We start from the raw sequence: 111,378 nt of genomic DNA, 5'->3' as shown, positions 1-111,378 counted from the left end.
CGGGAAGGGGCCGGGCGTGGGGAACTTCTTGGCAGGCAGGGTCGTCGCCGTGACGGGCGCGGGACGGGGGATCGGGCGGGCGGTCGCGCTGGCCGCGGCGGCGGAGGGCGCGCGGGTCGTCGTCAACGACTACGGCGTCTCCGTGGACGGTGGCTCTCCCACGAGTGAGATCGCCTCGGCCGTGGTGAAGGAGATCGAGGCGGCCGGGGGCGAGGCCGTCGCCGTGGCCGACGACATCTCGACGATGGCGGGCGGTCAGCGGGTGGTCGATGTCGCGCTGTCCTCCTACGGGCGGCTCGACGGTGTCGTCTGTGTCGCCGGGATCCTGCGGGAGCGGATGCTGTTCAACATGACCGAGGACGAGTGGGACCCGGTCCTCGCCACCCATCTGAAGGGGACGTTCACGGTGTTCCGCGCGGCCTCCGCGGTGATGCGTCAGCAGCGGGCGGGGACGTTGATCGGGTTCACCAGCGGGAACCACCAGGGGTCGTATTCGCAGGCCAACTACAGCGCGGCGAAAGGCGGGATCATCTCGCTGGTGCGCAGTGCGGCGCTCGGATTGCACAAGTACGGCGTGACCGCGAACGCGGTGGCGCCCGTCGCCCGTACGCGGATGTCGGCGAACGTTCCCTTCGACCTCGCGGAGATCGGGGAGCCGGAGGATGTGGCCGCCATGGTGGTCTACCTGCTGTCGGAGCGGGCGCGGGAGATCACCGGGCAGGTGTACACCGTGGCGGGGTCGAAGATCGCGGTGTGGGCTCAGCCGCGGGAGTTGCGTGCGGCGTATGCCTCCGGCGGGTGGACGCCGGGTTTGATCGCGGAGTTCTTGCCGGGGAGCGTTGGAGTCGATCCGATGCCGTTGCTTTCGGGGCCGGATGCCTAATGGGTCGGGGGTGTGTGTTGTTTGGCGGCTGCGGGTTGGTTGTGGCTTGTCGCGCAGTTCCCCGCGCCCCTGGGGTCGGTCACCGCGACCCGTGTTGAGAGGAGGGGCCCGTGGACTTCCGGTTTGGTGCTGAGGACGACGTATTTCGCTCCGAGGTGCGGGAATGGCTGTCCAGCCATGTGGACGGGGCCCAGGACCGGCGGGTCTGGGAGCGGACCCTTGGGAAGGCCGGGTGGATTGGGCTCGGTTGGACGGAAGGCGGGTACGGGAACCGGACTGCCACGCTCACTCAGCAGGTCGTCTGGGCCGAGGAGTATGCGCGGTCGGGGGCGCCCGCGCGGTCCGGGCACATCGGGGAGAAGCTGCTCGCGCCCACTCTTCTCGCGCACGGCAGTGACGAGCAGAAGGCGCGCTTCCTTCCTCCCGTCGCCGCCGGGGAGGAGCTGTGGTGCCAGGGGTACAGCGAACCCGGGGCGGGGTCCGACCTTGCCGGGGTGCGGACCCGGGCCACGCGGGCCGGGGACGGGACGTACCGGATCAGCGGGCAGAAGATCTGGACGTCCCTCGCTCATGAGGCGGACTGGTGTTTCGTGCTCGCCCGGACCGATCCGCAGTCGCGCCGACACCAGGGGCTGACCTTTCTCCTCGTTCCCATGGACCAGCCCGGGCGCATCGAGGTGCGGCCCATTCGGCAGCTGACCGGGACCAGTGAGTTCAACGAGGTCTTCTTCGACGGGGCACACGCGCGTGCCGAGCATGTCGTCGGAGGCGAGGGGCAGGGCTGGCAGGTGGCGATGAGCCTGCTGGGGTTCGAGCGCGGGGTGTCCACGCTGGCCCAGCAGGTGGGATTCGCCCAGGAGCTGACCCGGGTGGTGCAGGCCGCCGTACGCACGGGTGCGGTCGACGATCCCGTCGTACGCGCTCTGCTCGTGCGGCAGTGGGCCGAGTTGCGGAGCATGCGGTGGAACGCCCTGCGGACGCTGGGCGGTTCGGGGGACACCGGGGCCTCCAGTGTGGCCAAGCTGCTGTGGGCGGGCTGGCATCAGCGGCTCGGGGAACTGGCGATGCTCGTGCGGGGGGCGGAAGCGACGGTCGGGCCCGGGGACTGGTCGCCTTCCTCGCCGTACGAACTCGACGCGCTGCAGCAGCTGTTCCTGTTCTCGCGGGCCGACACCATCTACGGCGGCTCCGACCAGATCCAGCGCACCATCATCGCCGAGCGCGTGCTCGGTCTGCCCAGGGAACCCAAGGGGGTCGTCTGATGCGCGGCGTGCTGTTCGACGGGAGGCAGATCCAGGTCGTCGACGATCTGGAGGTGCGGGATCCGGGGCCGGGCGAGGTGCGGGTCGCGATCGCGGCGGCCGGGCTGTGCCACAGCGACCTGTCCGTCGTGGACGGGACCATTCCGTTTCCGGTTCCGGTGGTGCTCGGGCATGAGGGCGCCGGCGTGGTGGAGACGGTGGGGGAGGGGGTCACGCATGTCGGGCCCGGTGACCACGTGGCGCTGTCCACCCTCGCCAACTGCGGTGCCTGCGCGGACTGCGACCGGGGGCGGCCGACCATGTGCCGCAAGGCCATCGGGCGGCCCCAGAAGCCGTTCTCGCGGGGCGGGGAGCCGGTGTTCCAGTTCGCGTGCAACTCCGCCTTCGCGGAACGGACCGTGGTGAAGGCCGTGCAGGCGGTCCGCATCCCGAAGGACATTCCGCTGACGTCCGCCGCGCTCATCGGGTGCGGGGTGCTGACCGGGGTGGGCGCCGTGCTGAACCGGGCCCGGGTGGACCGCGGGGAGAGCGTGCTGGTGATCGGGACCGGGGGGATCGGGCTCAACGTCATCCAGGGTGCCCGGATCGCGGGGGCGTCGCGGATCGTGGCGGTGGACGCCAATCCGGCGAAGGAGGCGATGGCCCGGCAGTTCGGCGCGACCGACTTCCTGACCTCGACGGAGGGGGTGCGGGACCTGCTGCCGCACGGGGTGGACCACGCCTTCGAGTGCGTCGGGCGGGTCGAACTCGTGCGTGCCGCCGTCGACCTGCTCGACCGGCACGGGCAGGCGGTCCTGCTGGGGGTTCCGGCGGCGGGCGCCCAGGCGTCCTTCGTCGTCTCCTCGATGTTCCTGGACAAGTCCATCCTCGGCTGCCGCTACGGCTCCTCACGGCCCCAGCGCGACATCCCGCTCTACGCGGACCTCTACCGGCAGGGACGGCTGCTCCTCGACGAACTGGTCACCGAGACCTACCCGATCGAGGACTTCGAGAAGGCGGTCGGGGACGCGGAGGCGGGGCGGGTGGCACGGGGGGTGCTCACGTTCCAGCGCGGGGTGCCGACGTCGTCGTAGCGCCCGGAAGGGGAGTCGGGGTTTGCGCCGGCGGCCCGGAACGTGCGGCGATACGCGGTCGGGGTGACACCGAGGGCCGTCTGCAGGTGCTGGCGCATCGACTGTGCGGTGCCGAAGCCGGCGTCGTGGGCGACCTGGTCGACGGAGAGGTCGGTGGACTCCAGGAGGTGCCGGGCGCGTTCCACGCGCTGCTGGGTGAGCCACTGGCCGGGGCTGACGCCCACCTCCTCGCGGAAGCGCCGGGTGAAGGTGCGCACCGACATGGCCTCGTGCTCGGCCATGTCCCGCAGCTGGATCGGCTCGTGGAGGCGGCCGAGCGCCCAGGCGCGGGCCGAGGTCGTGGTCGACTGCTGAGGGTCGGGCACCGGCCGGTGGATGTACTGCGCCTGACCGCCGTCGCGGTGCGGCGGGACTACGGTGCGGCGGGCCACGTCATTCGCGACCGCCGTGCCGTGGTCGTGGCGCACCATGTGCAGGCACAGGTCGATGCCGGCGGCGACGCCCGCGGAGGTCAGGACGTCCCCGTCGTCGATGAACAGGACGTCCGGGTCCACCTTGATCTGCGGGAAGAGCCGCTGGAGACGGTCGGAGTCGGCCCAGTGCGTGGTCGCGGGGCGGCCGTCGAGGTAACCGGCGGCGGCCAGGACGTAGACGCCGGTGCAGATGGAGGCGAGCCGGGTGCCGGGGCGGATGTGGGCGAGGGCGGCGGCCAGTTCACCGGTCAGCACGCCCTGCTCGAAGACCGGGCCCAGTTCGTACGACGCCGGCACGATCACGGTGTCGGCGGTGGCCAGGGCCTCCGGGCCGTGCTCGACCTGGACGGCGAAGTCGGCGTCGGTCCGCACCGGGCCCGGCGGACGGATCGAGCAGGTGACGACCTCGTACAGCAGGCGCCCCTCGGCGTCCCGGGGACGGCCGAAGATCCGGTGCGGGATGCCCAGCTCGAACGGCAGGACACCGTCCATGGCCAGGACGACCACGCGGTGCGGGCGGAACTCCGGGTCGCTCGGGACATGACGGTCGCGGGAGACCTGACGGCCACGGCTCATGGCCCGATCCTAACGAATGCTGTCCTTCGGGCCAATGGATCGGGCAGGCCACAGGCCCCACGCTCTATGTCGTGACCCAGACAACCGAAGCCGCAGTCCAGACGTCCGGGACGGAGAAGCAGCCCGGACGCATCCACCGCGCCTGGTTCGTGGCCGCCGTCGCCTTCGTGACGATCATCGGCGCGGCCGCCTTCCGCTCCCTGCCGGGCCTGCTCATCGACCCCCTGCACGACGACTTCGGCTGGTCGCGCGGCACCATCAGCGCGGCCGTCTCCGTCAACCTCGCGCTGTACGGCCTGACCGCGCCCTTCGCGGCGGCGCTGATGGACCGCTTCGGCATCCGGCGGGTCGTCGCCGTCGCGCTGACCGTGATCGCCGTCGGTTCGGGCCTGACCGTGTGGATGACGGCCGCCTGGCAGCTGATGCTCTACTGGGGCCTGCTCGTCGGCCTCGGCAGCGGCTCGATGGCGCTGGCCTTCGCCGCGACCGTCACCAACCGCTGGTTCACCGAGCGGCGCGGCCTGGTCACCGGCATCCTGACCGCCGCCTCCGCCTCCGGCCAGCTGATCTTCCTGCCGGTGCTGTCCTGGATGGTGGAGAAGCACGACTGGCGTCCGGCGGCGATCACGGTCGCGCTCGCCGCCCTCGCGGTCGTCCCCTTCGTCTGGCTGCTGCTGCGCGACCACCCGGCCGACGTGGGCCTGAAGCCGTACGGCGCCCAGGAGTTCGTGCCGAAGCCGGCACCCGTGCCCGGTGCCGCCCGCCGGACCGTCAAGGTCCTCTTCCAGGCCGCCCGCACCGGCCCCTTCTGGCTGCTCGCCGGCACCTTCGCGATCTGCGGCGCCTCCACCAACGGCCTGATCCAGACCCACTTCGTGCCCGCCGCCCACGACCACGGCATGCCCGTGACGGCGGCCGCCTCGCTGCTCGCGGTCATCGGCGTCTTCGACGTCGTCGGCACGGTCGCCTCCGGCTGGTTCACCGACCGCTTCGAGCCCCGCCGCCTGCTCGCCGTCTACTACGCCCTGCGCGGCATCTCGCTGCTGTTCCTGCCCATGCTGCTGGCCCCCTCGGTCCACCCGCCGATGCTCTTCTTCATCGTCTTCTACGGCCTCGACTGGGTCGCCACCGTCCCGCCCACCGTGGCCCTGTGCCGCGAGCAGTACGGCGACGACAGCGCGATCGTCTTCGGCTGGGTCCTCGCCTCCCACCAGGTCGGCGCGGCCCTGATCGCCTTCCTCGGCGGTGTGGCACGGGACGTGTTCGGCACGTACGACATGGTCTGGTACGCGTCGGGAGCGCTGTGCGCGGCGGCGGCGCTGATGGCGCTCGTCATCCGGCGGCGGCCGGTCCCCGTTCCCCTGGCGGCGGCGGCCTAGAGGAACCGCCCCCGGTGGAACAGCAGCGGGGCCTCGCCCTCGCCCGTGCCCAGCGCGTCCACCCGTCCCACCACGATGAGATGGTCACCGCCGGTGTGCACCGCGTGGATCGTGCAGTCGATCCACGCGAGCGTGCCCGCCAGGCGCGGGGAGCCGGAGACCGGGGCCGGGTCGTGGGCCACGCCCGCGAACTTGTCCGCGCCGCTCACCGCGAACGCCCTGCACAGCGGGCCCTGGTCCGCGCTCAGGACGTTCACGCAGAAGACGCCCGCCCGGGAGACGCGCGGCCAGGTCGTCGACGTACGGCCCACCATGAAGGCGACGAGCGGTGGGTCGAGGGAGAGGGAGGAGAAGGACTGGCAGGCGAAGCCGGCGGGAGGCGTACCGGGAGCCGTGATCACCGTGACCCCGGTCGCGAACTCGCCCAGCACACGCCGGAACTCGGCCGGGTCGACCGGCGCCCGCTCGTCCTCGCGCACACACCGCAGCTCCGGGCGGGGCAGCGCCTCCATGGCGAGGGCCCTGCCGGACCTGAGGTAACGGACGGCCGCTTCCGCCGTCCCCGCTTGTCCCATCACATCCCCATTGAAGCTGACGGTGTGTCAGATGGGAAGGGGGCGGGCAGGCGCGCGAAGGGGCGGACGTACGCTGCGGCCATGGGGTGGGGCAACAGACGGATCCACGAGGCCGCAGCGGTGTGCGCGGCGCAGTTCCCGGCGATCGGACTGATCTGGTGGATCAGGGATCAGCTGGGCGACGACTACGCGTACGCGGGCGCCACCGGGGCCCTCGCCGTGTTCGGCCTGCTGTGCCTCCTGTTCGTGGCACCGCTGGTCCTGCCGGTCCTCGGCCTCCTGCACGCCCTCGCCCAGGTGCTGCCGGCGGAGGTGCTCGCCCGCCGGGCCGCCCGTCGCGCGCGGGGACCGGTGTGGGTCTGGCACCTGGGCCTCACCTCGGTCCTCGGCGTGGCCTGGGCCGCACTCGCCCTGCTGTGGGACTGGCCCTTCACCACCACCGCGCCGCTCTTCGCCGCCCTGGGCGTGCTCCCGGTGCTCGGCTTCATGTGGCTGCGTAGACGGCCCCGGAGCCTGTCGGGCACCTTGCTGCCCGCGCTGTTCGCCTCCGTCGGCCTGTTCTTCCTGACGCTCCTCGGCGGGGTGCTGGCCACGGTCACGGGGATCGTCGACGAGTACGAGCCTCCCGCGCTGTCCACCGGGCAGGTCACCGGGGTCTGGCGGGGCGAGGACGGCGCGGTCCTGCGCCTGGGCACGGGCGGCCGGGCCCAACTCACCCACCTCCCGGCCGAGTTCGAGCCCGGCGCGGGCGACCCTTACGCCGCCCGCCCCTACACCGTGTGCGACGGCACCGGCACCTGGCTGCTCGACGGCAAGGGCGGCCACGACCCCTACACCACCGGCTCCGGAGGACGTCCCGGTGTCGTCGTACGGCTGGACGGCGGATGCGGGCACGAGACGTACTGGAGGATCGGCGGGAGTGAGGCCGCGCCCGAGCTGTTCGTGCCGTTCGGTGACCCGGACGCGCCGGTGGTGCGCATCCTGACGCGGGACTGAGCCGTCAACGGCCGTGGTACTCGGGGCTCCTGCGCTCCACGAAGCTCGCCACACCCTCCTGAGCGTCCGCCGTCGTCATGTTGATCTCCTGCGCGGCGGCCTCCGCGGCGAACGCGGTGGCACGGTCGCTGTCCAGGGAGGCGTTCACGAGCTGCTTGGTCAGGGCGAGGGCCCGGGTCGGGCCGGTGGCCAGGCGGATGGCCCACTCGCGGGCCGCCTTGTCCAACTCCTGGTCCGGCACCACACGGTTGACCAGGCCCAGGCGCTCGGCGTCGGCCGCGCCGAGCGCGTCGCCGAAGAACATCAGCTCCTTGGCGCGCTGAGGGCCGAGCAGACGGGTCAGGAGATACGCGCCGCCACCGTCCGGGACCAGGCCCCGGCGTACGAACACCTCGATGAACCGCGCCGATTCGCCGGCCAGGACCAGGTCGCAGGCGAAGGCGAGATGCGCGCCGATACCGGCCGCGGTGCCGTTCACCGCCGCGATGACCGGCTTCTCGCAGTCGAGGACGGCGGCGATCAGTCGCTGGGCGCCGAGGCGGATCGTCCGGGCCACGTCACCGGGGGCCGCGGCCGCGGGTGCGCCCCGCAGGTCCGCGCCCGCGCAGAAGCCTCGCCCCGTACCGGTGAGGACCACCGCCCGTACGTCCGGATCGGCCGACGCGCTCGCGAACAGCTCGATCAGCCGGTCCCGTTGGCCGGGCGTGAGGGCGTTGAGCACCTCGGGCCGGTTCAGGGTGAGGTACGAGACCTGGCCGTCGACGGTGTGCGTCACCTCGCTCACCGGCACACCACCAACGCGTCCAGCGCCACCGCCCCCTGCCCCCGGGGCAGCACCATCAGCGGGTTGATGTCGAGCTCCGCGAGCTCGTCCCCGAGCTCCAGCACCATCCGCTGCACCCGGAGCACGACCTCCACGAGCGCGTCGAGATCCGCGGGCGGCCGCCCCCGGACCCCGTCCAGGAGCGCCCGTCCGCGCAGATCTCCGAGCATGTCCCGGGCCTGCTCCTCACCGAAGGGCGGCACCCGTACGGCCGTGTCCCGCAGCACCTCGACCAGGACCCCGCCGAGCCCGACCGTCACCGTCGGCCCGAACAGCTCGTCGTGCGCCGCCCCGACGACCATCTCGACACCCCGCTCGACCATCTGGCAGACCAGGACACCGTCCAGGGAGACGTCCTCGTAGCGGGCGATGTCCGTCAGCTCGCGGTAGGCGTCCCGGACCTGGCTCGCGGAGGTCAGGCCGATCTTCACGAGGCCGAGCTCCGTCTTGTGGGCGATCTTCGCCCCGGACGCCTTCATCACCACCGGGTAGCCCACTAGGCCGGCCGCCCGTACGGCCGCCGCCGCGCTGGTCACCAGTTGCTCGCGCGGCACCCGGATCCCGTAGGCCCGCAGCAGTTGCTTCGCCGCGTGCTCGCTCAGCTGCTGGCCGGGGCGCATCAGCGCCTGCGCCTTGCGGAAGGAGGGCGACGGGGTGCGCGGGGCCTCGTCGAAGGGGGAGCGGTAGCCGGCGACGAAGCGGTGGTGGTCGAGGTAGGCGCGCACGGCGGTGATGCAGTTGCCGACCGTGCGGAAGGTGGCCACCCGGGACGAGCCGAGCAGGACCTCGCGGTAGGCCGGCTCGGTGCCGACGGGCGAGCCCCACACCACGCACACCAGCTTGTCGGTCTGCTCGGCCGCGTCCACCAGGTCCTGCACCAGCCGGTCGCTCAGGGGAGGAAAGGGCCCGGTGACCGGGCAGATCAGCACCCCGACCGACGGGTCGGCGAGGATCGCGTCGATGATCTTCCGGCCACGCCAGTCGCCGACCGGGTGCCCGCCGTTGTCGACGGGGTTGGCCACGCTCAGGAACTCCGGTATCCACTGGTGCAGTTCGGCCTGCTTGGCGTCGGACAGCGGCGGCAGCCGCAGCCCCGCCTCCGTCGCCAGGTCGGCGAAGTGCGCGCCGGTGCCGCCCGAGATCGAGTAGACGACGACCCCCTCGGCGCGCGGCGGCTTCGCGCGGGCCAACAGGGCGGCGGTGTCCTGGAGTTCGTCGAGTCCGTCGACGCGGATCACGCCGTACTGGCGCATGGCCGCGTCCACCACCGTGTCCGCGCCGGTGAGTTTGCCGGTGTGGGAGGCGGCCGTGCGGGCGCCGGTCTCGGTGCGGCCGACCTTGACCGCGACGACCGGTACCTTGCGGCGGGCGGCCCGGTCGGCGGCGAGCAGGAAGGAACGGCCGTCCTTCAGACCCTCCAGGTAACAGGCGATGGCGCCGACCTCGGGGCGCTCGGCGAAGTAGGACAGGAAGTCCGAGGTCTCCAGATCGGCCTCGTTGCCGGTGGGGGCCCAGTGGGTGAGGCGGATGCCGAGCTCCTGGAGGGCGTACACCGGGCGGCCCTGGTGGCCGGACTGGGTGATCAGGGCGATGCCCGGACCGTCGAGGTCCTCGCGGAACGAGGAGAACGCGTTCAGGTTGGTGTTGGGCCCCAGCAGCCGCATCCCGGACTGCGCCACGGCGGCCGCGAGACGCTCCTGGGCGGCTGCTCCCTCCTCGCCGGTCTCGGCGAACCCGGAGGCGAAGACGACCGCGAACTTCACCTTGGCCTCGGCCAGTTGCTCGATCAGCGGGAGAGGATCGGCGACCAGCAGCACGGCGAGATCGACCTGCTCGGGCAGCTCGGACACGGCGGCCACACAGGGGATGCCGAAGACGGCCGGGCGGGTCGGGTGCACCGGGTGCAGCCGGGCGCCGACCCGTTCCGCCCAGTCGATCAGCTGCCGGGTGACCCCGGTGTTCGGGCGGCCCTCGGTGTCCGAGGCGCCGATCACGGCGACCGACTCCGGCCGGAAGAAGCGGTCCAGATCGGGGACGTCGGTATACAGCGGCCGGCCGCCGACGTCGAGATCGTCGGCCTCGGCGGGCCGGCCGTGGACGGCGGGCCCGGGTTGCTCGCCGCACGCGATGACCCGGGCCCGGCGGGAGTCGGTGGTGAGGGTGCCGTGGGTTGATCCAAGCATCGGTCCGCCCGCTCCTGTGTGACAGCCTGAACAACTGACGCATAGTCAGATTACAGAACTGACGGTGTGTCAGGAACGGGCGTGCACGCAAAGTTGAGACGCGGACCACGGCACCCGCGCCGACAGCAGCACCCGCGCCGGGCCACGGCACCCCCGACGGCTACAACACCGCGAGAACCTCCTTGGCCACCCGCTCGCCCGACCGCACCGCACCGTCCATGAAGCCCATCCAGTGGATCGACGTCTCGGTCCCGGCCCAGTGGATGCCGCCGACGGGGGCCCGCAGGGCGGGGCCGTACTGGGTGAGCACCCCGGGCGCGCCGATGGAGACGGGACCGCCGCGGGTGTAGGCCTCGTTGTTCCAGCGTTGCAGGACGAAGGAGGTGGGGGAGGCCGCTTTCGAGCCGAAGTACGTCACGTAGTCCTTGAGGACGGCCGCCTTGACCTCCGCTTCGCTCGCCGCGTCGTACTTGCGGGCCTCGTCGGCCTCGATGAAGCCCATCAGGGCGCCGTAGGAGGCGTCCGGCGGGGAGTTGTCGAAGGTCGAGCTGACCACGCCGGTGTCGCTGACGACCTGGCCGTTGAGGCCGTCCGCCCGCCAGAAGGGAGTGTCGTAGATCGCGATCGCCTTGCCGACCGAGGCCATCGGGAGGCGCTGGGTGAGCTGGTCGCGGGCGGCGGGCAGCAGCGGGTCGTAGGTGATGCGGGCCGCGAGCGGCGGGGGTACGGCGACGACGACCCGCTTGGCGGTGACGGTGACCCCGTCGGCCGTGACGACGTACTTCGCGCCGGACTTGGCGATCGTGCGCACCGGGGCGTTCAGTATGACGCGGTCGCCCAGCGTGGCGGCGAGCTTGACCGGCACCAGCTGGGAGCCGCCGACGAAGCGCAGTTCCTGGGCGCCGCCCGCGGTCTCGGTGAGGCGCTCCAGGGTGCCGGGAGTGGTCTCGTTGCCGGCGGCGGCGATGTAGAAGAGGACGAACAGCAGGGACAGTTCGCGGGGTTCGGCCGAGAAGATCGACGTGCAGGCCACGTCCAGGAGGAACTTGGCCGACGGGATCACGGCGTTGGCGCGCAGCCAGCTCTCGAAGGTCTGCCGGTCCCATTCGTCGGCCTTGGGGGCGGTCCAGGGCGCGTCGAGCGGGATCGTCTTGGCCATGTCGTCGAGGGAGGCCTGCACGATCGCCGCGTTGGCGAGGCCGGCCGCGTCGATCGGCGGGACCGAGCCGAGGAGGCCGTCGGTGGCGTAGGGGGTTTTCTTGCCGTCCTTGTAGAGGAGGTTCTTGCCGGTGTTGTACGTGGGGAAGGTCCCCACCCCGAGCGAGTCCGCGAGCGCCTTGATGCGGTCCTGGGTGGGGCCGATGAACTCGCCGCCGCCCTCGGTGACCCCGCCGCCCGGCAGGAGCAGGTTGAGGACCCGGCCGCCGACCCGGTCACGGGCCTCCAGCACGGCGACGGTCTTTCCGCCCGCGACCAGGTCACGGGCGGCGGTGAGCCCGGCGAGACCGCCGCCCACGATCGCGACGTCCACGTCACGGGTGGCGGCGAAGGCGGGGGAGGCGGCGGTTGCGGTGAGGGTGGCGGCCCCGGCCGCGGCGGCGGCACCGCCGAGCAGGGAGCGGCGGGAGAGCCGGGAGGGTTGGGGGACCTGGGGGAGCTGTCTTTCGCGTGCCACGTGCGTCCTCCGTAGTGGAGAGAGTGTGGAGCTAGAACATGAGAAGTGTTCACATTCTGGCCCCGTACGGTGGCACACGACAACGCTCCCGTCACATCTCTCACAGATGTAACAGGAGTGCCGGTGAAGCGAGTTGAGGTGTTCTCCGTCTTTCCGCGTCAGACGGGCAGCCGCGAGAGCCGGCCCGCCCCGTTCTTCTCGACGGCCTTCGCGATCTTCTCCGCGTCGATCGCCACTTCGCGGAAGGTGCCGCTGATGGGAGTGACGTAACCGGTGAAGAAGAGGCCGGGGGCGTTCTCCGGGGCGTGGGCGCCGTTGACGACCGGGCCGCCGCGCGCGTCGAGGACGTCGAGGTGGCCGACGAGTCCCTCCAGGGAACGCGCGTACCCGGTCGCCGCGATCACCGCGTCCGGGTTGACGCGGGTGCCGTCGGCGAGCAGCACCTCGCCGTCCTCGAAGCCCTCGACCGCGGCCACGACCTCGACCCTGCCCTTGCGGATCGCGTCGATGAGGCCGACGTCCTGGACCGGGATGGCGCCCTGTCTGACCCGGCTGTAGAGGCCGGTGTCGGGGCGGGGCAGCCCGTGCGCGGACAGGTCGGGCACGCTGAGCTTCGCCATGGGCCGGGCCAGCCGGTCCACCAGGCCCACCGGCAGCCGCCGTACGAGAACGCCCGTGTACTGCGCGGCCCAGCCTGCCGTGGAGCGGCGGACGATGTGCGGGGCGGTGCGCACGGACAGTCGTACCCGCGAGGCGCCGCCCTCGACCAGGTCCACGGCGATCTCGGCGCCGGTGTTGCCCACGCCGACGACGAGGACGTCACGGCCGGTGTACGGCTCGGGGTTGCGGTACTCGCCGGCGTGCAGGAGCTCGCCCTTGTACTCCTCGCGGCCCGGCCAGTCCGGCAGCAGCGGGGTGTGGTTGTAGCCGGTGGCGACGACCACCGCGGCGCCGGTCAGTTCGCGGCCGCCGGTGGCGTGCAGCAGCCAGCCGGTGCCGTCGGGGGTGCGCTCGACGCGCGAGACCTCGACGCCGGTGACGGTCTCCAGCTCGTGGAACTCGGCGTACTTCTCCAGGTAGCGCACCACGTCGTCGCGGGCGACCCAGCGGCCGAAGCGGCGGGGCATCGGCAGGCCGGGCAGGGCCGACAGACGGCGCGTGGTGTGCAGATGGAGGCGGTCGTAGTGGCGCCGCCAGGACGCGCCGACGTGCTCGGACTTCTCCAGGACGACCGCGCGGACGCCCCGGGAGCGCAGCGCGTACGCGACGGAGAGCCCGGCCGGGCCGCCGCCGATGACGTACACGGGGCGATCGGGCTGCCCGGGCTGCTCGGGGCGGTCTGCGGGTGTGGAGTCGGCCATGAGCGCGAGCGTAATCAGACAGCGCGTTGATGGGTCTCGGTCAAGACGGGAATTGGTTGCGGATCGATCACGCCTGCAGGAGGGGCGGGTGGGGCCTGTGGCGTAGGTCACCTAATTGTGGGGGCAGGGAAAAGACCATGGCGGAAAGACCACGGCGCCGGGCCCGCTGCTGCGGAGCTCGGCGCCGTGGTGTGCGGCGGGCGGAGACTGACGGGAAACCGGGGCCGCGGTACGGGGTGCGTTACGGCTCTCGGCTACTTCGTCCTGGCCTTCTTGTAGCCCGTGACCTTCGCGATCCAGGTGATGAAGTCGCCCGGGTCGGTGTTGGCGCCGTGGCCCTGGTCCCAGTAGTAGAGGTGGTTCACCTCGTCGCCGAGGTTCTCGGCGCGGGCGGCGAGGTTCGCGGAGATGACGTGCGAGGTGTCGGTGTCGTTGGTGCCGAGGCGGATCCACCAGTGCTTGGAGCGCTTGCCGTTGACCTTCTCCACGAGGTGGTACATCGGGTTCATCAGGTTCAGCTTCTCGGGGATGTCGCTCGCGACCCGCCTGGAGCTGAGGCCTGTGGTGTCGTTCTTGGCGCCGTAGGCCGTGAAGTGACGGTTCTGGGTGGTGCCCGCGCCGAACAGGTTGTTCTCGCCGGCCGACAGGTCGAAGGCGTCGAAGGCCGGCACGGTCTTCTTGCGGGCGCCCACATGGGTGAGGAAACCGTCCCAGGTGAAGCCGGCCTTCTCGCCGTCCCAGGTGATGAAGGTGTTCTTCGCCAAGTAGGTCTCACGGTCGGAGTCCGACAGGGCCGCGAGGTAGGTGGTGGCCGAGGGCTCCATGTACTGCTTGAGCAGGTACTCGTCGTAGTTCCGGGCGGTGAGGGTGCCGAAGCCGGAGCCCTTGAGGCCGCGCAGCCGCAACTTCGCCTGGTACTCGGCGAACTGCGACTGGAGGTCCTTGGAGACCGTCTGGTCGACCTGCTTGCCGGTGCTGAGGGCGTTGGTCCCCCAGTTCCACTCGTAGGCGCCGTCGGCGTGCTCCAGGTCGGTGATCGGGCACCAGGCGCCCACCGCGAAGACGGCGTCGGAGGCGTCGGCCGCGCCGATCTCCTCGAGGAGCTTGTCGTAGAGCGGGCTGTCGCCGGAGGCGCCGAGCAGGGAGGACAGGGCGCCGCCCGCGCTGGTGCCGGCGGAGACGATCCGCTCCACGTTGCCGGGGATGCGGCCCTTGTTGGCCTTGATGTACCGCACGGCCGCCTTGAGATCGACGATCGCGGCGGGAGCGGTGCCGTAGTACTCGCCGGCGGAGTTCTTGAGGGTACGGCCGCGGGCGCCGGGCTCGATGACGACGTACCCGGCGGCCAGGGCGAGGAGCTGGTTGCTGCTCGTGGCACCACCGGTGGCGTTCGTGTTCTGGTTGGCGTTGGACGTGGACGTGGCTGAGGTCGAGGCGCTCGGCGCGGCGCTGCCGGTGGGGGCACCGCCGGGGGCGCCGCCGCCGCCCATGGCCCCGCCGCCGACGCCGGTGGCGTCCGCCACGGAGGACGGCATGTAGCCGCCGATGGAGTTGGCGAGCAGGATCGGCGCGTTGCTCGCGTCGACCGCCGTGCCGTCGATCTCGACGGGCGCGCTGACGATCAGGGACTGGTAGGTCGCGTCGACCGGCTTGGAGACGTAGGTGATCGCCTTCCAGAAGTGGTAGGTGACCGCGTGCTCGGTGCCCTCGGTGTCGGTGACGGTCGTCGTCAGCTTCGTGTAGGCGTCGGGGTCGAAGACGAGGTCGCTGTCGCCGTTCGCGGTGGTGCTCGCGGTCGCCGCGCCGGCGTTCAGGGCGATGCCTCCGACAGCCGCGGCTCCGGCTGCCGCACCGATCCCGATGACGACGTTCCTGCGCTTGATTGCCCTGTGCTTCACGGTTGGCTCCCTCGGCGTTTTCGCTGGCGGGACCGAACGTAACGTCGCTTCCGACAAAATTGCCAACAATCCCGGGGTATTCATGGGGGACCCACAGTTTCCCGGTGCACGCACAGGATTCTCACTGTGACCGCGCTCTTCCGGGAGCTCAGGAACTGACGTACCGTCAGATTTCATGGACACGATCTGGCTGACCGGCGCGCAGTGGCTGGCCGTCCTGCGCATCGGACTCGGGCTGTGGTGGCTGGAGAGCTGGCGGCACAAGGACAAGAGCACGTGGTTCGAGGGCGGCGGCATCACCTGGGCCGCGGACATCGCCGCCAAGCACCGCTGGACCCCGGTCCGCAGCGGCTTCGAGGTGATGGTCGCACCGCGCCCCAAGGCCATGGCGTACGTCGTCGCCTACGCCGAACTCGCCCTCGGCGCGGGCCTGATCCTCGGTTTCCTGACCCCGCTCGCCCTGGTCGGCGGCCTGCTGCTGAACGTCCTCTACTTCACCCTGATGATCCACGACTGGGCCGAGCAGGGGCAGAACTCCATGATGGCCCTCATCTCGGTCGTGGCCCTGTTCGCGATGTCCTGGCAGACGTGGTCGCTCGACGCGGCGCTGGGCTGGTTCTGATGGGCGCGCGGTACGACCTCCCCGAGACGGACGCCTTCACGCGGACCTACTGGGACGCGGCGGCGCGAGGTGTCCTGCTGCTCAGGCGCTGCGGAACCTGCGCCCAAGTCCACCACTACCCCCGCGAATTCTGCCCCCGCTGCTGGAGCGAGGACGTCACCTGGTCCCCGGCGAGCGGCCGCGCCACGCTCCACACCTGGTCCGTCGTCCACCGCAACGACCTGCCGCCCTTCAAGGACCGCGTCCCGTACATCGCCGCCGTCGTCGACCTCGCCGAGGGCCCCCGGATGATGACGGAGATCGTCGACTGCGCGCAGGGGGACCTGCGGGCAGGGCTGGAGCTGGAGGCGGTATTTCCGGACGGGGTGCCGAAGTTCAGGCCGCGCGGGAGGGCAGTGGCGGTTGGGGGGTGAGTGGTGGGCGTCGGTCTTGTTGGGGACTTGGTGGTGACGGGGTTCGTCGGTTGCGCCGGTGAGGGCCTGCGGGCCGGGCTGGGGCTGAGGGCGGTCTCCTCGGGCGGGGAACCGAAGTTCAGGCCGCGCGGGGCGGTGTCGGTCTTGGTGGGGGCTTGGCAGTGACGGGGTCGTCGGTTGTGCCGGTAAGGGCCTGCCGGCGGGCTGGAGTCGGGGGTCGCCCTCCTTGGCGGGGCACTGAAAATCAGGCCATGAGTGACGGGCGTCGGTCTTGCCGGGGACCTGGCGGTGGCGGAGATCGTCGACTGCGCCCACGAGGGCCCGAGAGCCGGGCTGGAGCTACCGACATTCAGGCCGCGCCGGACGACCGCGGCGGTTTGAATGGGTGGATGACCGACGTCGACGATCAGCACCTCATCCGCCCCTTCACCCCGCTGCACGGCCACGGCCTGCGCCTGTGCGCCTGGGACGCGGACTCCGACGCGCAGGCCCAGGACTGGCTGCGCGGCTCGCTGGACCCCGAGTTCGGGCGCTGGAACACGCCTCTCACCCAGATCCACGACCTCGACGGCGCCCGAGCCGTCATGCGGCGCAGGGCCGAGCAGGCGGCGCAGGGCACGAGCGAGTCGTACCGGATCACGGACGAGTCGAGCGGGACGACCCTCGGACACCTCGGCGTCAACGTCATCGACCACGTCTTCCGCACCGCCCGCGTCGGCTACTGGGTGCTCCCCGAGGCCCGCGGCCACGGCGTGGCGACCCGCGCCCTGCGCCTCGCCGCCCACTGGGCGCTCACCGACCTCGGCCTGCACCGCCTGGAACTGGGCCACGCCCTCGGCCACGAGGCCTCCTGCACCATCGCCGAACGCTGCGGCTTCCGCTACGAGGGCACGCTGCGGGGCGCGATGTTCGAGGCGGGACGGCGTGACGCGTTTAGGGACGTACACCTGCACGCCCGGCTGGCGACGGACCCGGAGCCGACAAGGGCCGAGGGTTCGGGTTGAGAGCCCTGTCCAGCTCAGATCTTGATGACGCGGGTTCCTGATCCGCACAACGCGGTGAGGTCTTCGGGATCCGAGGTCAGGACCGTCACGGGGGCGGGTGACGAGAGCGCCGTGGCGGCGACGATCGCATCGAGGGCGTACTTGTGTCCGTGAAGACCGGCAGCGACGAGGAGCTTGCTGGCGTGCCGCGCCATGGCCTCGGTCGGCGGAACGATGTTGACGCGGGAGACGGCGTAGTCGAAGCGCGCCTGATTGACCTTCGGGTCACGTGCCTCGACGAGCGTCACCGAACTCGTGACGACGCGAATGTCCTCGGCCTCCGCCGCAGCCAGCCACTCGGTGAGATCGGGGGAACGCTGTACGAGCTTGGACAGCCCCTCGCAGTCGAGAATGAGTGTGCCAGTCACGCGGCGTCCGCCGAGCCCGCCGCGTCGCCGCGCAGGATTGCCCGTTTGGCCTCGACCGCTGCGGGGTCGGCCGGGCCGTGCTCGGCTTCGGCATCCGCGATGAGTTCGTGCAGTCGGTCGCGTTCCAGCTGGCGCTGGATGAGGGCCTCGACGTAGGCCGACATGCCTCGCTTGCCGGTGCGCGCCCTGAGGGCGGCGATGGTGCCTTCGTGGAGAGACACGGACACCGGGCGAACGGGCCCCTCGCCGGGGGCGGGAGAAGTGACCATGGATCCATTTTAACAATACTTTTGTTATTCGACTGCGCATCCGGGCGCCCTCGCGCAGGATCATGAGACATGCCTCCCACAGCCTGGCACTCCACCGACGACCTCGAAGAGTTCCTCACCCGCGCCGGAGATTTCCTGCACTCCCGCCCGGACCTGCACACCGTCCTCCTCACCGTGACCGAGGGGCTGCGCACCCGCGGGCTCCGGGCGTACGGCGACGAGGCGCCCTTCTTCGGGCTGCTGGAGGAGGACGGGAGCGTGCGCGGGGCCTACTTCCGGACCCCGCCCCACCGGCTGTACCTCACGCCGCTGACCGCTGCCCGCGTCGACTCCCTCGCCGCCCACCTGGAGGTCCTGGGCCGGGTCGTCCCCGGCGTCGGCGCCGAGGCCGCGACCGCCGCCGGTTTCGCCGGGGCCTGGCGGCGCCGCACCGGGGCCACGCCCGTGCCGTACCGGCGGCAGCGGCTGTACCGGCTCGGCGCCCTGACCGTGCCGCGGCCGGCCCCGGAAGGGCGGCCGAGGATCGCCGGGACGCGGGACCGAAACTTACTGGTCCGCTGGTTCGGCGAGTTCAACCGGGACGTCGGCGAGAGCGAGGGCGTGCGCGCCGAGTCCTGGGCCGACGCCCGCCTCGCCCACGACGGCGTCACCCTCTGGGAGGCCCCCGACGGCACCCCCGTCTCCATGGCCGGCCTCACCCCGCTGGTCGCCGGCCAGATCAGGGTGGCGCCCGTCTACACCCCGGCCCCGCTCCGGGGCCGCGGTTACGCCGGTGGCGCCACCGCCGAGGTCAGCCGGCTCGCCCGGCAGCGGGGCGCCGACCAGGTGCTGCTCTTCACCGACCTGGCCAACCCGACCAGCAACGCCCTCTACCAGCGCATCGGTTACCGGCCGGTGGCGGACTTCGCGGTGTACGACTTTCAGGGCCAGAGCAGTTCCCGGGCCCAATCGCCATCCGTACGCCGGTAGACGAGCCGTACGTGCCGCCTGCGCTCGTCCCCCTGGAAGAACTCCACCTCGTCCGGAACCAGCCGGTACAGCGTCCAGGACGGGACCGGCACCCCCGGCTCCCGCTGCGCCCGCTCCCACGCCTCCTCGGACACCCGCGCCAACTCGTCGAGTGAGCCGAGGACTTCGCTCTGGCGGCCGGTGAGCGCGGCGGCCAGCGCGCCGGTCGAGCGGGCGTGCAGATCCGCCGCCGCCTCCCCGGAGGGCGCCGCGCTCACCGGCCCCTTCACCCGCACCTGCCGACCGAGGACGGGCCAGTAGAAGCCGAGGGCGGCGTACGGCCGTACCGACAGGTGCCCTCCCTTGCGGCTGTGGGAGTGGCTCGCGAAGGCCCAGCCGTCCGCGTCGGCCCCGTGCAGCATCACGGTGCGTACGTCCGGCCGGCCCTCCGCGTCCGCCGTCGCGAGGGACATGGTGTGCGGTTCGGTCTGCCCGGCGGCCACCGCCTCCGCGAACCAGGTGGTGAAGAGGTCCAGGGGGGTCGCGGGTGCGGCGACCGGGTCGAAGGAGGGCAGCGAGGTGACCTCCGGGTCCCACACCCGCAGTGACCTGAGCAGCTCGTGAAGATCCGTTGCCATGCCTCAGACGGTACCGAGGTCGGACGTCACCCACCTTTCGGGCCGCATCCGGACGATCACCGATTCGCCGTGGTTCTTCGAGGCGAACTCCACGTACCCGTCCACCTTCTCGGCCGGCAGGTAGCGGGCGGAGATCTCCCGGAGGTCGTCGAGGGTCGCCGGCCGCGTGTCGAGGACCGGCCCCTCGACGGAGACGTACCGGATGGTGGGCTCGACGCGCTCGACCAGCAGGGAGAAGCGGCCGGCCGCCCGGATCAGCTCGTGCTTGCGGGAGTCGGCACCGGTCAGGATCCAGAGGTCGCCGCCCGGTTCGTACTGGTACCAGATCGGCACGGTGAGCGGCGCGCGCCCCTCTCCCGCGTCGACCGCCAGCGCGGCGACATGCGGCTCGGCCAGGAACTGTTCACGTTGTGCGCGAGTCAGGGCCATACAGTCCAGAATACGTCGGCCGCCGGAGAGAGGGGATGCGGTGACTCGCCTGTCCGGTAGGGCAGTTGGGGCCGGCGGTGTCTTTCTGGTGCCCTTCGCCGTGACGGCCGAGGACGGGAACGAGCCCGGAGTCCGCCGGCTCACCGTGGAGGTGGCGCCCGACGGGCGGGACCGTGGCCCGGCTGCGGAAGCACGGCCCGTGCGAGGGCGACTCCGCCCCTCTGGCCTGCGAGGTCGACGGCGATTACAGCAACTGGGCGGACAGCGCCGCCCTGAGGACCCACGGTCCTAGCGCCCCAGCACCACCGTCCCCGACGAGCAGAACCAGCCCCCCGTCCCGGACGCCACCGCCAGCCCCGGCGCCGACCCGTCCCGGCGTCGTACCTGCCGTGCTCCCGCCTCGCCGCGCAGCTGCCGTACGGCCTCCACAAGCAGGAACAGCCCGCGCATGCCCGGGTGTTGGGCGGACAGTCCGCCGCCGTCCGTGTTCACCGGCAGGTCCCCGCCCTCGACCCGCAGCCGGCCCTTCTCCACGAAGGCGCCGCCCTCGCCCTTCCCGCAGAAGCCGAGGTCCTCCAGGGTCACCAGCGTCATGTAGGTGAACGCGTCGTAGATCTCGGCGAGTTCGATCTCGTCGGGCCGTACCCCGGCCCGCTCGAAGGCGAGCCGTCCGCTCACCGCCGCCGGGGACACGGTGAAGTCGGGCCACTCGGACATGCTGACGTGCGAGACGTACTCCCCGGTGCCGAGTACCCAGACGGGGGCGGTACGGCAGTCCCGTACGTACTCCTCGGCCGTGAGCAGTACCGCGGCGCCGCCGTCGGAGCGGATGCAGCAGTGCAGCTTGGTGAAGGGGTCCGCGATCATCGGGCCGGAGAGGACGTCGTCGACGGTGATCGGGTCGCGGAACATCGCGTCGGGGTTGAGGGCTGCGTTGGCGCGGGCCTGGACCGCCACCTGTGCCAACTGCTCGATGGTCGTGCCGTGTTCGATCATGTGGCGGCGGGCCGCCATGGCGTACTTGGCGATCAGGGTGTGGCCGTAGGGCACCTCGAACTGGAGCGGGCCGCGGGCGCCGAAGGAGAGGGTGCCGGTGCGGCGGCCCTCCTTGATGTCGGCGCGGGCCGTGGAGCCGTAGACCAGCAGGACGGCGTTGGCGTGTCCGGCGGCGATCGCGTCGGCCGCGTGGGCCGCCATGACCTCCCAGGTGGAGCCGCCGACCGAGGTCGAGTCGACCCAGGTGGGGCGCAGGCCCAGGTACTCGGCGACCTCGGCGGGGGCAAGGGTGCCGGTGCCGGCGGAGGCCACGCCGTCGATCAGCTCGCGGTCCAGGCCCGCGTCGGCGAGGGCGCGGCGGGCGGCCTGGGCGTGCAGGGCGTAGGGGGTCGTGCCGTCCACGCGGCCGCAGTCGGCCAGGGCCACTCCGGTGATCGCGACTTTCCGGCTCCCGGGGGGCATGAGGGCCTCCTGCCTCTGGGCATCTGGTGCGGGCGCTCCTAATATGACGGACCGTCAGATCGGGAGGGAAGAGGAAGAGCCATGGACGCTCGCTTCACCGCCGAACAGGACGAGATGCGCCGTGCGTTGCGGGAACTGCTGCGGAGGCGTTGCGGTCCCGAGGAGTCGAGGAGTGCGGTCGACACTCCGGCCGGCTACGACCCGGCGCTGTGGAGGACCCTCGCCGAACAGCTGGGACTGCCGGGGCTGGCGCTTCCCGAGGAGTACGGCGGTGTGGGCTGCTCGGCGACCGAACTGGCGCTGGCCTGCGAGGAGACGGGCCGGGTGCTGGCGGCCACGCCGCTGCTGGCCACGTCGGTCCTCGTGGCCCCGCTGGTCCTGGCCCTGGGCACGGAGAAGCAGCGCGCCGAGCTGCTGCCCCGGATGGCCTCCGGCACATTGACCGCAGCCCTCGCCGTCCCACCGGGAACAGCCCTGGGACTCACCGGCGACAACAGCGGTGACTGGGCGGGCGGAGGCCGCGCGGGCGGAGTCCAGGCCCGCCGATCCGGTGGCAGCCAACCCCACGCCCCCCGCTGGCGGTTGTACGGCGAGGTCGGTCAGGTCCTCGACGGGCACAGTGCCGGTCTCCTGCTCGTCGCCGCTCATGCCGGAGGGTTCGCCCGCTCTCGTACCCTTCTCTTTCTCGTGCCCGGGGACGCTGCCGGGCTGGTCCGGACCCGGCAGACCTCCCTCGATGCCAGTCGCCCACAGGCCCGCGTACAACTACGGGATACTCAAGCCGAGTTGCTGGGGGACGACGACGCGGCCGATGTCCTTGGGGCTCTCGCCCGTGCCGGGGACACCGCCGCCGCTGTCCTCGCGTGTGAGGCCGTCGGGGCGGCCGATCGGGTGCTGGAGATGACCGTCGAGTATGTCGGGCAGCGGGAGCAGTTCGGGCGGGTGATCGGGTCCTTCCAGGCCGTCAAGCACCGGCTCGCCGATGTGTACGTACAGCTCCAAGCGGCGCGTTCCGCGGCCTACTTCGCCGCCTGGGCCGCCGTTCACCAGGAGCAGCGGGTCGGCGGGCTGGCCCTCGCCCAGGCCCTCGACGCGCTGCGGACCGCCGCCGCCGAAGGGATCCAGCTGCACGGCGGCATCGGGTTCACCTGGGAGCACGAGGCCCAGCGGTACTTCAAGCGCGCCACCGCGGACGACCTGCTCTTCGGGCCGGTGCACCGGCTGCGGGCGCACGCCGCCGACGCGGCGCGGCTCTTCACGGGTGCGGAGGTGTCGGTGTGATCGGGGCGAGGGTGGTGCAGAAGGTGTCGTCCACGCGCGGTTTCGCCAAGGTCGCGCCGCATGTGATCCCGGCCCTGGACCGGGCCGTGCACCGCATCACCCGGGGGAGGTTCCTGCTCAGCGCGCAGATGCTGCCTGGGGTCGTCCTCACCTCGACGGGGGCGAGAAGCGGGCTGCCCCGCCGGACGCCGCTCGCCTGCATGCCCGAGGACGACGGCCGTACCTGGATTCTCATCGGCTCCAACTTCGGCCGCGAGGGCCACCCCGCCTGGACCGCCAACCTCCTCGCCCACCCCGAGGCCTCGGTCAGCTGGAAGGGACGGGACATCGGTGTGACGGCGACTCTGCTGACGGGGGAGGAGCGGGCGGCCGTATGGAAGACCGCGCTGGCGTTCTGGCCGCCGTACGCCACCTATCAGGCGCGGGTCGAGCGGGAGATACGGCTCTTCAGGATCGTCCGGAGATGACCCCCGGACGCACGACAGGCGGCCGTCCACCCGTGTGAACGGCCGCCCGCCAGACAGGACTCGAAAAAGGGCCGGCTACTTCGTCGGCTTCCTGCCCGTCACGCCCAGGTGCACCAACAGCGCCAGATTCGGCTTGAGTTCGGCCTGCTTGACGCCCCAGCTCTGGAAGCCCTTCTGGTGCGAGGCCACCGCCGCGAGCATCGCGACGAGGGAGCCCGCGACCGCGGCCGGGTTGACGTCCTTGTCGACCTTGCCCTTGGACTGGAGCTCGGCGACCGCGTCCGCGAGGGAGTTGTTCACCGAATTGAGGATCTTCATGCGGATCTTGTAGAAGCGCTTGTCGCCCTCGGCGGCCCCGAGGTCGACCACACGCAGGATCGCGTCGTTCTTGCGCCAGAACTCGAGGAAACCGTCCACGAGTTCCTGCGCGGTCTGCCAGCCCGCCTTGCCGACCCACGACCGGCCGTCGAGCAGCTTCGTCAACTGGCCGCCCTCGGTGGCCATTTGCTCGGCGACCTCCAGGACGGCGCCCTCGACGTCCGGGAAGTACTGGTAGAAGGTCGCGGGTGAAGTGCCCGCCTTCCGGGCGACATCGATGACTTTGACGTCCCGGTAAGGGGAGGAGCTGAGCATCTCGCTGAGGCAGTCGAGCAGCTTCTGCCGGGTCGCCTGCCCACGCCGGCCGGCCACACGGCCGTCGACGGTACGCACTTGTCCTGTCATGCCGTCAGCTTACCGAGGGGTGATCGGAGCGCGATTCGGCCGACTGCAAATGGGGTGCGCGAGGTCCGGGAGACGGGTGTGCCTGGTCCTGCGGGGTGCGTGCGTCGCCGTTACTTTGACGGTATGGCCGAAAACAGGGCATCCGCAGACGGAACGGGATACGGCGAGGGCGTGCCCTGCTGGGTGGACGCGCAGCTGCCCGACGTGGCCGCCGGGAAGCGGTTTTACGGCGAGCTCTTCGGGTGGACCTTCCAGGACCGTACGGACGCCCAAGGGGGTTCGGTGTGGGCCCACCACGAGGGCCGGCCCGTCGCCGCCCTCGCCCACAAGACGGACGGCCGCATGCCCACCGTGTGGACGGTCTACTTCGCCACCCCGGACATCGAGGGCCTCGCCGACCGGATCTGGGCGGCCGGCGGACAGGTCGTCACCGCGCCGATGCCGGTCGCCGGGCTGGGCGCGTCCGCCCTGGTCACGGACCCGGAGGGGGCCGTGTTCGGCCTGTGGGAGCCGGGCAGCCACCCCGGCTTCGGGGCCCGGCACGAGCCCGGCACCTTCGCCTGGGCCGAGCTGTACGCGCGCGACACCGAGGCCGCCAACACCTTCTACGGCGGGCTCTTCCACGACGCCCTCTTCGGACCCGAGGCCCACCCCGACTTCGGCCGCGCCCCCGTCGCCGACGTCTTCCCCGCCGAGATGCCGCCCCATTTCCTCGTGCACTTCGGGGTCGAGGACTGCGAGTCGGTGCTCGGGACGGTCGGCAGGCTCGGCGGACGGGTCCAGGCGCCGCCATTCGAGACGTCGTACGGAAAAGTGGCCGTCGTCACCGACAATCAGGGAGCGTCGTTCGCCGTTCTGGAACGATCGGAGCGGTTGAAGGATCCGCTTTGATACGTGACACCCTATTTGACCCCGGGTTCGCCACCAGGCCTCCGGCCAGGAAGAATCAGGGTCGCGTGCCGCCATGGCGGTGCGGTGGTGAGACGCTGCACGGGGTCGCGTACATATGTGGGTGGCGCGGCTTGTACGGGGAGGTGGCAGGCAGAGTGGTGGATCAGCTGACGCAGCACGATCCGCGCAGGATCGGGCCGTTCGAGGTGCTGGGACGGCTCGGTGCCGGCGGCATGGGGCTGGTCTATCTCGCGCGCTCGGCGTCGGGCCGGCGGGTGGCGATCAAGACGGTCCGTACGGAGCTCGCCGAGGACCAGCTCTTCCGCGTCCGCTTCACCCGGGAGGTGGAGGCGGCCCGGGCGGTCTCCGGCTTCTACACGGCGGCCGTGGTCGACGCCGACCCGCGCGCGGCGGTGCCGTGGCTGGCCACCGCGTACGTTCCCGCGCCCTCCCTCGAAGAGATAGTGAACGAGTGCGGGCCGCTCCCGGCCCAGGCGGTGCGCTGGTTCGCGGCGGGCGTCGCCGAGGCCCTGCAGTCCATCCACGGCGCCGGTCTGGTCCACCGTGACCTCAAGCCCTCCAACGTCCTGGTGGTCGAGGACGGGCCCCGGGTGATCGACTTCGGTATCGCGTCCGGCGTCTCGAACACCCGTTTGACGATGACGAACGTCGCCGTCGGCACCCCCGCCTACATGTCCCCCGAGCAGGCGAAGGACTCCCGTAGCGTCACCGGCGCCAGCGACGTCTTCTCGCTCGGCTCCATGCTCGTCTTCGCCGCCACCGGCCACCCGCCCTTCCACGGCGCCAACCCGGTCGAGACGGTCTTCATGCTGCTGCGCGAGGGCCCCGACCTCGAAGGACTCCCGGACGAGCTGCGTCCGCTCATCGAGTCCTGTATGCAGATGGACGCCACCGCCCGTCCCAACCCGGCCGACCTCCAGGCCCAGCTGGCACCCCACCTCTTCGGTTCCGGCTCCGACGACAGCGGTACGGCGTCGGCGTGGCTGCCCGAGAAGGCCGTCGCCATGATCGAGACCCGGCGCGGCGGGCGCCCGGCGCCCACTCAGACCGGCGGTGCCCGCAGCGGAGCCGGCCGCCCCGCCGTCGTACCGCCGCCGCCCTCCTACGACCCGCCGCCGCCCGTGCCCGTCCCGGCCGGCGCCCCCGACACCGGCCCGGTGCGCCTGGCGGGTGCCCAGGTGCCCATCGGGCCCGGACCGCGCGTCGCCGACGCCCGGGCCGCCGCCGTGAAGGCGCCCCCGCCGGAGGCCGGCCTGGTCGCCTCCTGGTCCCGGCCGCGCCCCGGTGTCAACGGCACCGACGCCGCCGTGGGCCCGGCCGTACCGGTGCCCCCGCCCGCCCCGCCGGAGAACGCGGCGGGCTGGCGGCCCTGGCGGTTCCGCATGTCGAACGACGTGTGGGGCACCCCGGCCGTCGCCGGGGACCTCGTCTACGTCACCTCCTTCGAGGTGCACGCCCTGGACGTCGGAACCGGCCGCCGCCGCTTCAAGACGCGGGACGTGGCCTGGTCGATGGCGGTCGCGGACGGCCGTATCCACGCCTCCGACGGCCCCACCCTCTTCGCCCTCGACGCCCGCGAGGGCGCCGACCAGTGGCGGCTCGGCACGGACGCCTGGGTGTACTCCCTCAAGGCCGAGCACGGCACAGTCATCACCGGCACCCGCGGCGGTGGCGTCCAGGCCTGGGAGGCGTCCAACGGGCACAAGCTCTGGGAGATCGCCGGCTGCCAGACCGACTTCGAGTCCCCCGAGGCCGGACCCGCCCTCCACCAGGGCACGGTCTACGTCTGGCAGGAGGGCCGCCTGCGCGCCCTGGACGCCCGCACCGGCGAGGAGCGCTGGGCGTTCCCCATCGGTGACGCGGCCTCCTGCGGCGGGGTTCCGGTCCGGGTGGCCCAGGCCCACGACGGGTACGTGTACATCTCGGCCGGGACGCGCGTCATGGCCCTGGAGGTGGCGAGCGGACGGGTCCGCTGGCACTTCGAGGCCCCGGCGGTCTTCCTGTGCCCGCCGACCTTCGTGCCCGGGGCCGCGGTGACGGGCGGCGGGATCTACCTCGCCGACTACCTCGGCACGGTGTACGCCCTCGACGCGACCGACGGCCGCGACCGCTGGCGCATCGCCACCGAGGCCCGGGCGTCGGTCGAACCGGTGCTGGTGGCCGGCGGTCATGTCCACGTGGGCAGCGGCAAGGGGCTCTACACGCTGGACGCGGTCACCGGCACGCCCAAGTGGCGGTTCCAGGCCGGCGGGGACATCGTGGGAGCGCCCGCGGTGGCCGAGGGCCGTATCCACTTCGGGTCCACGGACCACCTGCTCTACACCCTGAAGGCCGACGACGGGCGCCTGCGCTGGAAGCTCGCCACCGGCGGGGAGATCACGGGGTCGCCGGTGGTCAAGGACGGGGTGGTGTACGCGTGCAGCAAGGACCGGTGCGTGTACGCGCTGGACGCGGAGAAGGGGACGGGAACGGCGCGGACCTAGCGTTCCGCCGTTAGAGTGATCACATGCATACACGGGGGCGCGTTCTCAAATTCACGGCTGTGTCGGTGCTGGTGGTCCTGTCGCTGACGGGGTTCTCCACCGGGCACAAGAGCAGCGGGCGGCACAAGAGCAGTCACAGCGACAGTGACAGCGGCGGTGGCTGCAGCAGCTCCCGCCAGAACCACGACAGCTACACACCGCGCACGACCAGCACCCGCAGCAGCAGCTCGGCACTCGAGGACGGCACCGCACGCGTGGTGAGCTGCGCGACGACGGCGACCCCCTACGCGACGGTCGAGGTCACCAACCCGAACAGCCGGCAGGCCACCTTCGAGGTCGAGTTCGCCTTCGCGGACGCGGCGGGCAAGGCGCTGAGTTCGCAGACCAAGCAGATCAACGTGCCCGCGAGGGGCACGTCGAACGTCCAGGTGAAGGCGGACCGGTCCGTCCTGGCCGAACTCGACCACTGCCAGGTGGAGCCGGAAGCCGACCTGGTGCGCTAGCGCACCCGGAATCCGGACTGCCGGGAACGGAACAGCTCCGCCTGCCGGTCCGGCGGGAGGTTCCCGAGCGCGACGAGGTGCGCCGCCTGCGCGAAGCCCTGTGCCACGGCGGCCTCCTTGGCCGCCCAGAGCGCGCGGACCGTGCCCTGCACCCCTTCCGGCGGATACCCGGCGATGATCTCGGCGGCAGCGGTCGCGGCCGCCAACGCCCCGCCCGGCCCTGTGAGTTCGGTGACGAGCCCGATGGCGTGGGCGCGCTCGGCGGAGAGTCGTTCCGCCGTGCCCATCAGTGCGAGCCGCGCGGCCTCTCCATGGGGCATGACCTGCGCCATGAGCACCGACTCGTAGGCGCTGACCATGCCGTAGGTGGTGTGCGGGTCGAAGAAGGTGGCGGCCGGGTCGGCGACGAGGAAGTCGCTCTCGCCCAGGAGGTAGAAGGCGCCCCCGCAGGCCATCCCGTTCACTGCGGCGACGACCGGCTTCCAGAGGTCGTTGGACTTGGGCCCGGCACGCAGGAGCGGATCGTCCGCCATGTAGGGAGAGTTGGGCTGCGGAACCTCGGCGTCCCGGTCCAGGCCCGTGCAGAAGGCCCGCTCCCCGGCGCCGGTCAGGACCACGGCCCGTACGGAGTCGTCGAAGCGCAACTCCCGCCAGGCGGCGACGAGTTCGTCCCGCATCTCCAGGTCGATGGCGTTCAGCCGGTGCGGCCGGTCGAGGGTGACGACCGCGACGCCGGTGTCCTTGTCGGCGGTGATCCTGAGGCCCCTCACGCCGGCACCCACTGCGGAATCCCGTCCGAGAACACCACGTGCACCCGGGCGCCGATACGGATCCGGCCCGGATCGAGGGAGTCGATGGGCGCCCCGGCCACGGCGACCAGATTGCCGATCAGCCGTATCCGGGGAGCCTCCTCCAGCTCGACCACGACCACGTTGTACGGCACCAGCGCCGCGTAGTCGGGCAGAAGCGGCGGGTGCGGGACGACGTAGGACCAGATCCGGCCGCGCCCGGAGACCGGGCGCCACTCCTCGGCGAACGACTGGCAGTGCGGGCAGCAGGGCCGGGGCGGGAAGCGGAGTTCGCCGCAGTCGGCGCAGGCCTGGACGCGCAGTTCGCCCCGGGCCGCGTACTCCCAGAAGGGGGCGCCCGTGGCGTCCTTCACCGGTTCGAGCATGTCAGCTCCTGTTGGTCAGCAGCAGGGCGGAGGTGGGAACGCCCTCGCCGGCGGTGACGAGGCAGGTCGCGGCGTCCGGCACCTGCGCGGTGCTGGTCCCGCGCAGCTGCCGTACACCCTCGTCGATGAGGTTGAAGCCGTGCACATAGGCCTCGGACAGCCCTCCGCCGCCGGTGTTGATCGGCAGCCGTCCGCCGATCTCCAGGGCGCCGCCCTCCGTGAAGGCGCCGCCCTCGCCGCGACCGCAGAAGCCGTAGCCCTCCAGGGAGAGCGGGACGAGGGAGGTGAACGCGTCGTAGATCTGGGCCACGTCGACGTCCTGCGGGGTGAAGTCGGCGTTCTTCCACAGGTGTCGGGCGGCGGTCCAGGCGGGCCCGGTCAGCGGGTCGTCGTTCCAGTAGTTGACCATGCCGTGGTGCTGGGCGGGCAGGCCCTGGGCGGCGGAGTGGACGTAGACGGGGGTGGTGGGGCAGTCGCGGGCACGCTCCCTGCTGACCAGCACACACGCCAACGCCCCATCTGTCTCAAGGCAGTTGTCGAAGAGGCACAGCGGCTCGCTGATCCAGCGGGAGGTCATGTACATCTCGCGGGTCAGGGGGCGGTCGTACATGATCGCGGCGGGGTTCTGGTTGGCGCGGTTGCGGCAGGCGAGGGCGACGTTGAAGAGGTGGTCCCGGGTGGCGCCGTACTCGTGCATGTAGCGGCGGGTGAGCATGGCGATCTCGTCGGCGGGCCGGAGCAGGCCGAAGGGTCTCGTCCACTGGGCCGGGGTGGGGAGCTGGACGGTGGTGTTGGTCCAGGGGCGGGGCCCGGAGCCGCGCTTGCGCGACCGCCAGGCGACACCGACGCTCGCCTGGCCGCTCGCGATGGCCGCCGCGAGATGGGCGACCGTCGCGCACGAACCGCCGCCGCCGTACCCGACCTTGCTGAAGAAGGTGAGGTCACCGAGGCCGACGGCCTTCGCCAGCTCGACCTCGTCCGTCTCCTCCATGGTGTACGAGGCCAGGGCGTCGACCTCGCCGGGCGCGATCCCGGCGTCGTCGAGGGCGGCGAGAACGGCCCGGCAGGCCAGGGTCCGCTCGTCCTCGGCGAGGTGTTTGGCGAACGGGGTCCGTCCGATACCGACGATCGCCGTGGCGTCCTTGAGGGTCACGCTGCACGCACCTCCGCACACTGTGAGGCCTGCTGACAGCCCGTCAGGCTACAGCTAATCTGACGGGTAGTCAGCTAATGCGTTTCCGCTTTCGGGGAGGCCGATGTGGAGTGGCGGAGCATCCCGGAGCTCGTCCGCCGGGCGGCGGAGCGGTACGCCGCCACGGAGGCGGTCGTGGAGGGCCGCAACCGGGTCACGTACGGCGAGTTGGGCGCCCGCGTGGAACGGGCGGCGGCCGCGTGCATCGCGAACGGCGTACGGCCGGGCGACCGGGTGGCCGTCTGGGCCCCCAACTCCCTGGACTGGATGGTCTCGGCGCTGGGCGCGGTGTCGGCCGGGGCGGTCCTGGTCCCCCTCAACACCCGCTTCAAGGGCACCGAGGCCGCGGACGTGCTGCGCAGGAGCGGGACCCGGCTGCTGTTCGTCACCGGCACCTTCCTGGGCACCTCGTACGTGGCGTCCCTGCGCCGGGCGGTCGCCCAGGGACCGGGACTGCCGGAGCTGGAGCAGGTGGTGGTGCTGTCGGACGACGCCCCCGCCGACTACCGCACCTGGAAGGACTTCCTGGCCAGCGGGGACGGGGTCGGTCGGGCGGAGGTACGGGCGAGGGCCTCGGCCGTCGAGGGGTCCTGGCCCTCCGACATCGTCTTCACCTCCGGGACGACGGGCCGCCCCAAGGGCGCGGTGATCACCCACGAGCAGACCCTGCGGGCGTACGACGTCTGGTGCGAACTGGCCGGGCTGCGGCACGGCGACCGCTACCTGATCGTGAACCCCTTCTTCCACACCTTCGGTTACAAGGCCGGGGTGATCGCCTGTCTGATGCGCGGGGCGACGATGATCCCGCAGCCGGTGTTCAACGTGGATACCGTGCTGGCGAACATCGCGGCGGAACGGGTCTCGGTGCTGCCGGGCCCGCCCACCCTCCACCAGTCGCTCCTGGACCACCCGGCGCGCGATTCCCACGACCTGTCCGCGCTGCGCCTGGTGGTGACGGGCGCGGCGGTGGTGCCGCTGCGTCTGGTGGAGCAACTCCACGGCGAACTGGGCGTGGAGACGGTCCTGACCGCCTACGGCCTCTCGGAGGCGAGCGGCATCGTGACCATGTGCCGGCGCGGAGACCCGCTGCCGGTGATCGCGTCCACGTCCGGACGGGCCATCCCGGGGACGGAGGTGCGGGTCGAGGCGCCGTCGGGGGAGCCCGGTGAGGTCCTGGTCCGCGGCTTCAACGTGATGCGCGGCTACTACGAGGACGAGGCGGCCACGGCGGAGGCGGTGACGGAGGACGGCTGGCTGCGCACGGGGGACATAGGCGTCCTGGACGCCTCCGGGAACCTGCGGATCACCGACCGGCTGAAGGACATGTTCATCGTCGGCGGCTTCAACGCCTACCCGGCGGAGATCGAGCAACTCCTCGGCCTGCACCCGGCGGTGGCCGACGTGGCGGTCGTCGGCGTGCCCGACGCCCGGCTCGGCGAGGTCGGCAGGGCGTACGTGGTCCGCCGCCCGGGCTCGGTCCTCACCGCCGACGACCTGATCGCCTGGGCCCGCCGGGAGATGGCGAACTACAAGGTGCCGAGGTCGGTGGAGTTCGTGGCGGCGCTGCCCAGGAACGCGAGCGGAAAGGTGGTGAAGGGGGAGCTGCGACGGTCCTGAAGGACCCGCCCCCGGACACGCCTCGGCCGCGACGGCTCCCCCTCCGCGCCGCCGCGGCCGATCCCCGTGCGTGGAAAGTCCTTGTCAGGCCTTCTCGTCCGTGGCGTGGTTGTCGAGCGGCTTGACCGTGCCGTCCGTCGTGCCGGCGGCCAGGGTGACGACCTTCTCGGCGCCGGTGGCGTGGTTGTCGAGCGGCTTGACCTCGTCCTCGGTCCCCGTGGCGTGGTTGTCGAGCGGCTTGACCGTGCCGTCCTGCTTCTCGGTTGCACTCATGGGTGGTGACTCTCCCGTTGGTGTGATGGGCCGATGCCCGCCCGGCGACTCCCCCGAGGGTCGCCGGACGGGCATGTCAGGGTCGGTAACCCTAGCGATGGAGACCACCGCTGACCCGTCTGCCCCCCGACGCGACGGATCGACACCCTGAGGGTGCCGCGCGGCGATAAACGAACGATGAACGCCCATGGACGGGCCCAGGCGGCGTGGTCGGTGGGAGCCGGGTGTCGGTGGTGGTGGGTGGGGCGGCGGCGTGTGCTGGAGTCGGGCGCCGACGGCACCCGCCACGCGTGCCGTGGGCGTGCGGGGGAGTCGGAGGCGGAGGCCTGCCACCCCTGTCGGCGGGGTGAGGGGGAGCCGGGTGTCGGTGGCGGTGGGTGGGGCGGTGGCGTGTGCTGGAGTTGGGCGCCGACGGCCCCCGCCACGTGTGCCGTCGGCGTGAGCCGGAGTCGGACGTGGCGGTCCGACGCCTGTCGGTGGCGTGTGCTGGAGTCGGGCGCCGACGGCCCCCGCCACGCGTGCCGTCGGCGTGAGCCGGAGTCGGACGTGGCGGTCCGACGCCTGTCGGTGGCGTGTGCTGGAGTCGGGCGCCGACGGCCCCCGCCGCGCGTGCGTCGGCGTGAGCCGGAGAGTCGGACGTGGCGGTCCGACGCCTGTCGGTGGGGTGAGCGGGAGTCGAGCGTCGTCGGTCCGGCATCCCTGTCGGCGCCGTGAGCGAGGGCGGGCGCAGGCGGGCTACACGGTGGCCGACGGGGTGAGGAGGAGTCGTACGTCGGTGGCCTCCGGTGAGCCCAGTTGCTCGAAGATGCCCAGCGCCTCCTGCCAGCACGCCTGGGCCCGGCCGGGCTGTCCGAGCCCGCTGAGGGCGCGGCCCAGGACCGTCAGGACGTTGCCGCGCCGCCACTCGCCGCCGATGCCCCGCAGTACGGCCAGGGCCTGCTCGGTGAGGGCGGCGGCCTGCGCGGGCCGGTGGCCGGCGAGGTGCGCCTCGGCGAGCCGGAAGAGGGTCATGCCCTCCCACAGCCGCTGCCGGCTGTCGCGGAACACCTCGAGTGCCTCCGTCAGCCGGTCCACGGCCGCTTCGAGGCGTCCCTGTCCGGTGAGCGCCAGGCCCAGCGCGTAACGGCCGTTCGCCCCACGGAGCGTGTGCCCCAGCCGGTCGTAGATGACGATGCCCTGCTGGGCGAGTTCCACGGCGCTGGTGCTCTGCCCCATGGCCAGCTGGATACGGGAGAGGTTGCACAGCGCGCTCGCCTCGCCCGCGAGGTTCCGGTCGAGCCGGAAGCTCTCGATGGCCTCCTTCAGGTACGCCTCGCCCTCGGGGTGACGCCCCTGGTAGAGCGCGATGATGCCGCGGTCGTTGGCGGCCCAGCAGCGGGGCGCCAGGTCGTCCGCCGCGCGGGCGAGGTCCATGGCCAGCCGGGCCTCCGCGTCGGCCTGCTCGAAGCGGCCGGCGACGAGATGGACGTTGGTGAGCGTGGTGAGCGCACGCGCGCGGCTGCGCGGGTCGTCCGCCGCGTCGGCCGCGTCCCGCAGGGCGACGGCGGCGACCTCGTACTGCTTCGCGTTGGCCCCCGACTCGGCCAGGTCCTTCGCCACCCACAGCAGATCCACCGCGCGCCGCAGCAGAGCCCCCTTCGCGCACTGCTGGACGAAGGCGAGCAGGGCGTTGGCCTCCGCGTACAGCCAGTCCTGGGCGGTGTGGCGGTCCTCGAAGGACAGTCCGGGGTAGCGGATCTCCTCCAGGTGCTCCACCAGCCGGTCGCCGGGCCGCTCGATGGCGTACACGGCCGCCGCGGTCGCGAGATAGAAGTCCAGGAGCCGCGACAGCGCGGCCTCCCGCTCACTGGGCGGCCACTCGTCCCGCTCGGCGCACGCACGCGCGTAGAGCCGTACGAGATCGTGGAACCGGTAGCGGCCGGGCGCCGCCGATTCCAGCAGCGAGGTGTCGACGAGGGCCTCCAAGAGGTCCTCGGTGTCCTCCACGGGCAGGTCCAGTACGGCGGCGGCCGCGGCCAGCGAGATGTCCGGGCCGTCGGCGAGGCCCAGCAGGCGGAAGGCGCGGGCCTGGGCGGGCTCCAGCTGGCCGTAGCCGAGCTCGAAGGTGGCCTTCACGGCGAGGTCGCCGGCCTGCAACTCGTCCAGCCGCCGCCGCTCGTCCGCGAGCTTCGCCGCGAGGACGGACACGGTCCAGGTGCGGCGGGCCGCGAGGCGGGAGGCGGCGATGCGGATGGCGAGCGGGAGGAAGCCGCAGGCGGCGACCACGTCGAGGGCGGCCTTGCGCTCGGAGGCGACCCGCTCCGTGCCGACGATCTTCGTGAACAGCTGGAGTGCCTCGTCGGGGGACATGACGTCCAGGTCGACGAGGTGGGCCCCGGCGAGGTCGACCATCCGCACCCGGGAGGTCACCAGGGCCGCGCAGCCTTCCGTGCCCGGGAGCAGGGGCCGTATCTGGGCCGCGTCGCGTGCGTTGTCGAGCAGGACGAGGATCCGGCGGCCGTCGAGGACCGAGCGGTACAGGGCGGCCCGCTCCTCCAGGGAGTCGGGGATCGAGGAGTCGGCGGTGCCGAGGGCTCTGAGGAAGGCGCCGAGGACCGTCTCCGGGTCGGCGGCCCGGGCGCCGGCGCCCTGGAGGTCGACGTAGAGCTGTCCGTCGGGGAAGGCGGAGCGGGACTGGTGGGCCACGTGCACGGCCAGCGTGGTCTTGCCGACGCCGCCGATGCCGGCCAGTGCGGAGACGGCCATCACGCGGCCCTCGGAGCCGGAGGCGAGCACCTCGCTCAGTTCACTGACGAAGGAGGCGCGGCCGGTGAAGTCCGGGACGGTGGCCGGGAGTTGGGCGGGGCGGACGGGTGCGGCGACCGGTTCGGGCTGCGGGGAGGAGGGTTCCGCGAGGCCGGGGTCGGCCTGGAGGATGCGCTGCTGGAGCTCGCGCAGGCCGGGGCGGGGGTCGACGCCGAGTTCGTCGGCGAGCAGGCGGCGGGTGTCGGCGTAGACCGCGAGGGCCTCGGCCTGCCGGCCGCTGCGGTAGAGGGCGAGCATGAGGAGTTCCCTGAGCCGCTCGCGCAGGGGGTGCTCGGCGGTGAGGGCGGTGAGTTCGGAGACCGCCTCCGCGTGGCAGCCCTGCTCCAGGTCCATGTCGAGCCGGGTCTCCAGGAGTTGCAGCCGCCACTCCTCCAGCCGCACGCGCTGTGCCTCGGCGTACGGCCCGGGCACGCCGGCGAGCACCTCGCCGTCCCACAGCCCCAGCGCCCGGGTCAGGATCTCCCGCGCGTGGCACAGGTCTCCGGCGCTCCTGGCCTTCTCCGCCCGGGTGGCGAGTTCCTGGGCGGCGGGGAGGTCCAGCGCGTCCTCGCCGAGCCCGCGGATCGCGTACCCACCGGACTCGCTGACCAGGATCCCCGGGTCGAGGATCTTGCGGAGCCGGGAGGCGTACGTGCGCACAGCGGCCAGCGCCTGCTCCGGCGGCTCCTCGCCCCACAGGGCGGAGATCAGCTCGGCGGCGGTAGCGGTACGGCCCTCACGCAGCAACAGGGCGGCGAGCAGGGCACGTTGCTGGGGTGAACCGGTGTTCAGCAGTTCCTCACCGCGCCAGGCCCGCACCGGCCCGAGCACAGAGAAGCGCAGGGGCGGGGGCGGGGGCGTCGGGTCGGTGGTGTGCTGCCCGTCTCTGGTCATGGAGTTCGTGTGCTGCCCGGCTCCCACCGACCCCACATCCTCCCCGGCCCCCGTCGAGGCGCCGGGACTTCTCTGCTCCGGCACTCGCGGTGCACCGTCCATCGCCGTCCCCCTAGGGCCTGTTCACAACCCCGTCAGTCTGCCTTGTCCGCGGCGGATGCGTCAGCTGTGGAGAGGCTGATCACAGGAGGACGCGCGGGATGTCACAAGGCTCTCACTCGGCCTTCGCACACTTCCGCACCGGAACCGTCCCATCGGCCGCCGTTCACGGAGCTGACGGACCGTCAGATCGGCGCTACCGTGAGCGGCATGGAGACCACGACGGCACTTCCGAAGATCATTTCCGTCGACGACCACACGGTGGAGCCCTCCGACGTCTGGCAGAACCGGCTCCCGAAGAAGTACCTCGACACCGGCCCCCGCACGGTCCGCGCCCCGCTCAAGGAGATCAGCTTCCTCGGCGGTCGTTTCAAGCCCGTGATGGGCGCCCCGGGTGACGACGGACCGCTCGGCGACTGGTGGCTGTACGAGGGGCTCCAGCGCCCCCTCACCCGCCTCGACACCGCGGTCGGCTACAGCAGGGACGAGATCAAGCTGGAGGTCATCACCTACGAGCAGATGCGCCCGGGGTCGTACGACGTCCCCGCCCGTCTCGCCGACATGGACGTCAACCACGTCCAGTCCGCCGTCTGCTTCCCGACCTTCCCCCGCTTCTGCGGCCAGACCTTCACCGAGGCCAAGGACCACGAACTGGGCCTGCTCTGCGTCCAGGCCTACAACGACTGGATGGTGGAGGAGTGGTGCGGCCCCCAGGCGCAGGGGCGCCTCATACCGCTCACCCTCATACCCCTCTGGGACGCCGAGCTCGCCGCCGCCGAGGTACGCCGCAACGCCGCCCGCGGCGTCCGTGCCGTCGCCTTCTCCGAGATACCCCCGCATCTGGGCCTGCCCTCCGTCCACTCCGACGACTGGGACCCCTTCCTCGCCGCCTGTGACGAGACCGGCACGGTCATCGCGATGCACATCGGCTCCAGCAGCCGTATGCCCTCCACCTCCGCCGACGCCCCGCCCGCCGTCGGCTCCACCATCACCTTCGCCAACTGCTGCTTCTCGATGGTCGACTGGCTGATGAGCGGCAAGTTCGAGCGCTTCCCGAACCTCAAGGTGATGTACGCCGAGGGCCAGATCGGCTGGATCCCCTACATCCTGGAGCGCGCCGACGTGGTGTGGGAGGAGAACCGTGGGTGGGGCGGGGTCGCCGACAAGGTCCACCGCCCGCCGTCCGAACTCTTCACCGAGCACGTCTACGGCTGCTTCTTCGACGACGCCTTCGGGCTGAAGAACCTCGACGCCATCGGTGTGGGGAACGTGCTGTACGAGACCGACTACCCCCACTCCGACTCCACTTGGCCCAAGTCCCGCGAGGTCGGCGAGGCCCAGATGGGGCACCTGGACGCCGACGTGGTCGAGCGGATCGTCCGCGGCAACGCCATCGAGCTGCTCGGGCTCACCCCGGACGGCCTCTGGGGCGGCCCGAAGTGATGGAGTACGGCATCCAGCTCCCCGTCCAGTCGCAGTCCACGATCTACGCCGAGCCCTGGGAGGCCGGCGCCGGTCCGGAGGACCTCGTCGAGGTGGCCCGGGCCGCCGACCGCGCCGGGTTCGCGTACATCGCCGTCTGCGACCACGTGGCGATCCCGCGCCGCCTCGCCCCCGCGATGAGCACGGTCTGGTACGACCCGGTCGCCACCCTCGCCCACCTGGCGGCCGTGACCGAACGCGTGCGCCTGCTGAGTCATGTGGCGGTGGTCGGGCTGCGGCACCCCCTGGTCGCCGCCAAGCAGTACGCCACCCTCGACCATCTCAGCGGCGGCCGGCTGATCCTCGGAGTCGGCGCGGGACATGTGCAGGAGGAGTTCGAGGCGCTCGGGGTCGACTTCGCCGGGCGCGGGGCCGTCCTCGACGAGTCGATCGACGCGCTGCGCACAGCCCTCGGTCCCGACGAGTTCCCCGAACACCACGGCAAGTTCTACGACTTCGAGGGCCTCGGTCAGCGTCCGAGGCCCGCGCAGTCCCGTGTACCGGTGTGGGTCGGAGGTTCCTCCCCGGCCGCCGTGCGCCGGGCCGCCCTCAAGGGCGACGGATGGCTGCCCCAGGGCGACCCCCGCGACCGGCTGCCCGCGCAGATCGAGCGGATACGGCGGCTGCGGGCGGAAGCCGGCCGCGACGGGCCGTTCAGCGTCGGGGCCATCGCCGAGCCGCTCCATCTCGGCACGCCCACGTGGGACGTCGGCCGCCGCACGCTCAGCGGCGGCCCCGACGAACTCGCCGAGTCCCTGCGCGCCTACCGCGCGATGGGCGTGGACCAGCTCCAGGTGCGGTTCCGCAGCCGCGGCCGTACCGAACTCATCGACCAGATCTCGGCGTTCGGCGCCGACATCGCCCCCCACCTCTGAGGAGTCACCGCATGGGCAAGCTGGACGGACGTGTCGTGCTCGTCACCGGCGCGGCACGCGGACAGGGCGAGCAGGAGGCCCGGCTGTTCCGGGAGGAGGGCGCCGAGGTCGTCGTGGGTGATGTGCTGGACGAGCAGGGGAAGGCGCTCGCCGAGGAGACCGGGGCGCTGTACGTCCACCTGGACGTGAGCCAGGAGGCCGACTGGCGGCGGGCGACCCAGGCCGTCGTCGAGGAGTACGGGCGCATCGACGGGCTCGTCAACAACGCCGGCATCCTGCGCTTCAACTCCCTCCTGGACACACCGCTCGACGAGTTCATGCAGATCGTGAACGTCAACCAGGTCGGCTGCTTCCTCGGCATCAGGACCGTGGGGCCGGTGCTGTCCGACCAGGGCACGATCGTCAACACGGCCTCCTACACCGGGGTGACCGGGATGGCGGGCGTGGGTGCCTACGCGGCCTCCAAGCACGCGATCCTCGGGCTCACCAGGGTCGCCGCGCTGGAGCTGGCGCCGCGCGGCATCCGCGTCAACGCCATGTGCCCCGGGGCCGTCGACACCGCGATGTCCAACCCGGCCGTCCTGGACCCGTCCGCGGACGCCGAGGAGGCCTCCCGGGGCCTCGACCGGTTCTACCGCAAGCTCGTGCCGCTGGGCCGGATCGGGCGGCCGGAGGAGGTGGCGGCGCTCGCGCTGTTCCTGACCTCCGCCGACTCCTCGTACATCACCGGCCAGCCGTTCGTGATCGACGGCGGCTGGCTCGCCGGGGTCTCCGTCATCTGAGGCCCTCGCGGCCATCTGACTGGCCATCAGCTATTGACGCTGTATGCGCCCGGTGCCACAGTCGGCGGCAGATCAGGAATCTGACGGAGTGTCAGAAACAGTCGGGAACAGACTGGGGACGGTGAACCTCCTTGGAATTCGGGCTCTTTGTACAGGGATACGTGGGCAAGCGCGCCGAGACCGACCCGCTGGCCGAGCACAAGGCGCTGATGGAGGAGACCGAGTACGTCATCGAGGCGGACCGGTCCGGCTTCAAGTACGCCTGGGCGTCCGAGCACCACTTCCTGGAGGAGTACTCGCACCTCTCCGCCAACGACGTGTTCCTCGGCTACCTCGCGCACGCGACCGAGCGGATCCATCTCGGCTCCGGGATATTCAACCCGCTCGCCCAGGTCAACCACCCCGTGAAGGTCGCCGAGAAGGTGGCCATGCTCGACCATCTCACCCGGAACCGCTTCGAGTTCGGCAGCGGGCGCGGGGCCGGGTCGCACGAGATCCTCGGGTTCATCCCCGGGGTGACCGACATGAACTACACCAAGGAGATCTGGGAAGAGACCATCGCCGAGTTCCCCAAGATGTGGCTCCAGGACGAGTACACCGGCTTCCAGGGCAAGCACTGGCAGCTGCCGCCCCGGAAGGTCCTGCCCAAGCCGTACGGGAAGTCGCACCCCGCGATGTGGTACGCCGCCGGGTCGCCGCCGTCGTACGCGATGGCCGCGCGCAAGGGGCTCGGGGTGCTGGGCTTCAGCGTGCAGAAGGTCTCCGACATGGAGTGGGTGCTGGAGCAGTACAAGACGGCGGTGGTCGACGCCGAGCCGATCGGGGACTTCGTCAACGACAACGTGATGGTGACGACGACGGCGATCTGTGCGCCGACGCACGCCGAGGCGATCGACATCGCCGTGCGCGGGGACCTGCACTACCTGCCGTCGCTGGTCTTCCGGTACCACGACACCTTCCCGCGGCCCGAGGGGTTCCCCGTCTGGCCCGAGACCCTGCCCGAGTACACCGCGGAGTTCGTCGAGCTGCTCATCGAGGAGGAGCTGCTGATCTGCGGGGACCCGGACGAGGTGGTCCGCCAGTGCAAGCGCTGGGAGCAGGCCGGGGCGGACCAGCTGAGCTTCGGGCTGCCGGTGGGGGTGCCGAAGGAGGAGACGCTGCAGACGATCCGGCTCATCGGGGAGCACGTGATCCCGAAGATCGACACGGATCCGGTGCATCGGACGACCCGGTTCCGCGAATCCGTCTGAGGGGGTTCGGTTCCATGCTCGATCACGTCATCAAGGGGGCGACCGTCGTCGACGGGACCGGGGCGCCCGCCTTCACCGCCGACGTCGGCATCCGGGACGGTCGTATCGCCGTGATCGGCCAAGGGGTCACCGAAGACGCCCGGACCGGCGAGGACGCCACGGGGCTCGTCCTGGCCCCCGGGTTCGTCGACCCCCACACCCACTACGACGCCCAGCTGTTCTGGGACCCGTACGCGACCCCCTCCCTCAATCACGGGGTCACCACGGTCGCCGCCGGGAACTGCGGCTTCACGCTCGCGCCGCTGAACCCGGACCGCCCCGACGACGCCGACTACACCCGCCGCATGATGTCCAAGGTCGAGGGGATGTCCCTGGTCGCCCTGGAGGAGGGCGCACCCTGGAGCTGGCACTCCTTCGGCGAGTACCTGGACGCGCTCGAAGGCCGGATCGCGGTCAACGCCGGTTTCATGGTGGGCCATTGCGCGCTGCGGCGGTACGTCATGGGACCGGAGGCCATCGGAGGGCAGCCGTCCGAGGAGCAACTCGCGGCGATGCTGCGGCTGTTCCACGAGGCCATGGACGCCGGCGCCTGGGGGTTCTCCACCACGCAGTCGTCCACGCACTCCGACGGGGACGGAAAGCCCGTGGCGTCCCGGCACGCGCTGCCCACCGAACTCCTGGCCCTGTCCCGGGCCGTCGCGGAGCACGAGGGGACCCAGATCGAGGCGATCGTCGCCGGGTGCCTCGACCAGTTCAGCGACGCCGAGATCGACCTGTTCGTGGAGATGAGCGCGGCGGCAGGGCGGCCGCTCAACTGGAATGTGCTGACCATCGACTCGTCCGTGCCGGAGCGGGTGCCGAGGCAGCTGTTCGCGAGCGAGCAGGCGAGGAAGGCGGGCGGCCGGGTCGTGGCGTTGACCATGCCGATCCTCACCCCGATGAACATGTCCCTGGGCACCTTCTGCGCGCTGAACCTCATCCCCGGCTGGGGCCCGGTCCTCGCGCTCCCCGTCCCCGAGCGGATCGAGAAGCTCCGCGATCCGGACGTACAGAAGGAACTGCTCCGGCAGTCCCAGGCCAAGGAGGCCGGCGTCTTCCGGCGGCTGACCAACTTCGGGCGGTACGTCATCGGCGACACCTACAGCGACGCCAACCGCGGGCTCAGCGGGCGGGTCGTGGACGACATCGCGGCCGAGCGCGGGCAGGAGCCGTTCGCCGCGCTGGTCGAGATCTGCGCGGCCGACTCCCTGCGTACGGTCCTGTGGCCCATGCCCACCGACAACGACCCGGCGTCCTGGGCGATGCGTGCCGAGGCCTGGCAGCACGAGGACGTGCTGCTCGGCGGGTCCGACGCGGGCGCCCACCTGGACCGGATGTGCGGGGCGCCGTACACGACCCGCTTCATCGGGGACTGTCTGCGCGGACGGAAGCTGACCTCGCTGGAACAGGCCGTGAAGATGCTCACCGACGACCCGGCCCAGCTGTTCGGCCTGCGGGAGCGCGGGCGGATCGAGGAGGGCTTCCATGCGGACCTCGTGCTCTTCGACCCGGAGCGGATCGCCGCGGGCACGGCCACCCTGGTGCACGACCTGCCGGGTGACAGTCCGCGGCTGGACTCCAGGGCGATCGGGATACGGGCCGTGTGGGTCAATGGGGTCGAGGCGATCCGGGACGACGTGGTGAGCGGGGCCGTACCGGGCCGGGTGCTGCGGTCCGGGCGGGACACCCGGACGGTGAGCACCAGGTGAGTACGCCGGAGGAGCAACGGCTGTTCGTCGGCGGCGAGTGGGTGGAGCCGGACGGCGGGCACTACGCCGTGGTCGATCCGGCCGCCGAGGAGACCGTCGGGTGGGCTCCGGAGGCCTCGCGGGATCAGGTGCGCGCGGCCTGCGCCGCGGCCCGCGAGGCCTTCGGGCCGTGGTCGCGTACGGCGCCGGGGGAGCGGGCGGCGATCCTCGCCCGCGCCTCCGACGTCATCCGCTCCCGCCTGGTTCCGTACGCCGAACTCGCCCAGGCCGAGACCGGGGCGACGACGGCCACGGCCCGCGCGATGCAGGTCGGTGTCGCCGCCGCCCGCTTCCGGCGGTACGCGCAGGTCGAGCCCGCCGAGTGGGCGATCCCGCCGCAGATCAACGACGCCGGGCCGATGGGGCGGGCCGCGGTGATGGGCGCGCTGGCCGTCCGGCAGCCCGTGGGAGTCGTCACCTGCATCACGTCGTACAACAACCCCTGGGCGAACCCCGCGGGCAAGATCGCCCCCGCGCTCGCCATGGGCAACACGGTGGTCGTGAAGCCCGCCCCGCAGGACCCCCTCTCCGTCTACCGGATGGCGGAGGCGCTGGAGGCCGCCGGGGTGCCGCGCGGGGTCGTGAACGTGGTCAGCGGGCGCGCGGTGGAGGTCGGCGAGGCCGCCGTCGACTCGCCCGACGTCGACATGGTCAGCTTCACCGGCTCCACCGCGGTCGGACAGCGCATCGGCGAGGTGTGCGGGCGGTCCATGAAACGGCAGTTGATGGAGCTGGGCGGAAAGGGCGCGGCCCTCGTCTTCGAGGACGCGGATCTCGGGTCGGCCGTGGCCGGGATCGGGACCACCTTCTCCTTCTACAGCGGACAGATCTGCACGGCACCGACCCGGGTGCTGGCGCAGCGGGCGGTGTACGAGCGGCTGGTGGAGAGGCTGGCCGCGTACGCCGGGCGGCTGAAGGTCGGGGATCCCCGGGAGCCGGACACCGTCGTCGGCCCGGTGATCTCCGCCGCGCACCGGGAGCGGGTGGAGTCGTATGTCGAACTCGGGCGCAAGGAGGGTGCCGAGGTGATCGCGGGTGGCGAACGGCCCTTGTGCGAGCGGGGGTTCTACGTCGCTCCGACCCTTCTGGCGGGCTGCGGTGCGGAGATGAGGGTCGTCCGCGAGGAGATCTTCGGCCCCGTCGTGACCGTGACGCCCTTCGACGACGAGGAGGAGGGCATCGCACTCGCCGACGACAGCGACTACGGCCTCATCGACTACGTCTGGTCGGCGGACGTGGCCCGCGCCTTCCGCGTGGCACGGCGGCTGCGGGCCGGGGGAGTGGGGATCAACACGGTCGGCCGCAACATGGAGGCACCGTTCGGAGGTTTCCGCAGCAGCGGGGTCGGACGGGACTGCGGCTCGTACGCGCTGCACGCCTACAGCGAGGTGCAGTCGATCGTCTGGCCGGGGTGAGCGGGTCTCTGGGACGGAGTTCGGCCAACTGGCCGGTAACCCTCGGGTGGGCCCGTAGAGTCCCGGACCGGAGGACGGTGGCATCGATGTCGCCGCCCTGACCGACAGTCAAAACCCCTTCCGGAGAACCGACTTGAAGCTCACCAAGCGACTCGTTCTGACCACGGCGGGCCTCGCCGCCGCGACGGCCCTGCTGGGCACGACCACCGGTTACGCGACCCCCTCGGAACCCGCGCCGAAGCCGGTGAAGGCCCCCGCGGCGCTCAAGGTGCCCGACGGCAACAAGCTGACCGGCATCTACCCCGCCCGGGGCGTGCAGACGTACACCTGCACCGACGGTGCCTGGAAGCTCCTGGAGCCGGCCGCCACCCTGTCGGACCGGAGAGGCCGTACGGTCGCCCTGCACTCCCGTGGTCCCGTCTGGGTCTCCACGGTGGACGGCAGCGCGGTGAACGCGGCGGCGATCGCCAACTCCCCGAAGACCGGCACGATCCCCGAGCTGCTGCTCCAGGCCACCGCGACCCGGGGTGCGGGCGCCTTCGGGGGCGTCTCCTACATACAGCGCCTGAACACCACCGGCGGTGTGGCCCCGGCCACCGCCTGCACCGGAACGGACCAGGTGAGCGTCGCGTACACGGCGACGTACGCCTTCTACAAGCCGGCGAAGTGACGCGGGCGAGTCTCTGAGCGGTGCGGCGGTGGCCTTCCGCTGGAGCGGGGCCGCCGCCGTGCCGCCGCCTGCTCAGGTGCTCCCGCCACTCACAGGAACTCGCTCCGGTAGGCCGAGGCCAGCTCGGCCGCGCGGCGGCGGCGCTCCGCGAGCTCGTCCTGCGACAGCTGCGGCGGCGGCGCGTCCTTGCCCGCGACGACGTCGCCGATGCGCGTGAAGTACTCGTCCTGGCCGGCGGGGGTGCACATGCACAGCATGCGGGCCGGCGCACCCGAGACGTTGCGGAAGTTGTGCGGGGCGTTGGCCGGGACGTTGACCGTGGACCCGGCCCGTACGGTGTGCTTCTCGCCGCGGAAGGTGAACTCGATCTCGCCTTCGAGGATCGTGAACATCTCCTCGAAGTCGTGCCGGTGCGGCGGCGGGCCGCCGCCGTCGGGGACACGCATGTCGATCAGGCAGTACCGGCCGTCGGTCTGCTCGCCGGTGACCAGCATGGCGTACGTGTTGCCCACCAGAGAGATGTACGTCGTGCCGGGATCGTCGGGGTCCGCCACGGTCAGCGAACGAGACGGGTCGTCGTCGGGGATCATCGGGGTCTCGTCTCTTCGAAGGTCAGAGGTCAGGTCAGGTCAGGTCAGGCGCCGGGCGCGGCGATGACGACCTTGCCGTGGAGCTCGCCTGCGGCGGCCCGCGTGTGGACTGTCGGCAGCTCGGCCAGCGGCACCCGCTGCGCCACGTCGACACGCAGCTCACCCGAGTCGACCAGCGCCACCAGCCGCGACAGCTGTTCGGCGTCGCTGTCGACGAACAGATCGATGCCGCGCACGGCGCGTGCTTCGTCGCTGGGCGCGGGCATCCACACCGTGGTGTTCACCAGCACTCCACCGGAACGGATCAGGGTGAGCAGCGCGGCCAGCCGCACCGGGTCGATCGGCGCGAGGTTGAGTACGACGTCCACCGGCTCGGTCACCGCCGCGGTCACCTCGGTGACGGTGTGGTCGACGAGCTCGTCGGCACCCGCCGTCTCGACCTGCTCCCTGCTGCGCGGACCGGCCGTGGCGATGACGTACGCGCCGGCGTTCTTGGCGAGCTGCACGGCGTAACCGCCGACCGCGCCGCCCGCGCCGTTGATGAACACACGCTGCCCCTGCGCCAGCTTCGCGTGGTCGAACAGGGCCTGCCACGCGGTGAGCCCCACCAAGGGCAGCGCGGCGGCGTCGGGCAGCGGGATGCTCCGGGGCGCGGGCGTCAGTATCCCGGCCGGAGCCACCACGTACTCCGCGGCGGCACCGGCCCCCGTCATCGGCAGGAAGCCGACGACCTGCTCGCCGATCTCGAAACCGGCCACGCCCTCGCCCAGCGCCTCGACCGTCCCGGAGACGTCGATGCCGGGAGTGTGCGGCAGCGTCACCGGAATGGGGCCCTGCATGAAGCCCCCGCGGATGTTGCCGTCGACACCGTTGAAGGAGGTCGCGGCGACCCGGATCAGAACCTGGCCCGCGCCGGGTACGGGCTGCTCGACGTCCTCGTACCGCAGGACGCTCGGGTCGCCGAACTCGTGGAAACGTACTGCCTTCATGGGAAGTCCTTTCGAAGCACTGTCGGGTCATGCCATGCCTGACCGCCCACGGCGGGCAGGAGTTGGAGCTTTTCGTGGCTGGGTGTGCCGGGTGTGGCGGAGAAGACGAGCAGTTCCTGGGCCTGGTCGGGGTCGATCAGGCGCCGGCAGTACAGCTCCAGTTCACCCAGCTCGGGATGGTGGTAGCGCTTGAGGTCGTGGTGGTGGGTGACGTCCACCTCGTGCAACCGCCAGACCTCGGCGAACTCGGCGCTCGCGGCCAGCAGCGCCGCGACGATCTCGCCGGCCCGGCCCTGCGGGTCCGCGGTGTACACCGTCCGCAGGTCGACGGTGAAGACCCTGCCTCGTAGGTCGTGGTCCTCGGCGGGGTAGAGCGCGCGTTGTGCGGGGTCGGTGAACCAGCGGTAGACCAGGTAGCGGGACATTCCGCTGAAGCGGGTGTAGTCGCCCAGCAGAGCGATGGCCGGACGGGTCTGCAGCAGCGTCTCGCTGAACCGGGACATCACCAACGCCGGTGTGTCCGCGAGCCGTTCGACGATGCGCATCATGGTGGGGCTGACGTGATCCTCGCGCAGGACCCGACGTGGTGCGGGGTGTCCGGCGAGGTCGAAGAGGTGGTCGCGCTCGCTCAGGCTGAGGTGCAGGCCCCGGGCGAGCCCGGCGAGCACCTGCTCGGACGGCATCGGGCCGCGCTGCTGCTCGATCCGGCTGTAGTAGTCGACCGACATCCCGGCCAGCGCGGCGACCTCCTCACGCCGCAGTCCGCCGGTACGGCGCCGGGGCCCGCGGGGGAGCCCCACGTCCTCCGGTTGCAGCACCTCCCGGCGTGCCCGGAGAAAGTCGGCCAGCAGCGCCCGCTCCATCTCAGCCTCCCTTGTTCGACTGAGCAAGCGTGGCGTTGATCGGAACCCGGATGAAGGCCTGACTTATCCACGGACAAGTTGTCCGTGGCAGACCGAGCGGTGCGGGTGGAGACGACTCATACAACTAGGGCCGCATCAGACACCTGATGCGGCCCTGGCTCGTTCCTGCGCAACGCCGCTCTACCGGGACGGACCGTTCGCGTTGTCCTCGAGGAGTTCCTGGGTACGGCGTAGCAGGGCCTGCCGGACAGCGTCCGGTGAGAGGACTCGCAAGGGTGTGGCCAGGCTGAGGAGGTACCTGGCGAGCCCGTCCGCGTCGGGGCCGCCGATGTCGACGATCGTGGTGTCTGGGCTTTCGGGACGGTGGGTACCGACCGTCGCAGGAATCAGCCGCAGGGCTTGGTTCATGGACACCGGGAGACGGATCGTGGCAGAGAGAGGGTAGGGGCCGGTGGCGACGGAGCGGGAGACGAGCAGCGCCGGGTCGGGTGGGTCGACGAGTTCCACCGCGTGCCCGGTTGGCTGCAGTCGGTCGACCCTGTCGGCCCGGAAGGTTCGCCATTGGTCCCGCGTCACATCCCGGGCGACGAAGTACCAGCGGCGTCCGGTGTGAACGAGGCGGTACGGGTCGATGTCCCGGACCGTGGCTTTTCCTTCCCAGTCGCGGTACGACAGTTGGGCACGCTCGCCTCGGCGGCACGCGGCGGCCAGTTCCAGCAGCATGCCGGGCGTGATCTGCGGCTCGTCGGGTCTGGGGGTGTGTACGAAGGCGTCGTCCATCTCGGTCAGCCGGTCCGCGATGCGCTGGGGCAGAACCTGCTGCAGTTTCAGCAGTGCCGACAGCGCGGCCTGGTCGCCGCCGAGAGCACCGCTGAGCGCGGCCTCGCGCAGTCCGACAGCAACGGCGAGTGCTTCTTCGTCATCGAGGATCAGCGGCGGCGTCCGGGCTCCGGCGCGGAGACGGTAACCGCCCCATGGTCCCGGGTCGGACTCGATGGCGTAGCCGAGTTCCCGGAGCTTGGCGATGTCCCGCCGCACCGTGCGGTCGGTGACCGCCATCCGGTCGGCCAGCTCGCCGCAGGTCCACGACGGCTTGGCGGCAAGCAAGGAAACCAGTCGCAGCAGGCGGGCGGATGCGCTGATCACGTTGCCGAGTGTTCCACATGACCAGGACCGAATCTGTCCTGGTCCCGGTCTAGGGTCCTCTTCATGACCACGGAAAACTCCTCCGCACCCACGTTCCGCTACTCGGCCGTCACGTTCGACTGCCCGGACCCCGCCGAACTGGCCCGCTTCTACGGCGAGGTCCTCGGTCTGCCCGTCGTCTTCTCCACCGACGACTTCGTCCTCCTCGGCCAGGAGGGCGCGGCCGGACTCGGGTTCAACCGGCTGGCCGACTACCGCCGTCCCACCTGGCCGGCCGCTTCCCAGGAAAAGCAGGCCCACATCGAGCTGTGCGTCGATGACTTGGAGGCCGCGCAGGCCCGGCTGCTGGCGCTGGGGGCTGTCAAGCCCGAGTTCCAGCCGGACCCCGACCGGTGGCGGGTCCTGCTGGACCCCGCAGGCCACCCGTTCTGCATATCCACCCTGGCCTGAGCACGACCTGCAAGCCGATGACCACCACCGCGCACCCAGGCTGGGCAGCGAACTCGCCGCTCCCGCCGGGGTCACGGAGAGATTGCACGGCCTCCCGAGCCCCTTTTGACGAGGTGGACGGTACCGGCGGCGCCTTCAGTGCCCCGGCAGCGTGCTGGTGGGCCCGGACCGAGGTGGAGTCGACGTTGATGTCCCAGACGATGTCGCCCTTGGCGTCGGTGACAGCCTGGACACGCTGGAGCGGGATCTCCCGGGGTGGCTCTTCGGCCGCCGCCAGACCTCGGTGAACTCGGGGCTGACCTCCAGCAGCGCGGCGGGACATTGCGGTGTAGCGGGTGTAGTCACCGAGCAGGGCGACCGCCGGACGGGTCTGCAGCAGCGCCTCACCGAACCGGGACGCCGTCCGTCCCTGCCCTACGACGCAGACGGAAGACAAAGGACCATGCCGCTAGCGGCGGTGCCGCCGCGTGCCCTGTCGCGGTGGCAGGGTCAGCGTGATTTGCCGGACGAGTTGCTGGAAGCATGTGAGGGAGGCGAGGGCCGGCAGGCAAGCGCCGGCGATACCGGTGACGGTTCTGTCTGCCTGAGCCACGCACAGCATTATCGCGACGGAGGAGAACAGCAGAACGATGCACCACGAGTGCACGGCTCGGCGTTGATGCAGGGCGGTCCGGAGGATGGAGAGTGAGGCCACCATCCAGGGGCCGTACACGAGAAGGGGCCACGACGGGGCCATGGCGCCCCCCGTCCCGGTGGTGATGTTCTGCAGAGGCCTGTAGGCCACCATGCCGCCGAAGACGTTGACCATCGCCACGATGACGGCAACGAGCGCGACGATGGAGAAGCTGCCGGTCTGCAACCACTTGAGCCGGGCTTTGCGGACGTGGAGCTTCCGGTGCCCGGCGGAGGACCGTCGAATGGGCGGCAGTTGAGCGGTGATCTGCGCCAGGTTCTCCATCGGGTCGGTGAAGGCACCGCTGGATTCGGGCTCGCTGCGAGGTTGCGGGATCCTGGGCGCCTGCTCCGCCGGAACAGCCTCCTGCAGAAGGTAGGCGAGTTCCTCGACCGGGTCCCAGCCTCCGGCGGGTGCGGTCAGGGGAACTCCCGAGTGCACGCCGTCGGCATGTCCCCCGTCCCAGGCAGTACCCGGCCCGTACGAGTACGCGTCGGAGTAGTACTCCCGCTGCGCAAAGGCTGGATCGACATAGTCATGATTCACGAAAATGCGACCCGTCATGCTGTACGCGGCGGCCGGAGTTCCCCTGACCGCTCCATCGTGAATTGAGTTCCTGCTGGAGTTCCTCCAGCAGGGCGAGGAACTCCAGGAGCAGTGGCTCGGTGACCTGACCTCCGAACTGCGTGTCGTCTCTGACCATCGGCCCCTGTGCTGTCACCGCCGCGTATTCCGCACCAGTCTGGAAAGTGGACTTCCCCACTGTCAGATTGCGAACCACAGGAATATTATCCGTCCTCGTGGTGCGCCGGGGCAGGCCATTGGCCCTTGCTGTCGTCATATTCCGATAACGCCGCTCCACTCCTTCAGGACGTGCGGCAAACGAGTGACCTCGCAAAGGCGGAAAACCTGAGAAAAGGTTCCTCAATCAATTGCACTACGCGTCTAACTCTGTACCTTATTAGTCGATAAATTCTTCTTCTCGAATCCGCTTGAGGAGTAAATAGGATTCGCCGCCGGTGCAACTGCAAGGTCGCCGAACGGATCGTCACACCACGTGATCGCCGAATTGCTAAATTTGGGACGCACGCAGATGCTGTCGTGGGCGTCGTGATCGTCCGGTTCGTCCGGCGGACGGGCTCGGGTGAACACGCCGTCCAGGGCGTAGCGACGGAAGCGGGGGTAGACCGTCTTCCTGTCGTTGACGACCTGCCGGTCCTCCACACGCGGACGGTCCGTCGCGGCCCGCGGTATCAGCGGAGCGAGTAACTTCCAATCCGGGACGGTGAGTTCATGGTGACGCATCGCATCACCCCGCGCCCCTAGTCCTTCACTGCGGACAGGAGTTGGAGTTTCTCGTAGCTGGGTGTGCCGGGGGTGGCGGAGAAGACCAGGAGTTCCTGGGCCTGGTCGGGGTCGATCAGGCGCTGGCAGTACAGCTCCAGTTCGCCCAGCTCGGGATGGCGGTAGCGCTTGAGGTCGTTGTGGTGGGTGACGTCCACCTCGTGCCGCCGCCAGACCTCGGCGAACTCGGGGCTGACCTCCAGGAGCGCGGCGACGATCTCGCCGGCCCGGCCCGTGGGCTCCGCCGTGTACGCCGCCCGGATCTCCGAGGTGAAGACCCTGCCCCGTAGGTCGTGGTCCTCGGCGGGGTAGAGCGCGCGTTGTGCGGGGTCGGTGAACCAGCGGTAGACCAGGTAGCGGGACATTCCGGTGTAGCGGGTGTAGTTGCCCAGCAGGGCGACCGCCGATTGATTCTGCAGCAGCGTCTCGTTGAAGCGGGACATCACCAACGCCGGTGTGTCCGCGAGCCGTTCGACGATGCGCATCATGGTGGGGCTGACGTGATCCTCGCGCAGGACCCGACGTGGCGCGGAGTGTCCGGCGAGGTCGAAGAGGTGGTCACGTTCGCTCAGGCTGAGGTGCAGGCCCCGGGCGAGCCCGGCGAGCACCTGCTCGGACGGCATCGGGCCGCGCTGCTGCTCGATCCGGCTGTAGTAGTCGACCGACATCCCGGCCAGCGCGGCGACCTCCTCACGCCGCAGTCCGCCGGTACGACGCCGGGGCCCGCGGGGAAGCCCCACGTCCTCCGGCTGCAGCACCTCCCGGCGCGCGCGGAGAAAGTCGGCCAGCAGTGCCCGGTCCATCCTTCTCTCATCCTCCGCGAACGAGCCACGCGCCGAGGGATGTCCGGTCGGCGAATCCACCGTATCTCTTCACCGGTCCAGATCCACCCGCACGGTCAACTGCCCGACCCCTATGGCCCGTACCGCCGCGCTGTTCATCCGGGGCAGCGAGCGCAGTCGTACGGCGGTGTCGTCGTCCGGCATCAGATGGGCGGTCCCGGTGTGCCACCGCCCCCGGATGCGCACCCGCACCCGCGGATCGGCCTTGATGTTGCGGACGTACTGCGACCGCTCGCCGAACTCGGAGACCAGCCAGAAGGACCCGCCGACCCGCTTGCCGCCGACCGGGGTCCTGCGGGGCAGGCCCGAGGTGCGGCCGGTGGTCTCCAAAACGCTCTGGAGGGGCAGTCGGCGCATGATCGGGTTGAAGCGGCGCTGAAGGGCCGTGACGGCCCGGTACTTGCGCTCGGCGTTGGGGGACATGGGTGGTGAGACTCCCGTCTCTGGGCTTCGTGCCGATCTTCTCTCCGGTCTTCCGTAACCCGACCGGTGGCCCCGATGATCTCAGGGTCGGCCGGGCGGACGAAGGGTGTCGGCGATGCGTGTGGTGACCTGGAACCTGTGGTGGCGCTTCGGCCCGTGGGAGGAACGCCAGAAGGCGATCCTGGCGGTGCTGCGGGACCTGCGGCCGGATGTGGTGGGCCTGCAGGAGGTGTGGGCCGCGGGCGGTGCGGGTGGCGAGAACCTCGCGGAGTGGCTCGCCGGCGAGCTCGGCCTGCACTGGGCGTGGGCCGCGTCCCCCGCCTCGGAGCGCTGGCAGCGGCGGATCGGTGACCCGGGGGTGGAGGTCGGCAACGCGGTACTGAGCCGCTGGCCGGTGGCCGACCAGGCGGTTCTCCGGCTCCCCGCCCCCGATGCGCTGGACGACGGCCGCCTCGCCTTCCACACCCGGCTGGCCGGCCCGTCGTACGACATCCCCTTCTTCACCACCCACCTCACCTCGGCCCCCACCGCGTCGGCGATCCGCTGCCAACAGGTCACCGCGCTGGCTCAGTTCGTGGCGGCGCACCGGTCGGGCACCGACTTCCCGCCCGTCGTCACCGGCGACTTCAACGCCTGGCCCGACTCCGACGAGGTCCGCCTCTTCGGCGGCTACAAGACGGCCCCGGCCGCACCGGACCAACTCTTCCTGGACGCCTGGGAGTACGCGGACCCTACGGCTCCCTCCGCGACCTGGGACCCGGCGAACCCGTACGTCCGCGTGGCCCCGCCGGTCCGCATCGACTACATCCACGTGGGCCCACCGGGGGCGAGGGGACTGGGCCACGTCCTGGGCGTCCGGCGCGCGGGCGACGGTCCGGTCGACGGGGTCTGGCCGTCGGACCACGCGGCGGTGGTGGCGGATTTGGCGGACGGGTCAGAGTGACTTCAGCAGGGCGACGAAGGCGCGGTGGCTGACGGTGACGATGGTTTGGGCGGCGTCGGAGTCCGTGATGTGGACGTTGTCGGGGTCGGCGGATATGTGGACGCAGGCGTCGCCTTCCTGGCAGTAGGACGACTTCTGCCAACGGTCCGTGATCATGTCGGCTCCCTCACAGGTTCTGGGCGATGGAATGGATCAGATCCCGGGACTTCTCGGGACTGAGGGCGGTGGCTTCCACGATGTCGAGCAGGTTCCGGTACTTCGTCAGAAGCGCCTCGGCATCCAGGAGCACCGGCCCGTGGAACTGGTCGAGTTGCGCGGTGTCGAGCTGCGGCACGGGCCCGTACAGGTAGTTGATGGACTGTCCCGACCCGGGAAAGGCGCCGACGTCGAACGGCAGCACGCGGATCGTGATGTGCTCCTGCTCGCCCATGCCGAGCAGATGCCGCAACTGGGCCCGGGCCACGTCCCGGCCACCGACCCGCATGTGCAGGGCCGCCTCGTGCACGGTCGTGCGATACGGCGTCGGGTCCGCGCCGTAGAGGAGGCCCTGCCGTTTGATCCGGTGCGAGACGCGGTGCTCGATCTCGGGTGGCGCGGGCTCCGGGATGACGTGTCGGAAGATCTCACGCGCGTGGTCGGCGGTCTGGAGCAGTCCGGGCATGTGGGAGGTGTACGCGGTGCGTATGGCCGTGGCGTGATGCTCCAACTCGGCGAGGTCGAGGAGACCGGACGGCAGGACCTCGCGGTAGGACTCCCACCAGCCGAAGGTCCTGTCGGTCGCCATGGCGACCAGCGCCTCTACGAAGGCCGGGTCCGGGCAGGAGTAGATGCCGGCCAGTGCCCGGATCCGTTCGGGACTCACCCCGAACCGGCCGGACTCCACGTTGCTGAGCTGTCCCTGGCTCGTACCGAGCGTGCGCGCCGCCTCGGTCGCCGTCATTCCCGACCGCTCCCGCATCTTGCGCAGCTCCGCAGCGACCCGGAGGCGGCGGGCCGTCAGCGGGGGTCTGGCGGGCATGGGTGAACTCCTCCCGGACGCACGTTCCATGAACCGTCACTCACACGAGGGAAATACGCCGAAGTATCTCCAGAGGCAGCAAATGACATTTGCTGACCCCCTATCTTCTTGCTCAGGCGCCACCCCACCTGGAAGCGCACCGTGGGACGCCACGGCGGAGACACCAGGCATCTGTCCAACTCCCCTCAGTGACCGGAGACTTCCGATGGCCACCGTATCCCCGTCGTGGAACTACACCCTGCATCTCCCGCACGATCCACGCGCACCGGGTATCGCGAGAGGCGCCCTCAGGCTGATCCTGGCCGCGCACGACCTCCCCGACCTGACCCCCACCGCGGAGCTCCTCGCGGCAGAGCTGTTGGCGAACGCGCACTGCCACACGAAGGGGCCGTACGCCTTCCGCCTCCTGTCTCCGTCCCCGGGCCGGGTCCGGGTGGCCGTGTGGGACACCGACCCCCGCGTCCCACCCGGCTTCACGACCGACAAGCCTCCCGCCGCACCGGACGCCGAGAACGGCCGAGGCCTGCACCTCGTACGGGCCTGCGCCGACGCGACGGGCGTCTCGGTACTGCGGCAACTGGGCGCGTCGAAGGGCGGAAAGCTGCTGTGGGCGGAGTGCGGGTCCCGGCCTGCCGGCACCGGGTCCTGATCAGGAAGGAACCTGCGCTATTGGGGGATGGTGAGCAGGATGCGGCCGCGGCCACCGCCGGCGTCGACGTGGTCGTGGGCCTTGGCGATGTCGTCCAGCGGGTAGCGGTCGCCCACGGCGACGGTGAGGGCGCCGACGGCGGCGGCGGAGGTGAGGTCGCGGGCGGCCTGGCGCTTGGCCTCGGCGGGGAAGTCGTCGCTGCCGAGCAGCCTCAGGGTGACGTTGTTGAACAGCAGAGGCCAGAAGGGGATCTCGGTCCGGTCCGTGCGGGTGGCGTAGGCGGCGATGACGGCCCCCTGGGCGGCGACGGCGTTGTCGAGATCGGCGTTGTCCGACAGCGCGACCTCGATGATCCGGTCGACGCCCCGGGGCGCGTATGAGCGGATGGCTGCGGCGGGGTCGCCGGTGTCCAGGGCGACGGCCTGGGAGACCACGGCCGGGTCGACGCGGTCGAGGTCGGCGGTGCGGCGGACGGTGGCGAGCACGGTGGCGCCGGCCCAGCGGGCGAGCTGGGCGGCCAGGGAGCCGACGCCGCCGAGAACTCCGTGGACCAGGACCAGTCGGCCGTCGACCGGGCCGTCGGCGAAGACGGTGCGGTGGGCGGTGATACCGGGGATGCCGAGGCTCGCGCCCAACTCGTCACTGAGGTGGTCGGGCAGGGGTGCGGCCTGGTGATCGGGTACGACGGTGTACTGGGCGGCGGTGCCGAAGGGGCGATAGGACTGGGCGCCGTACACCCAGACCCGTTGTCCGACGCGGTGGACGTCGACTCCGGCGCCGACGGCGTCGATGACTCCGGCCGCGTCGCTGTGCGGGATCACCCGCGGGAAGGGCATGGACGATCCGAGCCAGCCGCGCCGTTTCTTGGTGTCGCCGGGGTTGACGCCCGAGACGGCGACACGGACGCGGACCTCGCCGGGGCCGGGGACGGGATCGGGGAGTTCACCGACGTGCAGGACATCGGCGGCGGGGCCCTGGTCGTCGTACCAGGAAGCAAGCATGGAGGTACCTCCGTGGACGGTCAGCTCGCGGGAGCGGCGGGCGCATGCGGATCGCAGTCGGTGCGTCCGGTGTCGAATACGGGCGGTTCCTCCCCGAGGGCCTCGCGCAGCCAGGTCCGCTCGGCGCGGCTGGTGGCGCGGGCGGTGAGCAGCATGCCCCGCCTGTAGGGGTCGGCGATCTGCTCGGCACGCAGGGGCCGCTCGTTGTCGTAGAAGAAGCTCGCCGGTTCCTCCAGGAACTCCAGCCGTCTGCGCAGCACCGCGTGCTGTTCGGCCACGTCGGGCAGGTGGGAGAGGAAGGCCAGGACGACGTAGAACCGGGTGAAGTCGGTGATCTCGTGGTCGGCGGGCTTGCGCAGGCGCTGGAGCATGTCGGCCCGCCCGGCCGCGGTCAGGCTGAGCACGTAACGGGCCGCCCCCGCGGCCGGGTCGGCGCGCCGCTCGATCAGGCCCGCCCTGGTCAGACGGTTGATCGCCGGATACAGGCTGCCGTCACTGACCGGCCGCGTATAGCCGGTCAGCTGTGAGATGCGGCGGCGCAGTTCGTGTCCGGGCAGGGGTCCCTCGGCGAGGAAGCCGAGGATCGCGAGTTCCAGCATGAGTCCATTGTGGCACGCGAACATCGAATCGATGTGAACATCGATTCGATGTTAGGCTCGCGGGTATCCGCCCAAACGTCTCCGGAGAGGCACAGCAAGATGCCGTCACAGTCCACCGAGTCACTGATGAACCGTTTCGTCGAGTTCATCAACACGGGCAACGAGGCTCTCGCCCGCGAGGTCATCTCTCCGGACGCGGTGTTCCACGCGCCGAGCCACCCGGAACCGCTGCGGGGGCCCGATGGGTACCTGGAAGTCCTCGGGATGATGCGCGGCGGCTTCCCGGATGTGCAGTGGACGCTGGAGGAGACGGTCACCGAAGGCGACACCGTGGCCGCGCGGTTCACCATGCGGGGAACCCACGACGGTGACTTCTTCGGGATCCCGGCGAGCGGCAACAGGATCTCGGTGCAGGCCATGAACTTCTACTACCTGGCCGACGGCCGGATCGTCGGCGAACGGGGCCAGCCCGATCTCCTCGGCGTGATGCAGCAGATCGGTGCGGTACCGGCGCCGTGAACCGTGTAGCGGACCTCCCCGCCTGCTTCACGACAGGCTGCGGGTACCGGCGACGGGGATGATGCCGAGGGGTTCGGTTGTGGGCCGGTGGGATCCGCCGGCCGGTTCGACGGTGATGCCGACGGCCACCGTCCTTCCGAGCGGTCGGTCCAGAACGCGGGCGGAGCGGTCTCCGGTTCCCGGCAGGAGGCCTGCGGGGCGGAGGTCGCCCGAGGGGGCCGCGTACCAGAGTTCGTAGACCTTGTCGTCACTGAGAGCGGGCAGGTCCGCGGCCACGAAGGCGGCCCGGTCGGCGGCGCGGGAGACGATGACCGTGGCGGAGCCGCCGTCGGCCAGTTTCGCGGTGTGCAGGGTGGCGTCAGGTGCGGTCAGCACGCTGGTCAGCGCGTTGCTTCCGTGCTGCAGTGCGGTCGCCTGGTTGCGGGCGTCGTCGGCCCGGACGGCCTGCCAGGCGGCGATCCCGCCGAACGCGGCAGCGGCTGCGAGGCTCGCGGCCAGGGCCCAGGACGTGAGGCGCCTCTTACGTCGGCCGGGCGGCCGGCCGGTGAGCTCGTGTTCCTGCGGGGTCCGGCCGATGTCGTCCAGGACGCGGCCGAAGAGGTCGGCCGGTACGACAGCGTCCTCGGCGGGGGAGGGCGCGAGGCGGGCTGCTGCTTCGGCGAGTTCGGCCACCTCGAGCCGGCAGGCGTGGCAGCCGTCGAGGTGCCGGTCGAAGGCGGCTGCCTCGTTCGGGGGGAGAGCGTGCAGGACGTAGGCGCCGACCGGCTGGTGCGGGACTTCCTCGGTGGTCATCACCGGGCCTCCAGACAGTCGCGCAGCAGGCGCAGCCCGGTGCGCATCCGGGACTTGACGGTGCCCGCCGGTGTGGACAGGGCGGCCGCCACTTCGACGTAGGTCAGCCCCTGGTAGTAGGCCAGCACGAGGGGGACCCGGTACATACGGGCGAGCTGGGACATGCACTCCTGGGCGCGCCGGCGTTCGTCGTGGTCTTCCACGGCCTCGGCGACCTCGTCGTGCTCGCGGCCCGCCAGCACGGCATCCGCACGGCGCTCACGCTGTGTCGCCGCCTGTGCGTGACGGACCCGGTCCACCGCCCGGCGATGGGCGAGGGTGAGCACCCAGCCCTTGGCGCTTCCGCGTTCGGGCCGGTAGCGCCGGGCCGTGCGCCAGACCTCGACCATCACCTCCTGTGTGACCTCCTCCGCCTGTGCCGAGTCGTGCAAAATGCGGCAGGCCAACCCCATGACAGGGTGCGCCAACGCCTCGTACACGCCGGTGAACGCCTCTTTGTCACCGTTCGCGACCCGGACCAGCAGTGCCTCGGCGCTCTGGGCGTCGTCGGCAGGCGGCTCGGATGACTCCTCATGGGCTGTGCTGGGCATGGTTCTCACGTTCCGTCGACGTGCTCGTCCCCGATCGATCGTGCGCCCCGCGGCATGAGCCCGCAGCCCAGGGCCGTCATCCGGCTCAGCAGACTCACTCCACGAGGCCATGGGGTGCTTCACCGCCGAGGTCGAGCGTGGCCTCCACCGCCTTGCCCCGGAGTGTCGGGGTGACGGTGAGCCGGGCTCCCATGCCGTACAGCAGCGCCAGACCACGCCCGCCGTCCTCGTGCGCCGCCGGATCCGACCGCATCCGCGGGAGCCGGGTGCTGGTGTCGGTGACGGTGATGCCGACCGTGGTGGCGTGCGCGGTGAGCGTGAGAGTGCAGGTGCCGCTGGTGTGACGCAGGGTGTTGGTGACCAGCTCCGAGACGACGAGCAGTACGTCGGGCGCCGAGCCGGGAGACACGCCGCGTGCGGCCAGCCACCGGGCAGTGATCCTTCGGGCGACCTCAGGAGCGTGACGGCTGCGGGCCAGCGCGACGCGGTGACCGGTATCGGTGCCGTGGACGGGTGGCGTGGCGATGGGTGACGTAGCGACGGGTGGCGTAGCGACGGGTGGCGTAGCGATGGTGGTCATGACCGGTCCCTTGAGCGATGGGCAGTGACGCGGCTTCGCCAGGGATTCGATGCCGCTCCGGCCGTGGATGACTCCGGGTGACGTCGCATGCCCCGCTTCCCGGATGAAGTTTTCTCCGGCCGTAAGTCATACGCGGGCCTGCGTGCCTCGAACCCCTTGTGCCAATGCAATCGACTTCGAAGGATGAGGTGAGCCTTCATGGCTGTATCCATGCGAGTCCGCCGACTGTTGGCCGGTGCGACCGCCACCGGGCTGCTGGCCGGCGGAGCCGCCCTGGGCCTCTCCGGCACGGCCGTGGCCGCGCCGGCGTCCACCACCGTGGCCACGGCGCCGGTCGGGGACCACCACGACCAGTGCGAGTGGGTCAAGGGGCACTGGGAGAAGAAGTGGGTCAAGGGCCACTGGGAGAAGAAGGTCCAGTACACCAAGACCTGGCACAAGGGCCACTATGACAAGCACGGCTCGTGGCACAAGGGCTACTGGTCCTACGACCGTCACTACACGTGGGTCTACGTCCACGGCCACTGGCACCACTACTGGGTGAAGGGCCACTGGGACTGCGACCACAAGTGACCTCACCGCCCGCGTGCAGCCCGTCGGCCACAGCCGGCGGGCTGCACGACCAATCCATGGGGCCCGCGGGAACGGATTACGTCTGGACATGTCCCGACGGTGGAGGCCCTCGGTGAAAAAAGCTGTACATATCGACAGAAACCCTCCTGTAGGGCCCGATCTTCAGGAACTCGTGGAGCAGGTGGCGCTGGGGGACGAGGGCGCGTTCGCGCGCGTGTACGACCGCGTGGCGGGCCCGGTGCTGGGTGTCGTGCGGGCCGTGGTGCGGGATCACGCGCAGTCGGAGGAGGTGGCGCAGGAGGTTCTGGTGGAGGTGTGGCGCACAGCTCCCCGCTACCGGCCCGACCGCGGGACCGCGGTGAACTGGATCCTCACGCTGGCACACCGACGGGCGGTGGACCGGGTCCGTTCGGTGGATGCCGCGATGGCCCGGGACCACAAGGCCGCACTGCTCGACAAGGTGCCGGAGTACGACGAGGTGGCCGAACACGTCGAGGCACGCCTGGAGCGGGAACAGGTACGGCGCTGCCTGCGCACACTGACCGACCTCCAGCGCCAGTCCGTCACCCTCGCCTATTACCGGGGGCTGACCTACCGCGAGGTCGCCGAGGCACTGGGGCTCCCGCTGGGGACCGTGAAGACCCGCCTGCGCGACGGACTGATCCGGCTGCGCGACTGCCTGGGGGTGACCGCGTGACGACCATCGACCTGCACCGGCTGACAGGCGCATACGCCCTGCACGCCCTGTCCGACGAGGAGAACGCCTCGTTCGAACGGCACCTCGTGGACTGCGCGTCGTGCGCGCAGGAAACGTCCGAGCTGAGCGCGACGGCCGCCCGCCTGGGACTGGCCGTCGCCACGACTCCGGCGTCGGCGTCGCGCGAGCAGGTGCTGCGCCGGATCACCACCGTCCGCCAGGAGACACCCGGCACGTCCGCCCGGACCCTCCCGGTGCGCGCCGGGCTCAAGGCCCGGCTGCTGTCCCGGTGGGCGCTCGCCGCCTGCCTCGCCGCGGCCGCTGCGCTCGGCGGGACGACCGTGTGGCAGCACCAGCAGGCTGCGGACGCCCGCGACCAGGCGCGGCAGGTGTCCCGGACGTCCGACGAGATCGCCGCCGTACTGGCGGCGCCGGACGCCAGGACCCGGGCCGCCGGCCTGGCCGGCGGTGCCACCGGCACGGTCGTCGTCTCCCACAGCCGGGACAGAGCCGTGTTCGTCGTCTCGGGCATGGCCCGCCCGCCCGGCGGCAAGGTCTACCAACTCTGGTTCGACGACGGTGGGACCATGCGGTCCGCCGGATTGATGGACCCCGACCGCAGCGACCAGGCCGTCCTGATGCGGGGCGGTGTCGACCGGGCCTCGGGCATGGGCATCACCGTCGAACCCGACGGCGGCTCGAAAAAGCCCACCAGCACGCCGATCGCCCTGATGGCCTTTCCCGGCTGATGGCGACAACGTTTTATAGGTGATCCGTAGCCGAAGCGGGCGCGGATGGGTGGGAAAAGAAAATTCATCCGATCGTGGATTCGACCAATCCGGCGGGCTTTCAGAACCGGATTCCCCACGTGACCGAGAACGAGAAGAAAACCCACCGCCGGACCCGTCCGGTGCGGCTGCTGCTGGGCGCGCTCAGCGGTGCGCTGGCCGGGTGTGCGGCGCTCGCGGTCGCCGAGGCCGTGGCAGGAGCGGTCCGCCCGCAGGCCGGTCCCGTCGTCGCCTTCGGCGGCGCCGCGATCGACCGCACACCCGCCGCGGTGAAGGACTGGGCGATCCGGAATTTCGGCACCGACGACAAACTGGTTCTCCGGCTGGGAATTCTCGCGGGCCTTGCGCTTTTCGCGGTGTCCCTGGGAATTCTCGGACTGTGGTTCCGCCGCACGGCCGCGGCCGGTGTGCTGCTGTTCGGGGTCGTGGGAGCGCTCGCGGCGACCGGAAGGCCCGACTCGACCAGCCTCACGGACGCCCTGCCCTCGGCGGCCGGGGCCGTCGCCGGAGCCGTACTCCTGTACGTGCTCACGGGCCGCCTCGAACCCCGCACGGAACCCCACGTGCCCGCTACGGTTCCGCCCGGCGGGGACTGGGACCGCCGCGGCTTCGTGATCGCGGCGGGCACGGCGGCCGTGGCCTCGGCGGGAGCCGGTCTGCTGGGCCGGTCCCTGACCGGAGCCGGCGGCCGGGACGCGGTCACCTCCCGGCGGAACGCGGTGCTTCCCGCACCCGCTTCCCCCGCCCGGGCCGTGCCGAAGGGCGCGGGACCGCGGATCCCCGGCCTCAGCCGGTTCGTCACGTCCACCGCGGACTTCTACCGTGTCGACACCGCCCTCGTGGTGCCCAAGGTGAACGCGGCGACCTGGAAACTGCGGATCCACGGCAAGGGCGTCACGCGTCCCGTCACGCTCTCGTACGACGATCTCCTGCGCCGAGATCTCGTCGAGCGGGACATCACCTTGACCTGTGTCTCCAACGAGGTCGGCGGCCCCTACGTCGGCAACGCCCGCTGGATCGGCGTACGCCTGGCCGATCTGCTGGCCGAGTGCGGGGTGAAGCCGCCCTCGAAGGGTGGCCCCGCCGACCAGCTGGTCGCCCGTTCCGTGGACGGCATGACCATCGGCAGCCCGGTCGAGGACGTGATGGACGGCCGCGACGCCCTCCTCGCCCTCGGCATGAACGGCGAACCCCTGCCCTTCGCCCACGGCTTCCCCGTCCGCATGGTGGTGCCCGGGCTGTACGGCTTCGTCTCCGCCTGCAAGTGGATCAAGGACATCGAGCTCACCACGTTCGACACCTACGACCCCTACTGGGTCAAGCGCGGCTGGGCCCGCAAGGCACCCGTCAAGACGGAATCGCGCATCGACACACCCAAGCCGTTCGCGCGGCCGGGGGCCGGCACGGTGATGGTCGCCGGCGTCGCCTGGGCCCAGCACCGCGGCATCGACAAGGTCGAGGTCCGCGTGGACGACGGCCCCTGGCAGCAGGCCAGGCTCGCCACCGAGGACACGGCCGACACCTGGCGCCAGTGGACCTTCCCCTGGCGGGCCATCAAGGGCGGCCACACCCTCACCGTGCGCGCCACCGACCGCACCGGCGCGGTGCAGACCGAGAAACGCACCCGCACCATCCCCGACGGCGCGAGCGGATGGCACTCCGTGGTCGTGACCGTCGACTGACCACCCGTCGACCGACCACCCGAGCCACTTTCCCCTTCCCCATGCCGAGGCAGCTCAGGCTGCCCCAACCCACAGGAGAAACACCATGAACACCCGTATCCGCCGTACCGCCATGACCCTGGCCGCCGCGGCCGTCCTGCCCCTGGCCCTGAGCGCCTGCTCCGACAGCGGCTCCGACTCGACCAAGTCGGACTCCTCGTCGAAGGCGTCGGCCTCCGCGTCGGACGACGGCATGGCCGGCTCCGGCAGCGGCACCGCCGTGGACAAGCCGTTCGGTCCGGCCTGTTCCTCGGTGCCCACGACCGGTGCCGGTTCCTTCGACGGCATGGCCCAGGACCCGGTCGCCACGGCCGCCTCCAACAACCCGGCCCTGTCCACGCTGGTCGCCGCGGTGAAGAAGGCCGGGCTGGTCGACACCCTCAACAACGCCCAGAACATCACCGTGTTCGCGCCGACCAACGACGCCTTCGCGAAGATCCCCAAGGCCACCCTGGACAAGGTCCTGGGCGACAAGGCCCAGCTCACCAAGATCCTCACCTACCACGTCGTGGGCCAGAAGCTCACCCCGAAGGACCTGGAGAAGGGCTCCTTCGACACCCTGGAGAAGTCGAAGCTCACCACCTCCGGCTCCGGCGAGTCCTACACCGTCAACGACTCCGCCAAGGTGGTCTGCGGCAACGTCCAGACCGCCAACGCCACCGTCTACATCATCGACAGCGTCCTCATGCCCACCAGCTGACGCAGCGTCATCGGCGGGGTGCCACACGTGTGGTACCCCGCCGGTTTCAGTTGGTGCGGTCGGACCAGCCGGACGGGAGGTCGCCGGGGGCGACGGAGATGACGGAGTCGTCGTCGGCGCCGACGTACTCGAAGAGGGTGATCTTCGCGAACTCGGGGACGACGTAGATCGGGTAGGTGGGCCCCTGGTCGCGGTAGCGGCGCATGTCGTCCAGGTGGTCGTTCTGGAAGCAGACCGTGCGCTCACCGTGCTCCTCGACCCAGTGCGGGAAGAAGATCACACCGTGCAGGCGCCGCTTGCCGGGCATGACGTCGACCGCGACGGACGTGCCGGTGGGCTCGTTCCAGGAGACCTTGAAGTTGTCGTCGTCCAACTGGACGAGATCGACCTGCTGGTCCTTGACCCAGCGGCCGCCGACCATTCCGGAGTGGATCCGGTAGTCGATCGTGTGGTCGTTCTTCACGTACATCTCGTACTGCCAGCCGTTGGCGTAGGTGTAGATGAAGCGGTGGCCGACGATCTTGGACAGGTCCTGCGGGGGGACGGGCTGCTCGACAGTGGTCCGGAAGGCACCGTTGCCGGTGGTGCCGTTGCTTGTCGTCATGGGTGACCTCCTTGAGTGGTGCCTGCCGGCGCGGCGCGGCCGACCACTTCATTTTGTCACAAAACTATTTTGCGGCAAAATCACCTGCACGAGAGAATCGGCCCCATGGACACTGCCACCGAGTTCGGCCGCCTCGTCGGCCCGCTGCGCCGGGCCATCCTGCGCACCCGACGCACTGCCGACCTCCCCGACCTCCCCGAAGCCCAGATCGAACTCCTCCGGGCACTCGCCGAAGCCGGACCGCTGTCACCCCGCCAGGCCGCCGACCGGCTGCGACTGGCCCCGTCCACCATCAGCAACCTCGTCCGCACCATGACCACCGCCGGCCTGATCGAGCGCGAACCCTCGACGACCGACCTGCGCACCGTCCGCCTCGCCGCCTCACCCGCCGCGCTGGAGATGCTCCACGCCTACGACCGCACCAGCACGGCCGCCCTGCAACGCGCCCTGGCCGAGCTGAGCCCGGACAGCCGCGAAGCGATCGAACACGCCCTGCCCGCCCTCGCCGAGCTGCTCACTGTCCTCGAGGGCGAGTAGTACTCCCGGTTTCGCGGGGCGTTTGGCGCAGACGCTCAGTCGCCCCGCTCCTGCCCCGTGAACATGCTGATCAGGCCGTGCGGAGTGTCCTCACCGAACATCAGGGCGTAGAGCTCGGTGCCCTCGGTGGCGGTTGCGGCGCTGCGGGGGAACATGGCCCGCTCGTACTCGGTGAGCGCGGTCTCGATGTCGTCCGGGTGGGCCGCGAGGGCCTGGGCGAGTTCCGCGCCGTCGAGCATGGCGAGGTTGGCGCCCTCGCCGTTCGGGGCGGCGACATGGGCGGCGTCGCCGATCAGCGTCACTCCCGGCACCCGCTCCCACCGGTGCTCGACGGGCAGGGCGACGAGGGGGCGCAGTACCGGTGCGGTGTCGGCGTCGGCGATCAGCGCCGTGAGTTCCGGGGCCCAGCCGTCGAACTCCGCCGCGATCCGCGCGGTGGCCGCGGCGGAGTCGGTGAAGTCGATGTCCGCGAACCGGTCCTGCGGGCGGACGAACATCACGTAGGTGTGCAGGTTGCCTCCCTTCTCCCGGTGCGTCACGAAGCCCTTGCCCGGCGCCAGCACGAACAGTGCCCCGCCTCCGACCGTTTTTGCGCTGACCTGGTGCCGGATGTCGGAGTCGTACAGGTACACCTCGACGCAGGACATGCCGGTGTACTCGGGCACCGCGTCCGACAGCAGCGGCCGCACCCGTGACCACGCACCGTCCGCCCCGACCAGCAGACCGGTGACGAGAGAGGTCCCGTCGGCGAACGTCACCTCGTGGCGGCCGTCCCTCAGCGCACGCGTGCCGCGGACCTTGTGGCCCCAGCGGACCGTGCCGGCCGGCAGCGAGTCGATCAGCAGCTGCCGCAACTCGCCGCGCTGCACCTCGGGGCGGCCGCCGGTGCCGTCGTCGGCCTTCTCGAACAGGACCGTCCCGTCCCGGTCGAGGAACCGCGTCGCCTCACGCCCCTCCAGGATCAGACCGTGGAACTCGTCCATCAGGCCCGCCGCCTCCAGCGCGAGCTGTCCGTTGTAGTCGTGGATGTCGAGCATCCCGCCCTGCGCACGCGCCGTCGGCGAGGACTCCGCCTCGTAGACGGTGGACGGGATGCCGTTGACGTGCAGGACACGGGCGAGCGTGAGGCCGCCGAGTCCGGCGCCGATGATCGTGACAGGGCTGTTCGTCATGGTGACTCCTCAGGGGCGGGGCCTCCCGGGGGTTCCGGTCGGCCGTCTCCCCACACACTCCGGGCCACCGTCGACAGACCCCCGACATCGCACCGACAGTCCCGACAGACCACCGACAGCGACTGCTCTCCCGGGGTCTCGCCTGTTGATGCCGACCAGTCGGTATGGACATCCCCGCCCCGGCCCGGTACAGATGCAGTCATGCGTATTTCCGTGACGATCTTCCTCACCGACGAGACCATCACCCCGACCCGGCTCGCCCGTGAGCTGGAGGCGCGGGGCTTCGCCGGGCTGTATCTGCCCGAGCACACCCACATCCCCGTCGAGCGGACCACCCCGTACCCGGCGGGCGGCGATCTGCCGCGCGAGTACGGCCGTACCCTCGACCCCTTCGTCGCGCTCGGCCAGGCCGCCGCCGTCACCGAACGGCTCGGTCTCGGCACCGGCATCACGCTCGTCGCCCAGCACGACCCGATCGACCTCGCCAAGCAGATCGCCACCCTCGACCACCTCTCCGGCGGGCGGTTCACGCTCGGACTCGGCTTCGGCTGGAACGTCGAGGAAGCCGCCGACCACGGCGTCGAGTGGCGTACCCGGCGCGAGCTCGTCCGGGACCGGATGGCGCTCATGCAGGCGCTCTGGGCGGACGAACCGACCGCCTACGAAGGGCAGTTCGGAAGCGTCCGGGCCAGCCACGCCTTCCCCAAGCCCGTCCGGAAGCGGACCCTGGTGGGCGGCGCCGCCGGGCCCAAGCTGTTCTCCCACATCTGCGAGTACGCCGACGGCTGGCTCCCCATCGGCGGCCGCGGGCTGACCGAGTCCCTGCCCGTGCTGCGCACCGCCTGGGCCGACGCGGGCCGCGACCCGGCCGCCCTCCAGGTCGTCCCGTACGCCGTCGTCCCCACCCCCGGCAAGCTCGCCCACTACGCCGAGCTCGGCATCGAGGAGGTCGTGCTGCAGTTGCCTCCGGCGGGGGAGGGCGAGGTGCTCAAGGTGCTTGATGAGTATGCCCGTTATGTCCAGGGTGAGGGTGAGGGTGTGTGACGTCACCCACCTCCGGGCAGCACCGCTGCCCTGATCACACCGCTCGTATGCTCGAAGGATGACGACTTCCGCGGCCTCCGGAACCGGACCCACCGACCGCCCCGGCGGTACCGGCCCCACCGAGAACTCCATGCGTCGCGCTCTCAAACGTGCCCGGGACGGCGTCGCCCTCGACGTCTCCGAGGCCGCGGTGCTGCTCCAGGCCCGCGGTGCGGCCCTGGACGACCTCACCGCCTCCGCCGCCCGCGTCAGGGACGCCGGCCTCGCGCAGGCGGGCCGCCCCGGTGTCATCACGTACTCGAAGAGCGTCTTCATCCCCCTCACCCGGCTGTGCCGGGACAAGTGCCACTACTGCACCTTCGTGACGGTGCCCGGCAAGCTCCGCCGAGCCGGCCACGGCATGTTCATGTCCCCCGACGAGGTCCTGGACGTCGCCCGCAAGGGTGCCGCGCTGGGCTGCAAGGAAGCCCTCATCACCCTCGGCGACAAGCCCGAGGACCGCTGGCCGGAGGCCAGGGAGTGGCTGGACGCGCACGGCTACGACGACACCATCGCCTACGTCCGGGCCATCTCCATCCGCATCCTGGAGGAGACGGGCCTGCTGCCCCACCTCAACCCGGGCGTGCTGTCCTGGACCGACTTCCAGCGGCTGAAGCCCGTCGCGCCGAGCATGGGCATGATGCTGGAGACGACCGCCGAGCGGCTCTGGTCCGAGCCCGGCGGACCGCACCACGGCTCCCCGGACAAGGAGCCCGCCGTACGGCTGCGGGTCCTGGAGGACGCCGGGCGTTCGTCGGTGCCTTTCACGAGCGGCATCCTCCTCGGGATCGGGGAGACGTACGAGGAGCGCGCGGAGTCGCTGTTCGCGCTCCGGCGCACGGCACGGGCGTACCACAGCGTCCAGGAGCTGATCATCCAGAACTTCCGCGCCAAGCCGGACACCGCCATGCGCGGCATGCCGGACGCGGAACTGGACGAACTGGTCGCCGCGGTGGCCGTCGCCCGCCTCATCATGGGCCCGGCCGCCAACATCCAGGCCCCGCCGAACCTCGTCGACAGCGAGTACGAGCGCCTGATCGGGGCGGGGATCGACGACTGGGGCGGGGTCAGCCCGCTCACCATCGACCATGTGAACCCCGAGCGACCGTGGCCGCAGATCGAGGAGCTCACGGAACGCTCGCGCGCCGCCGGCTTCGAGCTGCGGGAACGCCTCTGCGTGTACCCCGAGTTCGTGCAGCGCGGCGAGCCCTGGCTGGACCCGCGGCTGCGGCCGCACGTGGCGGCGCTGGCCGACCCGGAGACGGGCCTCGCCCGCCCCGACGCCCTCCCGCGGGGGCTGCCGTGGCAGGAGCCGGAGGAGGTCTTCGTCCCGTCCGGCCGCACGGACCTGCACGCCACGATCGACACCGAGGGCCGTACGTCCGACCGCCGCGACGACTTCGACGAGGTCTACGGCGACTGGGGCGCCCTGCGCGAGGCGGCCGCCCCCGGCATGGTGCCCGAGCGCATCGACACGGACGTACGGGACGCGCTGCGTACCGCCGCCGACGACCCCACGAAGCTGACCGACGCGGAGGCCCTCGCGCTGCTGCACGCCGACGGGCCCGCCCTGGACGCGCTGACCCAGATCGCCGACGACGTCCGCAAGTCGGTGGTCGGCGACGACGTCACGTACATCGTCACGCGGAACATCAACTTCACCAACGTCTGCTACACGGGCTGCCGTTTCTGCGCGTTCGCCCAGCGGCGCACCGACGCCGACGCCTACACGCTCTCCCTGGACCAGGTGGCCGACCGCGCCGAGCAGGCCTGGGAGGTGGGCGCGGTGGAGGTCTGCATGCAGGGCGGGATCCACCCGGACCTGCCGGGGACGGCGTACTTCGACATCGCGAAGGCGGTGAAGGAGCGGGTCCCCGGCATGCATGTGCACGCCTTCTCCCCGATGGAGGTCGTCAACGGAGCGACCCGCACCGGCATGTCCATCCGCGAGTGGCTGACGACGGCCAAGGAGGCCGGCCTCGACTCCATCCCCGGCACGGCCGCCGAGATCCTCGACGACGAGGTCCGCTGGATCCTGACCAAGGGCAAGCTGCCGACGGCGACCTGGATCGAGGTGATCGAGACCGCGCACGAGGTGGGCCTGCGGTCCTCCTCCACGATGATGTACGGCCACGTGGACCAGCCGCGCCACTGGCTGGGCCACCTGCGCACGCTGGCCGGAATCCAGCAACGCACCGGCGGTTTCACGGAGTTCGTGACGCTCCCCTTCATCCACACCAACGCCCCGGTGTACCTGGCAGGCATCGCCCGCCCCGGCCCGTCCATGCGGGACAACCGGGCGGTCACGGCGATGGCACGCCTCCTGCTCCACCCCTGGGTGCCCAACATCCAGACCAGCTGGGTCAAGCTGGGTACGGAAGGCGCGGCGGAGATGCTCCGCTCGGGGGCGAACGACCTGGGCGGCACGCTGATGGAGGAGACGATCTCGCGGATGGCGGGCTCGTCGTACGGCTCGTACAAGTCGGTGAAGGACCTGATCGCGGTGGCGGAGGCGGCGGGCCGTCCCGCACGGCCGCGCACCACGCTGTACGGGGAGGTGTCGGAGGAACGGCAGAAGGCGGCGCAGGTCTCCGACGGGCATCTGCCGGAGCTGCTGCCGGTGCTGGACTGAGTGAGGCGGAAGGACTGAGTGAGGCGGAAGGTGTCTCGGCGGGGGCCGGTACGATGATCCGACCCCCGTTCGACGGGGATCCTTAGCCGAGGAGATGCGTGCCGTGCCAGCCCCGAAGGTCTGGGTGACGGGTCTGACCGTGGGGGCGATCGCCGCCGTCGTCGCCCTGGCCGTACAGGCCGACAAGGGAACGAAGCCGAGCCTGGCCGCCACCGCCCGGCCGAGCGTGTCGGCCTCCCCGAGCGCGTCCGCGCGTTCCGAGCCGTCGGCGACCGCGGTCCCGGACGCCTCCGGGACCGGCCGCCGGATCGTCTACTCGCTCGCCGACAAGCGGGTCTGGCTGATCGACGCGAGCGAATCGGCCCGGCGGACCTTCGGCGTCTGGCCGGGCACGGTGAACCCGGCCCCCGGCACCTACTCGGTCTCGCTGCGCCGGGGAGATCCGACGACCGGGTCCGACGGCGTGAAGATCGAGCACATCGTGTACTTCACCGCCGTGGACGGCGTGAACGTCGCCTTCTCCAACGCGGTGGACGGCTCCTCGCCCCCGCCCGCGAACGGCGCCCGGACCGGCGGCATCCGCATGAAGGCGGCGGACGGGTCGGCACTGTGGACGTTCGGCGAGACGGGGACGAAGGTCGTGGTCGTCAACTAGTGCTGCGTGCCGCTACGGTCCGGCAGATTGACCACCAGCAGCACGAGTCCGCTCAGCACGAACACCCGCAGCGCCGCGTCCAGCCCGTTCCAGGTCTCCGACTGCCACATGGAGAACCACTCCCCGCCGATCGCGATGAACCCGGCGCCGAACAGCAGCATGAGCATGAGCAGACCGTAGGTGGAGAAGCGCCGGGCCCGCGGATCGTCCCCGCGCACCCACAGCCACGTGCCGTAGATCAGCACGAGCGCGGCCAGCGTCTCCCAGATGATGATGGCGACGTACGCCGTGTTCTGAAGTCCCTTGCTGGTGATGGCTCTCCACATCAGATCGTCGTCCTTGAACGTCGTATCCATCGCGAGAACATGCTGCACGAACGCCTGGTTGGTCCCGAAGTCCGTGATGTTCCCGAACGCCACGAGCGCTATGTACAGCGCGACGGTGGCGGTGAGGAGGGTGGCGGAGAGGTGGAGTGCGCTGCGTGTGGTGCGTGGGGGTGTCGATGCCATGGGGGTCATCTTCCCTGTGCGGGGCGGCGTGATCCAGATCGGTTGCGCCAGAATGAGAGACGGACGGGTCGCGACGAGGGGACGGACGCATGGCGCAGGCGGAGCCGTCGGCGCAGGAGCTGATCCTGCGGCGCACACGGGCCGGATTCGTGGGCCGCGAGACCGAACGGGCCGCGTTCCTGCGGAACTTCGACCTTCCGGCCACCGACGCCCGGCACCGCTTCCGGTTCCATGTCCACGGCAGCGCGGGCATCGGAAAGACCTCCCTGGTCCAGGAGTTGGCGCAGCTCGCCCGTGAACGCGGAGCACTCACGGCCTACGCCGACGACAGCGTCGGCAGCGTGCCGGAGGCGATGGAGACCCTGTGCCGTGAATTCTCCGAGCAGGGGCGGCGGTTGAAGGACCTGGAGCGGCGCCTCGCGACCTGGCGGGAGCGGCGGCGCGAGGCGGAGGCGGCCATGCTCGCCGCGCTCGCACCCGAGTCCTCGCCGGAGCCGGCGTCGGCCGGGAGCAGGATGGCGGTGGACGTCGGCCTGGGCGCACTGGAGGCCGCCCTGCCGGGCGCCGGCCTGGTCACCCGGGCCCTTCCCGCCGACCGGCTCGCCCAGGGGGCCGACCGGCTGCGGGCCGGCCTCGGCGCCCGGTTCCGCAACCTCGACGACGTCGACCTGGTCCTCACCCCGGAGCGGGTCCTCACCCCGGTGCTGCTCGGCGAACTGAGGGCCGCCGCCTCCGCCGTACCGTGGATCGTCCTGTTCTTCGACACGTACGAGCGGACCGGCCCCTTCCTCGATCCATGGCTGTACGACGTCCTCACCAAGCCCCGCGAGCACGGCCGGCTGCCCGCCGCCGTCGTCGTGGTCACCGCGGGTCAGCGCCCCCTGGACAGCACCCGCTGGGGCGGCCTGGACTCGGTGGCTGAGGTGCCGCTCGCTCCCTTCACCGAGGCCGAGTCCCGCCGTCTGCTTGCGGCGCGGGGCGTCGTTGCCGAACCGGTCGTCGAGGAGGTGCTGCGGCTGACGGGCGGGCTCCCGGTCCTCGTGTCGACGCTCGCGGCCAGACGCCCCGAAGGCCTGGACGACGTGATCGACCCGAGCACGACCGCGGTCGAGCGGTTCCTCAAGCCGGAACCGGAGGCCCGCCGGAAGGTCGCCAGGGCCTGCGCGCTGCCGAGACGGCTGGACGCAGACGTCTTCCGGGTACTCGTCGCCTCCCCCGAGGACGAACTCGACGCTGAGTACGCCTGGTTGACCGGGCTGCCGTTCGTCGCACAGCGCGGGGACCGGCTCCAGTACCACGACGTCGTACGCGCGCAGATGCTCCGGCTGGAGCGGCGCCGGTCCCGGACCGAGTGGACGACCCGGCACCGGCGGCTCGCCGAGGCGTTCGCCGAGTGGCGTGAGGACACCGGATTCGGCCGCAGCGCCGAGGAGTTGTGGGCCGACGAGGAATGGTGCGAGCTGCGCCTGGAGGAGATGTACCACCTGTTGTGCGCCCGCCCGCCCGCGGCGCTCGCCGAGGCGCTGCGCGGATTCGTCGTGGCCTGCCGCGAGGACGAGGTCGTCGCCCGACGCTGGGCACGGATGCTGGAGGAGGCGGGCGACGCGGCGGACCACGCCGTACTCCGCGAGTGGGGACGGTCGTTGGCCGCGGCGCTCGCGGACGAGGAGGGCGGGGTGACCAGGGCGACAGACCTGCTCCTGGCCCGCCCCGGTCTCGACCCGGTCGGCCGGGCGGAGGCGCACGTGCTGCGCGGCAGGGACCTGCGCAACCGCCAGGAGTACGCGCAGGCCCTGGAGGAGTACGACCGTGCGGTGGAACTGGACCCGCTCCAACCGCGGGCCCACTACGGCCGGGGCCTCACCCACCAGCTCCTGGAGGACTACCCGGCGGCCCTGGCCGCCCTCGACCGGGCCGTCGAACTGGCCCCCGACACCGGGTGGATCCTCGCCGAGCGGGCCGAGACCTACCGTCTGGCGTCCCGGCTCGACGAGGCGGACGCCGACTTCAGCCGTGCCGTCGCCCTCGACCCCACCGACGACATCGCCCTGACCGGGCGGGCGGTGTGCCGGCACACCCTGGGCCGGCTCGACGAGGCACTCGCCGACTTCAACCGTGCGCTGAGCATCGACCCCGAGTACCTGTGGGCGCTGGTGCGCAGGTCCCGGCTGCACCGCGCACGCGGCGACCTGGACAAGGCGTTCGCCGACCTGGACCGGGCGGCCGCGCTCGCGCCCGAGGTGGCCTGGGTCGCGTCGGAACGCGGCGACGCGTACCGGCTCGCCGGGCGGTACGAGGAGGCGGTGGCGGAACTGGGGCGCGCGGTGACCCTGGAGCCGGGCTACGCGTCGGCACTGGCGAGCCGCGCCCAGGCGCTGTACGAACTCGGCCGGTACGAGGCCGCGTTGGCCGACTTCGACCGGGCCGTCGGGCTGATCCCCGATTACGCCTGGGCGCTGGTGATGAGATCCCGGGTGCGGCGCCGACTGGACGACCGGGACGGCATGTTGGAGGACCTGCGGCGAGCGGCGGGAACGGAGCCCGGCGCCCACTGGATCCAGGCCGAGCTGGGCTCGGCGTACCGGATCGCGGGCCGGCCCGACGAAGCGGTGGCCGTCTTCCACGCCCTCCTGGCACAGGACCCGGCCCACGAGACCGCCCTGGCCGGTCTGGGAGCGATTCACCACGCCCGCAAGTCCTACGAGGAGGCCCTGCACCAGCTGGACCGCGCCCTGGCGGCCGACCCGGAGTACGCGTGGGCCTACGGCCTGCGGGGCCGGGTGTGCCTGGCGATCGGCCGCACGGAACAGGCTCTGTCCGACCTGGACCGCTGCGTGGGGCTGGACGCCGAGGCGACGTGGGAGCGGGGCGCGGCGATCGAACTGCTGATGTGGTGCGGGAGATGGGAGGAGGCGAGGGAGCGGCTGGCGTCGACCCACTCCGCGGAGGCGGACGACGTACGGGCGGAACTCCACCGTCACAACGGCGAGTGGGCGCAGGCCCGCGCTCTCGCCGAGCACCTGCGCACCACCGACCCCCTCGCCGGCACCTTCCAACTGGCCATGACGGTCCACCGCTCCGAAGGCCCGGCCGCCGCCGAACGCCTGTGGCGCGACCTCGCCCACCTGGTCGAGCAGGACCCCGAGACCACCCCGATGATGCGAGCCCAGGCCCACTGCTTCCTGGGCTGCGCCCTGTCCGACGGCCCGGCGGCGGACCGGGGCCTGTCCGAACTCCTCGCCCTCACCCCGGAATGGGACGACCTGGCGACCCTGGCCGCCATCCTCACCGAACTACTGACAGCCCCCGACGGGGACCGTCACCACGTCCACGCCTGCCTGACAGCGGTGACCGAGGCGAGGGACGCGATACGGGCTCGCTATGCGGGGTGATCGGTTCCGGACGACTCGCCGAGCGCGTGAACGAGACGATTGACCACTTCATCGACTGTGAAGTCCCATCCGGTCAGACGCTGCCCGCTCCAGTTGATCCCGACCCGGAAGTCATCCTTGGCGAGATCCGGCAAAGCCGCGCTTCGCCAATGATCCAGCGGCATCGAAACAGCTCGAAATCGGGGACCCCACAGCTGAGCGGCGCGCTGCGCCCGGGTCTCCGATGACCAATAGGGGAAAGCCGGTTGCCCAGAACGTGAGACCGGGGTCGGACTGCCGTCGCCGTCTCGTACCCACCAAACGGTGTGAGTCCGAGCGATCTCACGGAAGAAGGCCGCTGTCCGGGCCCCGCTTGTGCTCACCAGAATCCTCCCAGATCTCGGATGCCGACCGGCGTCACGCCGACCGACCCCCGCCCCCGTCCCTGGCGTCATAGGCCCGCCGAGCCTCCTCCACCCTCTCCAGGTTCGGTGACCACTGCGCCAGCGTCGCGAACAACGGGGCCAGGCTGCGGCCCAGTTCGGTGATCTCGTACTCCACGCGGGGCGGGACCTCCGCGTGGTACGTGCGGTGGACCAGGCCGTCGCGCTCCAGTTGGCGCAGACGCTGGGTCAGGACCTTGGGGGTGATGGTGGCGATCCGGCGCTCCACTTCCACGAAGCGCTGACGGCCGTACTCGTGGAGGGCCCAGAGGATCGGTGTCGTCCAGCGGCTGAAGACGATGTCGACCACGGGGGCGATGGGACAGGCGTTCTCCGGGGGGACATCGGTCCTGGTCCTGCGGGCGTGCGCTGTGGTCTGCGTCACATCAACCCTCTCCGTCCATTACTTTCCTCTAGGTACCTACTGGCATCCCGATAGTAGCTTCGCCGTGTGTCCACAGGAATCAGTCCAGGGACCTCGGAAAAGGGGAGCAACATGATCGTGGTGACCGGTGCTACGGGGAACGTCGGGCGGCCCCTCGTGAAGGAACTCCTCGCGGCGGGGGAGCGGGTGACGGCCGTCTCGCGGCAAAGTCCCCGGGAAAGTCCGGCGGGGGTACGGCATCACCAGGCCGACCTCGTCGCACCCCGGACCCTCAAACCCGCCCTCGACGGGGCCGAGGCGCTCTTCCTGCTGACCTCCGGCGACTTCATGGCGCAGGGCGGCAACCTCGGCGACGTGCTCGACGTCGTCCGGGCCGGTGGTGTCCGGCGGGTCGTGCTGCTGTCCTCGCAGGGCGTCGCCACCGGCGACCATCCCTCCGAACTGGAGGACGCCGTAAGGCGGTCGGGGCTCGGATGGACCATGCTGCGGCCCGGCGGGTTCCACTCCAACACCCTCCAGTGGGCCGAAGCTGTGCGGGAAGAGCGGACCGTGGCGGCACCGTTCGGGGACGTCGCGCTGCCAACCGTCGATCCGGAGGACATCGCGCAGGTCGCCGCCGTGGCACTGCGGGATCCCGGACATGCCGGGCGCGTCCACGAGCTGACCGGGCCCGCCCCGATCACCCCCCGGCAGCAGACCGCCGCGATCGGGGACGCGCTCGGCGAGCCGGTGCGGTTCGTCGAGCAGACCCGGGACGAGGCCAGGGCCGAGATGGTGCGGTTCATGCCGGAGCCGGTCGCGGACGCCACCCTCGACATCCTCGGCAACCCGTCACCCGGCCTGCGCCGGGTCAGCCCGGACGTCGAGCGGGTCCTCGGTCGCCCGCCCCGCGCCTTCGCCGACTGGGCGGCCCGCAACGCCTCCCTCTTCCGGTGACCTGCGGTTTCCGGGCGATAGCCGTACTTCGAGGACCAACCGGGTCGCACCCCGCATACCTCCACGCCCCCTGAACCTCCCACCGCCCGTCGATTACAGTGCAGGGCGTCGTACATACGGACGGTCGCCATGGGAGGTCTTGGTGGGTGCGACAACCGGGGCCGTCGTCTGGGGGCGTGCCGAGCAGCAGGACTTCCGGAGCCGGGTGCGCGGGACGCTCCTCGGGGTGGCCGTGGGTGACGCGCTGGGCGCGCCGGTCGACGGGCTCGGACTGGACGAGATCCGGGAGGCGTACGGCGCCGAGGGGCTCGTGGACCTCGGGTTCGGATACGGCCGACGCGGCGCCGTCACTCATCTCACCCAGCTCAGCCTCTTCACCGTGGACGGGCTCATACGGGCCCAGGTCCGACGGGACACCGGCGCCTGGCATCCGCCCACCGACCTGCACCGGGCGTACCTGCGCTGGGCCGCCACCCAGCGCGACTGGGGGCCCGACGAACGGCGCAAGGAGGACGGCTGGCTGGCCCGGGAGGAGTGGCTGTACGCCCGCCGCGACCCGACCCGGTCCCTGCTCGTCGGGTTCGGCGACGAGACCATGGGGACGCTGGAGTCGCCCAAGAACCCGAACGAACTCGGGCCCGAGGCCACGGCCCGTTCCGCGCCCTTCGGGCTCCTCGTCGGATGGGAGCCGCAGCTCGTCGTACAGCTGGCCGTCGAGTGTGCCGCGCAGACCCACGGGCACCCCGTCGCCTATCTGTCGGCGGGCGCCTACGCCGTGATCGTGCACGCGCTGGCCCTCGGCGACAGCCTGGACGGGGCGGTGCAGCGGGCGCTCGCGCTGCTGGCCGCGCGGCCCGGGCACGAGCCCGTGTCGGACGCGCTCCAGCACGCGCTCGGGGCCGTACGGCAGGGCATGCCCACCCCGGCCCGGGTGGAGGAACTCGCCGCCGACGGTTCGGCGGACGGGCTGCTGTCCGCCGCCGTGTACTGCGCGCTGGTCGGGGAGGACGTACGGCACGGCCTGTGCCTCGCCGTGAACCACGACGGGCCCTCCGCCGCGGCCGGCGCGCTCACCGGCGGTCTGCTGGGTGCCCTGCACGGGGAGACGGCCCTCCCGCCGGCCTGGCTGGCCGAACTGGAGGGCCGCCCCACCCTGCTGGAACTCGCCGACGACTTCGCCATGGAGATGACCCAGGGGCCCGCGCTGCACGGTCCCGCGGGGGCGTCCCCGGGGTGGCTGGCGCGCTACCCGCGGGGGTGAGACCCGCTGCGGCGGTGCCTGGCCCGCGACCAGGAGCAGGGCGCGGGCGGCAACACTCGGCCTTCAGGAGGCCGAGGTCAGTCCTTCACCGGTGTACGGTCCGCCGGACCCACCGGAGCCGGGATCGCCACGGCCGCCGCCCCGTCGTCGTCCGTGTTGATCTTCTCGATGATCGCGAGGCGCTCCGGGGTGTCCTCGGGCTTGATGAACCCGATGGCGATGTAGAGGACCAGGGAGACGGCCAGCGGGATCGAGACCTGGTACTGGAGCGGGACACCGCCGTCGACGTTCCAGTTGATCGGGTAGTTGACCAGCCAGAAGGTGAGCAGGCCCATCGACCAGCTGGTGAGCGCGGCCGTCGGGCCGGAGCGGCGGAACGGGCGCAGCAGGCCGAGCATCATCGGGATGGCCATCGGGCCCATGAGGCCGGCCACCCACTTGATCACGACGGTGATGATGTCCTTGAACGCGGGGGAGTTGACCTGGGTCGCCGCCGCCATCGACAGGCCGAGGAAGACGACCGTCGTGATGCGCGCGACCCTGAGCCCCTGCCCCTGGCTCCAGCTGCGCGCCCTGCGCCACACCACCGGTGCGCAGTCCCGGGTGAAGACGGCCGCGATGGCGTTGGCGTCGGAGGAGCACATGGCCATGGTGTGCGAGAAGAACCCGACGATGACGAGGCCCAACAGACCGTGCGGCAGGAGCTGTTCGGTCATCAGGCCGTAGGAGTCGGAGCCGTCCGGCTTCTGCGACTGGACCAGCAGCGGTGACATCCACATGGGGAAGAACAGGACGACCGGCCACACCAGCCACAGGATCGCCGACAGCCGCGCCGAGCGCTCGGCCTGGTGCGCGTTGGCCGTGGCCATGTAGCGCTGGGCCTGGTTGAGCATGCCGCCGTTGTACTCGAAGAGCTTGATGAAGAGGAAGGCGAGCAGGAAGACCGTGCCGTACGGCCCCACCAGCGGCTTTCCGTGGCCCTGGAGCGCCGGCTCGTCCCAGGCGCCGAAGAAGCCGATGCCCTTGTCATTGAGCTTGAGGACGACGGCGATGAACATGGCGACGCCGGCGAGGAGCTGGATGACGAACTGGCCCAGCTCCGTGAGCGCGTCGGCCCACAGGCCGCCGATCGTGCAGTAGACGGCCGTGATGGCGCCGGTGATCAGGATGCCCTGGTTGAGCGAGATCCCGGTGAACACCGACAACAGGGTCGCGATCGCGGCCCACTTGGCGCCCACGTCCACGATCTTCAGCAGCATGCCCGACCAGGCCAGCGCCTGCTGGGTCTTCAGGTCGTAACGGTTCTTCAGATACTCCAGCGGGGAAGCCACATGGAGTCGTGAACGCAGCCGGTTGATGCGCGGCGCGAACAGCTTGGAGCCGATCGCGATGCCGAGGGCGATGGGGAAGGACCAGGTGATGAAGGAGGTGACGCCGTAGGTGTAGGCGATGCCCGCGTACCCGGTGAACATCACCGCGCTGTAGCCCGACATGTGGTGCGAGATGCCCGACAGCCACCACGGCATCTTGCCGCCGGCGGTGAAGAAGTCGCTGACGTCGTCGACACGTTTGTGCGACCAGACGCCGATGGCGACCATCACGCCGAAATAGCCGATGAGCACGGCCCAGTCGAGACCGTTCATATGCGCCCTCCCACGGATCAGCCCGGCGCTCATCGTGGGTGCCACCACGTGGACACGACAAGCTGGCGTCGGGTCAAAGGGAGGTAAAGATATTCGAGCTGATGGCCTGCGTTCACCTACATGAACTCATCGCATCAGCTCCCCGGCGTTGACCAGCAACGACTGTCCGGTGATCGCCCGCGCCCGGTCCGAGGTCAGGAACACCGTCGCGTCCGCCACGTCCCCGTCCGTCGCGAGGTCGGGCAGCGCCATCCGGTCGGTGAGCCGCTTCAGCACGTCGGCCTCCGGCACCTTCTCGGTGTGCGCCGTGAACTGCACGTACGCCTGCACCGGCGGCCCCCACATCCAGCCCGGCAGTACGGTGTTGACCCGGATCCGGTATGGCCCGAGCTCCCGCGCCAGCGAGTACATCGCGCTGGTCAGCGCCCCCTTCGAGGCGGCGTACGCGGCCTGCCGCACCTGCGAGGGGGCGGCCACGGCCGACTGCGTCCCGACGAACACGACCGACCCGCCGCCCGCCGCCTTCAGTCCCGCCAGGCACGCCCGGGTCATCCGCAGCGACCCGAGCAGATTCACATCGATGACCGACTGCCAGGTCGCGAAGTCCGCGTCCTCGAGCCCGCCGAAGTAGCTGTCCCACGCGGCCACCTGCACCACCGCGTCCAGCCGCTCGAACCGCTCCAGCGCCAACTCCGCGAGTGCCGTGCACTGTTGCTCGTCGGTGATGTCCGTCGACCGGTACGCCGTGTGCGCCCCGTCCGGATCGATCTCCGCGGCGCTCTTGGCGAGGTTCGCCTCGGTCCGCGCACCCAGCACGGCGTTCCCGCCGTCCCGCACGACGGCCGCCGCGATCTGATGACCCAGCCCGGCACCGACTCCCGACACCACGACGGTCTTCCCGGAGAGAAGTGACATACCGGCGGCCTCCCTGCTTCCTGCCTGGGTTCTGGCTCTGGCGCATTATCTGACGGGGCGTCAGAGTATGGGCGAGCGCTGGAGGAGGGAAGGTCCCATGTCAGAAGAGACCGTGTCAGAAGAGACCCACAGCGAGACGTACGCCGAACTGGCCGCCACAGGACCCTACGGAGTCCGCCCCGGCCACGCGCTGATCACCATGGTCGAACCGCATCCCGGCCATGAGTACGCCTACAACCGCTGGTACGAGGACGACCACTACTACGCCGGCGCGATGGCCATGCCCTGGATGTTCGCGGGCCGCCGCTGGGTGGCCACCCGGGACCTCCAGCTCCTGCGCGTCCCGGAGAAGTCGGCGGTCGCCCAGCCGGTGACGGCGGGCTGCTACCTCTCCACCTACTGGGTCACCGACGGCCGCTACGACGACCACATGAAGTGGACGGTGGCCATCAACAAACGCCTCAACCGCGACGCCCGCGTCTGCCACGACCGCACCCACGTCTTCACCGCGTTCCAGGACCACGAGTCCACGGTCTACCGCGACGGGACGGCGGGCCCGAGGGACTTCCACGCCCTGGACCACCCGTACGCCGGGCTGGTGCTGGAGGTCATCGACGCCGAATCCCCGGAGCGGCGACCGGAGTTGCTGGAGTGGCTGGTCTCGCGGCACCTGCCCGGGCGCCTGGCGGACTCCCCGGCGGCCATGGTGACGATCTTCCGCCCGACCCCCCTCCCCGGCGACCGCATGACGTACGTGAAGCAGGTGGAGGGCGTGGACACACGGCTCACGCTGCTGTGGTTCCTGGAGACGGACCCGAGGGAGTGCTGGGAGCAGTACTTCACGGACCTGGAGCAACCGCCCATGGGCAGGGTGGAGCTGCTCGCGCCGTTCGTCCCGACGGTTCCGGGCACGGACACCTACGTGGACCGGCTGCGCTGACCTGGCCGTACGCCTACTTCCACTCGTCCGGACAAGGCGTACCCCGCGGCACGGTGTAGGGCGCGGCCAGCCGGTACGTCCCCGCCTTCGGCGCCAGCAGCATCGTCCACTTGTCCCCGTCCGCGTCCTCCGGCGTCTCCATCAGACACCCGTTGACGTTGTCGAACGTCTTCGGCTCCCCGTCGCCCCGCTCCTTCGACGCGTCCGTCTCCTGCGGGGCCTGCAGCTTCTTGCCCTCAGCGTCGACGATCGACAGCCACGGCGAGTACGGGATCCGGATCAGAATCCGCCCGGCCTTCTTCACCCGCATGGTCATCTCGCCCTGCGCGGCCCGGTCGACGACCGTGTTCGGGGAGGCCAGTGGTGCCGGGTCGGTCACCTGGAACAGCTGCCAGTTCGCGTCGCCCCAGATCTGCTTCAGATACGGCATCCCGCGCTGAACCAGCTCCCGCTCCCGCTCGCCCCCGTCCCCGTCCGGCTCGTCCTTCGGCACGACCACGAAGTGCACGGCCCAGCGCTGGAGCCACTCGTGGTAGTTCGCGGAGTTCAGGGTGTCGTCGTAGAAGAGCGGGTTGCGCTCCATGTCGGCCTGCCGGTTCCAGCCCCGGGCCAGGTTGACGTACGGCGCGAGCGCGGACGCCTCGCGGTGGGAGGCGGCCGGTACGACCTCGACGCGGCCCTTCTCGGCGCCGACCTCCTGGAGCTCGTTGACGAGGGGCGCCAGCTCGCGTGCCCAGGACGCCGTGGGGGTCGTGTGGACGACGTCGTCGACCGACTTGAAGCCGATCCAGACGGTGAAGCCGGCGAAGGCGACGACGACGGCGTACCACTTGCGGGAGCGCGGCACCGTGAACGGCAGCGCGGCCGCCAGGGCCACCCCCGCGAACAGCATCGGCAGCCGCGAGATGTTGGAGCCGATCTGGGAGCTGACCAGCCAGACCAGGACGACCGACAGGCTGTAGACCCCGGCGGTGATCCGGACCGTCGTCCACTCGCGCGGGACGAGGAAGTAGACCAGGAGGCCGTACGCCAGCGGCAGCAGCACCGAGGCGATCTTCATCGGCTGGGTGCCGGCGAACGGGAAGAGCCAGGCGGACAGGGCCACGACGACCGTGGGGGCGAGGCCGAGCGCCCAGGCGCCGGGACGCCGTTTCTCCAGGAAGAGGGCGACCGCCACCAGGCCCACGAACAGACCGGCCACGGGCGAGGCCATGGTGGCGAGGGCGGCGAGCGGGGCCGCGCAGGCGGCCTTGGCCCAGCGTTTGTAGCGCCAGCGGTGCGGCCAGCAGAAGACGACGGCGACCGCGCCGAGCGCGAAGACCGTGCCGAGACCGAAGGTCACCCGGCCCGAGGCCGCGTTGCACAGGAAGGCGTACACACCCGCCAGCGAGGCCCACAGCGGGTTCTTCACCGACCGGCTGCGGATGAGGATCAGCGTCAGCAGCCCGGCCGAGACGGTCCCGGCCAGCATCATCGTCGTACGGACGCCGAGCACCGACATCAGATACGGCGAGACGATGCTGTACGACACCGGGTGCATGCCGCCGTACCAGGCCAGGTTGTACGCGGAGTCCGGGTGCCGGCCGACGAACTCGGCCCAGGCGTCCTGTGCCGCAAGGTCGCCGCCACTGTTCGCGAACGTGAAGAACCAGACGATGTGGAGGACGCCGGAGAGCGCGGTCATGGAGAGGACGGGGTGACGAAGCAGCCGCTCGCGCAGCGCGAGGAGGGCGGTCCGGGTTCTGGTCCTCCCGGGGTCCTGGAGATCCTGGTGGGGGTCCTTGGGGTCCTTGGGGTCCTTGGGGTCCTCGGGAGGGCCGCCGTTCCCGGTCTCAGGTTCCGCGGGCACACCTATTCGCGGGCCGGTTCCCGGGCCCGGGTCGGTGTCGTCGGCGCGTGTCGGCTCCGCAGTGGCCACCTGAAGGCACTCCCCGTGGTGTCCCGTCTTTTCGTTTCTCGGCCGCGCCCCAGCGTCGACCTGCCCCGGTTCGTGACGCTAGCACGCGGCCCGCCGTCCGGAACCCCGGGCGGGGTCCGGTCGACGGGCCGGGTGGGGCGTCTGTCCCGTCTCCGGATCAGCCGACGCGGGTCAGCTTGTCGGTGAGACCCGGTTCGGTCAGATCCTTCTGGAGGGTGACCGGGACCTTGACCGCGCCGCCCTCGCCGTCGCCGACGGTGAGAGTGCCGACCTTGGTGCCGGCCTTCGCGGTGTGCGGTACGTCGTCGGCGGCGAAGGACAGCTTCACCTCGAGGCCGGCCCAGCCGACGGCGGTGACGTCCTTGGTGAGCACGACGGGTGTGTGGCCGCCGACGCCGTCGTCCACGTACCCGACGACGTCACCCTTCTTCAGGATCTTCGTCGAGGTCAGGGCGTCCCGGGCGGCGATCATCGCGACCCTGCTGACGTCGTTGACGGTCTTGATGATCGGCGCCTTGTGCTGGCCGAGGATCGCGCCGACGACGGTGACGGTCTCCCCGCCGACCTCCTTGCGGGCCGCGAAGAGAAGGTTGCCGCCGGCCGCGGTGGTGGTACCGGTCTTGATGCCGACAGCGCCGTTGTAGGGGACCAGATAGTTGTAGTTGTACCACTTCTGTCCGGACGGATCGATCCACTGTCCCATGGACGTGATCTCCATCAGCGCCGGGATCTTCACCAGCTCGTTGCCGAGCTTCACCTGGTCCTCGGCGGTGGAGACGGTGGTCTCCTTGAGGCCCGAGGCGTCGGTGTACTTCGTGTTCTTCATGCCGAGTTCCTTGGCGGTGTCGTTCATCTTCTTGATGAACGCGGCCTCGGAACCGGCGTCCCAGCGGGCGAGCAGCCGGGCGATGTTGTTGGCGGACGGGATCATGATCGCCGCGATCGCCTGCTTCTGGGTGAGGACGTCGCCCTGCTTGACGGTGTTGAGGGTGGATTCACCCTGCTTGTTGTAGCCGCCCTCCTTCTCGGCGAGCGCGTCGACGGTGATCTTCGCGCCCTCCTCGCCGGACTTGAGGGGGTGGTCCTTCAGGACGATGTAGGCGGTCATGGCCTTGGCCACGGAGCCGATCGCGACGGGGGTCTGCTTGCCGAAGTCGCCCATCGTGCCGATGCCGCTCACGTCCATCCAGCCCTGGCCCTGGGTGGGCCACGGGAGGGTCGCCTTGCTGCCGTCGAAGGTGTAGGAGTCCTCGGCGGTGAGGCTGAGCGAGGGGTCCGGCAGGGGGCGCAGGGCCTGCACGATCGCAAACGCGACGACCAGGAGGATGAGGATCGGGGTCCAGATCTTGACCCGGCGGCCCAGGGTGCGCAGGGGGCTGGGCGGGGGCGGCGGAGTGTTGGTGAGTTCCGCGAGCAGGTCGAGCGGCGGCTTCGGCGGCAGCGGCTGCTGCGTGGTCCGTTCCGGGCCGACCTGGGGGACGGCGGCGGTCACGTCCGCCTTCGGCCGCGGCTCGCGGGGCTCGTCGAGACCCTTCAGCGCGACGAACTTGCTCGTCCGCTCGGCGGGGGTCTCCGGCTTGGACTTGGGCTCGGCCTCCGGTGCCTTGCCGAGCTTCAGCATGGTGGTGGGCTGGTCCACGGGGGGCCGGGGTGCCTTGAAGACGGCGGTGGGCTGGTCGACGGGGGGCGCGTCGGCCACGTCCGCGCCACCGTCACCGGGCTCGTCGTCCGTCTGCGAGTCGGTGGGAGCCTTGTCGGTTACGTCGGCTTCGCCGGGCTCGTCGTCCGTCCGCGGGTCGGTGGGGGCCGGTCGCGCAGTTCCTCGCGCCCCTGAGGGGGTCGAGTCGCCGGTGTCCGGATCCCGATCCTCGTCGTCGGCAGGGGCTTCCTCGGCTACGGCCTTCTCGGCGGCGTCGCTCTCGGGTGCCGCGTCGGCGTCGGGGGCCGGCGTCGGCTCGCTGCCGGTCTTCGACCCGGCGTCGGGGCCGGGCTCGTCCTCCGCGGGTTCGGCGTCCTTGCCCGCGGGCTTCTCCGCGGCCTCCGCCTTGCCGGAACCCTCCGCGGGGCCGGCCCCGTCCCCCGTGGCCACCCACGCCGCCACCGCGTCCCGAAGTCGCGCGTCGCCCGAGGGGGCCGACTCGTCGCGCCCCCCGGAGTCACCGGCCCCGCTGTCGGAGTCACCAGAACTCTCAGCGGTAGCGGAGTCACCGGACTTGCTGTCGGGGTCGCCCGAGCCGTCGGTCGTACGGGTGTCGTCCGAGCCCTTGGCTGTGCCGATGCCGCCCGAGCCTTCGCCCGTGCCGGTGTCACCCAGGCCCTGGGCCGCGCCCGTGTCGCCCGAACCCTTGGCCGTATCGGAGTCGTCCGGCGCCGTGCCCTCCGGGTCCTCCGCCACGCCCGAGCCGCCGACTGCGGCCTCGGCCCCGTCGGCTTCCTCCTCGGCCTCGGCGCCGCCGACTTCGTCCCTGGACTCGGTCCCGCCGGCTTCCTCCTCGGCGTCGGCCCCGTCGGTGGACTCCGTTGCCCCGTCCTCGCTCGCGGACTTCGCGGCCTCAGCCCCGTCCTCCAGCTCCCCGTCCGCGGCCGAACGCGTGTCCCCGGCCTCCGTGGACCCGGGACCCCCCGTCCCGGCCTCTGAAGGGCCGTCGGCGCCGTCCTCGGGCGTCTTCGGGAGGTCGCGTACCGAGAAGACCCTCGTGGCCGTGTCGATGCCTGCGAGGGAGATGGACTCGCGTGCGACCGCGAGCCGGGGGTCGCGTGCGGAACTCCTCGCCCCGGGAACCGGGCTCCCGCTCCCCGACGTCGGTTCTGCCGACGACTCGCGCTGCTTCGACCTGTCGGGGGACTCGCCCGCCACCGATGCCTCCTCCATGTGCCGCAGGTGATCGGTATCCGTCACCCTGCGTCTGCCGAACCGTTGAATCGCCGCCCGGGCAGCCGCCACACCACGCTGTCCGAACCATGTACCAGTGTCCTGTGTGTGGCCCTGTCCCAGGCGGTAGACGAGAACGACATACCTACTGGTTCCACTACAAACAGGTCACGCACCCTCGACAGACCAATGTGAGAGGGGTCACCCTGTCTTTCATCCACGCGGGGAGGCATGGATGGGCAGGAGCCGCAGAACACTTCCGGAGGAGCTTCTGCTGCTGGCGTTGGACCCGACCACGGGTACCACCGCACAGCCGCAGTCGCTCGACCTCGGTCTGGCCGGAGCACAGCTAGTGGAGCTGGCGCTGGCCGGACGGATAGCCCCAGACGGGGATCGTATAGCCGTGGTAGCCCCACGGCCGACAGGAGATCCGACTTTGGACTGCGCGTTGGAGTTGCTGCGAAGGCGTGGCGCTCCCGTGCGGGCAGTGAACTGGATCGGCGGGCCGCGACTTGGGCTCCGCCAGACCTACCTCTCGCATCTGGAGCGGTGCGGCATGGTGCATGCCGTGGCGGGTCAGATGTGCGGAGTGCTGCCGACGACTCGCTACCAGGCGACGGACAACGAGATCAGCCGGGAGATCAAGGCCCGACTGGACTCGGCGATCCGCACCGGCGTACCGCCGGACCCGCGGACCGCTGCGCTCGCCGCCCTGGCACACGCGGTCGGTCTCGGCAAGCACCTGTATCCGGGCAACGAGGGACGTTCCTCGCGCTCCCGGCTGCGGGACCTGATCAGGCACGACCCCATGGGCGGACTCGTCGCGCACGCCGTGATGGACGTCCAGAACGGCGTGGCCGCACAGCCGCGTCGCAGCCCGGCACCGGCCGGCCGTCAGGCCGCCCCCGGAGCCAGGCCCGCGCCGGAACCCGCTCATGGCGTTCCGATGCAACCGCGCCGAGGACCGATGGCGCGCGCCGTGGCTCACTGAGCCGCAGTCCCACGGCACGCACCGCCGGCAGCACGACCAGGCACGACCGCACCACGCACCACTCAGCCGCCGCACCGTCAGTCCCCATAGACCGGTTCGGGAGCCGCTGGTCCGCGCGGGGCGACGGAACCGTACGTCCGTACACCGGGCGTCGCCGGGTTCCGACGCTCCGCGCGGCCGCATGTCCGGCCGCATGTCCGGGCATTGCCGGACGAGCGGCCCAACTGACGTGCGCCCAGCGCATATACACCGTTTCCCAGCGGTAATAAGCACCTTGGTGGCAGTCTGCTCAACAGCAGATACGCAAAGTCAAGAACGAGGCAGCAGCCGGAGGTGCACGTCCCGTGGCGTCCAGTGTCAATCCCACCGTCAGGCGACGCCGGCTGGGCCAGGAGCTGCGCAGGCTCCGCGAGCTCAAGGGCATGACGGCCGAAGAAGTGGCAGAGCGGCTGCTCGTGTCGCAGTCGAAGATCAGCCGGCTGGAGAACGGCCGGCGCAGCATCAGCCAGCGCGACGTCCGCGACCTGTGCGGGGTCTACGAGGTCGAGGACCAGCGCATCGTCGAATCCCTGATGCAGATGGCCAAGGACTCGCGGCAGCAGGGCTGGTGGCATGCCTTCGGGGACATCCCGTACAGCGTCTACATCGGCCTGGAGACCGACGCCGAGTCGCTGCGCGTGTACGAACCCCAGATCATCACGGGCCTGTTGCAGACCCGGCCGTACGCCGAGGCCATCGTGCGCGGCGGCGCGCCGGAGGCCACCGAGACGGAGAACGACAAGCGGGTCGAGGTACGGCTGCGGCGGCAGAGCCGGGTCGCGGCCGAACGGGATCCGCTGCGGCTGTGGGTCGTTCTGGACGAGGCGTCCCTGCGCCGGGTCGTGGGCAGCCGGCAGGTGATGCGCGAGCAGTTGGAGTACCTCGTGGAGATGTCCCAACAGCCCCACATCACCGTGCAGGTGCTGCCGTTCGACGTCGGCGCCCATCCGGGGCTGAGCGGCCAGTACTCCATCCTGGAGTTCTCGGACGCGGCGGACTCCAGCGTCGTCTACATCGAGGGCGTCACCAGCGACCTGTACCTGGAGAAGGCGCACGACGTGCAGAAGTACACCGTGATGTACGAGCACTTGAGGGCGCAGGCGCTCAACGTCGACCAGTCGCGCCAGATGATCGAGGACATCGCCAAGGAGTACGCCCGGGAGTACGCCCGGTGACAGGGCGGGCCGGATGGTACACCCCGGCCTTGCCCGTCTGGAAGAGTCCCTTGGAATATGCCACCAGAAGAGTGAACGACTGCTCCGAAAGAGGAAGTCGGCGAGTAGCGTCGATCACGCCAACGATCAGTAAAGGTTGGCGTAATCCGAACACTGCGCATCTGGCTACGGAGCGAATATGGCAATTCGTCTGGGCAACCTGGACACATGGACGACCTCCACCTACACCAACGCCAACGGGGCATGCCTGATGGTGAGGTCGACCGAAGAGGAAGCACTCGAACTCGGCGACACCAAGATCCCAGAGGGTCCCAAGCTGGCCTTCCCCGCCGAGGCGTGGAGCGCCTTCGTGGCCTCGGTCAAGGTGTGAGGGGCGGACCGGTCTGATCCCCGCCCCGTTCACCCACAACTGCACACCACAACTGCTCACGACAACAGCACAAGCACCACCACAGAGCCCTCTCGACCAGATCGCCGTCCTTGCCGAGGGGGCTCGGCGCATGCCTGCGGCGCTTAGGCCGGGGGGTTGTGCGTCGGGTGCGGCCCGGTGGGGGCTGGTCGCGCAGTTCCCCGCGCCCCCAAGGACGGGCACAGCTGGGCTGACGCGACTGCACCCACTCAGGGGCGCGGGGAACTGCGCGACCAGCCACAGCGGACCCGCGGCCGCCTACGCCAGCGCGCTCTCCACGGCGGTGACGAGCTCGTCCGACTCCGGCTCCGTCTGCGGGGAGAACCTCGCCACGACCGATCCGTCCCGGCCGATCAGGAACTTCTCGAAGTTCCAGCGGATGTCCCCGTCGTGCCCCTCCGCGTCGGCGAAGCCCACGAGCCGCTCGTACAGCGCGTGCCGCCCTTCCCCGTTCACCTCGACCTTCTCGGTCAGCGGGAAGGTCACGCCGTACGTCGCCGAGCAGAACTCCGCGATCTCCTCGGCGCTGCCGGGCTCCTGGCCCATGAACTGGTTGCAGGGCACGCCGAGGACGGTGAACCCCCGTTCCGCGTACCGCTCCTGGAGCTTCTCCAGGCCGTTGTACTGCGGGGTGAGCCCGCACTTGGAGGCCACGTTCACGATGAGGACGGCCTTGCCGGCGTACTGGGCGAGGTCGGCGGAGCCGCCCGTGAGGGCCCCGATCTCGATGTCGAGGGGAGAGGAACCATCTGTAGTCGTCATGAGCGGATGCTAACTCCGCTCAGCCAATCCCCGGTTCCGGCCCCGGCCCAGGTTCGCCGGTAGCGGCCCCCGACGCCTTCACCAGCACCTCCCCGGCCGCCGTCCGCACATACAGCACCGACCGCCCCGCCCGCCGCCGCTCCACCAGCCCGGCGTCCAGCAGCACCCGCAGATGCCGTCCCACCGACCCCAGCCCCTGCCCGGTCACGGCGACCAGCTGGCTGGTGCTCAGCGGGGAGTCCAGGAGGACGAACACCCTGGCCCGCCCGGCCCCGAGCAGCGTTCCGAGACCCGCGGGCACGCTCCGGGCGCCCGGGTCGGCGAGGGCGCCCGCGCAGCCGTAGACCAGGGCGTACCGTCCCGGTTCCTCCCACGTGGCCCAGCCGCGCCCGGCCGTGACCGGGAGGAAGACGAGTTCGGCGCCGCGGATGTCGCGGGGCGGGCGCTCGTGCCGGTTCACCTGGAGCCGGTTGTCGCCGAGCCAGCGGGTCTGCCCCGGCAGCAGGGAGTCGATGACGGCCGCCCAGCCACCCCGGCTCACCTGCGCGGTCCGGGCCACGACGTCCGCCTCCAGGATCCGCCGCCGACGGTGCCAGTACGGCCGTACCGTCGCCGTCCAGACGTGGGCGAGGAGCGCGGCCGCCCGCTCGGGGAGGTCGTCGCGCTCCAGGGCGGCGGGCAGCGGGCCGCGCAGGGAGACCCGGAGGTTCGCGCGGGCCTCGGCGGGGTCGGTGGCCCGGATCCGCGCCAGGGTCTCCTCCAGGGGTGTGCCGTCACGCGGCAGGGGCGCGAGGAAGTCGGCGATCCAGGACGTGCCCACCCCGGAGCGCACGAGCAGCGCGGTCACCGGATCGGCCGCGAGGCGCGCGCGGTAGCCGGGCAGATTGGCGCGGAGCCAGGCCTCCTCGCCCGGGTGGGCGCCGGTGCCCTTGTTCAGCAGTCGCAGGGCCGCGAAGGTCTCGGTGAACGGGCAGACCACGAACCGGCTGCGGACCAGGGTGTCCCCGTCGACCTGCCACCAGCCCATGAAGCCCCCCGTGGTTTCGCGACCGCGCGAAACACTAACCGTCAGCCGCCACGCGCTCCGAGACTCCCCGCATGCGCAGCTACCGCACCCTCTTCCGCACCCCGGAATACACCCCCTTCCTCCTCTCCTTCGCCGCCCACGCCGCGGCCCAGACGATCGGCGGCCTGGCCCTCGGCACGCTGGTCTACCGGGCCACCGGCTCTCCGCTGCTGTCGGCGCTGAGCATGTTCGGACCGCAGCTCGCGCAGTTACTGGGGGCCGCGTTCCTGCTCTCGGGCGCCGACCGGCTGCCCCCGCGCGCGGTCCTGACCGTCATCTCCCTCGCCTTCGCGGCCGGTACGGCGGCGTTGGCGCTGCCCGGCCTGCCGGTGTGGGCCGTCTTCGCCGTCCTGTTCCTGCAGGGCCTGGTCGCGTCGCTGGGCGGGGGAGTGCGCGGCGGACTGATGAACGAGATCCTGCCCGCGAACGGCTATGTCCTGGGCCGCTCGGTCTTCAACATGCTGTGGGGCCTGGTGCAGATGACCGGCTTCGCGGCGGGCGGCGCGCTCCTGGCGTTCCTGACCCCGCGCCTGTGCCTGCTCCTCGCGGCGGCGCTCTACGTGGCCTCGGCCCTCGTCAACCACCTGGGCCTCACACCCCGCCCGCCGCGCTCGGCCGGCCGCCCGTCCTTCTCCGCGACCTGGCGCACCAACGCCCTCCTGTGGTCCTCCCGCCCCCGCCGCCTGGTCTACCTGGGCCTGTGGGTCCCCAACGGCCTGGTGGTCGGCGGCGATTCGCTCTACATCTCCTACGCCCCCGCGGCCGCCGGCACGATGTACGCGTGCGGGGCGCTGGGCATGTTCGCGGGCGACCTGGCGGTCGGCCGCCTGGTGCCGCCCGCGCTGCGGCCCCGCCTCGCGACCCCGCTGCGCCTGCTGCTGGCCGTGCCCTATCTGTTCTTCGTGCTACGGCCGTCCGTGCCGCTGTCGGCCGTGGCGGCCGCCGTCGCCTCCGTCGGCTTCGCCGCGAGCCTGGTCCTCCAGGAACGCCTGATGTCGCTCACCCCCGACGACCTCGCGGGCCAGGCGCTCGGCCTGCACACCACCGGCATGGTCGCCCTCCAGGGCATCGGCGCCCTCATGGCCGGCACTCTGGCCCAACTGACCTCCCCGGCCACGGCGATGACCCTCATGGCGGCCGCGTCGATCGCGGTGACCCTGACGCTCTTCGCGCTGGAAAGGCGTCTCGTCCCGGACGGCGTGAGCCCGGACCTCAGGGAGTGTGGGCGGACAGGTCGTTGAAGGCGAGGGGGACCGGGTCGGCGTCCTGATGCCTGACGTCCTTCAGGTAGGCCTCGAGCGCCGGCGGGCGGTAGCGGGAGTCGCCCTCGCGGCGCCGCAGGACCGTGTCGGCCAGGTGCTCGTTGCCGACGAGGCGACCGTGCTTGTCCCTCTCCTGTCCGATCGGGCGGTGCAGGGGCCGGAAGAGCCGGTAGAAGCCCTTCCGGGAGGGGACCCACGGGCCCATCGGGTTCGGCTGGACGGCGAAGTCGACGCACTCCTGCGGGTTCATGCTGTCCGGCCCCTTCGCGCTGAGGATCCCGGGCTCGAATTCCAGGCCGTACCGGACGGCCTGCTGGACCATCCACAGGAGGGTGATGTCGGACAGGCCCGAGTCCTTCTCGCCGCCCCCGACGGAGAGATGTACCCCGGAGAACCACATCTGCAGCAGCTCCTGATGGTTGCCGGCGTCCTTCTCCTGCTGCCACAGGGTCGGCGGGAACGCCGAGCGCTCCTCGTCGACGGCCAGGGCCTGGAAGGCACCGTTCACCGACCTGCTGAGGGTGGTGTCGTGGAAGGCCCAGCGGTGGTTGAAGCGGTCGACGAGCGGCTGGAGGAACCGGGGCGCCGGAACCGGGATGCCCAGGGAGCCGACCGTGTCCCAGACGCCCACGAAACGGATCTCCGTCTCGTACGCGTACGCCCCGCGGAACAGCGTGGCGGCCACGCTGGTCGGTTTGTCGGCGCGGCTGCGGTACAGCGCCCACGCCTCGTCGATCCGGTCGGCCTGCTCCGGGCGCAGGATGCCGCAGTTGCGCACCAGCCCGGCCAGGCTGCGCGCGGTGAACGCGCCCCGGCTGAAGCCGAACAGGTACAGGGCGTCGCCGGGTTCGTAGGTGTGGATGAGGAAGCGGTAGGCGTCGAGCACGTTGCGCGACAGGCCCACCCCGAACGCCCCGCCCCGCAGCCGTTCCCGCCGGTTCGTGCCGACCCCGCTGTGGTAGTACACCCGCTGTTCCGTTCCGTCAGCGGAGCGTCGCCGTACGGCCAGGGCCACCTTGGCGACATTCGTCTTGCTCGGCTGGTCGGCGAGATTCCACGTCCCGTCGCAGCAGACCACCAGACGCTTGGCCATCCTGTGCCTCCTCCACCCGTAGCCCCTGCGGAGAGGACCGCGGGACTGCTCGGCAGATACAGCCAGTACCGCAGGGACCGCGCCGACCCGCAACTCGGAGCCCGGTGGCGGGTCGGCGGCGGACCGGCGGTCAGGCCACGACCGTGAACAGTCCCGTCTTCTCGCCCAGCCGCGCCAGCGAGACCTTGCCCGGGATGCCGTTGGCGTCGGCGCCGCTGTAGCCCAGGTGGCGCTGCCACTTGGCGTAGGCGGCGACGGTGGTGGTGCCGAAGGAGCCGTCTCCGGCGTAGGACTTGGAGAGATAGCCGAGTTCGACGAGGGCGGCCTCCGTCAGGTTGGTGCCGGCCATGTAACTGACGTGGCCCTGCTTGGCCCGGGGTCCGTCTTCGCGGCCTTGACCAGCCGGGACAGGTCGACGCGGGGCTTGCCCGCCGGCTTCGTCGGCTCCGTCTTTCCGGCCCCCGCGGCCAGCTGCTTCTTCACGGCGGCCCGGAAGTCGTCCATGTCGAAGCTAGGGTCGATCTTGCCGGGCTGGCACTCCTTGTGCCCGGCGACGGACTTCTCGCTCCAGCCGTGCGCGCGGCAGATCGCCGCCGCCCACAGCACGGCCTGCCGGTACTGCGCTGTCGGGTAGGGGTCGCCGCTCTTGCCGAGGTTCTCGATCTCCAGGCCGTACAGACAGTCGTTGCCGTCCGCCGTCGCCACGTCGTCGTGGGGCAGCGGCTTCTCGTTGCGGAGCGCGTTGAGGACATCGATGTCGGCGTAACCCGCGTGGTTGGTACGGCCGTTGCCGATCAGCCACAGCCCGGCGGTCTTGCCGAGCCAGGCGTGGCACAGCGGCCCCGGCAGGTCGGATCTGCCCTTGTAGCAGAGCTCCTTGTCGTTGTGCCCGCCGGTGTGGTGGATCAGCACCCCGATGACGGGTCCGAAGGACTTGCCGGACGCCGCGTCGCGGTTGTGGGTCTTCCAGCCGGCGTGCTCGTGCACGGTGAGGCCCTCGGCCTTCAGCGCGGCGAGCATCTTCGCGGCGGACAGGGGTGTGGCCATGGCTGCGGTTCCTTCCGGGCGACGCGCCGAGAAACGCGTCAAGTAGCGGCCGGATCTCGTGAGTTGAGGTGCGGGAAGGGCATCCAGTGGTACGTGCTCGCCCCACTCGCCGCTCATAATTGCGGGCAACGGCCCGCCCCGAAGGGGAAACGCGGCATTCACAGCCGAAGGGGGTCCCCGGCGTCGTACGCGCGCGGCATTTCGGTGACCCGTGTTCGGCGCGGCGGCCCGAGGGGGAACGACCGCCGCGCCGAGGCCGGATCGCCGAGGCCGGATCGCTGTGGCCGGACGACCGTGGCCGGACGACCGTGGGTGGATCGCCGTGGCCGTGGATCAGCCCGGTGCCACCGCGCGGCCGGTCTGGGGCGAGATCATGCCGGAGCACAGCCCCTTGGCGGCCAGTGTCTGTGCGATGCGCGGGATCGCCGCGCGGGTGTTGGCGGGCCAGTCGTGCATGAGGACGACCTGTCCGTTGGTGAGCCGGCCGACCGCCGCGACGATCGCGTCGGTACTGGCGTTGTTCCAGTCCTGCGAGTCGACCTGCCAGATGACCTCGGTCAGCCCGTACTTGGCCTCCACGGCCTTCACCGTCGCGTTGGTCTCGCCGTACGGCGGCCGGAACAGCCTCGGTGTGCCACCACCGGCGTTCGCGAGCGCCTGCTGGGTGCGGGAGATCTCCGAGTCGACCGTGGCCTGGCTCTGCTGGGTCAGATGCGGGTGCGTGTAACTGTGGTTGCCGACCCACATCCCGGCGCTGACCTGGGCCCTGACGAGGGCCGGGTTGGCGGCGGCGTTCTGGCCCGTGTTGAACATGGTGGCCCTGAGGCCGTACTGCCGCAGGGAGTTGAGCAGGGTGGTGGTGCCGCTGCCCGGGCCGTCGTCGAAGGTGAGGCCGACGTATCCGGAGCAGGCGGCGGCCTGCGCGGGGGCGGCGGAGGCGGGGACGGTGAGGGTGCCGGCGGCGGCCAGAGCGGCGGCGGCCAGTAACGGCAGGTGCGCCCGGCCCCTCATCACGCCACCGTGATGTTGGAGCTGCCGCTGCTCTGATAACCCTCGGTCGCGAGGATCATGTAGTACTTGAAGCTGCCCATCGGCATGCCGGCGCGGGCCCACGCGTCGAAGTGGTTGCCGGTGGTGATGGAGCCGCCGGTCCGCCTCGACTGCCGGACGCTCCAGTACTGGTTGAAGGTCCTGGTGCCCTCCACGGACGGGGCGTTGTACCGGGTGGTCTGGTAGATGTCGTACGTCCCGCCGTCGCTGGTGACGGTGCCCTTGTACGTTCCGGTGGGCCGGTAGGTGCCCCAGTTGTCGACGATGTAGTACTCGACGAGCGGGTTCGAGGTCCAGCCGTAGAGGGCCAGGTAGGCGTTGCCGGACGGGTTGAAACTGCCGGAGTAGTTCACGGTCCTGCGGGAGCCGTTGCCCCAGCCCTTGCCGGCCACGAAGTTGCCGGTGTTGCGCCAGGAAGTGCTGTAGTTCCCGCCGGAGTTGAGGGTCATGGAGACGGTGCCCTGGGCGTCCGTCCAGAACGAGTAGTAGTAGCCGTTGTTGGTCCCGGTCTGGTTCGTGGTGATGACCGTGGCCGCCTCGGCGGTGCCGGGCAGGGCCAGCGTGGCCCCGGTGGCCAGCAGGAGGCCGCAGACGCTGCGGCGCGTGGGGTGTGCGGGTGTGTGAGTCATGCCCCACAGTTTTGGTCTGCCCCTGTCAAGCGTCAACAGTTTCGGCACATGTTTCGAATGATTCGGCAGCCGTGAGCTGGCGATACCTGATCATCTTTCCGTCATGGAGCCTCAAAGAACCGATGTATTTCTTCGAATGTTTCGAAGACCTTCCGGACGGCCGAGGCAAAAGAAAAAGGCAGGGAGGTCAGCACCTCCTTGCCATGTTCAACGTATAGCGTACGAGGGGGCTTGCGGCAAGGCCCCGGGGTGGGCGCACACTTACCGGCCGTACCCGAAACCGGAGCTGCTGACTTGAATTCCCTGCCCACGAGCGTGTTCGATCTTCCCGACCGCCTCGCCGCCAAGGCCGCCCCCGCACTGATCGCCGCCGACGAGCGGCACTTCGCGGCCATCGCGGAGTGCCTGGAGCAGACGATCGCCGAACTGTCCGACACCCTCGCCACCACCCTCAGGGCGCCCGGCGGCATCGGCCAGGAAGCCATGGACCGGGACACCGAGATCCACCGCCTCAGCGCCCGGCTGCGCACCCTGCGCCGCTTCGGCCTGGACCTGTGCCTCGGGCACATGGTCGGCGCCGACGACCCCGAGCCGGTCTACGTCGGACGACTCGGCCTCACCGACAGCACGGGCCGCAGACTGCTCGTCGACTGGCGTTCCCCCGCCGCCGAGCCGTTCTTCGGGGCCACCCACGCCAACCCGATGGGACTGGCCAGCCGCCGCAGGTACCGCTGGAAGAACGGCCGGATCGGCGACTACTGGGACGAGGTGTTCGCCCCGGACGGCTTCGCCGGGCACCACGCCTCCCTCGACGACCAGTCCGCCTTCATCGCCAGCCTGGGCAGCGACCGCTCGGAACGGATGCGGGACGTCCTCGGCACCATCCAGGCCGACCAGGACGCCATCATCCGCGCGGGATCCCGCGGCGCGCTCGTCGTCGACGGCGGCCCCGGCACCGGCAAGACCGTCGTCGCCCTGCACCGCTCCGCCTACCTCCTGCACTCCGACCCGCGCCTCGGACACCGCCGCGGCGGCGTCCTGTTCGTCGGCCCGCACCGGCCCTACCTGGCCTACGTCTCCGACGTCCTGCCCAGCCTCGGCGAGGAGGGCGTGCAGACCTGCGTCCTCAGGGACCTCGTGGCCGAGGGAGCCACGGCAGGAGTCGAGAGCGACCCGGAGGTGGCCCGCCTGAAGTCCTCGGCGGACCTGGTCAAGGCGATCGAGAAGGCCGTCCGGTTCTACGAGGAGCCGCCCACCGAGGGCATGACCGTCACCACCCACTGGTCCGACATCCCGCTGACCGCAACCGACTGGGCCGAGGCGTTCGACGCGGCGGAGGGCGCCCCGCACAACGACGCCCGCGACCAGGTCTGGAACGAACTCCTCACGATCCTCGTGGACAAGCACGAGGGCGACGCCCCGGAGGCCCTCCTCCGCAAGTCCCTGCGCCAGAACCGCGAACTGCTCACCGCGTTCAACCGGGCGTGGCCGCTCCTGGAGGCGGCCGACCTGGTCTCGGACCTGTGGACCGTCCCGGCCTACCTGCGGATGTGCGCTCCCTGGCTGAACCGCGACGAGGTACGGATCCTGCAGCGCACGGACGGCCACGCCTGGACGGTGTCCGACCTGCCGCTCCTGGACGCGGCACGGCAGCGGCTCGGCGACCCGGAGATCTCCCGCCGCAGACGCCGTAACGAGACCACCCTCGCCGCCGAACGCGAACGCATGACCACGGTCGTGGAGAGCCTGAGCGCGGTCGCCGACGACGAGTACGGGATGGGCCTGGTGACGATGCTCCACGGCGAGGACTTCCACGACGTGCTGGTCGACGAGGCCGCCCTGCACATCGCCGACCCGGACCTGCTCGCCGGCCCGTTCGCCCACGTCGTCGTGGACGAGGCGCAGGAACTGACCGACGCCGAGTGGCAGATGCTGCTGCTGCGCTGCCCGTCCCGCAGCTTCACCATCGTCGGCGACCGCGCCCAGGCCAGGCACGGCTTCACGGAGTCCTGGCAGGAGAGGCTGGAGCGGGTGGGCCTGGACCGCGTCCGCATGGCCTCCCTGAGCGTCAACTACCGCACCCCGGAAGAGATCATGAAGGAGGCCGAGCCGGTCATCCGCGCCGCCCTCCCGGACGCCAACGTCCCCACCTCGATCCGCAGCACCGGCATCCCGGTGACGTACGGCCCGGTGACGGACCTGACCGCGCTGCTGGACACCTGGCTCGCGGACCACCCCGAGGGCATCGCCTGCGTCATCGGCGCCCCGGACTTCGAGCCGACCCCCCGGGTCCGCTCCCTGACCCCGGCCCTGTCGAAGGGCCTCGAGTTCGACCTGGTGATCCTCGTGGACCCGCAGAACTTCGGCGAGGGCGTCGAGGGGGCGGTGGACCGGTATGTGGCGATGACGAGGGCGACACAGCGGTTGGTGATCCTGACGAGTGCCGGCGTGGGGGTGGGGGACGTAGGGGACGCGGGGGACTGACTTCACAGCCGCTGGATGGGTGAGCCCGGTGATGGCCTTGCGGGTGGCCACACGCGGAAGACGGCACCGATCAGGTGCGGTTCCAGGGCATCGAGCTGCGCCTGGCGTTATAGCCGGAACGACGCCGGGCAACCCTGACCTGAGCCGTGGCTCACGGAAACACGCCCGGCGACGTTGCTGGCAGCCGTGTGGGTCAGGGCACCCTTCGATTCGACCTACGGTCGGCTACCTCTTGCAGTGCCGGCAGGCCGTGAGTCCCTGCTCCTTGGCCTCTTCCTCCGACATCGGCTCTTGCCCCATGTAGGTGTCCTGCTTCCCGTTCAACGACGGGCAGTCGGCGTCAGTGTGGTACTTGGTCCGGTGATCTCCGATACGTACGTGGACAGTGCTCACGAGGCCTCCCAATCGGTCAGTGACGATATGTAAGCCGAACCTGGTAAGAAGCACGGCCTGCCAAGACGCCGACTTGCGCGTTTCCGGGCGGCTTCGCTGTCGGCGCGCCAGGCATCGCCGTCACTCGGCGGATCGTCCAGAGCCGCCCCGCCGCGTCGCAGCCACGACCGAGATCAGCGTCGCGGCGACCATCAGCACAAAACTCATCGAGTCAGCAGTCATCACAACGGCGAACGGCGCGCCCACCAGGCTCGGCGACTTTCCGACGACCAAGCCAAGACCTATGAGCAGAGGGATCAAGGACAAGCGCACTTCCTGGCGGAGGCTCGCTCCTTGCCGAATCTTCGTTTGCACCCACCAGCGACAACCGAAGCCGAGAAGAACCAGCAAGCAGCCCAAGACCACGACGGACCAGTCCATGAACCTGAGCATCGATACCCCTCGTCGGGCCGCCTCACGACATCACCGCGGTTTGTTCCCGCGGGGCGAGAGCCTGGCAGGCAACTCGTACGACGGGGAACGAACCGCTCACGTTCTTGGCGCGATCTTTGCTCCTTCTCGCAGAAGCCGATGGTGGACGGGAGGGGGAACATATCCCGAGTCGTGGTCGGCGGGGAGCATGATCGCGGGCCAATGCTTGTCCTGACGCTGGACACTCGCCTGCCCGTCTCGGATCCGTGAATGGCGCGTTCGATGTCGTGTCATGTCGTGCACACAGCCGAGCCGAGATCTACCTCCTGTCTCCCCCTGGGCAGTCTCCGCATTGTCCGGAGGTGCCATGGGCTGCGTCGCCTGGTCATTGACGGTTTGGGCACGCGCATACTGCGACGCGGGTTACGACGCCGGCGAACACTTCGAACTCAACTTCCTGCTCCCTCTTGTCGTGGGAGGCGAAGCACTTGCCGTACTCGCGGCGCAGGCCATCGGCAGACGCCTGGTGGTTCGCACGCCAACGGCGGTCCGCGTCTCACTGCCGACGCTGCTGGTGGTCGTCGCGACGGTGTCGTTGGCATGGTGGCTCTTCACGACGCGAGGGACGCTGGACGGCTGTCCCGGCGACTCCGGACTCTGTCCGGTGAGCAACATCCCTCCACAGTGGCCTGACTGGATTCCCGTCTGATCAGCCACACCCGGACACCAGCGGTCGGGCCCTGAACAGCCATCCGCGGACCCGTCCCCCGTGACCTCCTGCGTTACGTTACTCAGAAGGCAAATGGTCCTCCGGACCGTGTGCGCGATCGTATCGAGACGAGCATCATCGATTGCACAATGACAGGCTGAGCAGGTCAGTGCCCGTGGCTTTGCTTCGGGGCTGAGGCAGCAAGTATCTGCTCGGTTGTTTAGCATCGTTCACGTTGGCACGGGGGTCCGCTCGCTCCCTTCAGATTGGCTCCCTCGAACCGTGCCCCAGAGGTTTTCGCTCCAGTGAGGTCAGCGTTTCTCAGGTCGGCGTTGGTGAAGTCGACGTTCCTGACGTCGGCATTCCTAAGGTCAGTACCATTGAGGTTTGCCCCAGACAGGTATGCGCCTCTGAGGATTGATTCGCTGAGTATTGCGTCGTGTAGGTTCGAGCAGCTTCCGAGTTCGACGGATGGGTCTGGGCAGAAGATCGTGCCGGTGAAATTCATGTTGGGGAGGAGCGCGTTGGTTAGGTCAGCGCCGATGAGTTCCGTGTTGGTCAAATCAGCGCATCGGTCAACAGCGGATCCACGGTCCCCCTCGGCGTGGCTCAGCGATCGGGAACGACCCGGAACTGCCAACGCTTCCCCTCGGCTCCCCTGTGCTGGCTGCAGATACATATCACCGCAGAAGTGGGCACCTGTGAAGTTCACTTCTTTGAGATTTGCCTCGTGAAAGCGTGAGCCCGACAGGTCAGCGTAAGCGAAATTTGCTCCAGGGAGAAATGCGTTGTCAAGGCGTGAGCCGGTAAGTGTGGCCTCTGAGAGGTTCACCTTGTCCAACCATGCTCCTCGGAGGTCCAGATTGGACAGCGACGAGCTACTGAGATCTGCTTCTGAAAAAACCGCTTCACGGAAGGGAATCACTTTTGCGCGGCCGTCAAGTTGCACGCCGCGGAGGCTAGTACGCCTGAGGTCAACAGGTACTCCCTTGTCAAAATCTGAACGACGGTTTCCCAGCACGGTCATCACTGCCTGCACATCGGCTCTGGGAGAAGAAATCCCGCCCGATTCAGCCTGTGGTTTGTTGCGGCCAGCCGGCGCAGCAGCGTGCGTACGCAGGTAAGCGGACAGGACCGAGACGACCGTGGGGTGGTCGCGAGCGGAGTCATCCATGATCCGCCCGAGCGCGTAAATTCCCCCTAGCCGTTCGTCAAGGGACGCCGACCCCAGGTTGTTGATAGCGGCGTTGAACCGGTTGGTGATCTGTCCCTGCTCACTGATCCGCAGTTCTTTGCCCGTCTGCGTGACCTGCATCCAGGTGAACAGCAGCGCGAGCAACGCCGCGAACCCTGGCAGACTGGCAACCAACAGTCCTCCCAAGCGAATGCGGTCTGTGTTCGATGAATTGGTGGTCCTCGGTGGTCGACGGTCACGGTGTTGGCGAAGCCGCCGTGACGTGCGCCGCTGCGCGGTCCGGCGGAGCCTCGCAGAGTCCAGGTTCCGCGCCATGCCTTCCATGGCACCTCTCGAAGGGTGAAGCTGCCACTCGGCGCGTATAGCTCGCGCTCTCAGCTTGGGAAGCGGCGGGCATTCGAGGCCACTTCTAAGGCTGACCTGGGCGAACGGTAGAATCGTGGCGCCGTCGGACTGGACGGCTTTCCCCGTGATTCCCTGCTCGATGATCCACCGCAACCTGTGCCGTGTTAAGGCACGGATTGACATGCCCGAGCGGCTCGTGCTGTCGGTGGGGGAGGACTTCGGCGTGGCCGATGCCACCACTCGCGCCCCGCTATCGATTGCTCGCTCCTGGCGGCTTTCACGACGCTCCGTTTCGGCGAGCTGGCCGCGCTTCGGTGGAAGGACATCGACTTGGTCGGCCGCGTAGGTCGTCGTCCAGCGTGCGCACGCCGAACTACAAGACGGGCAGCTCCTCGACAAGGCGCCCAAGTCGGCTGCGGGGGTGCGTACGGTCTCTTTTCCCGCTGAGGTGGCCGCCGGGATGGGGACCACCTTGAGCTGCCGGGCAGGACGGCCACCTGTTCATTGATCCGCAGGGCGGGCAACTGTGGCGGAGCAACACTTCCCCGCCCTTCGGCACAAGGGCAATACGCTCCACTGCCGGGGCCACACGCGGGAGCTCATGACGGGGATGGGGCAGAGCAGCTCCCGGGCTGTGCTGATCTATCAGCACACGGCCCGGGCCATCGCCGATCGGCTCGTGGCCATGAACCGCGAGGGCGGGGGGAGAGGCCACCTTAGCCAGGAGTGATGTGGCATCCGCGTGGCATTAGTGGCACGCGTGTGGCACGGCCTCGAACACGACGAAGGGCCAGCCTGGGAGGAAACCCTCCTGAGCTGGCCCTTTTTCTGTGCCCCCGGCAGGATTCGAACCTGCGACACCCGCTTTAGGAGAGCGGTGCTCTATCCCCTGAGCTACGAAGGCGGGGCTTTGCGTGGACCGCCGCGGAGGGCGGTCCATGACAGGTTAGCGGATCAGGCGGGGGTGGTGGGGCCGGGGCTGATGCCTCCGCCCGGTTTCCTGGCCTGCTGGTCTCTCCGCCGGCGCTGAGGTCTGTCGATTGCCGCGGCGGTCCCTCTGAACTCCGGCTACGGTTTCGCCTTTGTCGGCGTCGCCGTCGCCGTGTGTGGGCTCGGGCGGCTCCGGTCCAGCCATCACGACGAGTACCGAGGAGCACCCTCCATGACCGCCCGTTTCAAGGACAAGGTCGTCGTCGTCACCGGGGCCGGATCCGGCATCGGCCGGGCCGCCGTTCGGGCCTTTGCTCGCGAGGGTGCCATCGTCGTGGCCGCAGGGGCCCGGCCGGAGTCCATCGAGGAGACCGTGCGGCTCGTCGGCGAGGACGGTGGTGTCGCCGACGCGGTCGTCGCCGACGTCACCCGGCCCGAGGACATGGAGCGTCTGGTGCGCACCACAGTGGAGCGCCACGGTGGCCTGCACGTGGCCCACAACAACGCGGGCATCTTCGGCAAGCCCGCCCCGGTCGGTGATCTGGACCTGTCCGTGTGGCGGTCCGTGCTGGACGTCAACCTGAACGGCGTCCTGATCGGCATGCAGCAGGAGATCGCGCACATGCGGGCGAACGGCGGCGGCGTCATCGTCAACACCGCGTCCAACATCGGCTACCACGGGCGCCGTCCCGGCATGGCCGCCTACGCCGCGTCCAAGGCGGCGGTGAGCACCCTCACGCGGGTCGCCGCACTCGACCACATCAAGGACAACGTACGCATCAACGCGGTGAGCCCCGGCGCCACGGACACCGGCATGTCCCTGCGCCCCGGAGAGAGCGATGCCGACCGTGCCGCCCGGCTGGCGACGACGGTTCCGATCGCCCGCGTCGCGACGACGGACGAGATCGTGGCCGCGGTGCTGTGGCTGGCGTCCGAGGAGTCGAGCTTCGTCGTCGGCCACGATCTCGTCGTCGACGGCGGTGTCACCAGCTGATCTGACTGTCAGAGGAGGGCGACCCGGGTGAAGTGCCCTGCCACGTGCAGTTCCCGCTCTATACGGGTCGCCGTGCGGCGGAGTTCCGGGAGGATCTCCTCGACGCACTCCCGCTCCGTGCGGCCCGCCGCGTGCAGGGCCACGTTCACGGCGGCGACCGCCCGGCCCGTACGGTCGCGGAGGGGGACGGCGACGGTGCGCAGGCCGTCCTCCCAGTCCTCGTCCAGCAGGGCGTACCCCTGGTTCTCCGTCAGCAGCACCCGGCCCAGGGAGGTCGCCGACGCCGGCAGCCGGGTGCCCACCCTGATGTCCACACCCATGATCCGGGGGGACACGGCCCTCGCCGTGTACTGGATCTCGGGGTCGGAGTCCGGACCCGACGGCACCAGGATCGCCAGCGCCGTCGACTCCCCGACCAGTGCCGAGAGGGCGGCCAGGTGGGGGGCCGCGATGCGGGGGAGGGTCGTACGGGAGAGGGGTGGGAAGCCCAGGGACAGGACACGGGGGGTGAGGCTGAAGGTGCGGGACTCCGGCTGTCCGCGGACCAGGCCCAGGTGCTCGTAGGTGATCAGGGCGCGGCGGGCCGTCGCCCTCGCCAGGCCGGTCGCCCGGGCCACGTCCGTCAGGGTCAGCGCGGCCCTGCCCTCGCCGAACGCCGTCAGGACCGTCAGGCCGCGCGCGAGGGACTCGATGAACTCCCGGCCCAGTTCTTTCTTGGCCGTCCCGATCCAGGCGGCCGATCCCGAGGGCGGCGGGGCCGGGTCCGGCTCGGGGGCGGCGGCCAGTTCGCGTTCCATCTCGGCCACCGTCGCCCGTAGTTGCGGCAGCAGGGTGTCGCGCAGGTCGGTCGCGGTGTGGCGGCTGGTGTGGCTCACGACGTTCGCCACACAGGCGATCCGGCCTGTGCGGGGGTCCCGTACGGGGACGGAGACCGCCACCAGGCCCGGTTCGATCAACTGGTCGTCCAGCGCCCATCCTTCGCGGCCGGCCTGTGCCGCCTTCGCCTCGAACTCGCCATCCGGGAGAGGGAGCTGCCGAGGGGGTACGGCCGAAAAGGCCCGGTTCTCCGGGTCCGCCGCCCGGCGTTCGCGCCACGTCCGCCAGTCGCCGTCCGTCCACTCGGAGGCGAACAGGGGGCCCGGCGCGGTGCGTTCGGCGGGGAGCAGGTCGCCGATGCGGAAGCTGAGGGACATCGCGCGGCGGCGGGTGGCCTGGTGGATGAAGCGGATGCCGTCCCGGTCGGCGACGGCCAGCGACACCGACTCGTCCAGCTCGTCGGCGAGGGCGTCGGCCCGCCGGGACAGCAGGGCGGGCAGGCGCAGGGCGGCGAGGTAGGCGTTGCCGAGTTCCATGAGGCGGGGGGTCGTCACCGCGTCCCGGCCGTCGAGGCGGACGTATCCCATGCGGGCCAGCGTCGCCGTGATGCGGTCGACCGTCGAACGCGCCAGGCCCGTCGCGCGCTCCAGGCCGCTCAGGCTGAGTGTCCCGCCCGCCTCGGTCAGCTCCCGCAGCACCCCGACCCCCCGGATCAGAGGCGTGACCGCCTCGGCCGGCACGGCGGACTGCGGTACCGGCGGGGGAGTGGTGGTCTCAGCGGGCATCGGCTCTCCGGTACGGCGGTCGCGGCAGGCCTACGGTAATCCGACACCGCGCCCCGAGCGCGCCACGCCCTCGCCGGGACCGGCGGCGGAGGTGTCCACGCCCGTACACGACTCAGGGGGCCGGTGGTCCGCTGCTCCCCGGTGACCCCGCTTGGTAGCGCCCGCCACACGCCACCGCCCGTGCCGGACCGGAGGGCGCCTGGTGCCCCCTCCTACCTCCGCCCGACAACACCGCGCAGTGGGTGTCCCGTCCGCCCCCAGCACGCCACCGCCCTCGCCGAGAACCCCCTACCCCCGAGAACCCCCTGATCCAAGGACCCCTACCCCCGAGAACCCCCTGATCCAGAGGACCCCTACCCCCGACAACCCCCTACCCCCGAGTCACCCCCACCCGATAGTTCCCGCCCCCGTCCACCCCCAGTATCCGCACCCGCACCCCCCTCACCGGGTCCCGGAACTCCTCCCCCGCTGCGAACGGTGCGTCCGAGAGTTCCGCGTGGACGTTGGGGCTCCGGGTGCAGCCCCCGCTGTTGCGGCGCGCGTCGTACACGCGGACCGGGCCCCGCCCGGTGTCCACGTTCGCGTCGACCTTGTAGATGAGGACGCCCGGCCGGCACACCGTCTCGTCGTTGCCCTCGCGGGTGCGCAGCTCGACCGCGTAGCCGGTGCGGCGGCCGAGGGGGACGAAGAGGAGCTTGGTGCCGGGGCCGGGCCCGGCCAGCGGAGTCAGCGTGTACTCCGAAGTCCCGGGCGCCGTCACGCAGTTGACCTGCGTAGAGTCCAGCCAGCCGAGCTTCCACTTGTGCCAGCCGAGGAGGTCGTTGTTGGTGCCCCAGTCCTCGCTCATGATGTCCCAGTGGCCGACCGCGCCCCCGCCGTTCTGGGTGTAGAGGTCGGGCAGGCCGAAAACGTGGCCGTTCTCGTGGGGCAGTACCCGGTAGCCGGTCTGCGGGAAGGAACCGGAGCCGTCGTCCTGGCGGGAGTACACGAAGGAGGCGTTGGCGACGGGGACGCCGTCGGCGACCGGGGCGTCGGTGTTGCCGGCGAAGGTCACCGACAGGACCGTGTCGAGGGCGGAGGGGCCGGCGTTCGGGGTCACCAGGACGTTCAGGAAGTCGTACGACCGGAAGTCCACCCGGGGATCGGCGGCGGCCACGATGTCCTGGACGAGTCGGCGGTAGCCGGGGTCGAAGGGGGCGCCGCGCTCTATGCCGTAGGCCCGGAAGGACTTCGGCATGCGCAGCCAGCCGGTGATCGGGGTCTCGGGGCGGTAGTCGAGACGGCCGTAGGAACTGGTGCGGAACCAGTCCTGGGTCTGCGGGAAGAACTCGCGGAAGCGGCTCTGGGCGCTGCCGGACCCCGGCGCGTCGGAGAAGTCGATCATCAGGGTGAGGGCGTGGACGGTGCCGGTGGAGCGGGAGTAGCCGCCGGGCGTGGGCAGGCCCTCGGACATCTGGACGGCCGGGCCGCCGCTGATGAGGCAGGCGCCGTGACTGTCGGAGCGGGCCACGGCGACCGGGCCGGCGGTCGTGGTCCCGGGGACCGGGCGCTCGGTGCCGGCCGAGGTGCTGACCGCGAGGGTCAGAGCGGTCACGGACGCGAGGGCGGCGACCCGGCGCGGGCGTATCCGACGTCTGGTCCACGGCATGCGAGCACCCTCCGGAGCACGGCAGCCGCTGGTCAAAAGGCTGCACCTTCTCGATCACCCTCTGCCGGGGCAGGGGTGCACGCGCGCTGGAGGAGACCGAACGTGGGTATCGCGAGACTGTGACTCAGGTCACACCATGATTTCTCCTCAACCCGAAATAACCGGGGAGCGTCTCCCCGTTTAGACCAGTGTCCGAGCGAAACGGGGATTGAGTCCCCGGATCAACCGTCAACCGAGGAGCACACCGTGCAGACCGCTCTCTCCGCACAGCGCAAGGCGCCCCGCGCCGACGCCCTGCGCAACCGCGAGCGGATCGTCACCGCCGCCAGCGAGATGTTCACCGAGTTCGGCCCCGACGTGCCGCTCGACGAGATCGCCCGCCGGGCCGGCGTCGGCAATGCCACGGTGTACCGGAACTTCCCCGATCGCGACGCGCTCGTCCGTGAGGTCGTCTGCTCCGTCATGGACCGGACGGCGGAGGCGGCCGAGCTCGCGCTCGCGGCGACCGGGGACGCTTTCGGCGCGCTGGAGCGCTTCGTGCACACCGCCGCCGACGAGCGGATCACCGCACTGTGCCCGATGGTGCAGGGCACCTTCGACCAGTACCACCCCGACCTGGTGGCCGCACGCGTACGCATCGAGCAGCTCGTCGAGCAGCTCATGGACCGGGCCAGGACGGCCGGTCAGCTGCGCGGCGACGTGAGCGTCGGTGACCTGATGGTCGCCGTGGCCCAGCTGTCCCGGCCCCCGGCCGGCACCGGCTGCCTCACCCTCGACGGGTTCGTGCACCGCACCCTTCAGCTGTTCCTGGACGGACTGCGGGCCCCGGCCCGCTCCCAGCTGCCGGGCGCGGCCCTGACCATGGAGGACCTCCGCCAGGCCTGATCCGACGAGAACCGACCAGTCACCGATTGGTCACACCGATTAGTTCAGAGCGCGAGAACAGTCTCTACAACGACTTTCGACCGGCCGTCGCCGATGACGGACCGTCCCCTTTCTTCATTCTTTTTCCGTTCCGAAGTCCCGAAGTGGGTACCCCCATGTCTGCAACAGCCGCAAAGGCTTCCGGCGCACCGGCCGTGTCCGGCGACGCCAACCGCTGGAAAGCGCTCGTCTTCATCGCGCTCGCCCAGCTGATGGTCGTCCTCGACGCGACCATCGTGAACATCGCCCTGCCCTCCGCCCAGACCGACCTGGGCATCTCCGACGGCAACCGCCAGTGGGTCGTCACGGCCTACGCGCTCGCCTTCGGCGGACTCCTGCTCTTCGGCGGACGCATAGCCGACCTGTGGGGCCGCAAGAACGCCTTCGTCGTCGGCCTGATCGGCTTCGCCGGTGCCTCCGCGCTCGGCGGCGCGGCCACCAGCGGCGCCATGATGTTCGGTGCCCGTGCCCTCCAGGGCGTCTTCGGCGCGCTGCTCGCGCCCGCCGCGCTCTCCCTGCTCGCCGTGATGTTCACGGACGCCAAGGAGCGCGCCAAGGCCTTCGGTATCTACGGCGCGATCGCCGGTGGCGGCGGCGCCGTGGGCTTCATCCTCGGCGGTGTGCTGACCGAGTACATGGACTGGCGCTGGACGTTCTTCGTGAACATCCCGTTCGCGATCGTCGCCGCGCTCGGCGCGTACTTCGTCATCCGTGAGCCCGAGGGCGGCCGCAACCGCAACCCGCTCGACATCCCCGGCGTCCTGCTGTCCACCCTGGGCCTGGTCGCGCTGGTCTACGGCTTCACCCGCGCCGAGTCCAACGGCTGGGGCGACTCCGTGACCGTCGGCATGTTCGTCGCGTCGGTCGTCCTGCTGACCGCCTTCGTCGTCACCGAGGCCAAGGTCAAGGCCCCGCTGCTGCCGCTGCGCGTGATCACCGACCGCAACCGCGGCGGGATCTACCTCTCCCTCGGCATCGCGATCATCGCGATGTTCGGCACCTTCCTGTTCCTCACCTACTACCTGCAGATCGTGAAGGGCTTCTCGCCGATCAAGACCGGCTTCGCCTTCATGCCGATGATCGTCGGCATGATGGTCGGCTCGACCCAGATCGGCACCCGTCTGATGACCCGCCTGCCGGCCCGCCTGCTGATGGGCCCCGGCTTCCTGGTCGCCGCGGTCGGCATGCTCCTGATGACCCAGCTGGAGATCGGCTCGTCGTACGCCTCGACGATCCTGCCGGCGATGCTGCTGCTCGGCCTCGGCATGGGTACGGCGTTCATGCCCGCCATGTCCCTGGCCACCCTGGGCGTCGAGCCCCGGGACGCCGGTGTCGCCTCCGCGATGGTCAACACCTCGCAGCAGGTGGGCGGCGCGATCGGTACGGCCCTGCTGAACACGATCGCCGCCTCCGCCACGACCTCCTACATCGCCGACCACATCGGCTCCGCGGGCTCCAAGTCGCAGCAGCAGCTGGTCGCGCTGGAGGGCCAGGTGCACGGCTACACCAACGCGATCTGGTTCGCCGTCGGCATGCTGGTGCTCGCCGCGGTCATCGTCGTGACCCTCGTCAACGCCGGCCGCCCGGACACGACCGCCGTGACGGGGTCCGCGGAAGGCGCCGAGGAGGAGCTGGCGATCCCGGTCGTCGCCCACTGACGGCGATCGGTCGGTCGTACCCCTTCGAGAACCACGTGCGTACGGGGAAGGGGACGCCCCGTACGTACGACCCAGGAACTGCCCTGGCCCAGCTGAGTGAGCGGCTCAGCGGAGCCAGGGCAGGTCCGCGCCCGCCTCGTTCGGCTGGAGTCCCTCGGCGACGATCTGCATGATCTCGCCGAGGGACTTCTGCTGTTCCGGGGTGAGCCGGTCGAAGACGGCGTTGCGTACGGCCCGCACATGGCCCGGCGCGGCGCCCCGCAGCATCTCCAGGCCCGGGTCGGTGAGCACCGCGAACTGGCCGCGCCGGTCGTCCGGGCAGTCCTCCCGGCGCACCCAGCCGTTGCGCTCCAGCCGGGCGATCGCGTGCGAGAGCCGGGACCGGGTGATCTTCGCCTTCATGGCCAGCTCGGTCATCCGCAGCCGTCGCTGCGGGGCCTCGGCGAGGCCGACGAGCAGGCCGTAGTAGATGTGCGGCATGCCCGCGTCCCGCTGCAGCTGGCGGTCGAGGTGATCCTCGAGAAGGGTCGTGGCGTGGATGTACGAGCGCCAGATGCGCTGCTCTTCGTCGTCGAGCCACTGGGGCTCCTCGTCGGGGACGGATGCCGTGTTCATGTTTCCCACTCTACGAGCTCTCTCCTTGAATCTTAAACAAGTGAGGCGTACAGTCATGTCAGTAGAAGCTTTAAATTTGAAGCACTCGACGCATCGGAAGTACCGGAGGAGTCCCCGTCATGTCCGCCGCCACGCTGGAGCGCATGCCCGCCCTCTATCTGAGCCACGGCGCCCCGCCGCTCGCCGACGACCCGATCTGGCCCGGTGAGCTCGCCGCCTGGTCCGCGGAGCTGCCCCGCCCCAAGGCGATCCTCATGGTCTCCGCCCACTGGGAGGAGGCCCCCCTCGCCCTCGGCGCGGTGCAGCCCGTCCCGCTCGTCTACGACTTCTGGGGCTTCCCCGAGCACTACTACCAGGTGACGTACGACGCCCCCGGCGCCCCCCAACTCGCCGACTCCGTCCGCAAGTTGCTGCGCGCCCCCGGCATCCCCGTGCAGGACATCCCGGACCGCGGACTGGACCACGGCGCCTATGTCCCCCTCGTCGAGATGTTCCCCGAGGCCGACATCCCGGTCCTGCAGATCTCCATGCCGACCCTCGACCCGGTCCGGCTCATGGAGATCGGCCGCAAGCTCGCCCCGCTGCGCGACGAGGGCGTCCTGATCGTCGGCTCCGGCTTCTTCACCCACAACCTCGCCGCCCTGCGCCACACCGGCGGCGGAGTGCCCACCTGGTCCTCGGAATTCGACGACTGGGGCCGGAGGGCCCTTGAGGCGCGGGACGTGGACTCCCTGCTGGACTTCCTGCACAAGGCCCCGGCCGGGCGCTACGCCCACCCGCGCACCGAGCACTTCGCCCCCCTGTTCGTGACGATGGGCGCGGCGGACGTGAGCGGCGAGCTGGACGCGCAGAGGTCCGTCATCGACGGGTTCTGGATGGGGATGGCCAAGCGGTCCGTGCAGTTCGGCTGACAGTCTCCCGCGGGGGTCTACAGGCCCTTCTCGTACCAGGCCACGTCCCAGTAGCGGCCGAACTTCCTGCCCACTTCCCGGTACGTGCCGACGTGCCGGAAACCGAAGCGTTCATGCAGCCGCGTGGACGCTTCGTTGGGCTGTGCGATGCCCGCGTAGGCGCGGTGCACGTCCTCGCCGGCCAGGGTCTCGAAGAGGGCCTTGTAGAGGAGGGTGCCGATGCCCCGGCCGCCCGCATCCGGAGCGAGGTAGACGGTGACTTCCACGGAGGTCGCGTACGCGGGCTTCGCGCGGAACGGGCTGGACGTGGCGTACCCGAGGATCCGCTGTGAGGTTCCTGTCGAGTCGGTGTCGGTGGCAACCTTCAGGCGGTACGGGCCGTCTTCAGGGTGGGAGAGCAGCCAGGGGCGGCGCTCCTCCGGGGTGAAGACAGCGGTGTCGAATGTGATCGGCGTCTCACGAACGTAGTGGTTGTAGAGGTCGGTGAGGGCCCCGAGGTCGCTTTCGACTCCCGGCCTGACCTGCACCTCTGTACGTTCCGACGGCATCGCTCCTCCTCATGTGGCCGGACAGGGTACTGCAAGATCAGAAAAATAGCGGCACGGCTTGGGAATTCTGTCCGGTTTCCAGTCGTTGTTTCCATCGGATGCAGGGCACCCGAGGAGAGTCCGGAAAGCAACCGGAACCGGGACCCAGCGTCCGACGGACCACCCGCTGACCCAACATCGCAAGGGAGCACGCATGGCAACCCGTGCCGTCGCCCGTCGTAAGTCCGCCACCGGCGGGTCTACCGACGCGGCACGCAGTGTTCGCGTCCATGGCGGCGAGATCGCCGACCGCGACCTGGTCGGCATGTACCTCGACGAGATCGCGCGTACGCCGCTGCTCGACGCCGCCAAGGAAGTCGAGCTGTCCCAGATCATCGAGGCGGGTGTGTTCGCCCGGCAGGTCCTCGACGGGTACGAGGAAGCCAAGGCCGACGCCACCCGCGAGGAGCTGGAGGCCCTGGTGGAGGAGAGTGAGCGCGCCAAGGACGTGTTCATCCGCTCCAACCTCCGCCTGGTCGTGGCCGTGGCCCGCCGCTACCCCCGCAGCGGTCTGCCCCTGCTCGACCTGATCCAGGAGGGCAACGCCGGCCTGGTGCGCGCGGTCGAGAAGTTCGACTACCGCAAGGGCTTCAAGTTCTCCACGTACGCGACCTGGTGGATCCGTCAGGCCATCACCCGCTCCATCGCCGACCAGTCCCGCACCATCCGGCTGCCCGTCCACCTCGTGGAGGAGCTGGGCCGCATCCGCCGTGTGCAGCGCGAGTTCAACCGCGAGCACGGCCGCGACCCGGAGCCCGCGGAGGTCGCCGCCGAGCTCGGCTCGAACCCCGAGCGCGTGATCGACGTCCTGGACTGGGCCCGCGACCCGGTCTCGCTGAACATGTCGGTGGACGACAACGGCGACACCCAGTTCGGTGACCTCCTGGAGGACACCTCCGCGGTCTCGCCGGAGCAGTCGGTGCTGACGCTGCTGCGCAGCGAGGAACTGGACGACCTCATCGGCCGCCTCGACCAGCGCACCGCTTCCATCATCAAGATGCGGTACGGCATCGAGGACGGGCGCGAGCGCACGCTGACCGAGGTCGGCAAGGAGCACGGGCTCACCCGCGAGCGGATCCGGCAGATCGAGAAGCACGCCCTGCTGGAGCTGAAGAAGCTCGCGCGGTCCACCGGGTTCGACGCTGCGGCGTAGGCGGGGCGTGCCCGCGTACGCCGGGTGGCTAAAGACCGCGTAAACATGGCTGTACTAGGCCGCTTAACCGCCCGGCCCCAGGGAACAAGACTTCAGGGTCCAGGTGTTCGGGGCCCGGAGACCAAGTCTTCGGCCCCTTCGGACCCTCTTGAACCAAGTCCCGCCGCAATCCCCCCCCGGCGCCGGGACTCTCCCAGAGCCGGACTTCGGCGCCCCTCCCCCCGGGCGCCGGGGTCCGGCTCTTTTTCACGCCCCGCCTTCGCACGCCCGCCTTCGCATGCCCCCGGCACAGCGGAACGGTGGGTCACCCCGTACCTGAACCACGGGGTGACCCACCGGACGGCAGATTCTTCCACCCCTCTGCCGCCCGGACCAACCGTCCCCCCAACTCCCGCACCGCGGCCGCCAGTTCCACGGGCTCCTCCACCACGAACTCGACTCCGGTCATGGCCAGCCGCACCGCCATCCAGTCCACCGCGTCCCCGACGGTCGTCCGCAGCCGGCACCGTCCCTCGCCCACCGGCTCCGGCACCCCCATCCACGTCGGCACCCGGGCCGCCACCACGGACGCGTCGCCCTCGAACGTCACGACCAGCTCGTAGGTCTCCTGGCGGTGGTACATCGACTGCCGCAGGTACTCCGCCGCGCCCCCCGTCGGCAACTCCCGCGGAGCGAACCGCGCGCCCGTGGCGAAGGGGTCGTCCACCCGGTCGACCCGGAAGGTCCGCCAGTCGCCGCGGTCGAGGTCGTAGGCGACGAGGTACCACCGGCGCCCGGTGGAGACCAGACGGTACGGCTCCACGACGCGTCGCGACTCGGCCCCGTCCTTCGCCCGGTAGGCGAACCGCAGCCGCTCGTGCCCGGCCACCGTGGACGCCATCACCGTCAGGGTCTCGGTCGCGATGCTCGCCCCGTCCCCGCTG

The 111,378-nt window shown here is 70.8% G+C and carries 107 protein-coding genes, 1 tRNA gene and 1 pseudogene (1 of these 109 only partly in view); 50 read left to right on the top strand and 59 right to left on the bottom strand.

What is annotated here, in order from left to right; genetic code table 11:
- Window positions 1–16 precede the first annotated feature (16 nt).
- The 3 genes from ACGFWE_RS30850 to ACGFWE_RS30840 all read left to right on the top strand — a co-directional run bounded on the left by ACGFWE_RS30850 (window position 17) and on the right by ACGFWE_RS30840 (window position 3,218).
- Window positions 17–883 carry an SDR family oxidoreductase gene (locus tag ACGFWE_RS30850; protein WP_352388648.1) on the top strand — a complete coding sequence of 289 codons (867 nt, stop codon included), beginning with the start codon at window positions 17–19 and terminating at the stop codon, window positions 881–883.
- Window positions 884–993: 110 nt separating this feature from the next.
- A complete protein-coding gene (locus tag ACGFWE_RS30845; protein ID WP_393603156.1) occupies window positions 994–2,145 on the top strand; it encodes an acyl-CoA dehydrogenase family protein in 1,152 nt (383 codons plus the stop codon).
- Window positions 2,145–3,218: a Zn-dependent alcohol dehydrogenase gene (locus ACGFWE_RS30840; RefSeq protein ID WP_393603154.1), complete on the top strand. Its 1,074-nt coding sequence runs from the start codon at window positions 2,145–2,147 to the stop codon at window positions 3,216–3,218. The genes ACGFWE_RS30845 and ACGFWE_RS30840 overlap by 1 nt, the downstream gene beginning before the upstream one ends.
- On the opposite strand, the gene ACGFWE_RS30835 is transcribed toward ACGFWE_RS30840, so the two are convergent.
- Window positions 3,116–4,267, bottom strand: a complete 1,152-nt coding sequence (locus ACGFWE_RS30835) for a GlxA family transcriptional regulator (protein WP_393603152.1) — start codon at window positions 4,265–4,267, stop codon at window positions 3,116–3,118. The two genes, ACGFWE_RS30840 and ACGFWE_RS30835, sit on opposite strands and share 103 nt — an antisense overlap.
- A 71-nt stretch (window positions 4,268–4,338) precedes the next feature.
- Here ACGFWE_RS30835 and ACGFWE_RS30830 point away from each other — a divergent pair, with 71 nt between their 5' ends.
- Window positions 4,339–5,646, top strand: a complete 1,308-nt coding sequence (locus tag ACGFWE_RS30830; RefSeq protein WP_393603150.1) for an MFS transporter — start codon at window positions 4,339–4,341, stop codon at window positions 5,644–5,646.
- Here the strand turns inward: ACGFWE_RS30830 and ACGFWE_RS30825 are convergent.
- On the bottom strand, window positions 5,643–6,221 hold the full coding sequence (locus ACGFWE_RS30825) for a flavin reductase family protein (protein ID WP_352388890.1): 579 nt from the start codon (window positions 6,219–6,221) through the stop codon (window positions 5,643–5,645). The genes ACGFWE_RS30830 and ACGFWE_RS30825 overlap by 4 nt on opposite strands.
- A gap of 81 nt (window positions 6,222–6,302) precedes the next feature.
- Here ACGFWE_RS30825 and ACGFWE_RS30820 point away from each other — a divergent pair, with 81 nt between their 5' ends.
- Window positions 6,303–7,217, top strand: coding sequence for a hypothetical protein (locus tag ACGFWE_RS30820; protein WP_393603148.1), 915 nt, complete (start codon window positions 6,303–6,305; stop codon window positions 7,215–7,217).
- A gap of 4 nt (window positions 7,218–7,221) precedes the next feature.
- Here the strand turns inward: ACGFWE_RS30820 and ACGFWE_RS30815 are convergent, their stop codons facing one another.
- The 5 genes from ACGFWE_RS30815 to ACGFWE_RS30795 form a co-directional block, all read right to left on the bottom strand.
- Entirely contained in the window at window positions 7,222–8,007 is a 786-nt protein-coding gene (locus ACGFWE_RS30815) for an enoyl-CoA hydratase-related protein (protein ID WP_352388638.1), read from the bottom strand.
- Window positions 7,998–10,223 (bottom strand): acetate--CoA ligase family protein, encoded by a 2,226-nt coding sequence (locus ACGFWE_RS30810; protein ID WP_393603146.1) that lies wholly within the window; start codon window positions 10,221–10,223, stop codon window positions 7,998–8,000. The genes ACGFWE_RS30815 and ACGFWE_RS30810 overlap by 10 nt, the downstream gene beginning before the upstream one ends.
- Window positions 10,224–10,383: 160 nt before the next feature.
- Window positions 10,384–11,898 (bottom strand): FAD-dependent oxidoreductase, encoded by a 1,515-nt coding sequence (locus ACGFWE_RS30805; protein WP_352388632.1) that lies wholly within the window; start codon window positions 11,896–11,898, stop codon window positions 10,384–10,386.
- 158 nt (window positions 11,899–12,056) lie between these two features.
- Window positions 12,057–13,259 carry a flavin-containing monooxygenase gene (locus tag ACGFWE_RS30800; RefSeq protein WP_393603144.1) on the bottom strand — a complete coding sequence of 401 codons (1,203 nt, stop codon included), beginning with the start codon at window positions 13,257–13,259 and terminating at the stop codon, window positions 12,057–12,059.
- Window positions 13,260–13,513: 254 nt separating this feature from the next.
- The gene (locus tag ACGFWE_RS30795; RefSeq protein WP_393603142.1) at window positions 13,514–15,157 is read right to left on the bottom strand and encodes a subtype B tannase; all 1,644 of its coding nucleotides are present in this window, start codon (window positions 15,155–15,157) and stop codon (window positions 13,514–13,516) included.
- Between the two features lie 175 nt (window positions 15,158–15,332).
- On the opposite strand from ACGFWE_RS30795, the gene ACGFWE_RS30790 reads away from it, so the two are divergent.
- From ACGFWE_RS30790 to ACGFWE_RS30780, 3 genes are all read left to right on the top strand, one after another.
- On the top strand, window positions 15,333–15,779 hold the full coding sequence (locus tag ACGFWE_RS30790; protein WP_352388626.1) for a DoxX family membrane protein: 447 nt from the start codon (window positions 15,333–15,335) through the stop codon (window positions 15,777–15,779).
- Window positions 15,779–16,192, top strand: coding sequence for a Zn-ribbon domain-containing OB-fold protein (locus tag ACGFWE_RS30785; RefSeq protein ID WP_352388624.1), 414 nt, complete (start codon window positions 15,779–15,781; stop codon window positions 16,190–16,192). Before ACGFWE_RS30790 ends, ACGFWE_RS30785 begins: the two co-directional genes overlap by 1 nt.
- A gap of 389 nt (window positions 16,193–16,581) precedes the next feature.
- On the top strand, window positions 16,582–17,196 hold the full coding sequence (locus tag ACGFWE_RS30780) for a GNAT family N-acetyltransferase (RefSeq protein ID WP_352388622.1): 615 nt from the start codon (window positions 16,582–16,584) through the stop codon (window positions 17,194–17,196).
- 14 nt (window positions 17,197–17,210) lie between these two features.
- Here ACGFWE_RS30780 and ACGFWE_RS30775 read toward each other — a convergent pair whose 3' ends face one another.
- Window positions 17,211–17,603, bottom strand: a complete 393-nt coding sequence (locus ACGFWE_RS30775) for a type II toxin-antitoxin system VapC family toxin (RefSeq protein WP_393603139.1) — start codon at window positions 17,601–17,603, stop codon at window positions 17,211–17,213.
- Window positions 17,600–17,872: a hypothetical protein gene (locus ACGFWE_RS30770; RefSeq protein ID WP_352388618.1), complete on the bottom strand. Its 273-nt coding sequence runs from the start codon at window positions 17,870–17,872 to the stop codon at window positions 17,600–17,602. Before ACGFWE_RS30770 ends, ACGFWE_RS30775 begins: the two co-directional genes overlap by 4 nt.
- Before the next feature lie 69 nt (window positions 17,873–17,941).
- Between ACGFWE_RS30770 and ACGFWE_RS30765 the strand changes: the two genes are divergently transcribed.
- Entirely contained in the window at window positions 17,942–18,841 is a 900-nt protein-coding gene (locus ACGFWE_RS30765; RefSeq protein ID WP_393603137.1) for a GNAT family N-acetyltransferase, read from the top strand.
- On the opposite strand, the gene ACGFWE_RS30760 is transcribed toward ACGFWE_RS30765, so the two are convergent.
- The 3 genes from ACGFWE_RS30760 to ACGFWE_RS30750 all read right to left on the bottom strand — a co-directional run bounded on the left by ACGFWE_RS30760 (window position 18,793) and on the right by ACGFWE_RS30750 (window position 21,345).
- A complete protein-coding gene (locus tag ACGFWE_RS30760) occupies window positions 18,793–19,458 on the bottom strand; it encodes a pyridoxal 5'-phosphate synthase (protein WP_393603135.1) in 666 nt (221 codons plus the stop codon). The genes ACGFWE_RS30765 and ACGFWE_RS30760 overlap by 49 nt on opposite strands.
- A gap of 3 nt (window positions 19,459–19,461) precedes the next feature.
- Window positions 19,462–19,887 (bottom strand): pyridoxamine 5'-phosphate oxidase family protein, encoded by a 426-nt coding sequence (locus tag ACGFWE_RS30755; RefSeq protein WP_393603133.1) that lies wholly within the window; start codon window positions 19,885–19,887, stop codon window positions 19,462–19,464.
- A gap of 288 nt (window positions 19,888–20,175) precedes the next feature.
- Window positions 20,176–21,345: an acetyl-CoA acetyltransferase gene (locus ACGFWE_RS30750; RefSeq protein ID WP_393603131.1), complete on the bottom strand. Its 1,170-nt coding sequence runs from the start codon at window positions 21,343–21,345 to the stop codon at window positions 20,176–20,178.
- A gap of 81 nt (window positions 21,346–21,426) precedes the next feature.
- Here ACGFWE_RS30750 and ACGFWE_RS30745 point away from each other — a divergent pair, with 81 nt between their 5' ends.
- Together ACGFWE_RS30745 and ACGFWE_RS30740 are read left to right on the top strand one after the other, a co-directional pair.
- Window positions 21,427–22,626, top strand: a complete 1,200-nt coding sequence (locus tag ACGFWE_RS30745) for an acyl-CoA dehydrogenase family protein (protein ID WP_393603129.1) — start codon at window positions 21,427–21,429, stop codon at window positions 22,624–22,626.
- Window positions 22,623–23,093 (top strand): nitroreductase/quinone reductase family protein, encoded by a 471-nt coding sequence (locus ACGFWE_RS30740; RefSeq protein ID WP_352388606.1) that lies wholly within the window; start codon window positions 22,623–22,625, stop codon window positions 23,091–23,093. The genes ACGFWE_RS30745 and ACGFWE_RS30740 overlap by 4 nt, the downstream gene beginning before the upstream one ends.
- 75 nt (window positions 23,094–23,168) lie before the next feature.
- Here ACGFWE_RS30740 and ACGFWE_RS30735 read toward each other — a convergent pair whose 3' ends face one another.
- Window positions 23,169–23,816 (bottom strand): TetR family transcriptional regulator, encoded by a 648-nt coding sequence (locus ACGFWE_RS30735; protein ID WP_352388604.1) that lies wholly within the window; start codon window positions 23,814–23,816, stop codon window positions 23,169–23,171.
- A gap of 123 nt (window positions 23,817–23,939) precedes the next feature.
- Between ACGFWE_RS30735 and ACGFWE_RS30730 the strand changes: the two genes are divergently transcribed.
- The 3 genes from ACGFWE_RS30730 to ACGFWE_RS30720 all read left to right on the top strand — a co-directional run bounded on the left by ACGFWE_RS30730 (window position 23,940) and on the right by ACGFWE_RS30720 (window position 27,714).
- Entirely contained in the window at window positions 23,940–24,707 is a 768-nt protein-coding gene (locus ACGFWE_RS30730) for a VOC family protein (protein WP_393603127.1), read from the top strand.
- Between the two features lie 155 nt (window positions 24,708–24,862).
- Complete coding sequence (locus ACGFWE_RS30725) at window positions 24,863–27,211, top strand: PQQ-binding-like beta-propeller repeat protein (protein WP_393603125.1); 2,349 nt, start codon at window positions 24,863–24,865, stop codon at window positions 27,209–27,211.
- 59 nt (window positions 27,212–27,270) lie between these two features.
- Window positions 27,271–27,714: a hypothetical protein gene (locus ACGFWE_RS30720; protein WP_393603123.1), complete on the top strand. Its 444-nt coding sequence runs from the start codon at window positions 27,271–27,273 to the stop codon at window positions 27,712–27,714.
- Here ACGFWE_RS30720 and ACGFWE_RS30715 read toward each other — a convergent pair.
- Genes ACGFWE_RS30715 through ACGFWE_RS30705 form a run of 3 tightly spaced genes read right to left on the bottom strand, consistent with a single transcriptional unit; the run spans window position 27,711 to window position 30,041 of the window.
- Window positions 27,711–28,496, bottom strand: a complete 786-nt coding sequence (locus tag ACGFWE_RS30715; protein ID WP_393603121.1) for an enoyl-CoA hydratase/isomerase family protein — start codon at window positions 28,494–28,496, stop codon at window positions 27,711–27,713. The genes ACGFWE_RS30720 and ACGFWE_RS30715 overlap by 4 nt on opposite strands.
- A complete protein-coding gene (locus ACGFWE_RS30710) occupies window positions 28,481–28,888 on the bottom strand; it encodes a Zn-ribbon domain-containing OB-fold protein (protein WP_393603119.1) in 408 nt (135 codons plus the stop codon). Before ACGFWE_RS30710 ends, ACGFWE_RS30715 begins: the two co-directional genes overlap by 16 nt.
- A 1-nt stretch (window position 28,889) precedes the next feature.
- Window positions 28,890–30,041: a lipid-transfer protein gene (locus ACGFWE_RS30705; RefSeq protein ID WP_393603117.1), complete on the bottom strand. Its 1,152-nt coding sequence runs from the start codon at window positions 30,039–30,041 to the stop codon at window positions 28,890–28,892.
- 105 nt (window positions 30,042–30,146) lie between these two features.
- Here ACGFWE_RS30705 and ACGFWE_RS30700 point away from each other — a divergent pair, with 105 nt between their 5' ends.
- The gene (locus ACGFWE_RS30700) at window positions 30,147–31,697 is read left to right on the top strand and encodes a FadD3 family acyl-CoA ligase (RefSeq protein WP_393603115.1); all 1,551 of its coding nucleotides are present in this window, start codon (window positions 30,147–30,149) and stop codon (window positions 31,695–31,697) included.
- Between the two features lie 84 nt (window positions 31,698–31,781).
- Here ACGFWE_RS30700 and ACGFWE_RS30695 read toward each other — a convergent pair whose 3' ends face one another.
- Window positions 31,782–31,970 carry a hypothetical protein gene (locus tag ACGFWE_RS30695; protein WP_123989957.1) on the bottom strand — a complete coding sequence of 63 codons (189 nt, stop codon included), beginning with the start codon at window positions 31,968–31,970 and terminating at the stop codon, window positions 31,782–31,784.
- A gap of 735 nt (window positions 31,971–32,705) precedes the next feature.
- The gene (locus ACGFWE_RS30690) at window positions 32,706–35,648 is read right to left on the bottom strand and encodes a BTAD domain-containing putative transcriptional regulator (protein WP_393603113.1); all 2,943 of its coding nucleotides are present in this window, start codon (window positions 35,646–35,648) and stop codon (window positions 32,706–32,708) included.
- Between the two features lie 309 nt (window positions 35,649–35,957).
- On the opposite strand from ACGFWE_RS30690, the gene ACGFWE_RS30685 reads away from it, so the two are divergent.
- The 7 genes from ACGFWE_RS30685 (at window position 35,958) to ACGFWE_RS30655 (ending at window position 44,008) form a co-directional block, all read left to right on the top strand.
- The gene (locus ACGFWE_RS30685; protein ID WP_393603111.1) at window positions 35,958–37,190 is read left to right on the top strand and encodes an amidohydrolase family protein; all 1,233 of its coding nucleotides are present in this window, start codon (window positions 35,958–35,960) and stop codon (window positions 37,188–37,190) included.
- Window positions 37,190–38,104 carry an LLM class F420-dependent oxidoreductase gene (locus ACGFWE_RS30680; RefSeq protein WP_352388584.1) on the top strand — a complete coding sequence of 305 codons (915 nt, stop codon included), beginning with the start codon at window positions 37,190–37,192 and terminating at the stop codon, window positions 38,102–38,104. Before ACGFWE_RS30685 ends, ACGFWE_RS30680 begins: the two co-directional genes overlap by 1 nt.
- 11 nt (window positions 38,105–38,115) lie before the next feature.
- Entirely contained in the window at window positions 38,116–38,886 is a 771-nt protein-coding gene (locus tag ACGFWE_RS30675; RefSeq protein WP_393603108.1) for an SDR family NAD(P)-dependent oxidoreductase, read from the top strand.
- A gap of 131 nt (window positions 38,887–39,017) precedes the next feature.
- Entirely contained in the window at window positions 39,018–40,136 is a 1,119-nt protein-coding gene (locus ACGFWE_RS30670; protein ID WP_352388580.1) for an LLM class flavin-dependent oxidoreductase, read from the top strand.
- 14 nt (window positions 40,137–40,150) lie between these two features.
- Window positions 40,151–41,884 carry an amidohydrolase family protein gene (locus tag ACGFWE_RS30665; RefSeq protein WP_393603106.1) on the top strand — a complete coding sequence of 578 codons (1,734 nt, stop codon included), beginning with the start codon at window positions 40,151–40,153 and terminating at the stop codon, window positions 41,882–41,884.
- Window positions 41,881–43,338: an aldehyde dehydrogenase family protein gene (locus ACGFWE_RS30660; RefSeq protein ID WP_393603104.1), complete on the top strand. Its 1,458-nt coding sequence runs from the start codon at window positions 41,881–41,883 to the stop codon at window positions 43,336–43,338. The genes ACGFWE_RS30665 and ACGFWE_RS30660 overlap by 4 nt, the downstream gene beginning before the upstream one ends.
- Window positions 43,339–43,471: 133 nt before the next feature.
- On the top strand, window positions 43,472–44,008 hold the full coding sequence (locus ACGFWE_RS30655; protein ID WP_393603102.1) for a DUF3455 domain-containing protein: 537 nt from the start codon (window positions 43,472–43,474) through the stop codon (window positions 44,006–44,008).
- An 89-nt stretch (window positions 44,009–44,097) separates the two neighbouring features.
- Here ACGFWE_RS30655 and ACGFWE_RS30650 read toward each other — a convergent pair whose 3' ends face one another.
- The 4 genes from ACGFWE_RS30650 to ACGFWE_RS30635 all read right to left on the bottom strand — a co-directional run bounded on the left by ACGFWE_RS30650 (window position 44,098) and on the right by ACGFWE_RS30635 (window position 47,596).
- The gene (locus ACGFWE_RS30650) at window positions 44,098–44,598 is read right to left on the bottom strand and encodes a cupin domain-containing protein (protein ID WP_393603100.1); all 501 of its coding nucleotides are present in this window, start codon (window positions 44,596–44,598) and stop codon (window positions 44,098–44,100) included.
- Between the two features lie 44 nt (window positions 44,599–44,642).
- Complete coding sequence (locus ACGFWE_RS30645; protein WP_393603098.1) at window positions 44,643–45,587, bottom strand: NADP-dependent oxidoreductase; 945 nt, start codon at window positions 45,585–45,587, stop codon at window positions 44,643–44,645.
- Window positions 45,584–46,450: a helix-turn-helix transcriptional regulator gene (locus ACGFWE_RS30640; protein WP_393603096.1), complete on the bottom strand. Its 867-nt coding sequence runs from the start codon at window positions 46,448–46,450 to the stop codon at window positions 45,584–45,586. The genes ACGFWE_RS30645 and ACGFWE_RS30640 overlap by 4 nt, the downstream gene beginning before the upstream one ends.
- 180 nt (window positions 46,451–46,630) lie before the next feature.
- Window positions 46,631–47,596 carry a helix-turn-helix transcriptional regulator gene (locus ACGFWE_RS30635; protein WP_393603094.1) on the bottom strand — a complete coding sequence of 322 codons (966 nt, stop codon included), beginning with the start codon at window positions 47,594–47,596 and terminating at the stop codon, window positions 46,631–46,633.
- A 63-nt stretch (window positions 47,597–47,659) separates the two neighbouring features.
- On the opposite strand from ACGFWE_RS30635, the gene ACGFWE_RS30630 reads away from it, so the two are divergent.
- Entirely contained in the window at window positions 47,660–48,046 is a 387-nt protein-coding gene (locus ACGFWE_RS30630) for a VOC family protein (protein ID WP_352388564.1), read from the top strand.
- 133 nt (window positions 48,047–48,179) lie between these two features.
- Here ACGFWE_RS30630 and ACGFWE_RS30625 read toward each other — a convergent pair.
- The 6 genes and pseudogenes from ACGFWE_RS30625 to ACGFWE_RS30600 form a co-directional block, all read right to left on the bottom strand.
- Window positions 48,180–48,287 (bottom strand): annotated as a pseudogene (locus tag ACGFWE_RS30625) (IS5/IS1182 family transposase); the annotation flags it as partial.
- Window positions 48,288–48,494: 207 nt separating this feature from the next.
- Window positions 48,495–49,265 carry a DUF2637 domain-containing protein gene (locus ACGFWE_RS30620; RefSeq protein WP_393603092.1) on the bottom strand — a complete coding sequence of 257 codons (771 nt, stop codon included), beginning with the start codon at window positions 49,263–49,265 and terminating at the stop codon, window positions 48,495–48,497.
- Window positions 49,255–49,500, bottom strand: coding sequence for a hypothetical protein (locus ACGFWE_RS30615; protein WP_393603090.1), 246 nt, complete (start codon window positions 49,498–49,500; stop codon window positions 49,255–49,257). The genes ACGFWE_RS30620 and ACGFWE_RS30615 overlap by 11 nt, the downstream gene beginning before the upstream one ends.
- Before the next feature lie 164 nt (window positions 49,501–49,664).
- The gene (locus tag ACGFWE_RS30610) at window positions 49,665–49,943 is read right to left on the bottom strand and encodes a hypothetical protein (RefSeq protein WP_352388558.1); all 279 of its coding nucleotides are present in this window, start codon (window positions 49,941–49,943) and stop codon (window positions 49,665–49,667) included.
- 98 nt (window positions 49,944–50,041) lie between these two features.
- Complete coding sequence (locus tag ACGFWE_RS30605) at window positions 50,042–50,866, bottom strand: helix-turn-helix transcriptional regulator (RefSeq protein WP_393603088.1); 825 nt, start codon at window positions 50,864–50,866, stop codon at window positions 50,042–50,044.
- Between the two features lie 69 nt (window positions 50,867–50,935).
- Entirely contained in the window at window positions 50,936–51,328 is a 393-nt protein-coding gene (locus tag ACGFWE_RS30600; protein ID WP_393603086.1) for a nitroreductase/quinone reductase family protein, read from the bottom strand.
- A 115-nt stretch (window positions 51,329–51,443) separates the two neighbouring features.
- On the opposite strand from ACGFWE_RS30600, the gene ACGFWE_RS30595 reads away from it, so the two are divergent.
- On the top strand, window positions 51,444–52,271 hold the full coding sequence (locus tag ACGFWE_RS30595; RefSeq protein WP_393603084.1) for an endonuclease/exonuclease/phosphatase family protein: 828 nt from the start codon (window positions 51,444–51,446) through the stop codon (window positions 52,269–52,271).
- Here the strand turns inward: ACGFWE_RS30595 and ACGFWE_RS30590 are convergent.
- Together ACGFWE_RS30590 and ACGFWE_RS30585 are read right to left on the bottom strand one after the other, a co-directional pair.
- Window positions 52,263–52,427: a DUF397 domain-containing protein gene (locus ACGFWE_RS30590; RefSeq protein ID WP_393603082.1), complete on the bottom strand. Its 165-nt coding sequence runs from the start codon at window positions 52,425–52,427 to the stop codon at window positions 52,263–52,265. The genes ACGFWE_RS30595 and ACGFWE_RS30590 overlap by 9 nt on opposite strands.
- 10 nt (window positions 52,428–52,437) lie before the next feature.
- Window positions 52,438–53,289: a helix-turn-helix transcriptional regulator gene (locus ACGFWE_RS30585; RefSeq protein ID WP_393603081.1), complete on the bottom strand. Its 852-nt coding sequence runs from the start codon at window positions 53,287–53,289 to the stop codon at window positions 52,438–52,440.
- Window positions 53,290–53,494: 205 nt separating this feature from the next.
- On the opposite strand from ACGFWE_RS30585, the gene ACGFWE_RS30580 reads away from it, so the two are divergent.
- The gene (locus ACGFWE_RS30580) at window positions 53,495–53,938 is read left to right on the top strand and encodes an ATP-binding protein (RefSeq protein WP_393603079.1); all 444 of its coding nucleotides are present in this window, start codon (window positions 53,495–53,497) and stop codon (window positions 53,936–53,938) included.
- Window positions 53,939–53,955: 17 nt separating this feature from the next.
- Here the strand turns inward: ACGFWE_RS30580 and ACGFWE_RS30575 are convergent, their stop codons facing one another.
- Both ACGFWE_RS30575 and ACGFWE_RS30570 read right to left on the bottom strand, forming a co-directional pair.
- Window positions 53,956–54,939, bottom strand: a complete 984-nt coding sequence (locus tag ACGFWE_RS30575) for an NADPH:quinone reductase (RefSeq protein WP_393603077.1) — start codon at window positions 54,937–54,939, stop codon at window positions 53,956–53,958.
- 20 nt (window positions 54,940–54,959) lie between these two features.
- A complete protein-coding gene (locus ACGFWE_RS30570; RefSeq protein WP_393603075.1) occupies window positions 54,960–55,538 on the bottom strand; it encodes a PadR family transcriptional regulator in 579 nt (192 codons plus the stop codon).
- Between the two features lie 126 nt (window positions 55,539–55,664).
- Between ACGFWE_RS30570 and ACGFWE_RS30565 the strand changes: the two genes are divergently transcribed.
- A complete protein-coding gene (locus ACGFWE_RS30565; RefSeq protein ID WP_393603073.1) occupies window positions 55,665–56,057 on the top strand; it encodes an ester cyclase in 393 nt (130 codons plus the stop codon).
- Between the two features lie 27 nt (window positions 56,058–56,084).
- On the opposite strand, the gene ACGFWE_RS30560 is transcribed toward ACGFWE_RS30565, so the two are convergent.
- The 3 genes from ACGFWE_RS30560 to ACGFWE_RS30550 all read right to left on the bottom strand — a co-directional run bounded on the left by ACGFWE_RS30560 (window position 56,085) and on the right by ACGFWE_RS30550 (window position 58,019).
- A complete protein-coding gene (locus ACGFWE_RS30560; protein ID WP_393603071.1) occupies window positions 56,085–56,849 on the bottom strand; it encodes an anti-sigma factor in 765 nt (254 codons plus the stop codon).
- Window positions 56,849–57,439 (bottom strand): ECF RNA polymerase sigma factor SigK, encoded by a 591-nt coding sequence (gene sigK / locus ACGFWE_RS30555; RefSeq protein ID WP_352388542.1) that lies wholly within the window; start codon window positions 57,437–57,439, stop codon window positions 56,849–56,851. Before sigK ends, ACGFWE_RS30560 begins: the two co-directional genes overlap by 1 nt.
- Window positions 57,440–57,533: 94 nt before the next feature.
- Window positions 57,534–58,019: an ATP-binding protein gene (locus tag ACGFWE_RS30550; protein ID WP_352388540.1), complete on the bottom strand. Its 486-nt coding sequence runs from the start codon at window positions 58,017–58,019 to the stop codon at window positions 57,534–57,536.
- A 198-nt stretch (window positions 58,020–58,217) separates the two neighbouring features.
- Here ACGFWE_RS30550 and ACGFWE_RS30545 point away from each other — a divergent pair, with 198 nt between their 5' ends.
- The 5 genes from ACGFWE_RS30545 (at window position 58,218) to ACGFWE_RS30525 (ending at window position 62,498) form a co-directional block, all read left to right on the top strand.
- Window positions 58,218–58,592: a hypothetical protein gene (locus ACGFWE_RS30545; protein ID WP_393603069.1), complete on the top strand. Its 375-nt coding sequence runs from the start codon at window positions 58,218–58,220 to the stop codon at window positions 58,590–58,592.
- 112 nt (window positions 58,593–58,704) lie between these two features.
- A complete protein-coding gene (locus tag ACGFWE_RS30540; RefSeq protein WP_393603067.1) occupies window positions 58,705–59,289 on the top strand; it encodes a sigma-70 family RNA polymerase sigma factor in 585 nt (194 codons plus the stop codon).
- The gene (locus ACGFWE_RS30535) at window positions 59,286–60,038 is read left to right on the top strand and encodes an anti-sigma factor domain-containing protein (RefSeq protein WP_393603065.1); all 753 of its coding nucleotides are present in this window, start codon (window positions 59,286–59,288) and stop codon (window positions 60,036–60,038) included. Before ACGFWE_RS30540 ends, ACGFWE_RS30535 begins: the two co-directional genes overlap by 4 nt.
- Window positions 60,039–60,157: 119 nt before the next feature.
- Window positions 60,158–61,759, top strand: a complete 1,602-nt coding sequence (locus tag ACGFWE_RS30530; RefSeq protein WP_393603063.1) for a molybdopterin-dependent oxidoreductase — start codon at window positions 60,158–60,160, stop codon at window positions 61,757–61,759.
- 85 nt (window positions 61,760–61,844) lie between these two features.
- Entirely contained in the window at window positions 61,845–62,498 is a 654-nt protein-coding gene (locus tag ACGFWE_RS30525; protein WP_352388530.1) for a fasciclin domain-containing protein, read from the top strand.
- Between the two features lie 46 nt (window positions 62,499–62,544).
- Here the strand turns inward: ACGFWE_RS30525 and ACGFWE_RS30520 are convergent, their stop codons facing one another.
- Entirely contained in the window at window positions 62,545–63,102 is a 558-nt protein-coding gene (locus ACGFWE_RS30520; RefSeq protein ID WP_352388528.1) for a phenolic acid decarboxylase, read from the bottom strand.
- Between the two features lie 105 nt (window positions 63,103–63,207).
- Here ACGFWE_RS30520 and ACGFWE_RS30515 point away from each other — a divergent pair, with 105 nt between their 5' ends.
- Window positions 63,208–63,639, top strand: a complete 432-nt coding sequence (locus ACGFWE_RS30515; RefSeq protein ID WP_352388526.1) for a MarR family transcriptional regulator — start codon at window positions 63,208–63,210, stop codon at window positions 63,637–63,639.
- Between the two features lie 35 nt (window positions 63,640–63,674).
- Here the strand turns inward: ACGFWE_RS30515 and ACGFWE_RS30510 are convergent, their stop codons facing one another.
- Entirely contained in the window at window positions 63,675–64,811 is a 1,137-nt protein-coding gene (locus ACGFWE_RS30510; protein WP_393603060.1) for an FAD-dependent oxidoreductase, read from the bottom strand.
- Window positions 64,812–65,012: 201 nt separating this feature from the next.
- Between ACGFWE_RS30510 and ACGFWE_RS30505 the strand changes: the two genes are divergently transcribed.
- From ACGFWE_RS30505 to ACGFWE_RS30495, 3 genes are all read left to right on the top strand, one after another.
- Complete coding sequence (locus ACGFWE_RS30505; protein ID WP_393603058.1) at window positions 65,013–65,855, top strand: LLM class F420-dependent oxidoreductase; 843 nt, start codon at window positions 65,013–65,015, stop codon at window positions 65,853–65,855.
- A gap of 58 nt (window positions 65,856–65,913) precedes the next feature.
- Window positions 65,914–68,526, top strand: a complete 2,613-nt coding sequence (locus ACGFWE_RS30500; protein WP_393603056.1) for a bifunctional FO biosynthesis protein CofGH — start codon at window positions 65,914–65,916, stop codon at window positions 68,524–68,526.
- 94 nt (window positions 68,527–68,620) lie between these two features.
- Window positions 68,621–69,181 (top strand): hypothetical protein, encoded by a 561-nt coding sequence (locus ACGFWE_RS30495; RefSeq protein WP_393603054.1) that lies wholly within the window; start codon window positions 68,621–68,623, stop codon window positions 69,179–69,181.
- On the opposite strand, the gene ACGFWE_RS30490 is transcribed toward ACGFWE_RS30495, so the two are convergent.
- Complete coding sequence (locus ACGFWE_RS30490) at window positions 69,178–69,690, bottom strand: DUF2165 domain-containing protein (protein WP_393603052.1); 513 nt, start codon at window positions 69,688–69,690, stop codon at window positions 69,178–69,180. The genes ACGFWE_RS30495 and ACGFWE_RS30490 overlap by 4 nt on opposite strands.
- A gap of 89 nt (window positions 69,691–69,779) precedes the next feature.
- On the opposite strand from ACGFWE_RS30490, the gene ACGFWE_RS30485 reads away from it, so the two are divergent.
- On the top strand, window positions 69,780–73,082 hold the full coding sequence (locus ACGFWE_RS30485) for a tetratricopeptide repeat protein (RefSeq protein ID WP_393603050.1): 3,303 nt from the start codon (window positions 69,780–69,782) through the stop codon (window positions 73,080–73,082).
- Here ACGFWE_RS30485 and ACGFWE_RS30480 read toward each other — a convergent pair.
- Both ACGFWE_RS30480 and ACGFWE_RS30475 read right to left on the bottom strand, forming a co-directional pair.
- Window positions 73,070–73,516, bottom strand: a complete 447-nt coding sequence (locus ACGFWE_RS30480) for a DUF2750 domain-containing protein (RefSeq protein WP_393603048.1) — start codon at window positions 73,514–73,516, stop codon at window positions 73,070–73,072. The genes ACGFWE_RS30485 and ACGFWE_RS30480 overlap by 13 nt on opposite strands.
- Complete coding sequence (locus tag ACGFWE_RS30475; RefSeq protein ID WP_352388510.1) at window positions 73,479–73,889, bottom strand: helix-turn-helix domain-containing protein; 411 nt, start codon at window positions 73,887–73,889, stop codon at window positions 73,479–73,481. The genes ACGFWE_RS30480 and ACGFWE_RS30475 overlap by 38 nt, the downstream gene beginning before the upstream one ends.
- A 111-nt stretch (window positions 73,890–74,000) precedes the next feature.
- Here ACGFWE_RS30475 and ACGFWE_RS30470 point away from each other — a divergent pair, with 111 nt between their 5' ends.
- Together ACGFWE_RS30470 and ACGFWE_RS30465 are read left to right on the top strand one after the other, a co-directional pair.
- Window positions 74,001–74,825, top strand: coding sequence for an NAD(P)H-binding protein (locus tag ACGFWE_RS30470; RefSeq protein WP_393603046.1), 825 nt, complete (start codon window positions 74,001–74,003; stop codon window positions 74,823–74,825).
- Window positions 74,826–74,967: 142 nt separating this feature from the next.
- On the top strand, window positions 74,968–76,086 hold the full coding sequence (locus tag ACGFWE_RS30465; protein ID WP_352388506.1) for an ADP-ribosylglycohydrolase family protein: 1,119 nt from the start codon (window positions 74,968–74,970) through the stop codon (window positions 76,084–76,086).
- A 77-nt stretch (window positions 76,087–76,163) separates the two neighbouring features.
- Here ACGFWE_RS30465 and ACGFWE_RS30460 read toward each other — a convergent pair whose 3' ends face one another.
- Window positions 76,164–77,729, bottom strand: a complete 1,566-nt coding sequence (locus ACGFWE_RS30460; RefSeq protein ID WP_352388504.1) for a sodium:solute symporter family protein — start codon at window positions 77,727–77,729, stop codon at window positions 76,164–76,166.
- A gap of 126 nt (window positions 77,730–77,855) precedes the next feature.
- Window positions 77,856–78,644, bottom strand: coding sequence for an SDR family oxidoreductase (locus ACGFWE_RS30455; protein ID WP_393603044.1), 789 nt, complete (start codon window positions 78,642–78,644; stop codon window positions 77,856–77,858).
- 97 nt (window positions 78,645–78,741) lie between these two features.
- Between ACGFWE_RS30455 and ACGFWE_RS30450 the strand changes: the two genes are divergently transcribed.
- The gene (locus tag ACGFWE_RS30450) at window positions 78,742–79,584 is read left to right on the top strand and encodes a hypothetical protein (protein ID WP_352388500.1); all 843 of its coding nucleotides are present in this window, start codon (window positions 78,742–78,744) and stop codon (window positions 79,582–79,584) included.
- Window positions 79,585–79,597: 13 nt separating this feature from the next.
- On the opposite strand, the gene ACGFWE_RS30445 is transcribed toward ACGFWE_RS30450, so the two are convergent.
- Window positions 79,598–81,502: an MFS transporter gene (locus tag ACGFWE_RS30445; RefSeq protein WP_352388498.1), complete on the bottom strand. Its 1,905-nt coding sequence runs from the start codon at window positions 81,500–81,502 to the stop codon at window positions 79,598–79,600.
- Window positions 81,503–81,659: 157 nt separating this feature from the next.
- On the bottom strand, window positions 81,660–84,374 hold the full coding sequence (locus ACGFWE_RS30440; RefSeq protein ID WP_393603042.1) for a D-alanyl-D-alanine carboxypeptidase: 2,715 nt from the start codon (window positions 84,372–84,374) through the stop codon (window positions 81,660–81,662).
- A gap of 235 nt (window positions 84,375–84,609) precedes the next feature.
- Between ACGFWE_RS30440 and ACGFWE_RS30435 the strand changes: the two genes are divergently transcribed.
- From ACGFWE_RS30435 to ACGFWE_RS30425, 3 genes are all read left to right on the top strand, one after another.
- Window positions 84,610–85,365, top strand: coding sequence for a GPP34 family phosphoprotein (locus ACGFWE_RS30435; RefSeq protein WP_352388494.1), 756 nt, complete (start codon window positions 84,610–84,612; stop codon window positions 85,363–85,365).
- 344 nt (window positions 85,366–85,709) lie between these two features.
- Entirely contained in the window at window positions 85,710–86,579 is an 870-nt protein-coding gene (locus ACGFWE_RS30430) for a helix-turn-helix transcriptional regulator (RefSeq protein WP_352388492.1), read from the top strand.
- A gap of 178 nt (window positions 86,580–86,757) precedes the next feature.
- Window positions 86,758–86,949, top strand: coding sequence for a DUF397 domain-containing protein (locus ACGFWE_RS30425; protein ID WP_266518024.1), 192 nt, complete (start codon window positions 86,758–86,760; stop codon window positions 86,947–86,949).
- Window positions 86,950–87,246: 297 nt separating this feature from the next.
- Here ACGFWE_RS30425 and ACGFWE_RS30420 read toward each other — a convergent pair whose 3' ends face one another.
- Both ACGFWE_RS30420 and ACGFWE_RS30415 read right to left on the bottom strand, forming a co-directional pair.
- A complete protein-coding gene (locus ACGFWE_RS30420) occupies window positions 87,247–87,750 on the bottom strand; it encodes a glutathione peroxidase (RefSeq protein ID WP_393603039.1) in 504 nt (167 codons plus the stop codon).
- A gap of 19 nt (window positions 87,751–87,769) precedes the next feature.
- Window positions 87,770–88,777, bottom strand: a complete 1,008-nt coding sequence (locus ACGFWE_RS30415; RefSeq protein ID WP_393603037.1) for a winged helix-turn-helix domain-containing protein — start codon at window positions 88,775–88,777, stop codon at window positions 87,770–87,772.
- 71 nt (window positions 88,778–88,848) lie between these two features.
- Between ACGFWE_RS30415 and ACGFWE_RS30410 the strand changes: the two genes are divergently transcribed.
- Entirely contained in the window at window positions 88,849–90,057 is a 1,209-nt protein-coding gene (locus ACGFWE_RS30410) for an MFS transporter (RefSeq protein ID WP_393603035.1), read from the top strand.
- Here the strand turns inward: ACGFWE_RS30410 and ACGFWE_RS30405 are convergent.
- From ACGFWE_RS30405 to ACGFWE_RS30385, 5 genes are all read right to left on the bottom strand, one after another.
- The gene (locus ACGFWE_RS30405; RefSeq protein ID WP_352388484.1) at window positions 90,029–91,171 is read right to left on the bottom strand and encodes a DUF2235 domain-containing protein; all 1,143 of its coding nucleotides are present in this window, start codon (window positions 91,169–91,171) and stop codon (window positions 90,029–90,031) included. The genes ACGFWE_RS30410 and ACGFWE_RS30405 overlap by 29 nt on opposite strands.
- Before the next feature lie 130 nt (window positions 91,172–91,301).
- Complete coding sequence (locus tag ACGFWE_RS30400; RefSeq protein ID WP_393603033.1) at window positions 91,302–91,520, bottom strand: hypothetical protein; 219 nt, start codon at window positions 91,518–91,520, stop codon at window positions 91,302–91,304.
- The gene (locus ACGFWE_RS30395; RefSeq protein ID WP_393603031.1) at window positions 91,502–92,218 is read right to left on the bottom strand and encodes an N-acetylmuramoyl-L-alanine amidase; all 717 of its coding nucleotides are present in this window, start codon (window positions 92,216–92,218) and stop codon (window positions 91,502–91,504) included. Before ACGFWE_RS30395 ends, ACGFWE_RS30400 begins: the two co-directional genes overlap by 19 nt.
- Before the next feature lie 333 nt (window positions 92,219–92,551).
- Entirely contained in the window at window positions 92,552–93,229 is a 678-nt protein-coding gene (locus ACGFWE_RS30390; protein ID WP_393603029.1) for a polysaccharide deacetylase family protein, read from the bottom strand.
- On the bottom strand, window positions 93,229–93,897 hold the full coding sequence (locus ACGFWE_RS30385) for a glycoside hydrolase family 11 protein (RefSeq protein ID WP_352388478.1): 669 nt from the start codon (window positions 93,895–93,897) through the stop codon (window positions 93,229–93,231). Before ACGFWE_RS30385 ends, ACGFWE_RS30390 begins: the two co-directional genes overlap by 1 nt.
- Before the next feature lie 294 nt (window positions 93,898–94,191).
- Here ACGFWE_RS30385 and helR point away from each other — a divergent pair, with 294 nt between their 5' ends.
- Entirely contained in the window at window positions 94,192–96,381 is a 2,190-nt protein-coding gene (gene helR, locus ACGFWE_RS30380; protein ID WP_393603027.1) for an RNA polymerase recycling motor ATPase HelR, read from the top strand.
- A gap of 513 nt (window positions 96,382–96,894) precedes the next feature.
- Here the strand turns inward: helR and ACGFWE_RS30375 are convergent.
- On the bottom strand, window positions 96,895–97,194 hold the full coding sequence (locus tag ACGFWE_RS30375; protein WP_352388474.1) for a hypothetical protein: 300 nt from the start codon (window positions 97,192–97,194) through the stop codon (window positions 96,895–96,897).
- Between the two features lie 358 nt (window positions 97,195–97,552).
- Here ACGFWE_RS30375 and ACGFWE_RS30370 point away from each other — a divergent pair, with 358 nt between their 5' ends.
- Window positions 97,553–97,894: a hypothetical protein gene (locus ACGFWE_RS30370; protein ID WP_393603025.1), complete on the top strand. Its 342-nt coding sequence runs from the start codon at window positions 97,553–97,555 to the stop codon at window positions 97,892–97,894.
- A gap of 220 nt (window positions 97,895–98,114) precedes the next feature.
- Here ACGFWE_RS30370 and ACGFWE_RS30365 read toward each other — a convergent pair whose 3' ends face one another.
- Both ACGFWE_RS30365 and ACGFWE_RS30360 read right to left on the bottom strand, forming a co-directional pair.
- Window positions 98,115–99,263, bottom strand: coding sequence for a pentapeptide repeat-containing protein (locus tag ACGFWE_RS30365; protein ID WP_393603023.1), 1,149 nt, complete (start codon window positions 99,261–99,263; stop codon window positions 98,115–98,117).
- Between the two features lie 1,002 nt (window positions 99,264–100,265).
- Window positions 100,266–100,338: transfer RNA gene (locus tag ACGFWE_RS30360), tRNA-Arg, on the bottom strand.
- A gap of 258 nt (window positions 100,339–100,596) precedes the next feature.
- On the opposite strand from ACGFWE_RS30360, the gene ACGFWE_RS30355 reads away from it, so the two are divergent.
- Window positions 100,597–101,358: a glucose 1-dehydrogenase gene (locus ACGFWE_RS30355; RefSeq protein ID WP_352388470.1), complete on the top strand. Its 762-nt coding sequence runs from the start codon at window positions 100,597–100,599 to the stop codon at window positions 101,356–101,358.
- A gap of 8 nt (window positions 101,359–101,366) precedes the next feature.
- On the opposite strand, the gene ACGFWE_RS30350 is transcribed toward ACGFWE_RS30355, so the two are convergent.
- The gene (locus ACGFWE_RS30350) at window positions 101,367–102,959 is read right to left on the bottom strand and encodes a helix-turn-helix domain-containing protein (protein ID WP_393603021.1); all 1,593 of its coding nucleotides are present in this window, start codon (window positions 102,957–102,959) and stop codon (window positions 101,367–101,369) included.
- Window positions 102,960–103,329: 370 nt separating this feature from the next.
- On the bottom strand, window positions 103,330–104,607 hold the full coding sequence (locus ACGFWE_RS30345; RefSeq protein ID WP_393603019.1) for a M6 family metalloprotease domain-containing protein: 1,278 nt from the start codon (window positions 104,605–104,607) through the stop codon (window positions 103,330–103,332).
- Window positions 104,608–104,853: 246 nt separating this feature from the next.
- Between ACGFWE_RS30345 and ACGFWE_RS30340 the strand changes: the two genes are divergently transcribed.
- Together ACGFWE_RS30340 and ACGFWE_RS30335 are read left to right on the top strand one after the other, a co-directional pair.
- Complete coding sequence (locus tag ACGFWE_RS30340; RefSeq protein WP_352388464.1) at window positions 104,854–105,492, top strand: helix-turn-helix domain-containing protein; 639 nt, start codon at window positions 104,854–104,856, stop codon at window positions 105,490–105,492.
- Between the two features lie 155 nt (window positions 105,493–105,647).
- Entirely contained in the window at window positions 105,648–107,189 is a 1,542-nt protein-coding gene (locus ACGFWE_RS30335) for an MFS transporter (RefSeq protein WP_393603017.1), read from the top strand.
- Window positions 107,190–107,294: 105 nt separating this feature from the next.
- Here ACGFWE_RS30335 and ACGFWE_RS30330 read toward each other — a convergent pair whose 3' ends face one another.
- The gene (locus tag ACGFWE_RS30330) at window positions 107,295–107,804 is read right to left on the bottom strand and encodes a MarR family winged helix-turn-helix transcriptional regulator (protein WP_393603016.1); all 510 of its coding nucleotides are present in this window, start codon (window positions 107,802–107,804) and stop codon (window positions 107,295–107,297) included.
- 119 nt (window positions 107,805–107,923) lie between these two features.
- Between ACGFWE_RS30330 and ACGFWE_RS30325 the strand changes: the two genes are divergently transcribed.
- Window positions 107,924–108,715, top strand: a complete 792-nt coding sequence (locus ACGFWE_RS30325; protein WP_352388458.1) for a class III extradiol ring-cleavage dioxygenase — start codon at window positions 107,924–107,926, stop codon at window positions 108,713–108,715.
- Window positions 108,716–108,732: 17 nt separating this feature from the next.
- Here the strand turns inward: ACGFWE_RS30325 and ACGFWE_RS30320 are convergent, their stop codons facing one another.
- Window positions 108,733–109,263, bottom strand: coding sequence for a GNAT family N-acetyltransferase (locus tag ACGFWE_RS30320; RefSeq protein WP_393603013.1), 531 nt, complete (start codon window positions 109,261–109,263; stop codon window positions 108,733–108,735).
- A 193-nt stretch (window positions 109,264–109,456) separates the two neighbouring features.
- Between ACGFWE_RS30320 and ACGFWE_RS30315 the strand changes: the two genes are divergently transcribed.
- On the top strand, window positions 109,457–110,455 hold the full coding sequence (locus ACGFWE_RS30315; protein WP_352388455.1) for a sigma-70 family RNA polymerase sigma factor: 999 nt from the start codon (window positions 109,457–109,459) through the stop codon (window positions 110,453–110,455).
- Between the two features lie 304 nt (window positions 110,456–110,759).
- Here the strand turns inward: ACGFWE_RS30315 and ACGFWE_RS30310 are convergent, their stop codons facing one another.
- Window positions 110,760–111,378, bottom strand: partial view of a helix-turn-helix transcriptional regulator gene (locus ACGFWE_RS30310; protein ID WP_393603463.1) — the 3' portion only. Its footprint extends 395 nt past the window's final position; only the last 619 of its 1,014 coding nucleotides appear in the window; its start codon lies off the right edge, out of view; its stop codon occupies window positions 110,760–110,762.

The organism is Streptomyces sp. NPDC048523, assembly GCF_043199815.1.
Taxonomy (GTDB): Bacteria; Actinomycetota; Actinomycetes; order Streptomycetales; family Streptomycetaceae; genus Streptomyces.
This window is presented reverse-complemented; position numbering and strand designations above follow the sequence as displayed.

Coding starts and splice junctions, on each gene's coding strand:
- ACGFWE_RS30840 (WP_393603154.1), top strand. CDS start 2,145: ATGCGCGGCGTGCTGTTCGACGGGAGGCAGATCCAGGTCGTCGACGAT.
- ACGFWE_RS30835 (WP_393603152.1), bottom strand. CDS start 4,267: ATGAGCCGTGGCCGTCAGGTCTCCCGCGACCGTCATGTCCCGAGCGAC.
- ACGFWE_RS30825 (WP_352388890.1), bottom strand. CDS start 6,221: ATGGGACAAGCGGGGACGGCGGAAGCGGCCGTCCGTTACCTCAGGTCC.
- ACGFWE_RS30820 (WP_393603148.1), top strand. CDS start 6,303: ATGGGGTGGGGCAACAGACGGATCCACGAGGCCGCAGCGGTGTGCGCG.
- ACGFWE_RS30810 (WP_393603146.1), bottom strand. CDS start 10,223: ATGCTTGGATCAACCCACGGCACCCTCACCACCGACTCCCGCCGGGCC.
- ACGFWE_RS30800 (WP_393603144.1), bottom strand. CDS start 13,259: ATGGCCGACTCCACACCCGCAGACCGCCCCGAGCAGCCCGGGCAGCCC.
- ACGFWE_RS30790 (WP_352388626.1), top strand. CDS start 15,333: ATGGACACGATCTGGCTGACCGGCGCGCAGTGGCTGGCCGTCCTGCGC.
- ACGFWE_RS30785 (WP_352388624.1), top strand. CDS start 15,779: ATGGGCGCGCGGTACGACCTCCCCGAGACGGACGCCTTCACGCGGACC.
- ACGFWE_RS30780 (WP_352388622.1), top strand. CDS start 16,582: ATGACCGACGTCGACGATCAGCACCTCATCCGCCCCTTCACCCCGCTG.
- ACGFWE_RS30770 (WP_352388618.1), bottom strand. CDS start 17,872: ATGGTCACTTCTCCCGCCCCCGGCGAGGGGCCCGTTCGCCCGGTGTCC.
- ACGFWE_RS30765 (WP_393603137.1), top strand. CDS start 17,942: ATGCCTCCCACAGCCTGGCACTCCACCGACGACCTCGAAGAGTTCCTC.
- ACGFWE_RS30760 (WP_393603135.1), bottom strand. CDS start 19,458: ATGGCAACGGATCTTCACGAGCTGCTCAGGTCACTGCGGGTGTGGGAC.
- ACGFWE_RS30755 (WP_393603133.1), bottom strand. CDS start 19,887: ATGGCCCTGACTCGCGCACAACGTGAACAGTTCCTGGCCGAGCCGCAT.
- ACGFWE_RS30750 (WP_393603131.1), bottom strand. CDS start 21,345: ATGCCCCCCGGGAGCCGGAAAGTCGCGATCACCGGAGTGGCCCTGGCC.
- ACGFWE_RS30745 (WP_393603129.1), top strand. CDS start 21,427: ATGGACGCTCGCTTCACCGCCGAACAGGACGAGATGCGCCGTGCGTTG.
- ACGFWE_RS30735 (WP_352388604.1), bottom strand. CDS start 23,816: ATGACAGGACAAGTGCGTACCGTCGACGGCCGTGTGGCCGGCCGGCGT.
- ACGFWE_RS30730 (WP_393603127.1), top strand. CDS start 23,940: ATGGCCGAAAACAGGGCATCCGCAGACGGAACGGGATACGGCGAGGGC.
- ACGFWE_RS30710 (WP_393603119.1), bottom strand. CDS start 28,888: ATGCTCGAACCGGTGAAGGACGCCACGGGCGCCCCCTTCTGGGAGTAC.
- ACGFWE_RS30695 (WP_123989957.1), bottom strand. CDS start 31,970: ATGAGTGCAACCGAGAAGCAGGACGGCACGGTCAAGCCGCTCGACAAC.
- ACGFWE_RS30690 (WP_393603113.1), bottom strand. CDS start 35,648: ATGACCAGAGACGGGCAGCACACCACCGACCCGACGCCCCCGCCCCCG.
- ACGFWE_RS30685 (WP_393603111.1), top strand. CDS start 35,958: ATGGAGACCACGACGGCACTTCCGAAGATCATTTCCGTCGACGACCAC.
- ACGFWE_RS30680 (WP_352388584.1), top strand. CDS start 37,190: ATGGAGTACGGCATCCAGCTCCCCGTCCAGTCGCAGTCCACGATCTAC.
- ACGFWE_RS30675 (WP_393603108.1), top strand. CDS start 38,116: ATGGGCAAGCTGGACGGACGTGTCGTGCTCGTCACCGGCGCGGCACGC.
- ACGFWE_RS30665 (WP_393603106.1), top strand. CDS start 40,151: ATGCTCGATCACGTCATCAAGGGGGCGACCGTCGTCGACGGGACCGGG.
- ACGFWE_RS30650 (WP_393603100.1), bottom strand. CDS start 44,598: ATGATCCCCGACGACGACCCGTCTCGTTCGCTGACCGTGGCGGACCCC.
- ACGFWE_RS30645 (WP_393603098.1), bottom strand. CDS start 45,587: ATGAAGGCAGTACGTTTCCACGAGTTCGGCGACCCGAGCGTCCTGCGG.
- ACGFWE_RS30640 (WP_393603096.1), bottom strand. CDS start 46,450: ATGGAGCGGGCGCTGCTGGCCGACTTTCTCCGGGCACGCCGGGAGGTG.
- ACGFWE_RS30630 (WP_352388564.1), top strand. CDS start 47,660: ATGACCACGGAAAACTCCTCCGCACCCACGTTCCGCTACTCGGCCGTC.
- ACGFWE_RS30605 (WP_393603088.1), bottom strand. CDS start 50,866: ATGGACCGGGCACTGCTGGCCGACTTTCTCCGCGCGCGCCGGGAGGTG.
- ACGFWE_RS30600 (WP_393603086.1), bottom strand. CDS start 51,328: ATGTCCCCCAACGCCGAGCGCAAGTACCGGGCCGTCACGGCCCTTCAG.
- ACGFWE_RS30595 (WP_393603084.1), top strand. CDS start 51,444: ATGCGTGTGGTGACCTGGAACCTGTGGTGGCGCTTCGGCCCGTGGGAG.
- ACGFWE_RS30590 (WP_393603082.1), bottom strand. CDS start 52,427: ATGATCACGGACCGTTGGCAGAAGTCGTCCTACTGCCAGGAAGGCGAC.
- ACGFWE_RS30585 (WP_393603081.1), bottom strand. CDS start 53,289: ATGCCCGCCAGACCCCCGCTGACGGCCCGCCGCCTCCGGGTCGCTGCG.
- ACGFWE_RS30580 (WP_393603079.1), top strand. CDS start 53,495: ATGGCCACCGTATCCCCGTCGTGGAACTACACCCTGCATCTCCCGCAC.
- ACGFWE_RS30575 (WP_393603077.1), bottom strand. CDS start 54,939: ATGCTTGCTTCCTGGTACGACGACCAGGGCCCCGCCGCCGATGTCCTG.
- ACGFWE_RS30570 (WP_393603075.1), bottom strand. CDS start 55,538: ATGCTGGAACTCGCGATCCTCGGCTTCCTCGCCGAGGGACCCCTGCCC.
- ACGFWE_RS30565 (WP_393603073.1), top strand. CDS start 55,665: ATGAACCGTTTCGTCGAGTTCATCAACACGGGCAACGAGGCTCTCGCC.
- ACGFWE_RS30560 (WP_393603071.1), bottom strand. CDS start 56,849: ATGACCACCGAGGAAGTCCCGCACCAGCCGGTCGGCGCCTACGTCCTG.
- sigK (WP_352388542.1), bottom strand. CDS start 57,439: ATGCCCAGCACAGCCCATGAGGAGTCATCCGAGCCGCCTGCCGACGAC.
- ACGFWE_RS30550 (WP_352388540.1), bottom strand. CDS start 58,019: ATGACCACCATCGCTACGCCACCCGTCGCTACGCCACCCGTCGCTACG.
- ACGFWE_RS30545 (WP_393603069.1), top strand. CDS start 58,218: ATGGCTGTATCCATGCGAGTCCGCCGACTGTTGGCCGGTGCGACCGCC.
- ACGFWE_RS30525 (WP_352388530.1), top strand. CDS start 61,845: ATGAACACCCGTATCCGCCGTACCGCCATGACCCTGGCCGCCGCGGCC.
- ACGFWE_RS30520 (WP_352388528.1), bottom strand. CDS start 63,102: ATGACGACAAGCAACGGCACCACCGGCAACGGTGCCTTCCGGACCACT.
- ACGFWE_RS30515 (WP_352388526.1), top strand. CDS start 63,208: ATGGACACTGCCACCGAGTTCGGCCGCCTCGTCGGCCCGCTGCGCCGG.
- ACGFWE_RS30510 (WP_393603060.1), bottom strand. CDS start 64,811: ATGACGAACAGCCCTGTCACGATCATCGGCGCCGGACTCGGCGGCCTC.
- ACGFWE_RS30505 (WP_393603058.1), top strand. CDS start 65,013: ATGCGTATTTCCGTGACGATCTTCCTCACCGACGAGACCATCACCCCG.
- ACGFWE_RS30500 (WP_393603056.1), top strand. CDS start 65,914: ATGACGACTTCCGCGGCCTCCGGAACCGGACCCACCGACCGCCCCGGC.
- ACGFWE_RS30495 (WP_393603054.1), top strand. CDS start 68,621: ATGCGTGCCGTGCCAGCCCCGAAGGTCTGGGTGACGGGTCTGACCGTG.
- ACGFWE_RS30490 (WP_393603052.1), bottom strand. CDS start 69,690: ATGGCATCGACACCCCCACGCACCACACGCAGCGCACTCCACCTCTCC.
- ACGFWE_RS30485 (WP_393603050.1), top strand. CDS start 69,780: ATGGCGCAGGCGGAGCCGTCGGCGCAGGAGCTGATCCTGCGGCGCACA.
- ACGFWE_RS30480 (WP_393603048.1), bottom strand. CDS start 73,516: ATGACGCCAGGGACGGGGGCGGGGGTCGGTCGGCGTGACGCCGGTCGG.
- ACGFWE_RS30470 (WP_393603046.1), top strand. CDS start 74,001: ATGATCGTGGTGACCGGTGCTACGGGGAACGTCGGGCGGCCCCTCGTG.
- ACGFWE_RS30460 (WP_352388504.1), bottom strand. CDS start 77,729: ATGAACGGTCTCGACTGGGCCGTGCTCATCGGCTATTTCGGCGTGATG.
- ACGFWE_RS30455 (WP_393603044.1), bottom strand. CDS start 78,644: ATGTCACTTCTCTCCGGGAAGACCGTCGTGGTGTCGGGAGTCGGTGCC.
- ACGFWE_RS30450 (WP_352388500.1), top strand. CDS start 78,742: ATGTCAGAAGAGACCGTGTCAGAAGAGACCCACAGCGAGACGTACGCC.
- ACGFWE_RS30440 (WP_393603042.1), bottom strand. CDS start 84,374: ATGGAGGAGGCATCGGTGGCGGGCGAGTCCCCCGACAGGTCGAAGCAG.
- ACGFWE_RS30435 (WP_352388494.1), top strand. CDS start 84,610: ATGGGCAGGAGCCGCAGAACACTTCCGGAGGAGCTTCTGCTGCTGGCG.
- ACGFWE_RS30425 (WP_266518024.1), top strand. CDS start 86,758: ATGGCAATTCGTCTGGGCAACCTGGACACATGGACGACCTCCACCTAC.
- ACGFWE_RS30420 (WP_393603039.1), bottom strand. CDS start 87,750: ATGACGACTACAGATGGTTCCTCTCCCCTCGACATCGAGATCGGGGCC.
- ACGFWE_RS30415 (WP_393603037.1), bottom strand. CDS start 88,777: ATGGGCTGGTGGCAGGTCGACGGGGACACCCTGGTCCGCAGCCGGTTC.
- ACGFWE_RS30410 (WP_393603035.1), top strand. CDS start 88,849: ATGCGCAGCTACCGCACCCTCTTCCGCACCCCGGAATACACCCCCTTC.
- ACGFWE_RS30405 (WP_352388484.1), bottom strand. CDS start 91,171: ATGGCCAAGCGTCTGGTGGTCTGCTGCGACGGGACGTGGAATCTCGCC.
- ACGFWE_RS30400 (WP_393603033.1), bottom strand. CDS start 91,520: ATGGCCGGCACCAACCTGACGGAGGCCGCCCTCGTCGAACTCGGCTAT.
- ACGFWE_RS30395 (WP_393603031.1), bottom strand. CDS start 92,218: ATGGCCACACCCCTGTCCGCCGCGAAGATGCTCGCCGCGCTGAAGGCC.
- ACGFWE_RS30390 (WP_393603029.1), bottom strand. CDS start 93,229: ATGAGGGGCCGGGCGCACCTGCCGTTACTGGCCGCCGCCGCTCTGGCC.
- ACGFWE_RS30385 (WP_352388478.1), bottom strand. CDS start 93,897: ATGACTCACACACCCGCACACCCCACGCGCCGCAGCGTCTGCGGCCTC.
- ACGFWE_RS30375 (WP_352388474.1), bottom strand. CDS start 97,194: ATGGACTGGTCCGTCGTGGTCTTGGGCTGCTTGCTGGTTCTTCTCGGC.
- ACGFWE_RS30370 (WP_393603025.1), top strand. CDS start 97,553: ATGGGCTGCGTCGCCTGGTCATTGACGGTTTGGGCACGCGCATACTGC.
- ACGFWE_RS30355 (WP_352388470.1), top strand. CDS start 100,597: ATGACCGCCCGTTTCAAGGACAAGGTCGTCGTCGTCACCGGGGCCGGA.
- ACGFWE_RS30350 (WP_393603021.1), bottom strand. CDS start 102,959: ATGCCCGCTGAGACCACCACTCCCCCGCCGGTACCGCAGTCCGCCGTG.
- ACGFWE_RS30345 (WP_393603019.1), bottom strand. CDS start 104,607: ATGCCGTGGACCAGACGTCGGATACGCCCGCGCCGGGTCGCCGCCCTC.
- ACGFWE_RS30335 (WP_393603017.1), top strand. CDS start 105,648: ATGTCTGCAACAGCCGCAAAGGCTTCCGGCGCACCGGCCGTGTCCGGC.
- ACGFWE_RS30330 (WP_393603016.1), bottom strand. CDS start 107,804: ATGAACACGGCATCCGTCCCCGACGAGGAGCCCCAGTGGCTCGACGAC.
- ACGFWE_RS30325 (WP_352388458.1), top strand. CDS start 107,924: ATGTCCGCCGCCACGCTGGAGCGCATGCCCGCCCTCTATCTGAGCCAC.
- ACGFWE_RS30320 (WP_393603013.1), bottom strand. CDS start 109,263: ATGCCGTCGGAACGTACAGAGGTGCAGGTCAGGCCGGGAGTCGAAAGC.
- ACGFWE_RS30315 (WP_352388455.1), top strand. CDS start 109,457: ATGGCAACCCGTGCCGTCGCCCGTCGTAAGTCCGCCACCGGCGGGTCT.